At 60.4% G+C, this 89446-nt stretch carries 79 protein-coding genes, 1 other RNA gene and 1 pseudogene; 46 read left to right on the top strand and 35 right to left on the bottom strand.

The genetic code is table 11. From position 1 onward, the window contains the following. Positions 1 to 91: 91 nt before the first annotated feature. On the bottom strand, positions 92 to 3094 hold the full coding sequence (gene polA, locus EV561_RS29760; protein ID WP_132527308.1) for a DNA polymerase I: 3003 nt from the start codon (positions 3092 to 3094) through the stop codon (positions 92 to 94). A gap of 449 nt (positions 3095 to 3543) precedes the next feature. Between polA and EV561_RS29755 the strand changes: the two genes are divergently transcribed. Then, positions 3544 to 3960 (top strand): MarR family transcriptional regulator, encoded by a 417-nt coding sequence (locus EV561_RS29755; RefSeq protein WP_132527306.1) that lies wholly within the window; start codon positions 3544 to 3546, stop codon positions 3958 to 3960. Between the two features lie 2 nt (positions 3961 to 3962). Here the strand turns inward: EV561_RS29755 and EV561_RS29750 are convergent, their stop codons facing one another. After that, positions 3963 to 6332: an EAL domain-containing protein gene (locus tag EV561_RS29750; RefSeq protein WP_132527304.1), complete on the bottom strand. Its 2370-nt coding sequence runs from the start codon at positions 6330 to 6332 to the stop codon at positions 3963 to 3965. Between the two features lie 196 nt (positions 6333 to 6528). On the opposite strand from EV561_RS29750, the gene EV561_RS29745 reads away from it, so the two are divergent. The 8 genes from EV561_RS29745 to EV561_RS29710 all read left to right on the top strand — a co-directional run bounded on the left by EV561_RS29745 (position 6529) and on the right by EV561_RS29710 (position 15629). Further along, on the top strand, positions 6529 to 7917 hold the full coding sequence (locus EV561_RS29745) for a M20/M25/M40 family metallo-hydrolase (RefSeq protein WP_132527302.1): 1389 nt from the start codon (positions 6529 to 6531) through the stop codon (positions 7915 to 7917). Between the two features lie 188 nt (positions 7918 to 8105). Further along, entirely contained in the window at positions 8106 to 9179 is a 1074-nt protein-coding gene (locus tag EV561_RS29740) for a LacI family DNA-binding transcriptional regulator (protein WP_132527300.1), read from the top strand. Next, complete coding sequence (locus EV561_RS29735) at positions 9176 to 10198, top strand: ABC transporter substrate-binding protein (protein WP_132527298.1); 1023 nt, start codon at positions 9176 to 9178, stop codon at positions 10196 to 10198. Before EV561_RS29740 ends, EV561_RS29735 begins: the two co-directional genes overlap by 4 nt. 88 nt (positions 10199 to 10286) lie before the next feature. After that, the gene (locus tag EV561_RS29730) at positions 10287 to 11129 is read left to right on the top strand and encodes an ABC transporter permease (RefSeq protein WP_132527296.1); all 843 of its coding nucleotides are present in this window, start codon (positions 10287 to 10289) and stop codon (positions 11127 to 11129) included. After that, positions 11126 to 11905 carry an ABC transporter permease gene (locus tag EV561_RS29725; RefSeq protein ID WP_132527294.1) on the top strand — a complete coding sequence of 260 codons (780 nt, stop codon included), beginning with the start codon at positions 11126 to 11128 and terminating at the stop codon, positions 11903 to 11905. Before EV561_RS29730 ends, EV561_RS29725 begins: the two co-directional genes overlap by 4 nt. After that, positions 11898 to 12926: an ABC transporter ATP-binding protein gene (locus EV561_RS29720; RefSeq protein ID WP_132527292.1), complete on the top strand. Its 1029-nt coding sequence runs from the start codon at positions 11898 to 11900 to the stop codon at positions 12924 to 12926. Before EV561_RS29725 ends, EV561_RS29720 begins: the two co-directional genes overlap by 8 nt. 4 nt (positions 12927 to 12930) lie before the next feature. Then, positions 12931 to 13854 carry a nucleoside hydrolase gene (locus EV561_RS29715; protein WP_132527290.1) on the top strand — a complete coding sequence of 308 codons (924 nt, stop codon included), beginning with the start codon at positions 12931 to 12933 and terminating at the stop codon, positions 13852 to 13854. Beyond that, positions 13851 to 15629 (top strand): adenine deaminase, encoded by a 1779-nt coding sequence (locus tag EV561_RS29710; protein WP_132527288.1) that lies wholly within the window; start codon positions 13851 to 13853, stop codon positions 15627 to 15629. Before EV561_RS29715 ends, EV561_RS29710 begins: the two co-directional genes overlap by 4 nt. A gap of 47 nt (positions 15630 to 15676) precedes the next feature. On the opposite strand, the gene EV561_RS29705 is transcribed toward EV561_RS29710, so the two are convergent. From EV561_RS29705 to EV561_RS29685, 5 genes are all read right to left on the bottom strand, one after another. Then, the gene (locus EV561_RS29705; RefSeq protein WP_132527285.1) at positions 15677 to 16846 is read right to left on the bottom strand and encodes a M20 aminoacylase family protein; all 1170 of its coding nucleotides are present in this window, start codon (positions 16844 to 16846) and stop codon (positions 15677 to 15679) included. Between the two features lie 102 nt (positions 16847 to 16948). Continuing rightward, positions 16949 to 18013, bottom strand: coding sequence for an ABC transporter ATP-binding protein (locus tag EV561_RS29700; protein ID WP_132527283.1), 1065 nt, complete (start codon positions 18011 to 18013; stop codon positions 16949 to 16951). Next, the gene (locus EV561_RS29695; protein ID WP_132527310.1) at positions 18010 to 19521 is read right to left on the bottom strand and encodes an iron ABC transporter permease; all 1512 of its coding nucleotides are present in this window, start codon (positions 19519 to 19521) and stop codon (positions 18010 to 18012) included. Before EV561_RS29695 ends, EV561_RS29700 begins: the two co-directional genes overlap by 4 nt. Before the next feature lie 210 nt (positions 19522 to 19731). After that, complete coding sequence (locus tag EV561_RS29690) at positions 19732 to 20757, bottom strand: iron ABC transporter substrate-binding protein (protein WP_132527281.1); 1026 nt, start codon at positions 20755 to 20757, stop codon at positions 19732 to 19734. A 216-nt stretch (positions 20758 to 20973) separates the two neighbouring features. Continuing rightward, positions 20974 to 22311, bottom strand: coding sequence for an MFS transporter (locus tag EV561_RS29685; RefSeq protein WP_132527279.1), 1338 nt, complete (start codon positions 22309 to 22311; stop codon positions 20974 to 20976). A 389-nt stretch (positions 22312 to 22700) separates the two neighbouring features. Between EV561_RS29685 and cyoA the strand changes: the two genes are divergently transcribed. The 5 genes from cyoA (at position 22701) to EV561_RS29660 (ending at position 27781) form a co-directional block, all read left to right on the top strand. Next, positions 22701 to 23846 carry a ubiquinol oxidase subunit II gene (cyoA, locus tag EV561_RS29680; RefSeq protein ID WP_132527277.1) on the top strand — a complete coding sequence of 382 codons (1146 nt, stop codon included), beginning with the start codon at positions 22701 to 22703 and terminating at the stop codon, positions 23844 to 23846. A 39-nt stretch (positions 23847 to 23885) separates the two neighbouring features. Beyond that, positions 23886 to 25883 (top strand): cytochrome o ubiquinol oxidase subunit I, encoded by a 1998-nt coding sequence (gene cyoB / locus EV561_RS29675; protein ID WP_132527275.1) that lies wholly within the window; start codon positions 23886 to 23888, stop codon positions 25881 to 25883. A 3-nt stretch (positions 25884 to 25886) separates the two neighbouring features. Beyond that, the gene (gene cyoC / locus EV561_RS29670; RefSeq protein WP_132527273.1) at positions 25887 to 26516 is read left to right on the top strand and encodes a cytochrome o ubiquinol oxidase subunit III; all 630 of its coding nucleotides are present in this window, start codon (positions 25887 to 25889) and stop codon (positions 26514 to 26516) included. Continuing rightward, a complete protein-coding gene (gene cyoD / locus EV561_RS29665) occupies positions 26513 to 26929 on the top strand; it encodes a cytochrome o ubiquinol oxidase subunit IV (RefSeq protein WP_132527271.1) in 417 nt (138 codons plus the stop codon). Before cyoC ends, cyoD begins: the two co-directional genes overlap by 4 nt. A 90-nt stretch (positions 26930 to 27019) precedes the next feature. Next, positions 27020 to 27781, top strand: a complete 762-nt coding sequence (locus EV561_RS29660; protein WP_281026229.1) for an SURF1 family protein — start codon at positions 27020 to 27022, stop codon at positions 27779 to 27781. A 96-nt stretch (positions 27782 to 27877) separates the two neighbouring features. Here EV561_RS29660 and EV561_RS29655 read toward each other — a convergent pair whose 3' ends face one another. Next, positions 27878 to 28177 carry a hypothetical protein gene (locus EV561_RS29655; RefSeq protein ID WP_132527267.1) on the bottom strand — a complete coding sequence of 100 codons (300 nt, stop codon included), beginning with the start codon at positions 28175 to 28177 and terminating at the stop codon, positions 27878 to 27880. A gap of 243 nt (positions 28178 to 28420) precedes the next feature. Between EV561_RS29655 and EV561_RS29650 the strand changes: the two genes are divergently transcribed. Next, positions 28421 to 30025, top strand: a complete 1605-nt coding sequence (locus tag EV561_RS29650) for an inorganic phosphate transporter (protein ID WP_132527265.1) — start codon at positions 28421 to 28423, stop codon at positions 30023 to 30025. A 95-nt stretch (positions 30026 to 30120) separates the two neighbouring features. On the opposite strand, the gene EV561_RS29645 is transcribed toward EV561_RS29650, so the two are convergent. After that, positions 30121 to 30501, bottom strand: a complete 381-nt coding sequence (locus EV561_RS29645; RefSeq protein WP_132527263.1) for a hypothetical protein — start codon at positions 30499 to 30501, stop codon at positions 30121 to 30123. 173 nt (positions 30502 to 30674) lie between these two features. Here EV561_RS29645 and EV561_RS29640 point away from each other — a divergent pair, with 173 nt between their 5' ends. The 4 genes from EV561_RS29640 to dnaJ all read left to right on the top strand — a co-directional run bounded on the left by EV561_RS29640 (position 30675) and on the right by dnaJ (position 39222). Further along, a complete protein-coding gene (locus EV561_RS29640; protein ID WP_132527261.1) occupies positions 30675 to 32303 on the top strand; it encodes an NAD(P)/FAD-dependent oxidoreductase in 1629 nt (542 codons plus the stop codon). Between the two features lie 1102 nt (positions 32304 to 33405). Next, positions 33406 to 35790 carry a transglycosylase domain-containing protein gene (locus EV561_RS29635; protein WP_132527259.1) on the top strand — a complete coding sequence of 795 codons (2385 nt, stop codon included), beginning with the start codon at positions 33406 to 33408 and terminating at the stop codon, positions 35788 to 35790. A 291-nt stretch (positions 35791 to 36081) separates the two neighbouring features. Beyond that, the gene (gene dnaK / locus EV561_RS29630) at positions 36082 to 37998 is read left to right on the top strand and encodes a molecular chaperone DnaK (RefSeq protein WP_132527257.1); all 1917 of its coding nucleotides are present in this window, start codon (positions 36082 to 36084) and stop codon (positions 37996 to 37998) included. Between the two features lie 84 nt (positions 37999 to 38082). Then, positions 38083 to 39222 (top strand): molecular chaperone DnaJ, encoded by a 1140-nt coding sequence (dnaJ, locus tag EV561_RS29625; protein WP_132527255.1) that lies wholly within the window; start codon positions 38083 to 38085, stop codon positions 39220 to 39222. A gap of 110 nt (positions 39223 to 39332) precedes the next feature. Here dnaJ and EV561_RS29620 read toward each other — a convergent pair whose 3' ends face one another. Both EV561_RS29620 and EV561_RS29615 read right to left on the bottom strand, forming a co-directional pair. After that, positions 39333 to 40187, bottom strand: a complete 855-nt coding sequence (locus EV561_RS29620; RefSeq protein ID WP_132527253.1) for a prephenate dehydratase — start codon at positions 40185 to 40187, stop codon at positions 39333 to 39335. Between the two features lie 24 nt (positions 40188 to 40211). Continuing rightward, on the bottom strand, positions 40212 to 40967 hold the full coding sequence (locus tag EV561_RS29615) for a 3-deoxy-manno-octulosonate cytidylyltransferase (protein WP_132527251.1): 756 nt from the start codon (positions 40965 to 40967) through the stop codon (positions 40212 to 40214). 152 nt (positions 40968 to 41119) lie between these two features. On the opposite strand from EV561_RS29615, the gene EV561_RS29610 reads away from it, so the two are divergent. Next, a complete protein-coding gene (locus EV561_RS29610; RefSeq protein ID WP_132527249.1) occupies positions 41120 to 41719 on the top strand; it encodes a cytochrome c family protein in 600 nt (199 codons plus the stop codon). A gap of 63 nt (positions 41720 to 41782) precedes the next feature. Here the strand turns inward: EV561_RS29610 and EV561_RS29605 are convergent, their stop codons facing one another. Next, positions 41783 to 42664: an alpha/beta hydrolase gene (locus EV561_RS29605; RefSeq protein ID WP_132527247.1), complete on the bottom strand. Its 882-nt coding sequence runs from the start codon at positions 42662 to 42664 to the stop codon at positions 41783 to 41785. Between the two features lie 383 nt (positions 42665 to 43047). On the opposite strand from EV561_RS29605, the gene EV561_RS29600 reads away from it, so the two are divergent. Beyond that, a complete protein-coding gene (locus EV561_RS29600; RefSeq protein WP_132527245.1) occupies positions 43048 to 44040 on the top strand; it encodes an adenosine kinase in 993 nt (330 codons plus the stop codon). On the opposite strand, the gene EV561_RS29595 is transcribed toward EV561_RS29600, so the two are convergent. Continuing rightward, positions 44033 to 44572, bottom strand: a complete 540-nt coding sequence (locus tag EV561_RS29595; protein WP_132527243.1) for an SH3 domain-containing protein — start codon at positions 44570 to 44572, stop codon at positions 44033 to 44035. The genes EV561_RS29600 and EV561_RS29595 overlap by 8 nt on opposite strands. Positions 44573 to 44813: 241 nt before the next feature. Here EV561_RS29595 and EV561_RS29590 point away from each other — a divergent pair, with 241 nt between their 5' ends. Next, the gene (locus EV561_RS29590) at positions 44814 to 45815 is read left to right on the top strand and encodes a D-glycerate dehydrogenase (RefSeq protein ID WP_132527241.1); all 1002 of its coding nucleotides are present in this window, start codon (positions 44814 to 44816) and stop codon (positions 45813 to 45815) included. A gap of 42 nt (positions 45816 to 45857) precedes the next feature. Here the strand turns inward: EV561_RS29590 and EV561_RS29585 are convergent, their stop codons facing one another. The 9 genes from EV561_RS29585 to EV561_RS29540 all read right to left on the bottom strand — a co-directional run bounded on the left by EV561_RS29585 (position 45858) and on the right by EV561_RS29540 (position 52829). Further along, positions 45858 to 47105, bottom strand: a complete 1248-nt coding sequence (locus EV561_RS29585) for an MFS transporter (RefSeq protein WP_132527239.1) — start codon at positions 47103 to 47105, stop codon at positions 45858 to 45860. Positions 47106 to 47337: 232 nt separating this feature from the next. After that, positions 47338 to 47823: a GNAT family N-acetyltransferase gene (locus EV561_RS29575; protein WP_132527237.1), complete on the bottom strand. Its 486-nt coding sequence runs from the start codon at positions 47821 to 47823 to the stop codon at positions 47338 to 47340. After that, complete coding sequence (locus tag EV561_RS29570; protein WP_132527235.1) at positions 47820 to 48590, bottom strand: molybdopterin-synthase adenylyltransferase MoeB; 771 nt, start codon at positions 48588 to 48590, stop codon at positions 47820 to 47822. Before EV561_RS29570 ends, EV561_RS29575 begins: the two co-directional genes overlap by 4 nt. A gap of 34 nt (positions 48591 to 48624) precedes the next feature. Then, positions 48625 to 49752 carry a DNA replication/repair protein RecF gene (recF, locus tag EV561_RS29565; RefSeq protein WP_132527233.1) on the bottom strand — a complete coding sequence of 376 codons (1128 nt, stop codon included), beginning with the start codon at positions 49750 to 49752 and terminating at the stop codon, positions 48625 to 48627. 171 nt (positions 49753 to 49923) lie between these two features. Beyond that, positions 49924 to 50292, bottom strand: a complete 369-nt coding sequence (locus tag EV561_RS29560; protein WP_132527231.1) for a VOC family protein — start codon at positions 50290 to 50292, stop codon at positions 49924 to 49926. Positions 50293 to 50452: 160 nt separating this feature from the next. Further along, a complete protein-coding gene (locus EV561_RS29555; RefSeq protein WP_132527229.1) occupies positions 50453 to 50677 on the bottom strand; it encodes a hypothetical protein in 225 nt (74 codons plus the stop codon). An 85-nt stretch (positions 50678 to 50762) separates the two neighbouring features. After that, positions 50763 to 51452 carry a YafY family protein gene (locus EV561_RS29550; protein WP_132527227.1) on the bottom strand — a complete coding sequence of 230 codons (690 nt, stop codon included), beginning with the start codon at positions 51450 to 51452 and terminating at the stop codon, positions 50763 to 50765. A gap of 10 nt (positions 51453 to 51462) precedes the next feature. Next, positions 51463 to 52422 carry an NAD(+) diphosphatase gene (gene nudC, locus EV561_RS29545; RefSeq protein WP_132527225.1) on the bottom strand — a complete coding sequence of 320 codons (960 nt, stop codon included), beginning with the start codon at positions 52420 to 52422 and terminating at the stop codon, positions 51463 to 51465. Beyond that, on the bottom strand, positions 52419 to 52829 hold the full coding sequence (locus EV561_RS29540; protein WP_132527223.1) for an HIT family protein: 411 nt from the start codon (positions 52827 to 52829) through the stop codon (positions 52419 to 52421). Before EV561_RS29540 ends, nudC begins: the two co-directional genes overlap by 4 nt. A 90-nt stretch (positions 52830 to 52919) precedes the next feature. Between EV561_RS29540 and ffs the strand changes: the two genes are divergently transcribed. The 4 genes from ffs to EV561_RS29520 all read left to right on the top strand — a co-directional run bounded on the left by ffs (position 52920) and on the right by EV561_RS29520 (position 55975). Next, positions 52920 to 53016: signal recognition particle sRNA small type (gene ffs / locus EV561_RS29535), an RNA gene on the top strand. Positions 53017 to 53066: 50 nt separating this feature from the next. Next, on the top strand, positions 53067 to 54968 hold the full coding sequence (locus EV561_RS29530; protein ID WP_132527221.1) for a DNA polymerase III subunit gamma/tau: 1902 nt from the start codon (positions 53067 to 53069) through the stop codon (positions 54966 to 54968). A 40-nt stretch (positions 54969 to 55008) separates the two neighbouring features. Further along, on the top strand, positions 55009 to 55332 hold the full coding sequence (locus EV561_RS29525) for a YbaB/EbfC family nucleoid-associated protein (RefSeq protein WP_132527219.1): 324 nt from the start codon (positions 55009 to 55011) through the stop codon (positions 55330 to 55332). Between the two features lie 31 nt (positions 55333 to 55363). Continuing rightward, a complete protein-coding gene (locus EV561_RS29520; RefSeq protein WP_132527217.1) occupies positions 55364 to 55975 on the top strand; it encodes a LysE family translocator in 612 nt (203 codons plus the stop codon). Positions 55976 to 55986: 11 nt separating this feature from the next. On the opposite strand, the gene EV561_RS29515 is transcribed toward EV561_RS29520, so the two are convergent. Next, the gene (locus EV561_RS29515) at positions 55987 to 56613 is read right to left on the bottom strand and encodes an MOSC domain-containing protein (protein WP_207910614.1); all 627 of its coding nucleotides are present in this window, start codon (positions 56611 to 56613) and stop codon (positions 55987 to 55989) included. 57 nt (positions 56614 to 56670) lie between these two features. Here EV561_RS29515 and recR point away from each other — a divergent pair, with 57 nt between their 5' ends. The 14 genes from recR to EV561_RS29445 all read left to right on the top strand — a co-directional run bounded on the left by recR (position 56671) and on the right by EV561_RS29445 (position 72914). After that, on the top strand, positions 56671 to 57276 hold the full coding sequence (gene recR / locus EV561_RS29510; RefSeq protein ID WP_132527213.1) for a recombination mediator RecR: 606 nt from the start codon (positions 56671 to 56673) through the stop codon (positions 57274 to 57276). A 197-nt stretch (positions 57277 to 57473) separates the two neighbouring features. Beyond that, complete coding sequence (locus EV561_RS29505; RefSeq protein ID WP_132527211.1) at positions 57474 to 58736, top strand: lytic murein transglycosylase; 1263 nt, start codon at positions 57474 to 57476, stop codon at positions 58734 to 58736. 150 nt (positions 58737 to 58886) lie between these two features. Then, positions 58887 to 59498: a ribosome maturation factor RimP gene (rimP, locus tag EV561_RS29500; RefSeq protein ID WP_132527209.1), complete on the top strand. Its 612-nt coding sequence runs from the start codon at positions 58887 to 58889 to the stop codon at positions 59496 to 59498. Between the two features lie 60 nt (positions 59499 to 59558). Next, entirely contained in the window at positions 59559 to 61169 is a 1611-nt protein-coding gene (gene nusA, locus EV561_RS29495) for a transcription termination factor NusA (RefSeq protein ID WP_132527207.1), read from the top strand. Then, positions 61166 to 61858, top strand: a complete 693-nt coding sequence (locus EV561_RS29490; protein WP_132527205.1) for an RNA-binding protein — start codon at positions 61166 to 61168, stop codon at positions 61856 to 61858. Before nusA ends, EV561_RS29490 begins: the two co-directional genes overlap by 4 nt. Positions 61859 to 61955: 97 nt before the next feature. Then, the gene (gene infB / locus EV561_RS29485; RefSeq protein ID WP_132527203.1) at positions 61956 to 64682 is read left to right on the top strand and encodes a translation initiation factor IF-2; all 2727 of its coding nucleotides are present in this window, start codon (positions 61956 to 61958) and stop codon (positions 64680 to 64682) included. A gap of 109 nt (positions 64683 to 64791) precedes the next feature. Next, complete coding sequence (gene rbfA, locus EV561_RS29480; protein WP_132527201.1) at positions 64792 to 65202, top strand: 30S ribosome-binding factor RbfA; 411 nt, start codon at positions 64792 to 64794, stop codon at positions 65200 to 65202. Positions 65203 to 65215: 13 nt separating this feature from the next. Beyond that, positions 65216 to 66145: a tRNA pseudouridine(55) synthase TruB gene (gene truB / locus EV561_RS29475; protein WP_132527199.1), complete on the top strand. Its 930-nt coding sequence runs from the start codon at positions 65216 to 65218 to the stop codon at positions 66143 to 66145. Between the two features lie 135 nt (positions 66146 to 66280). Further along, positions 66281 to 67135, top strand: coding sequence for an alpha/beta hydrolase (locus tag EV561_RS29470; RefSeq protein ID WP_132527197.1), 855 nt, complete (start codon positions 66281 to 66283; stop codon positions 67133 to 67135). A gap of 148 nt (positions 67136 to 67283) precedes the next feature. Further along, the gene (gene rpsO / locus EV561_RS29465; RefSeq protein ID WP_132527195.1) at positions 67284 to 67553 is read left to right on the top strand and encodes a 30S ribosomal protein S15; all 270 of its coding nucleotides are present in this window, start codon (positions 67284 to 67286) and stop codon (positions 67551 to 67553) included. A gap of 326 nt (positions 67554 to 67879) precedes the next feature. Then, positions 67880 to 70018 (top strand): polyribonucleotide nucleotidyltransferase, encoded by a 2139-nt coding sequence (gene pnp, locus EV561_RS29460; RefSeq protein WP_132527193.1) that lies wholly within the window; start codon positions 67880 to 67882, stop codon positions 70016 to 70018. Between the two features lie 184 nt (positions 70019 to 70202). Continuing rightward, complete coding sequence (locus EV561_RS29455; RefSeq protein WP_132527191.1) at positions 70203 to 71219, top strand: class I SAM-dependent methyltransferase; 1017 nt, start codon at positions 70203 to 70205, stop codon at positions 71217 to 71219. A 123-nt stretch (positions 71220 to 71342) separates the two neighbouring features. Then, positions 71343 to 72413 carry an AraC family transcriptional regulator gene (locus tag EV561_RS29450; RefSeq protein WP_132527189.1) on the top strand — a complete coding sequence of 357 codons (1071 nt, stop codon included), beginning with the start codon at positions 71343 to 71345 and terminating at the stop codon, positions 72411 to 72413. Between the two features lie 243 nt (positions 72414 to 72656). Further along, positions 72657 to 72914: a helix-turn-helix transcriptional regulator gene (locus tag EV561_RS29445; RefSeq protein ID WP_165927954.1), complete on the top strand. Its 258-nt coding sequence runs from the start codon at positions 72657 to 72659 to the stop codon at positions 72912 to 72914. Between the two features lie 129 nt (positions 72915 to 73043). Here EV561_RS29445 and fabI read toward each other — a convergent pair whose 3' ends face one another. From fabI to fabA, 3 genes are all read right to left on the bottom strand, one after another. Continuing rightward, entirely contained in the window at positions 73044 to 73850 is an 807-nt protein-coding gene (gene fabI / locus EV561_RS29440; RefSeq protein WP_132527185.1) for an enoyl-ACP reductase FabI, read from the bottom strand. 4 nt (positions 73851 to 73854) lie between these two features. Next, positions 73855 to 75087: a beta-ketoacyl-ACP synthase I gene (fabB, locus tag EV561_RS29435; protein WP_132527183.1), complete on the bottom strand. Its 1233-nt coding sequence runs from the start codon at positions 75085 to 75087 to the stop codon at positions 73855 to 73857. A gap of 66 nt (positions 75088 to 75153) precedes the next feature. Next, positions 75154 to 75669, bottom strand: coding sequence for a 3-hydroxyacyl-[acyl-carrier-protein] dehydratase FabA (fabA, locus tag EV561_RS29430; protein ID WP_132527181.1), 516 nt, complete (start codon positions 75667 to 75669; stop codon positions 75154 to 75156). 300 nt (positions 75670 to 75969) lie between these two features. Between fabA and irrA the strand changes: the two genes are divergently transcribed. After that, the gene (irrA, locus tag EV561_RS29425) at positions 75970 to 76386 is read left to right on the top strand and encodes an iron response transcriptional regulator IrrA (protein ID WP_132527179.1); all 417 of its coding nucleotides are present in this window, start codon (positions 75970 to 75972) and stop codon (positions 76384 to 76386) included. Between the two features lie 51 nt (positions 76387 to 76437). On the opposite strand, the gene EV561_RS29420 is transcribed toward irrA, so the two are convergent. Beyond that, a complete protein-coding gene (locus EV561_RS29420) occupies positions 76438 to 77073 on the bottom strand; it encodes a trimeric intracellular cation channel family protein (RefSeq protein WP_132527177.1) in 636 nt (211 codons plus the stop codon). A 142-nt stretch (positions 77074 to 77215) separates the two neighbouring features. Here EV561_RS29420 and EV561_RS29415 point away from each other — a divergent pair, with 142 nt between their 5' ends. Next, the gene (locus EV561_RS29415) at positions 77216 to 77692 is read left to right on the top strand and encodes a hypothetical protein (RefSeq protein ID WP_132527175.1); all 477 of its coding nucleotides are present in this window, start codon (positions 77216 to 77218) and stop codon (positions 77690 to 77692) included. 26 nt (positions 77693 to 77718) lie between these two features. On the opposite strand, the gene EV561_RS29410 is transcribed toward EV561_RS29415, so the two are convergent. The 7 genes from EV561_RS29410 to EV561_RS29385 all read right to left on the bottom strand — a co-directional run bounded on the left by EV561_RS29410 (position 77719) and on the right by EV561_RS29385 (position 84005). Beyond that, positions 77719 to 78510 carry a YdcF family protein gene (locus EV561_RS29410; RefSeq protein WP_132527173.1) on the bottom strand — a complete coding sequence of 264 codons (792 nt, stop codon included), beginning with the start codon at positions 78508 to 78510 and terminating at the stop codon, positions 77719 to 77721. Between the two features lie 63 nt (positions 78511 to 78573). After that, positions 78574 to 79290 carry a YoaK family protein gene (locus EV561_RS29405; protein ID WP_132527171.1) on the bottom strand — a complete coding sequence of 239 codons (717 nt, stop codon included), beginning with the start codon at positions 79288 to 79290 and terminating at the stop codon, positions 78574 to 78576. Positions 79291 to 79391: 101 nt separating this feature from the next. Beyond that, positions 79392 to 80402 (bottom strand): sterol desaturase family protein, encoded by a 1011-nt coding sequence (locus tag EV561_RS29400; RefSeq protein ID WP_132527169.1) that lies wholly within the window; start codon positions 80400 to 80402, stop codon positions 79392 to 79394. Between the two features lie 223 nt (positions 80403 to 80625). Next, positions 80626 to 81633, bottom strand: a complete 1008-nt coding sequence (locus EV561_RS29395; protein WP_132527167.1) for an SGNH/GDSL hydrolase family protein — start codon at positions 81631 to 81633, stop codon at positions 80626 to 80628. Continuing rightward, positions 81563 to 82888 carry a hypothetical protein gene (locus EV561_RS29390; protein ID WP_132527165.1) on the bottom strand — a complete coding sequence of 442 codons (1326 nt, stop codon included), beginning with the start codon at positions 82886 to 82888 and terminating at the stop codon, positions 81563 to 81565. Before EV561_RS29390 ends, EV561_RS29395 begins: the two co-directional genes overlap by 71 nt. 228 nt (positions 82889 to 83116) lie before the next feature. After that, positions 83117 to 83404, bottom strand: a complete 288-nt coding sequence (locus tag EV561_RS37660) for a hypothetical protein (protein WP_207910613.1) — start codon at positions 83402 to 83404, stop codon at positions 83117 to 83119. A 73-nt stretch (positions 83405 to 83477) separates the two neighbouring features. Next, positions 83478 to 84005, bottom strand: coding sequence for a Panacea domain-containing protein (locus EV561_RS29385; protein ID WP_132527163.1), 528 nt, complete (start codon positions 84003 to 84005; stop codon positions 83478 to 83480). Positions 84006 to 84358: 353 nt separating this feature from the next. Here EV561_RS29385 and EV561_RS29380 point away from each other — a divergent pair, with 353 nt between their 5' ends. The 4 genes from EV561_RS29380 (at position 84359) to EV561_RS29365 (ending at position 88239) form a co-directional block, all read left to right on the top strand. Beyond that, a complete protein-coding gene (locus EV561_RS29380) occupies positions 84359 to 85759 on the top strand; it encodes a tyrosine-type recombinase/integrase (RefSeq protein ID WP_132527161.1) in 1401 nt (466 codons plus the stop codon). 228 nt (positions 85760 to 85987) lie between these two features. Continuing rightward, the gene (locus EV561_RS29375) at positions 85988 to 86968 is read left to right on the top strand and encodes a nucleotidyltransferase domain-containing protein (RefSeq protein WP_132527159.1); all 981 of its coding nucleotides are present in this window, start codon (positions 85988 to 85990) and stop codon (positions 86966 to 86968) included. Next, entirely contained in the window at positions 86968 to 87720 is a 753-nt protein-coding gene (locus tag EV561_RS29370; RefSeq protein ID WP_132527158.1) for a hypothetical protein, read from the top strand. Before EV561_RS29375 ends, EV561_RS29370 begins: the two co-directional genes overlap by 1 nt. A gap of 36 nt (positions 87721 to 87756) precedes the next feature. Next, positions 87757 to 88239 (top strand): hypothetical protein, encoded by a 483-nt coding sequence (locus tag EV561_RS29365; RefSeq protein ID WP_132527155.1) that lies wholly within the window; start codon positions 87757 to 87759, stop codon positions 88237 to 88239. 8 nt (positions 88240 to 88247) lie between these two features. Here EV561_RS29365 and EV561_RS29360 read toward each other — a convergent pair. After that, positions 88248 to 89446 (bottom strand): annotated as a pseudogene (locus EV561_RS29360) (hypothetical protein); the annotation flags it as partial.

Here is an 89446-nt window from a genome sequence, read left to right as displayed (position 1 = left end):
CAACATGCTGCTCTGCCATCCCATGCACCCTCGTTGGAATGCCAAGGATGGCCGATCATCGTTACCTGAGAGTTAATCTGCCAAAGTAGTGCTAGTGCGCCTCGTCCCAGTTGGTTGCGGCGCGCGCATCGACCTTCAGCGGGACCTTCATGTCGACAGCCGGCATGGCCGCGTTCTCCATGACTGACACAATGATCGGCATGGTACGCTCGACATCGGCATCCTCGACCTCGAAAATCAGTTCGTCATGCACCTGCAGCAGCATGCGTACGCGGTCGCCGAGACCTGCTTTGCCAAGCGCAGGCTCCATCTTGATCATCGCGCGGCGAATGACATCCGCAGCAGACCCCTGGATCGGCGCATTGATTGCAGCGCGCTCGTTAAAGGCGCGGACCGAAGGATTGGATGACCGGATTTCCGGGTAGTGGGCACGGCGGCCGAAGATGGTCTCCACATAGCCCTTGTCGCGAGCGATGGCCTTGGTGCTTTCCATGTACTCCTTGATGCCCGGGAAGCGCTCGAAGTACTTCTTGATGTAGTCACCGGCTTCGGATCGCTCGATCGAGAGCTGGTTGGCGAGGCCGAAAGCGGAAATGCCGTAGATGATGCCGAAGTTGATCGCCTTGGCGCGGCGCCGCACTTCGCCGGGCATGCCTTCGACTGGCACGCCGAACATTTCCGACGCCGTCATGGCGTGAATGTCGATGCCGTCAGAAAAGGCCTGCTTCAGCTGCGGGATGTCGGCCACATGTGCCAGTACCCGCAGTTCGATCTGGCTATAGTCGGCCGAAATCAGCTTATGGCCGGGCGTCGAGATGAAGGCCGTGCGGATCTTGCGACCTTCGGCAGTGCGGACCGGAATGTTCTGCAGGTTGGGCTCGGAGGACGACAGGCGGCCCGTCGACGTCGAGGCCAGCGAATAGGAGGTGTGCACGCGCTTGGTTTCGGGATGGACGTAGCCGGGGAGCGCGTCGGTATAGGTCGATTTCAGCTTGGTGAGCTGGCGCCAGTCGACGATCTTGCGCGGCAATTCGAAACCGGCCGCAGCCAGATCTTCCAATACCTGCGCTGAGGTCGACCATTGGCCGGTCTTGGTCTTGGTGCCGCCGGCAAGGCCCATCTTGCCGAAGAGGATATCGCCGAGCTGCTTCGGGGAGCCGATGTTGAAGCGCTCGCCGGCAAGCTGATAGATCTCGTCCTCGAGCCTTGCGGCTCCCTGGGCCAGCTCGCCTGACAGGCGCGACAGGATTTGCCGGTCGATGGTGATGCCGCGCTCTTCCATGTGGGCGAGAACGGGCACAAGCGGACGCTCCAGCCGCTCGTAGATCGAACTCAGGCCGGCGGCAGCAAGCCGCGGCTTCAGGACCATCCACAGGCGCAGCGTGACGTCGGCATCCTCGGCGGCATAGGCGGTGGCCTTGGAGATATCGACGAGATCAAAAGTGACATTGGCCTTGCCGCTGCCGGCGACGTCCTTATAGGCGATCGGCGTATGTCCGAGCCAGCGCTCCGACAAGGAATCCATGCCGTGCGGGTTGTTTGCGCCCGCGTCCAGCACATAGGACATCAGCATCGTGTCGTCGAAGCTCTTCGTCTCGATGCCGTAGCGCTTCATCAGCAGGTAGTCGTATTTCAGGTTCTGGGCCACCTTCAGGACGGAGGTGTCCTCCAGAAGGGCCTTCAGACGCGGCAAGGCATCCTTCATCGGGATCTGGCCTTCCACCAGACCGCCGCCGAGCAGGTCGCCAACGCCGTTCTTGTGACCAAGCGGAACGTAAGCGGCGCGGGTCGCCATTCCCGAGGGATCGCGCGTGTTGTCGGCGATCGCCAGGGAGAAGCCAACGAGTTCGGCCTGCATCGGATCGAGCGACGTCGTCTCGGTGTCGAAGGCAACGAGGCCGGTCTCGATCGCCAACGCTATCCATGCATCGAGGGTGGCGACGTCGCGGATTGTTATATAGCTGGCTATATCGATAGGTGCAGTCGAGAAGGCCTCGGCGCGCGACTTGACGAGGGCGCCGGGTTCGGCGGCATCGGTGTCTGGCCGGAACTTCGGCTTGTCGGGCACAGACACGGACGGACCTTGCACATCGGCGGACGCGCCACCGACCAACGGCACCGCGTCGCCGGTATCGAGGTCGGGACCATGGGCCTTGTCGCCCCATTCGATCTTGATGACTGAGGGCTCGATGGCGGCGGCATCACATTGGCAGGCTTCGGCCACGCGACGGGTCAGCGTGGTGAATTCCATAGCCTTCAGGAAGCCGACCAGCTTCGGGCCGTTCTGGTCTTCGAGGACGAGCGCGTCGAGCGCGAGATCCAGCGGCACATCCGTTCGCAACGATACGAGTTCGCGGGAGAGCCGCGCCTTGTCCGCATTGGCAATGATCGTCTCGCGGCGCTTCTGCTGCTTGATCTCGCCGGCGCGCGCAAGCAGCGTGTCCAGATCACCGAACTCTTCCAGAAGCTGGGCCGCGGTCTTGGGACCAATGCCGGGGATGCCCGGCACGTTGTCGATCGAGTCGCCGGTCATCGCCTGGAGGTCGATCATCTTTTCCGGCGGAACACCCCATTTCTCGACGACATCGGGGATGCCGATGTGCTTGTCCTTCATGCCGTCGTACATGTGAATGGTCGGCGTGACGAGCTGCATCAGATCCTTGTCTGACGAAATGATGGTGACATCGGCGCCGATACCAGCTGCCTGCCGCGCATAGGTCGCGATGATGTCATCGGCTTCGAAGCCTTCGGTCTCAATGCAGGGCAGGTTGAAGGCGCGCGTCGCCTCGCGGATCAGGCCGAACTGCGGAACCAGCTCTTCAGGAGGAGCGGAGCGGTTGGCCTTGTAATCAGGATAGATTTCCTTGCGAAAGGTCTTGGAGGAATAGTCGAAGATAACCGCAAAGTGCGTTGGCGTGACGCCGACCGAGGTGTCGCGGGCGGAGGTGAGCAGTTTCCATAGCATGTTGCAGAAGCCTGAAACGGCGCCAACAGGCAGGCCATCCGACTTGCGCGTCAGAGGCGGCAACGCATGGAAGGCCCGGAAAATGAAGCCCGAGCCATCGACGAGGAAGAGATGATCACCTTTTTTCATGGGAAGCATGGATAGCGCGGGCTATCGCCAACGTCCATACTGTTCGCTGCGCAAACGGGCATCGGGCAAAGTTAAGTATTCACTGAAACGTTACCAATTTGTAACCGGATGCAACCGCGAACTCCCTTGAAAAACCACATTTGCAATCACACTTCAGAGTCACCGGCGTTTGATCGCGCCGAGGGTCTGATGACCGGCCTGTCCCCCGCCGCGTCAGACTTGGACAAAGGCCTTATCCCCCTCTCCGGGCCTTTGTCCCCAATTCGAGCCGCCATGGTCACACCTCCAGACCATGGCGGCTTTTATCTTCTAGCGACAATTCTGCCCCAAACGCGAAGTCAACCTAACCCAAGGTGAGTACTCTAGCGGAAGGCAATACATCGCCTGCGATTTACTCATTGTCTTTGTCAAAAAATAGCGCATATCCTAGCCCCATGGGATTTAACCGGATGGACTCTGCGGCATACCTTGCCAGCCAGCTGGCCAAGGGTTTTGCCCGCTCGTTGCACCAACGGGCGGCGGGCCTCGGCTTTTTGCCCGGCCAGTTTCCGATCCTCCTCGAATTGTGGTCCGAAGACGGGCTCACCCAAAAGCAGCTGCTGGAACGGGTGGACATCGAGCAGGCGACGATGGCGAACACCCTCTCGCGCATGGAGCGGGACGGGCTGGTTGAAAGGCGGCCGCATCCTTCCGACAAGCGGGCGCAGCTGATCTTTCTGACACGGAAGGCGACCGCGATGCAGACCGAGGCCGTTCGGGCAGCCATGGCGGCGGATCAGGATCTATTCCGCGGTTTCCGAACCTTTGAGCGGGAACTGCTCCTGGAATATATTCGCCGCATCCTCGACAATGCGAAACGCCTCTAGGATTAGGCCACGGTTCTCCGCGAGCCGCCCTGGAGCCCTCGGCGCCTGGAGCGGGCAGGAAACCTGATACTCGGTTCAATATCCGGCTTGCCGAGCAGAAAGCCCTGGATCTGGGCACTGCCTTCCTCGACGACGATCCGCCGCTGCGTCTCGGTTTCCACGCCTTCCGTTACAACCGACATATCGAGACTGTGGCCAAGGCCGATGATGGCGCGCACGATGGACCGCGCAGCCGGATCATGCTCAAGCGCGCCTGTAAAACTGCGATCGATCTTGATCTTGTCGAATGGAAAGGCGCGAAGATTGCTGAGCGAGGAATAACCGGTACCGAAATCGTCCATGACGACGCGGACGCCGAGCTTATGAAGGCGCCAGAGAATGGAGAGGACCGCGCCCCGGTCGCGTATCAGCGCCGATTCCGTGATTTCGAGCTCAAGCCTTGCGGGATCAAGGCCCGTCTTGGCCAGAATACGCTCCACCTGGTCGTAGAGCGTGGGCAACAGGAACTGCACCGGGGAGACGTTGACGGCGATGCTCATATCCTGACGCCAACGGGCCGCTTCGGTGCACGCCTGCTCCAACACCCATTCGCCGATCTTTATGATCGAGCCGCCCTCCTCGGCGATCGGAATGAAGACTTCCGGCTCGATCATCCCGCATGTCGGATGAGACCAGCGCAAGAGTGCCTCATAGCCGCTCGTATTGCCGGAACGGGCATCGAGGATCGGTTGATACGACAGGTGGAATTGATTGCGAAATATAGCCTGACGCAGATCGGCCTCAAGCTGACGCCGGCTGCGGATGGTCTGATCCATGTCTGAATCGAAGAAGCATGCGCTGCCACGGCCATCATGCTTGGCTCGGTACAGCGCGGTGTCGGCGTTGGCGCAGAGCTGCTCCGGAGTGCTGCCGTCGAGGGGATATAGGGCGATCCCCATGCTGACGCCAACCGCTGTCGGGTCGCGGGAAACATCCATCTCGGCGGCGAACCTTTTGAGTATCTCCTCGGAAAGTCGACGGGCGCCACCCGGCTGGTCCTTGCCGCACTGGATGATCGCGAACTCGTCGCCGCCAAGCCTCGCCACCGTGTCGCTGCGATCATCGGCGGCATAATGCAGGATCTGGGCGACCTTTTTCAGGATGCGGTCGCCTTCGGCATGGCCGAAGATGTCGTTGACGGCCTTGAAGCGATCGAGATCGAGATAGAAAACGGCCACCGCTTCGTTCCTGACCATCGCCGCCTGCAGGGCCTGGCCCATGCGCCGCGCAAACAGCGTGCGGTTGGGCAGATCGGTCAACATGTCGTGCAAGGCAAGATGCTCGATCATCTCCTGCGCCTTGCGCCGCTCGGTCAGGTCGCGCACGACGAAGACGCGACATTCATGTCCGCGATATGTGATTTTCCGCGTGGCGATTTCGACGGAGATAGGACTACCTTCCCGTGTCGTCAGCAGCGTTTCCACCAGCGCATCGCCTTCAACCCGCGCGATACAATCCGCCGATAAGAGGGCTGACGGCGCCTTGCCGATCACATGCGACAAGCTGCATCCCGAAATCGCCAGGAAGCGCTCGTTGGCATCGATGATGCGACCGTCGCGGACGATCAAAAGCCCCTCAAGCGACGCATTGGCAAGGCCGCGCAGATCCGTCAGGTGGCGCTCGACGAACACGGCGCCAAGTGCCAGCAGGATCAATACCGTCGAAGAGACGATGACGATGCCGGCCAGAATACCGCGATCGATCGCCGTGCCGGCAACCTGCCTCTCCGGATCGGGGACGAGCGTGACGCTGCTCATCGCGGTGAAATGCAGAATGCAGATGGCGAGCAGCAGGGAGAGAGAGGCCAGGATAATTCCTCGCCAGCCGGAAACCTTGTGAAAGGTGGCGAATGCGAGGATGCAAAAGAGCGCGCCGATGACAAATGCCGCCGCAACTCTCAGGAAATCATAGGAAAAATTCGCTGGAGCCTCTATCGCCCGCATGCCGGTGAAGTGCATGAGCGCAACGCCGAGCGCCATCAGCAATCCTCCCATCGCATGGGAGGAGAGGCCCTTTCCCAGAGAATCCGCTGCAATGGCGCCGCCTGCGCCGGCAATCGCAAAGACAACCGACAGGAAGGTGAGCGACAATCCATAACTTATGGGAAAACCGCCCCGATAAGCGAGAATGGCGATGAAATGCGTGGACCAGATTCCGACACCGCAGGCGACAGCCGCGGCAGCGAGCCAGGAGCGACGCTGCCAGCCGGCACATTCCTGCGCCCTTGAGAGCAGGAGCATGGTTGCCAGGCAACCGATCATGCAGACGCCTGCTGCGGATAGAACCAAACGCCAGTCGTGATCGTTCCGAATGCATGCAAGGACTGCAAACATCTGCCCCACTCCATTGCTCCCCAGGATTGAATTTATGGGGCATTTTCTAAATAACCGTAAATTGCATTAGATAAGTCTTTAATTATCTCGATATTGAAACGCTTCGTTATGCAACCATCAAAATTCTCTTTCCGTCGCCTCGAAACGGGAGCGAGTTTGGTCTATCGTCCTGCCAATTTCAGAGAAGGAATCTGGTATGACCGACATAAAGCCTGTTCTTGAGCGCGCCGATCACAATCTCAATTCAAGCCTCGACAAGCTGTTTGACCTCATCCGCATCAAATCGATTTCCACCGATCCCAGCTTCAAGGCGGAGTGCCGCAAGGCAGCCGACTGGCTGGTGAATTATCTGGGCTCGATCGGCTTTGCAGCATCCGTGCGCGATACCGCGGGCCATCCGATGGTGGTTGCCCACCACGATGGCGCGACCGCCGACGCACCGCATCTGCTGTTTTACGGTCACTATGACGTCCAGCCCGTCGACCCGCTGGAGCTGTGGGAGACCGATCCGTTCACGCCCGCCATCAAGGACATCGGCAACGGCCGGAAGGTCATTACCGGCCGCGGCACATCCGACGACAAGGGGCAGCTCATGACCTTCGTCGAAGCATGCCGGGCCTATAAGGACATCCACGGCTCGCTGCCCTGCCGGCTCACGATCCTGTTCGAGGGTGAAGAGGAATCCGGCTCGCCGTCGCTGAAGCCGTTCCTGGAAGCGAATGCGGAAGAGCTCAAGGCCGATTATGCGCTCGTCTGCGACACGGGCATGCTCGATGCAGAAACGCCGGCAATTTCGGCCGGTCTGCGTGGCCTGGTCGGCGAAGAAGTTGTCATCACCGCGGCCAATCGCGATCTGCATTCGGGCATGTATGGCGGCGTTGCCGCCAATCCGATCCGTATCCTCGCCGATATCCTGGCCGGCTTGCACGACTCCACCGGCACGATTACCCTTCCCGGTTTCTATGATGGCGTCGACGAAACGCCCGAGGACGTCAAGGCGGCGTGGAAGAAACTCGACGATTCCGCTGAATCGTTCCTGAGCGAAGTCGGCCTATCGGTCCCGTCAGGCGAGAAGGACCGCTCCATTCTCGAGCTGATCTGGGCCCGGCCGACGGCCGAGGTCAACGGCATTACCGGCGGTTACACGGGCGAAGGCTTCAAGACCGTCATCGCTTCCAAGGCATCCGCGAAGGTGTCCTTCCGTCTCGTCGGCCGCCAGAACCCGGCAGCGATCCGCGAGAGCTTCCGTGCCTATGTCCGTTCGAAGATTCCGGCCGACTGCTCGGTCGAGTTTCATCCGCATGGGGGTTCGCCGGCCATCCAGCTTCCTTACGATTCAGCGCTGCTGAGCAAGGCCAAGGTTGCCCTTTCCGACGAATGGCCGAAGCCGGCCGTCGTCATCGGCATGGGCGGATCGATCCCCATCGTCGGCGATTTCCAGAAGATGCTCGGCATGGAATCGCTGCTCGTCGGCTTCGGCCTAAGCGATGACCGTATCCATTCGCCGAACGAGAAATACGAGCTGACCTCCTATCACAAGGGGATCCGTTCCTGGATTCGCATTCTCGACGCACTCGCGGCCTGATAGCCCATGAAGGGGATGCGCGTATCTCGCGCATCCTCCGTTGATACCAATATCCTCCCCAAATCTGGCGACTTGCCTTCCGCGAGTATCAAGAACAAAATCACAAGCGGGGGTGAATTTGGATTCGACATTGCCCCCGGACTGCTGTAAGCGTTGATTAAACGATTAATCATCAGTCTACGAGATACATGGCAACACGCCCAGGACCCAATCTCAGCAGAATTGCCGCCTCGCTCGGTGTCTCCGTCGCGACCGTATCCAACGCACTTTCAGGAAAGGGACGTGTTTCGGCCGAATTGGTCGAGCGTATTCGGGCGACTGCCAATGCACTCGGCTACGTGCCGAGCCAAGCCGGGCGCGCGCTCCGGACCGGTCGCAGCGGCGTGCTTGGGCTGGTCCTGCCCGATATTTCCAATCCACTCTTTCCGCAAATCGCGCAGGCCATCGAATATTCCGCCTCGGTTGCCGGCTATGGCGTTCTGATTGCCGATTCACGCGGCGATGTGGGCATGCAGACCGAGGCGATCAATCGCCTGATCGAACGTGGCGTCGACGGCATGATCATCGTACCGCGTCGCGGCACCCGCATTGCTGATATCGGCTGTCCCGTCGCCGTCATCGATACGCCGTCCACGCCGGGCAATACCGTTTCGGCCGACCACTGGCAGGGCGGGCGGGAAATCGCAAAGCATCTTGCCTGGCTTGGCCACCGCAAGGTTCTGATCATCGGCGCCAATCCGGGATCGAACGTGCAGAATGACCGTATCGGCGGGATAAAAGCCGGATTCGATTCCGCTGTTCAGACCGAGGTTCTCTGGATCGAGAAGATTGAGGATCAAAACGGCGGCGGCTGTCTGCTCGGTCTTGCCGAGAAGGCCACGGAGGGCTTCACCGCCTTTGCCGCCGTCTCCGACCTGCATGCATTGCGAGCACTCACCGAATTGCAGCGGGCCGGCATCAATGTGCCCGGCTGCGTCAGCGTGACCGGCTTCGACGATCTTATCTGGTCGCCCGTCGTCACGCCGGCGCTGACGACCATGCGCATGGATATGGACACGATCGCCGAAATCGCGATCTCTGCTCTCGTGCACGCCATCGAAAAGGGGGAGCCGGAAGAAGCGTCTGCGGACGAGACGCCTTCCGAGCGGAGGCTTGTCACCGCGACCGTATCGCGCGTGCCGATGCAACTCGTCGTTCGCCAATCTTCCGGGCCTCCGGGACCGGCAAAAACGAACCTTCCAGATGGAGACCTTCCGAAATGAGACTACTGCTTGCGGCATCGGCCGTACTGCTCTCCTTTTCCGCCCTTTCGGTACAGGCGGCCGACAGAACGCTGACGATTTCCGTCTACGCCTTCGCACAGGACGATTACAAGAAGCTTGTCTACGATCCCTTCGAAACCAAATGCGGCTGCAAACTGGTGGTCGAGACCGGTAACAGCGTCGAGCGCCTGCAGAAGATGGAAGCCAACAAAGCCAATCCTGTTGTCGACATGGCCGTGGTCTCCATGGCCGATGCCTTGCAGGCCGCCCGTTCCGGCCTGGTCGACAAGATCGACACGTCCAAGCTCACGAACTTCGACAAGCTCTATGACATCGCCAAGGATCCGAACGGCGACGGCATGAGCATCGGCTATACGTTCTATGCCACCTCGATCGCCTACCGGCCGGACAAGATGAAAATCGAGTCCTGGGCTGACCTGCTGAAGCCGGAATATGTGGGCCATGTCGCGTTTCCGAACGTCACGACCAACCAGGGACCACCGGCGCTCTACATGCTCGGCAAGGCGATCGGCAAGGACACGCCCGATCTTAAGGGTGCGATCGCCGCCATCGGCGAGCACAAGGACGATATCGTCACCTTCTACGAGAAGTCTTCCCAGCTCGTTCAGTTGATGCAGCAGGAAGAAATCTGGGCGGCACCGATCGGCAGATTCTCCTGGGCCGGCTTTACCAAGCTCGACGTTCCCGTTGCCTGGGCGACGCCCAAGGAAGGTCAGACCGGCGGCATGAACGTCATGATCATGACCAAGGGCGGCAAGAACCAGGATCTGGCTTTGCAGTTCATGGATTTCTGGTTGTCCACCGAGGTGCAGACGGCGCTGGCCACCAAGCTGGTCGACAGCCCGGCCAACAAGGAGGTTAAGGTGCCGGACGATGTCGCCAACAACATCACCTATGGCGAAGACACCGCCAAAAGCCTGAAGCTCATTCCGTCTGCCGAAGCGCTCGACGAGCGCGACACCTGGGTCAAGGAATGGAACGAGACCGTCGGCCAGTAACGTCCATGACTGATAACGATATCCCGGTACCTTGCCGGGATATCCTGCCCGCCGCTCCGACAATCCGCGCTCATGAAGGTTGGTTTTGATGTTCCAGAATAGGGCCGAGGCTATGGCGCTTGCCTTGCCGGCGGCAGTTTTTGCGGCGGTCGTCTTCCTTGTGCCGGTCGTGCTGCTGCTGTCGGAAGGATTTCACTCCGCCGGCACCTGGTCGCTTGCCGCCTATACCGGCTTCTTTTCCGAGCCACTGAACCGGACCGTCTTCCTGCGCACGCTGCGGCTCGGCGCTGAGGTGACCGTCGTTTCCGCCGTCATCGGCTATGCCGCTGCCTTCGCAATCGTCAACCTGCCGCCAAAGGGCAAGGGCCGCATGGTTGGCCTCGTGGTGCTGCCGCTGATGATTTCGCCGGTCGCGCGCACCTATGCGTGGATCGTCATCCTCGGGCGCACCGGCATCGTCAATGAGGCGATCCGCGGCCTCGGCCTCAGCGAGACCCCGCTCAGGCTGCTGTTCAGCGAGACGGCGATCTTCATCGGCCTGCTCCAGCTCTTCCTGCCGCTGATGATCCTCTCCCTGATCAGCGCTCTCGAAAACATGCCGAAGGACGCCGTTCCGGCGGCGCGCGTGCTCGGCGCAAACTGGCTTCAGGTGTTCTGGAAGGTTGTGCTGCCGCTCACCCGTGAAGGCCTTGTGATCGGCGGAACGCTCGTCTTTACCGGCTCGCTGACCGCCTATATCACGCCAGCCATCCTCGGCGGGTCGAAGGTGTTGATGCTGGAGACGCTGCTCTACCAGCGCGTCACCGTCTCCAATGATTTCGTCTCTGCCAGCGTCATCGCCTTCATCCTCATCGTCATGAGCTTCGGCGCCAATCTGGTGCTTAAACGTCTCGCCACGGCGAAGAACAAGGCTGCGAGGACCATGCCATGAGCCGACGCCTGTTTTCGCCAATCGTGCTCTTTCTCGTGCTGGCCTTTCTGATCGGGCCTTTCATCATCATCGTCGCCGCCTCGCTCTCGGCGGGCGAGACGCTCGCCTTTCCGCCGCAGGGCCTGTCGCTGCGCTGGGTCGCCAAGGTCTTTACGGTCGACAGCTTCCGCGCCAGTTTCGCCATGTCGATGTTTCTCGCGATTGGCGGCACGATCTTCGCGCTGATGTTAGGCATTCCGGCGGCCTATGCGCTCTCGCGCTACAAACTGCCTTTCGCCGAGACGATCCGCACCATCGTCTCCTCGCCGATCATCGTACCCGGCATCATCGTGGGCCTCGCGATCCTGCGCTATCTCGTCGTGCCTTTCGCCTTCAGCATTACGGTGGCGCTGTTCTTTGCCCATACAGCGCTGGTGCTGCCCTATGCCGTGCGTGTCGTGTCGGCGAGCCTCAACAATCTGCGCTCGGACATAGAGGAAGCGGCGGTGTTGCTCGGTTCCTCGCGGATTGGCGCCTTCTTCCGCGTCGTGCTGCCGAATATCAGAGGCGGCGTGCTGGCCGCTTTCATCCTCGGCTTCGTCACCAGCTTCAACCAGGTGCCGGTCTCGCTGTTTCTGTCGGGCCCCGGTATCCAGACGATGCCGATCGACATGCTGGGCTACATGGAAACGACCTATGATCCCTCCGTCGCCGCCCTCTCCTCGCTGCTCGCTTTTCTTTCCATCGGCATCGTCTTCCTTGCCGAACGCTTTCTAGGATTCTCCCGCTATGTCTGATGCCGCCTATCTCTCGCTGGAGAAGCTGACGCTTGCCTATGGCGACACGGTCGCGGTCGGGGATCTCGACCTGTCGATCGCCAAGGGCGAACTTGTTGCGCTGCTCGGCCCCTCTGGCTGCGGCAAGACCACGACCATGCGGGCGATTGCCGGGCTCCTCAACCCCACCTCCGGCAAGATCAAACTCGATGGTGCCGACGTCACGCGGGTTTCCGCCAACAAACGCGCTGTCGGCCTCGTGTTCCAGTCCTACGCGCTGTTTCCACATCTGACCGTCTATGAAAACGTAGCTTTCGGCCTTCGTCTCAAGGGCATGCGCGGCCAGGAGCTTGATGCGCGCGTCGGTTCTGGCCTCAAATCGGTCGGCCTTGCCAATTTTGCGGGCCGCAAGCCGGGCGAACTTTCCGGCGGCCAGCAGCAGCGCGTCGCCCTTGCCCGCTCCATGGTGATGGAACCGAAGGTGCTGCTGCTCGACGAGCCGCTCTCCAACCTCGACGCCCGGCTGCGGCTCGAAATGCGCACCGAACTGCAGCGCGTGCAGAAGGAAACCGGCGTCACCATGATCTTCGTCACCCATGATCAGGGCGAGGCCCTGGCGCTAGCCGACCGCATTGTCGTCATGCTGAATGGCCGCATCGAACAGATCGGCACGCCAGAGGATATCTACAACAGGCCGATTTCGGCTTTCGTCGCCGATTTTGTCGGCTTCGAGAATGTGTTTGCGCTTGATGGCAGCAAGCTCAAGACGGCAAAGGGTGCGATTACGCTTTCTGAGCCTGCGCCATCCGATGCGGCGGGCCTCGCATGGCGGCCGCGCGCCGTCACGCTGGGTTCCGGTCCGTTCCGGGGGACCGTGCGCGGCACGTCCTTTGCCGGCAGCACCCGCGAATATCTGCTCGATACGCCGCTGGGGCCGATCAAGGCCGAGATCGATGCTGCAAAGCCCGGCCATGCCATGGGCGACGAGCTTGCCTTCGACCTGCCCGTTGCGGCAGCCGCTCCTCTCAAGAAGTTCAGGTGAGATCATGGGCGTCTGGATCGATACCGATATGGGGTTCGACGATATCGCAGCCATTCTCGTGGTCGCGCACTCGAACATTGAAATCGACGGCGTCTCGCTTGTCATGGGCAATGCGCCGCTCGAGCAGGTGCGCGCCAACGCCGGGAGTGCTGCCGCGGCCTTCAGCTGGTCGTTTCCGATCCATTCCGGTCGGGCGCTTCCCGTTCTCGGCAAGCTCGAGACCGCGCAACGCATTCTCGGCGATAGCGGCATGTCGACAACAGGCAAGAGCTTGCCCGCCGCTCCCGAACTGCCGCTCAGCAACGCGTTCGAGGCGCTCTGCCGCTGGCTCGAAGAAGGGACAGGCCCGAGGCGCATCCTTGCGCTGGGGCCACTCACCAATATATCTGCACTGGCGCTCGCCCGACCCGACCTTGCCGATCGCATCACCGACCTGACGTGGATGGGCGGTGGTGTCACATCCGGGAACCATACGGCCTCGGCCGAATTCAACGCCTTTGCCGATCCGGATGCGCTGGCAATCGTGCTTTCGCATGGATTGCCGCTGAAGATGGTCGATCTCGATATCTGCAGGAAAGTGCTGGCAAGGCCCGAAGATGCGGACTGCCTGCGCCAGATATCTGGAAAGAATGCCGAATTGCTGGCAGATTTATTAGCCGGCTATATCAATATCGCCATCAGCCGCGGCCGGCCGGCAATGGCGCTCTACGATCCGACCGCCGCTGCCATCTTCATCGCGCCTGAGATCGTCACCTTCCGCCATGCCCGGATCGATGTCGAGCTTCAGGGCCAGCATACGCGTGGGCGTACCGTCGTCGAGACGCGCGCCTCGCATGGAAATTTCAATGCATATTTCGCGTCAGAGATCGATGCCGACATGGCTCGGGTCATCATTCTCGGCGCGCTTGCCAATGAGGCACGCCAATGAACCAGCAGTCCCCCCACGAGCCTGCCGACCTGAACGATCCGGACCTGCGCGCCGGCGCCGTCGCGGCGGCCCGCGGCGGCCGTCCCTTCGATCGTCTTGTTGTCGGCGGACAGCTTGTCGATATGGTGACCGGTCAGATCCGGCCGGCGGACATCGGGATCGTCGGGCCGCTGATATCAAGCGTCCACCCGGCAGGCACGCGCTTGGATGCGGCTGAAGTGATCGATGCATCGGGTTGTTTCATCACGCCCGGCCTGATCGACACGCATATGCATATCGAAAGCTCGATGGTGACGCCGGCCGCCTATGCGGAAGCCGTGCTGCCGCGTGGTGTGACCACCATTCTCTGGGATCCGCATGAGTTCGGCAATGTACATGGGCTTGACGGTGTGCGGTGGGCGATAGAAGCCAGACGCCAGCTGCCCCTGCGCGTCATTCCGCTTGCCCCCTCCTGCGTCCCGTCCGCCCCTGGCCTTGAAATGGCGGGCGCCGATTTCGACGCGGGCGACATGGCCGACATGCTCTCCTGGAAGGATATTGGCGGGGTCGCCGAGGTCATGAACATGCGCGGCGTCATCGACGGCGATCCGCGCATGACCGCAATCGTCAATGCGGGGCTCAAATCCGGCAAACTCGTCTGCGGCCACGCACGCGGATTGGAGGGAGCCGATCTCAATGCCTTCATGGCGGCCGGCGTATCCTCCGATCACGAGCTGACATCGGGGGCCGATCTTCTTTCCAAGCTGCAGGCGGGCCTGACGATCGAGCTGCGCGGCTCGCACGACCATCTGCTGCAACAGTTCGTCGAAGTCATCAACGGTCTGGGCCACATGCCACAGACGGTGACGCTCTGCACCGACGACGTCTTTCCGGACGAATTGCATTTCGACGGCGGTCTCGACGATGTCATCCGTCGCCTTGTCCGCGACGGGCTGAAGCCGGAATGGGCGCTGCGGGCGGCGACGCTGAACGCCGCCATGCGGCTTGGCCGCGCCGATCTCGGACTGGTCGCCGCCGGCCGTCGCGCCGACCTCGTTCTCTTCGAAAATCTCTCGGATTTCAAAGCCAGGCACGTCATCGTCAATGGCAAGTCCGTGGCCCGGGATGGACAAATCCTCAGCTCGCTGCCGCGGATCGATACGACCCCGCTTCATGGCTCGGTCAAGCTGTCTCTCCTGTCTGAGGCGGATTTCCGGTTGCCGGCATCAGGCAAGCGCGTCCGTGTCGCAACGATCGACCGGCCGCGTTTCACCCAATGGGGCGAGGTGGAAGCGGATGTCAACGACGGTTTCGTCGTTCCGCCGCCCGGCAGCACAATGATCTCGGTCGTGCACCGCCACGGCAAGGCGGACAGCCGGCCGCGGGTCGGTTTCCTAACCGGCTGGGGCGAATGGCGCGGCGCCTTCTGCACGACCGTTTCGCACGACAGCCATAACCTCACGCTGTTCGGCGGCAATGTCCGCGACATGACGGTCGCCGCAAACGCCGTCATCGCTGCCGGCGGCGGCATGGCGGTGGCGCTCGATGGGAAGATCGAGGCGATTCTGCCGCTGCCTCTGTCAGGTCTCGTCAGCGAGGCCGATCTCAGCGACACCGCAGAGGCGTTTCGCGGGCTTCGCAAGGCGATGGAAAAGATCGTCGACTGGCAGCCGCCCTATCTGGTCTTCAAGGCCTGCTTCGGCGCCACGCTCGCCTGCAATGTCGGGCCGCACCAGACCGACCGCGGCATTGCCGATGTGGTGGCAGGGACGTTGATGGAAACGCTGGTGCTGTGAGGGCGCCGCGCGAGTCTCTTCTTCCCCGGGGGAGAAGGGAATTCTCCTTACTCACCCAGTTCCTGCTCGACCAGGGTCGTCCAGAAGGCTACGCCTGACGCAATGGCGTCGTCGCTGAAGTCGTAGGACGTGTTGTGATGGAGTGCGCCGGCGATGGCAGGGCCGTTGCCGAGCCAGACATAGCATCCGGGCGCCTGCTGGCCGAAGAAGGCGAAATCGTCGCCGGCGGTGGAGGGCGGGAAGCGGGTGAGCACCTTGCTGCCGAAAACAGTTTGCGCCGCCTTCAGCGCCCGGGCCGTGGCATCCGGATCGTTGACGACGGGCGGGATGCGGCGCTCGAAGGCGTAGTCGACGGCAATGCCGTACATGGCTGCTGTACCATGAGCCAGTCGTCCGATTTCCTCTTCAAGCTGGTCGCGCACCGCCGGCGTATAGGCTCGCGCGGTACCGCCGATATCGACCGTATCCGGGATGACATTCAAAGCCTTGGGGTCGCCGGCCCGCAGCGAGCAGGCGCTGACGACCGCCGGCTGCAGCGGATCGACGACGCGGCCGACGATGGTCTGCAGCGAGGAAAGAAAGGTTGCGGCCGCCGTGATCGGGTCCTTGCCGAGATGGGGCTTGGCACCATGCGTCCCGGTCCCGCGGAAGGTGATGCGCCAGCTGTCCGACGAGGCAAGCTGCGGCCCCTCGACGACGGCCATTTCATCCACGTCGAGGCCCGGCATGTTGTGCAGGCCGTAGACGGCATCGCAGGGAAAGAGGTCGAACAGGCCTTCCTGGACCATGCGCTTTGCGCCGCCTCGTCCTTCCTCGGCCGGCTGGAAGATGAAATGCACCGTGCCGGAAAAATTGCGCGTCGCGGCCAGATGCCGGGCGGCGCCGATCAGCATCGTGGTATGGCCGTCATGGCCGCAGGCATGCATCTTGCCCGCCACTATCGATTTGTATGGCCGATTTGCCATCTCGGGCATGGCGAGTGCATCCATATCGGCGCGAAGGCCGATGGTACGGGTTCCGTTGCCGATCTGCAGCTTGCCGACAACGCCTGTCTTGCCGAGACCGCGATGGACCTCGATCCCCAACTCCTCCAGCAAACCGGCCACGATGCCGCTAGTCCGCTCCTCCTCGAATCCCAGTTCGGGATGGGCGTGGAGGTTATGGCGCAATGCCGTCAAGAAGGGGAGATCGTCGATGATCCGCTGGGATATGGGCATGAATGCGCGTCCTCCTGGCAGCCGCGACCGATCTGGCGGACTGCGCTCCACCTCTTGTTTCGCAAAAGGGCGACGGATTCAACCGGTATCGCTGAGGAGAACTTAGCTGCCGGCGATATCGAAGACGTGCGCCTTGCCGAGCACGGTCACGCGCACATTGCTGCCGACCGCCGGAAGCCTTGCGCTGGAGCTGCGCACCAATAGCGGATTGCCGCCATTCGCATTGGCGAGCAACAGCGTGATCGTGCAGAGCGCGCCGCCAAACTCGACATCCGACACCGTTCCGTGGCAACCGCCGGCGTCGATTTCATCGTATCCGGTCGATGTCAGGAACAGCTGTTCCGGCCGCAGCATGATCTCGGCATTGCCCCGGCGACCGCCCGCGTCGACGGCGATGCGGCCGAGCGCGCAATCGGCAAATCCGTCGCCCAGCTCCGCGGGCAGCAGGATCGCGTCTCCGAGGAACGTCGCCGTGTCGCGATCACGAGGCGTCAGGTAGAGCGCCTGCGGCGTACCCGCCTGGATCAGCCTTCCCTCGCGCAATACGGCAACCTGATCGGCAAAGGACAGCGCCTCGGCTTGGTCGTGCGTGACCAGTATTGCCGTGATGCCTGCCGCCTGCAGCACGCGGGCGACCGCCTTGCGCATGTTTTCGCGCAGGCCGGTGTCGAGCGCCGAAAAAGGCTCATCGAGCAGCATGAGACGCGGCTTGCGCCCGAGCGCGCGGGCAAGCGCCACGCGCTGCTGCTGACCGCCCGACAGCTCGTGCGGGCGGCGGCTGAGCATGCCGCGGTCGAGTTCGACCATGTCGATGAGGTCGCCGATACGCTGATCGCGGTCAGTTGCGCCGCGTTCTATGCCGAAGCCGATATTCTCGGAGACGCTCAGATGCGGGAAAAGCGCGCCGTCCTGCGAGACGATGCCGATGCCACGGCGGTGGGCCGGCACGATGGACGGGCCATCCGCCAGCGTCTCGCCTTCGAGGATCAGCTTGCCGGTATCGGGTGTTTCAAAGCCAGCGATGATGCGCAGCAGGGTCGTCTTGCCGGAGCCCGAGGGGCCGACGATCGCGGTGCGGCTGCCGGCCGGCACTTCGAGATCGATCCCGGCGAGTGCAGACACATGGCCGTAATTCTTGCTGATATCCCTGATCGCCAGAAAGGTCATTGCCCTGATGTCCGCTTGGATTGCATGTAGAGAAGAAGGGTGAGCGGCAGCGACAGGACTACCATCATGAAGGCATAGGGTGCAGCCGAGACATAGTCGATCTCGCTGGTCAGCGACCAGAATTTCGTGGCCAGCGTCTCGGTTCCGTTCGGCGACAGCATCAGTGTCGCGGTAAGTTCATTGGTAATGCCGAGGGCGACGAGCGCGACGCTGGCAGCGGCGCCGGGTGCTGCAAGGCGCATGGTGATCTGCCGCATCGCCTGAGCGGGCGTGCGGCCGAGCGCCATGGCGGCGCGCTCGAGCTCGACGGGCGCCTGGGCGATGCTGGCGCGTAGGCCGACCATGGCACGCGGCAGGAACAACAGGACATAGGCGAGCAGCAGCGTCGCGAAGGTCTGGTAGAGCGGCAGGATCAGCCGGACGGTAATCGACACCAAAGCGAGCGCCACGACGACGCCCGGCAGCGAGCCGACGTAGTAATGGCAGGCCTCGAGCACGCGCTGGAGGCGGCCAGGCGCGCGAACGGACAGCCAGGCCATCGGCGCTGCGGCAACGGTTGCCAGTATGCCGCCCACAATCGCAAGCCCAATCGTCTGCAGGAAAGTCGAGCTGACCTCGGCATTCCAGATACCGAGGCCACCGATGACAAGCCAGCGGGCGAGCGTCACGAAGGGGACGCCAATGGTGAGCACTGCGGTTGCGATCGGCAGCGCGACAGCCGGTAGCACCATCCAGCCGAGCCGGCGGCGATCGGCCGGGCGGGCCGCGCCGGAGCCGACGCGGGCGTAGCGCTCGTTGCCGCGGATCAGCGTTTCGAGGCCAAGCAGCAGCAGGCAGGAGAGGACGAGCACGCCGCCGAGCATATTGGCAGCCGGGCTGTTATAAGCCGACTGGAACTGATCGACGATCGCGGTCGCGAAGGTGTCGAAGCGGATCATCACGAAGAGACCGTATTCCGACAGGAGATGCAGGCCGATCAGCAGCGAGCCGCCGCAGATGGCAAGGCGAAGCTGCGGCAGGACTGCGCGGAAGAAGACGCGCCAGGGGTTCAGCCCGAGCGAAGCCGCGGCATCCTCGATTGCCGGATCCAGCCGACGAAGGGCTGCGGCAACCGGCAGGTAGAGGAACGGATAGTAGGCGAGAACGGAGACGAGGACGCCGCTCCAGAGGCCGCGCATGCCGGGCACGAGGCTGACCCAGGCATAGCTATGCACGAAGGCCGGAACGGCAAGCGGCGCGACGGCAAGCCAGGACCAGAGCCGGGCATGCGGAATATCCGTGCGCTCCGTCAGCCATGCAAGGGTGACGGCAAGCAGGATCGAAAGCGGGATGGTGCAGACTTCGAGCAGGACCGTGTTGACCAGCAATTCGCCGACGCGGCCACGAAAGACAAGGGCGATCACCTGATGCCAGCCGGTCTGGATGGTGATCCAGACGATGAAGCCGAGCGGCACGAGGCTGAACAGGGAGACGACGGAGGCGAAGATCACGACCGACGCATGCGGCATGCGGCTACGCGGCGCGGCTGCGACCGATGACGGCCGACGCTCGACGGGATAGCCGGGCGCGCCGACGGATGTGCTCTTCTGCAGCAAGATGTCCGCTGCCTCTTTCTCAATACAATAAGGCAACCGCCGGTTCAGGGCGATTGCTGGTTTCCGATTGCTCAGCGCTGTTGCAACTCCCCCTAGCAGGGCTTGCAACAGCTGCGCAAGGCGTCAGATCAGCCCGGCATCCGTCATCAGGTCGGTGACTTCTTTGCTGTTCAGCTTCGAGGGTTCGATCCTGGGTGCCTGGAGATCGGGAAGCGGTACCAGCTTGGGATTGGACTGGACGCCATTGCCAACGGCATATTCATAGGAATCGCCGTCGCGCAGAATCTCCTGGCCGCCCTTGCCGGTGATCCACTTCAGGAAGGCCTGCGCCTCCTTCTGATGTTGGCTCGAAGCAAGGATACCGCCGCCGGAAAGGCTGACGAAAGCGCCCGGGTCCTGGTTCTTGAAGTAGTGCAAAGCGGTGTTGTTGCTGTTCTCGGCCGTCTTTGCCTGATCGCCGAACCAGTAATAGTGATAGATGATGCCGCCCTCGATCTCGCCGGCATTGACGGCCTTCAGGGTGACATTGTTGTTCTTGTAGGCGTTGGCGTTTTCCTTCAGCGCTTTCAGCCAGGACTTGGTGACGTCCTCGCCCTTCAGCTCCAGCAGCGCGCTGACGATCGCCTGGAAATCGGCGCCTGCGGGTGCAGCGCCCCAGCGGCCTTTCCAGGCGGGGTCGGCGAGATCCAGAAGCGATTTCGGCAGATCGGATTCCTTCAGCTTCGTCTTGTCGTAGACGAACACGGTGGAGCGTGCCGCAACGCCGATCCAATGGCCATCTGACGCCTTGAAGGTATCGGGCACCTGCGCCAGCGTATCGGCATCGACGGGTGCGAAGAGGCCCGCGGCATCCACCAGCGCCATGCCCGGGGAATTTTCGGTCAGGAACACGTCTGCGGGGGAAGCGGGGCCCTCCTCGACGATCTGGTTGGCAAACTGCATATCACTGCCGTTGCGGATCGTGACCTTGATGCCGGTTTCCTTGGTGAATCCGGTCGCCCAGGCCTGCGTCAGCGCCTCGTGCTGGGCGTTATAGACCACGATGCCCTCGGAATCCTGGGCGCTTGCAGCACCTGCCATCAGGGCCAGACCAAGGCCGGCGGCCGTGAAAAGCAGCGCGCTGTTTAAACGCGCAAGGAAAAGGATCATCGGTGTTCTCCCGCTTTTTGGTCCGCCGGGGATGACGGTTGCACAGGCTATATTTTTCTTGATTGCAGTTTTCAAGTTTGCTGGTTGGCGCTTCTATCACAAATGTTTGAGAAAATGGATATGCCTGACCACTGTTTTCTTGCGTGAAAACGTCAAGAAAGCAAAGGCTGCGGCAGTTTCCCGCCGCAGCCTCGATTTTTTCGGATGTCCGAAGCCTCAGTTGTCGAGCGTTTCCAGCCGCTTGTTGAAGATCAGCGCGAGGATCGTGCAGACCGCGCCGGACAGCAGGTAGAAGCCGACATAGCGAATGCCGAACTGGCTCGCCAGGGTCAGCGCCACAAAGGGCGCGAAACCAGCACCGACCAGCCAGGAGAGATCCGATGTCACAGCCGAACCGCTGTAGCGGTATTCCCGACCGAAGCGCCCGGCAACGGCGCCCGAGACCTGACCGAAGGACAGGCCCAGCAGCGAATAGCCGAGGATGACGAAGGAGTAGCGGCCGGCGGCGCCCGCATCGAGCAGGAGTGGCGCGATGAAGCTGAAGATCGCGATCAGGACAGCGCAGATGCCGAGCTGGTTGCGACGACCGACCCGGTCCGCGAGCAGGCCCGAACAGATGATGGTGACAATGCAGCAGATTGCGCCGACGAGCTCCACCAGCAGGAACACGCTCGGCGACTGCGAGGTGTAGAGCGTGACCCAGCTGAGCGGGAAGACCGTGACGAGATGGAAGAGCGCGAAGGTTGCCAGCGGCACGAAGGCACCGATTATAACGTCGCGGCCATGGGTGCGCAGAAGATCCGTGATCCGGGTCGGCTCCAGCTCATGACGGTCGAGCAGGGCACCGAATTCCGAGGAGGCGACGATGCGCAGCCGGGCAAAAAGCGCAACCACGTTAACGGCGAAGGCGCAGAAGAACGGATAGCGCCAGCCCCATTCGAGGAAGTCCTGTGAATTCAGGCTCACAACGAAGTAGGCAAAGAGCGCGCTGGCGATCATAAAGCCGATCGGCGCGCCGAGCTGCGGGATCATTGCATACCAGCCGCGTTTGTTCTGGGGCGCGTTGAGCGCCAGAAGCGAGGCGAGACCATCCCATGCGCCTGCAAGCGCCAGGCCCTGCCCGATACGGAAGGCAGCAAGCAGAATGATGGCGAGGCTGCCGAGGTCGTTATAGCCAGGCAGGAAGCTCATCGACACGGTGGAGCCGCCGAGGAGGAGCAGCGCGGTGGTCAGCTTGACACCACGGCCATAGGTCCGATCGATTGCCATGAAGATGACCGAGCCGATCGGTCTCGCGACAAAGGCGAGCGCGAAGATCAAGAAGGAATAGAGCGTTCCCTGCAGCGGATCGACAAAAGGAAAGAACAATCGCGGGAAGACAAGAACCGACGCAATGCCGAAAACGAAGAAATCAAAAAACTCCGACGTGCGGCCGATGACTACACCGATCGCAATATTGCCAGCATCCACCGGCTTGTCGGCATGGATTTGACGGGCATCGCGTTCGAGACCCGAGGACGTCGGCTCCATGGTTGCATGCGCAAAATTCGCCATATTGAAATACCCTCCTCATGAGACGAACCCCTCCACGAATTCGCCATCAATTAGGATGTTGAACGAAGTTACGAGCTTATCAAGTGTTGGGCGCGGAAATAGTTCACAAAATTGCGGTCAACCGGGGCCTATTTGATGAGTTTCTGAAGAGATCGACGAAAGAACGCATTTCCGACGGTGGTCATTTCGACGCGCCCGGATATATTAGGTTTCCAAAAATAAATGCTGGACTGGAAAACCTTCTGATTTTTCAGGATTTTCTGAGTAGTTCGACAGGTATCCACTACCGCATTGCAACCGATTTGCTGCAGTGCGACGAAACACCTCATATCGTTCATGACCACCGTCCTTTAGTCGCGGTACGGTCGAAACAAAAAGAGCTTTGGGACGTGTCCAGACTTTCGAAGATTTTCAGCAGCTTATCTGCTCTTTCGCTAATGTTCATGCTGGGGGGCTGCAACCTTGTTGTCATGGCGCCCTCGGGCGATATCGCGACGCAGCAGCGCGACCTCATCCTCATTTCCGTCGTTCTGATGCTCTTGATCATCGTGCCGGTGATGTTCCTGATATTCCTGTTCGCATGGCGCTACAGGCATTCGAACACCGCGGCCCGCTATGAGCCGGACTGGCATCATTCCACCCGCCTTGAGGTGGTGATCTGGTCGGCACCACTGGTCATCATCATCGCGCTCGGCGCGGTGACCTGGATCAGCACGCACAAGCTCGACCCCTATCGTCCGCTCGACCGGATCGATGCGAATACGCCGATCTCGGCCAAGGTGAAGCCGCTCAACGTCGAAGTCGTGGCGATGGACTGGAAGTGGCTGTTCTTCTATCCCGACCTCGGCATCGCCACGGTCAACGAGCTTGCCGCGCCGGTCAATGCGCCGATCAACTTCCGCATCACGGCGACCTCGGTCATGAACTCCTTTTACGTTCCGGCACTGGCAGGCCAGATCTATGCCATGCCGGGCATGGAGACGCAGCTTCATGCGGTCATCAACAATCCCGGCGAGTTCGACGGCTTTTCGGCCAACTATAGCGGTCCCGGCTTCTCCGGCATGCGCTTCAAGTTCCATGGCCTGAGCCAGGCCGATTTCGACCAGTGGGTCCAGAAGGCCAAGTCCGAGGGAACGGCGCTCAACACCGACGCCTACCTGAAGCTCGTCAAGCCTAGCGAGCGCAATCCGCCGCAATTTTTCGCCTCCTTCGACAACAGCCTCTTCAGCAAGATCCTCAACATGTGCGCGACACCGGGCAAGATGTGCTCCAGCGACATGATGATGATCGACATGAAGGGCGGCGTTCCCGGCGAGCAGGGCGAACAGAATCGTGAGCGCCTCCTGCAGGAGTCGGCACCGATCGACCAGTTCGGCGCGCCGAATGCGGCGGAATATTTCGGCAAGGACACTTCGGCCAGCAGCGAGACCGCGCCCAAGGCGGCGACCGGCGACGACCATTCCATGTCCGGGATGGACATGCAGGGAATGGACATGTCCGGCACCAAGCCCGCGCAGTCGAGCAACGGTAACTGACGCCTGGCGTCAAAACAGTCTTAACGAACAGGCAGAACAATGAACCCTGATCTTCAAAAGCTCATATTCGGTCGGCTGACGCTCGACTCGATCCCCTATCATGAGCCAATCCTCATAGTGACCTTCGCGGGCGTCGCCGTCGGCGGCATCGCGGTCTTTGCGCTGCTCACCTATTTCCGTCTCTGGGGCTATCTCTGGAAGGAATGGTTCACCAGCGTCGATCACAAGAAGATCGGCATCATGTATATCGTTCTGGCGATCATCATGCTGATCCGCGGCTTCTCCGACGCGCTCTTGATGCGCGCCCAGCAGGCAATCGCCTTCAACGGCTCGGACGGCTTCCTGCCGCCGCACCACTACGACCAGATCTTCACGGCGCATGGCGTCATCATGATCTTCTTCGTGGCGATGCCGCTGGTGACGGGCCTGATGAACTTCGTCGTGCCGCTGCAAATCGGCGCACGCGACGTTTCCTTCCCCTTCCTGAACAACTTCTCGTTCTGGATGACCACGGCCGGCGCGATCGTCATCATGATCTCGCTGTTCATCGGTGAATTCGCCCGTACCGGCTGGCTTGCCTATCCGCCACTGTCGGACGCGGCCTTTAGCCCGGGCGTCGGCGTCGACTATTACATCTGGGGCCTGCAGATCGCCGGTCTCGGTACGACGCTGTCGGGCATCAACCTGATCGCCACGATCGTCAAGATGCGTGCGCCTGGCATGACCATGATGAAGATGCCCGTCTTCACCTGGACTGCGCTCTGCACCAACATCCTGATCGTCGCTTCCTTCCCGATCCTGACCGCAACCCTCGTTCTGCTCACGCTCGACCGCTATGTCGGCACGAACTTCTTCACGAACGATCTCGGCGGCAACCCGATGATGTACATCAACCTCATCTGGATCTGGGGCCATCCGGAAGTTTACATCCTCATCCTGCCCGCCTTCGGCGTGTTCTCCGAAGTCGTCGCGACCTTCGCCGGCAAGCGCCTGTTCGGCTATGCCTCGATGGTTTACGCGACCTGCGTGATCATGATCCTTTCCTACCTCGTCTGGCTGCACCACTTCTTCACGATGGGTTCGGGCGCCAGCGTCAACTCCTTCTTCGGCATCACGACGATGATCATCTCGATCCCGACGGGCGCCAAGATCTTCAACTGGCTCTTCACCATGTATCACGGCCGTATCCGCTACGAGCCGCCGATGCTGTGGACCGTCGGCTTCATGGGAACCTTCATCATCGGCGGCATGACCGGCGTGATGCTGGCCGTCCCGCCGGCCGACTTCGTGCTGCACAACTCGCTGTTCCTGATCGCGCACTTCCATAACGTGATCATCGGCGGCGTCGTGTTCGGCATGTTCGCCGGCATCAACTACTGGTTCCCGAAGGCCTTCGGCTTCAAGCTCGATCCGTTCTGGGGCAAGATGAGCTTCTGGTTCTGGCAGATCGGCTTCTGGTTCGCCTTCATGCCACTCTACATCCTCGGCCTGATGGGCGTGACCCGCCGCATGAGCTCGTTCGACGATCCGTCGCTGCAGATCTGGTTCATCATCGCGGCCTTCGGCGCCGTGCTGATCGGCATCGGCATCCTGTCGTTCCTCATCCAGATCTTCGTCAGCATCAAGAACCGTGAACAGCTGCGCGACTGGACCGGCGACCCCTGGGGTGGCCGTACGCTGGAATGGGCAACCTCCTCGCCGCCGCCGGAATACAACTTCGCCCACACCCCGATCGTCTACGACCACGATTCCTGGTGGGACATGAAGAAGCGCGGCTACGTGCGTCCGACTGACGGCTTCCGGCCGATCCACATGCCGAAGAGCACCGGTACCGGCGTCATCCTCGGCGTGCTGTCCATCGGCTTCGGCTTCGCCATGATCTGGTACATCTGGTGGCTCGCCGCACTGACCTTCGCCGCCATGATCGTCATCGCGATCGGCCATACGTTCAACTACAAGCGTGACTTCTACATCCCCGCGGAGGAAGTCATCGAAACCGAAGCCGAGCGCACAAAAATCCTCGCAGGGCAGGTGTAAGACATGACGATGCACGCAGAAACAACTCTGACGGACGGCGAAAAGCCGGCCTTCTACCTGACCGAGGACCATCATCCCGAAGGCAGCACTATGTTGGGCTTCTGGATCTACATCATGAGCGACTGCCTGATCTTCGCAGTCCTCTTCGCCACCTACGCCGTGCTCGGACGCAACTATGCGGCGGGCCCTTCCCCGAAGGACCTGTTCGAGCTGCCGGTCGTGGCGCTCAACACCTCGATGCTGCTGTTCTCCTCCATCACTTACGGCTTTGCCATGCTGATGATGCAGAAGGACAACAAGAGCGGCACGCTGCTGTGGCTGGCGGTCACCGGCCTCTTCGGCGCGGCCTTCATCTATCTCGAACTCAACGAGTTCTACCACCTGATCCAGGAAGGCGCCGGCCCGCAGCGTAGCGCCTTCCTCTCGGCCTTCTTCACGCTGGTCGGCACGCACGGCCTGCACGTCACCTGCGGCATCATATGGCTGATCACGCTGATGGTTCAGGTCGGAATGAAGGGCCTGATCCCGGAAAACCAGCGTCGCCTGATGTGCCTTTCGATGTTCTGGCACTTCCTTGACGTCGTCTGGATCGGCGTCTTCTCCATCGTCTATCTGCTGGGAGTCATCGGATGAGCTCGAACGCACATACTTCGCATCATTCCGACGGCCACGGTCACGGGCATGGCCACGGACACGATCATGGCGGCCACCAGGCCAGCCACGGCACGTTCAAGAGCTACATGATCGGCTTCGTGCTGTCGGTCATCCTGACGGCGATCCCCTTCTGGCTCGTCATGGCCAAGGTGTTCTCCGATCCGGTCGTAACGACGGTACTGGTCATGGTACTCGGAGGCATCCAGATCATCGTTCACATGATCTACTTCCTGCACCTCGACTCCAAGTCCGAAGGCGGCTGGAACATGATGGCGATGATCTTCACCATCGTCATCGTCGTGATCGCGCTCAGCGGTTCGATGTGGGTCATGTACCACCTCAACAACAACATGATGCCGATGTCGCCGGACGTCATGCGTAACCTTCCCTGATCCTGCAGCGGGCGGTCCTTGCGGCCGCCCGCCTGCCCTCTCCGGCCGCGCAAGGCCGCCGGACATGCGCCTCCGATGGAGTCTTGCGCCTTGACTGAAATCCCCTCCCCCGCTTCCCCATCCCGCCGTTCGCCGCTCGTCCTCGGCATATGGGTCTTTCTTCTCCTCCTCCTCACCGCGCTGCTGATCGGGCTTGGAACCTGGCAGGTGCAGCGACGGCACTGGAAGCTCGACCTGATCGCCCGCGTCGATCAGCGCGTGCATGCCGCACCGCAGCCGGCGCCCGGGCCGGCCGAATGGGCATCGGTCAATGCCGATGGATACGAGTATCGCCATGTGGAGCTGACGGGCACGTTCCTGAACGACAGCGAAGCACAGGTCTATGCGTCAACGGATCTTGGACCCGGATATTGGGTGATGACGCCGCTCAGGGCGGCTGACGGAACGATCACCATGATCAATCGCGGCTTCGTGCCGACCGAGCGACGCGATCCGAAAACGCGTGCTGCCGGCGAGCCTTCGGGTCCCGTGACCGTTGTCGGCCTCTTGCGGATGAACGAGCCCAAGGGCACGCTTTTGCGCTCTAATGTGCCTGATCAGGATCGTTGGTATTCCCGCGATGTCGATGCGATTGCTACCAAGCGCGGGCTCGGCACGGTGGCGCCCTATTTCATCGATGCGGATTCGACCGCAAATCCCGGCGGTCTGCCCGTCGGCGGGCTGACACAGATCGTCTTTCCCAACAGCCACCTGGTCTATGCCATCACCTGGTATTGCCTGGCAGTGATGACATCCGGGCTTGCAGCCTATCTCGTCTATTCCGAGAGAAGCCGCGGAAAAGCGCAGCCGTAGCCATATCTTTTAAAGCAAGAAAGCCGGGGCTGAGACAGCCCCGGCTTTTGCATATCCAGAATTAAGTGCCGGCAGGATCAGCTGCCGGCATGCCAATCAATACCAGCCGGGCGGCGGGCGGTGCCAGTAGCGCGGCCGATAGTCACTACGCCAGTCGTAAGGCGGCGGCGGTGGCGGGCGGTGACCCCAGTAACCCGGAGGCGGGCCGCGCCATTCGTTCCGGCGGCATTCGCCCCACCGGTTGAGGTGCCAACCCCTGCCGCAGGCATAGTCCACCTGTATGGCCGCGGGCGCCTTTTGCGCGACGGCGGGCTCGGCCACAAGCGGCATCGCTTCTACCGATGGTGCAATCATTCCGCCGAGCAGAAGAACACCTGCAATCAATGACAATCTCATCTCGAAAACCTCCATTCGATTCCCTTCAGTAGCCATTTAAGCGCCAAACGGATGAACCCTTCCTGAACCGAGTTTGACCTTTTCGTGGCGATATCAAGGCCTTAGGTTATCGAAAACCTCAATATAAAAACCGTCGATTGTAAGCCGGCTAGTGCTCGTACGGACCATTGATTGAATACGTCACATCAACTTCATCAAGATCGCATAGTGGAAAGGGGTCATTTACCATAGGGGATAGCGAGTATGGTGGACGTGGCCTCAAGCCGCCATGACGGCGGAAATGAAAATCATCCTCTCCATGGCACCGGCGCTGGCCGTTGGTTCCTTCCGGTCTTCGGCATTATCGTTCTTGCAGGCCTTGCCTATGTGGCCTACGCGCTCGGCAAGGATCTCGCCAGTGCCGTCTATGTCCCCTGGATCCTGCTCGGCCTGGCGCTTCTGATCGCGCTCGGCTTCGAGTTCGTCAACGGTTTCCATGACACCGCCAATGCGGTTGCGACCGTCATCTACACCCGTTCGCTGCCGGCCGAATTCGCGGTCATGTGGTCGGGCTTCTTCAATTTCCTCGGGGTACTGACCTCCTCCGGTGCCGTCGCCTTCGGCATCCTGGCCCTGCTGCCTGTCGAACTGATCCTGCAGGTCGGTTCCGGCTCGGGCCTCGCCATGGTCTTCGCCCTCCTGGTCGCCGCCATCATCTGGAACCTCGGCACCTGGTATTTCGGTCTGCCCTCTTCCAGTTCGCACACGCTGGTCGGCTCGATCATCGGCGTCGGTCTCGCAAACCAGTTCCTCGCTCCTGCCGGCAGCGCCACGAGCGGTGTCGACTGGTCGCAGGCATCGAGCGTCGGCATGTCGCTGCTGGTGTCGCCGATTGTCGGCTTCGGCATGTCGGCCATCCTGCTGCTGGTCATGAAGGTGCTGGTGCGCAACAAGGCGCTTTACGAAGCTCCGAAGACCAATGCGCCGCCGCCGGTCTGGATCCGCGCGCTCCTGATCTTCACCTGCACCGGCGTCAGCTTTGCCCATGGCTCCAACGACGGGCAGAAGGGAATGGGTCTGATCATGCTCATTCTCATCGGTCTGGTGCCGACCGCCTTTGCGCTGAACAAGACGCCTGACATCAACTATCTCGAGGCCTACAAGGCTGCTTCTGCCCAGGTCGAGACCGCACTCGGCAAATATATCAAGCCCGGCGTTGCCGTGCCGGCTGATCCGAAGGCTGTCGTCAGCGCCGCGGTCAAGAACAAGACCTGGACGGACGAAACCACGCCGGCGCTCCAGGCCTATATCCACTCGACCAGCGCCGAAGTCGCCGCCTATCCGACGGTCGAAGCACTGCCGAGCACGCTGGTCGGAAACATCCGCAACGACATCTATCTCATCGGTGAAGCGCTGAAGCTGATCGACAAGCAGAAGCTGCTGCCGATGGATGCAGCCGATCTCAAGGCAGTGACCGCTTATCACGCCTCGGTCGACAATGCGACGAAGTTCATCCCGCTCTGGGTGAAGGTCGCGGTCGCTCTGGCGCTCGGCCTCGGCACGATGGTCGGCTGGAAGCGCATCGTGGTCACGGTCGGCGAAAAGATCGGCAAGACGCACCTGACCTATGGCCAGGGCGCAGCTGCCGAAGTCGTCGCCATGATCACCATCGGCATGGCGGACCATATGGGCCTGCCTGTATCAACGACCCACGTCCTTTCGTCGGGAGTCGCCGGTACCATGGCTGCAAACGGCTCCGGCCTGCAGTGGTCGACGGTGCGCAACATGATCATGGCCTGGGTCCTGACCCTGCCGGCCTCGATCGCGCTCGCCTTCGTGCTCTTCATTCTTCTGCGTCACGTTTTCTAAGACCGCAGACTACGGAATAAACAAAGGCGCCGGAGCAATCCGGCGCCTTTTTCGTTGGCGAATATCGGTAGGGCTCACCCCGCCGCCGGACCGTTCTAACGACGGGACGCCTCGCTGGTCCGGGCCGCTAGCGCCGTGACCAATAGTCCCAGGGGCAGCCGGCGCAGAAAGCGGGCAGCGACGAAAGTTCCGGCAAACGCGACCGCCAGCTTAATCCATGGATAGTTGCCGAGCTGCGCACGGGCGCTAGCATTGGCCCAATGCGCTTCGGCACGGACGACATCCCCCGATTGCTCGGCAAATTCCGATAGCCTGATGCGAAGCAGGGCGATCTGTCGCCGCAAAGCGTCGATCTCACCCTGCGCCCTTGCGCGAGCGAGATCGGCCGAAAGATCCGCCTCCGCATTGGCCTCCGCACCCTCTTCTTCCGCCCAGTCGGTCGGCACGAAGCCGTCCTTGTTCACTCCTGTCTGCATCTGTCCCTCCCGGGTGCAATCGATCCTGATGCTGCGATAACGCGCGCCCGGCAGAAAAGATGCAGCAGAAGATGCGTTTGGCGGGGATAAGACCGGATTGAACCGGCAGTATCCTGCCGATTTCGACAAAGACGCCGATTGCGCGCCGATTTGGTTGCCGGTAAAGCACTGCCATGCTGCGCATTACCGAATTGAAGCTGCCGCTCGATCATGCCCCCGAGGCATTGCCGGCGGCGATCCACCAACGCCTCGGGATAGGACCGGACGAGCTGATCTCCTTTGAGATCGCGCGCCGGGCCAATGACGCGCGGCGCAAATCGGCGATCCTGATGGTCTATTCGGTGGATGTGACGCTGAGCGACGAGGCCGGCGTGCTTGCGCGGTTTGCTGGCGACCATCATGTTCAGCCATCGCCAGATACCAGCTACCGGTTCGTCGGCACCGCGCCTGCCAAAAGTGACGGGCCGCGACCAGTCGTGATCGGCGCGGGGCCCTGCGGGCTGTTTGCGGCACTGATCCTAGCGCAAATGGGTTTTCGTCCAATCATCCTCGAGCGAGGCAAGGTCGTGCGCGAGCGGACCAAGGATACATGGGGCCTCTGGCGGCGCAGCGAACTCAACCCGGAATCCAACGTGCAGTTCGGCGAAGGCGGTGCCGGTACGTTTTCCGACGGCAAACTCTACAGCCAGATCAAGGATACCCGACATCTCGGGCGCAAGGTGCTGACGGAACTCGTCAAGGCCGGCGCACCGCCGGAAATCCTGACCGAGGCCCATCCGCATATCGGCACCTTCCGGCTGGTGACGATGGTCGAGCACATGCGCGCGACGATCGAGGCGCTCGGTGGCGAATATCGCTTCGGGCGGCGCGTCGAGAACATCGACATCAAAGTGGCGCCGGATGGCACCCGCCGCGTGCGCGGTCTTCATTTGCACAATGGCGAATATCTGGAAACGGATCAGGTCGTGCTCGCCGTGGGGCATAGCGCCCGCGATACTTTCCGGATGCTTCACGAGCGGGGTGTCTATATCGAGGCAAAGCCCTTCTCGATCGGCGTGCGCATCGAGCATCCGCAATCCTGGATCGACAAGGCGCGCTTCGGCGCCTGCGCCGGCCATCCGGATCTCGGGGCTGCGGCCTACAGCCTGTCGCACCATTGCAGCAACGGCCGGACCGTCTACAGTTTCTGCATGTGCCCCGGCGGCCGGGTGGTGGCTGCGACCTCCGAGCCCGGCCGCGTCGTCACGAACGGCATGAGCCAATATTCGCGGCAGGAATTCAACGCCAATGCCGGCTTCGTCGTCGGGATCGATCCAGAGCGCGACTATCCCGGCCATCCGCTCGCCGGAATAGAGCTGCAGCAGCGGCTGGAATCGCTCGCCTATATCGCGGGCGGCTCGAACTACAAGGCTCCGGGGCAGAAGGTCGGCGATTTCCTGGCCGGGCGGCCTTCGACGGAATTCGGCGAGGTCATCCCTTCCTACAAGCCGGGCGTTCATCTGACCGATCTCAGCCAGTGCCTTCCCGATTTCGCCATTGCCGCCATGCGCGAGGCATTGCCGGTCTTCGGCCGGCAGATTGCCCGCTACGACCATCCCGACGCCATGCTGACCGGCGTCGAGACGCGAACCTCCTCGCCTGTGCGCATCACACGCGGCAAGGATTTGCAGAGTCTCAACACCTTGGGTCTTTACCCGGCCGGCGAAGGCGCCGGCTATGCAGGCGGCATCCTGTCGGCTGCCGTGGACGGCATCAAGGTCGCCGAAGCGGTTGCCCGGGAACTGATCGGCGTCGCTGCCTGATTGCTGCCCGAAAGGCGGCGCACTGCTTTCCCAGAGCACTTCTACAGCTGGCGAAAACTGGCGGGGCCGGGCCCAATGAACGTGCAACCAAAGCCTGGCGAAACGGTTCTTAACACCGTGACGTCTTTGGTTTCGATCCTGCGTTCCGGAGGTGCCTTTATTGATTAGCTCAATATACCTTCGTCCCCTGGATCGGATTTGCTGTAGGTTTGCCGTTAAGCTCTTTTTGGGGCTTGGGAGGAAGCAAAATGGCTCAAGAATGGCCGATGTATATCCTGCAATGTATTGCACTGATTGGTTTGGCGGGCGTTGTGGTAATTCGATAATCGCCCGAATAGACCGGTGAAAACCGGATAACCCCTTGTAAGAGCTGGTTTCGCTGACGAAGCCGGGCCTTTAGAAGTTGCGCGTGAATTCGGCGTGGGCTGCGCGCATCCCGCATTTCCGGCGTTGCATTTCTGTCGGTATTCACAGCGCTCGCACCTCCGGAACGCCTGCAGAGCGCGGTTTATTAACCAATCCTTAACCGTGGTGCTAAAGGTTTTCACGTATGTTGAGGCCTAAAGAATGATGGCTCTCGACCATTATCAACCTCGCTTCCCGAACTATTCGGGCAGTGCAAACTTCCAAAAGGAGGCAGGCTGACATGTCGACCGCTTTTATCCTGTTCATTGCAAGTTCTCTGCCGCTGGTACTTTTCCTGGCCGTCAGTCTTTCCTCAATTCAGACTCACTAGAATTTGGCGGACTGCGGATTTGCCTTGCTCCCAGCAAGGTAACCGCGTGTTACCCGGCAACTGCGATAACGAGGATATCCAGGGTCAGCGGTGGCCAAGCCGCGAACACGAAATACAAATGGATTGGGCGGCCTTGAGCCGCCCAATTCTTTTATGGGCGGCCGTTGCGCCACCCCGTTGCGCCAAGGCGATGAACATTAACGGCTTTTAACTTTCTTGACTTTAACCACCCCTTAAATCGCCGCATTTAAAGTCCAACCGATGGACAGGGCAGTCGCGCGATACGGGCGACTGATATGACTGGCGTAACCATGGCGCCGGATTTCAGATATATCGGCACATCATCGGGGGTACGACCGGTCCGCAATGGCAGGCAAAAGCAGATCAGGCCACAGAATAGAACCCTCCTTTGCCGGCGACCGCGACCGTGATGACGATGAAGTGAGCATCGACGCCGACGACCGCATCGGTCGCGGCCGTTCTTCGCGTCGTGACGATGACGAACCGCGCCGGGTAAAGCAGAGCAGAGGCCGTTCATCCGGTGGTCGGCGCAAGCCTCCTCGTCGTTCCGGCGGCGGCTTTTTCGGCTTCATCCGCTCCTTGATCTACTGGTGTCTGGTCCTCTCCATCTGGTTGGGCATCGGCGTTGCGGGCCTGGTGTTCTACTATGGATCGCGCATGCCGAGCGCCAGCACGTGGGAAATCCCTGCGCGGCCGCCCAACGTCAAGATCAATGCGCTCGATGGCTCGACGCTTGCCAACCGCGGCACGACCGGCGGCGAGGCAATCGCTCTTGCCGACATGTCACCCTATATTCCCCAGGCGATCGTCGCGATCGAAGACCGGCGCTTCTATTCGCATTTCGGTGTCGATCCGCTCGGACTTGCCCGCGCGCTCGTCACCAATCTCCTGACCGGCCATACCGTCCAGGGCGGTTCGACCCTGACGCAGCAGCTCGCCAAGAACCTCTTCCTTTCGCCAGACCGCACCCTGGAACGCAAGGTGCAGGAAGTGCTGCTTGCCCTCTGGCTGGAGCACAAATACACCAAGGACGAGATCCTTTCGATGTATCTCAACCGCGTCTTCTTCGGCGCCAATGCCTTCGGCGTCGAGGCCGCGTCGCAGCGCTATTTCGGAAAGTCGGCCCGCGACGTCAATCTTGGCGAAGCTGCAATGCTCGCCGGTCTCGTCAAGGCGCCGTCGCGCCTGTCGCCCAATCGCGATCCGGCTGCGGCCCAGGCCCGCGCGCAGGTCGTGCTGCAGGCGATGAGGGATCAAGGCTACATCACCGACGCCGACATCAAGACCGCCATGTCGCAGCCGCCGACACGGGCCAAGAGCTATTGGAACGGCGCGCAGAACTACGTCGCGGACATGGTCATGGACCAGCTTCCCGGCCTGATCGGTGGCGATATCAAGGAAGATCTCGTCGTCGATACGACGGTCGATACGAAACTTGAGGCGAAGGCCGAGGAGATGCTTACCGACGCCCTCGATCATGACGGCAAGAAGGTCAATGCATCGCAGGCATCGCTCGTCACAGTCGATGGAACGGGTGCAATCCGGGCGTTGGTCGGCGGCAAGGATTATGGCGAGAGCCAGTTCAACCGCGCCGTCAAGGCGAAGCGCCAGCCCGGCTCCTCGTTCAAGCCCTTCGTCTATGCGGCCGCACTGGAGATGGGCCTGACGCCCTATTCAATGCGCAATGACGCACCAGTCAAGATCGGCAACTGGACGCCCGAAAACGACGAGCGGAAATATATGGGGCCCGTCACGCTCGCCGTGGCGCTCGCCCATTCGATCAATACGGTCGCCGCCCAGCTTGCTATGGAAGTGGGCCCTGACAACATCATCAAGCTCGCCCACCGCGTCGGCATCGATTCGGAGCTGCAGCCGAATGCCTCTATCGCTCTCGGCACGTCGGAAGTGTCGCTGCTTGAGCTGACCTCGTCCTATGCCGCCTTCATGAACGGCGGGTACAAGGCGACGCCGCATGTCATCACCAAGGTGACCACTGCCTCCGGCAAGGTCTTGTACCAGGCCAATTTCGCCGACCCGCCGCGGGTGCTCAGCGAAACCGTCGCCACTAATCTCGATGCCATGCTGGCCGGCGTTGTGACAGCGGGTACCGGCCGCGCCGCCCGCATTCCAGGATGGCAGGTCGCCGGCAAGACCGGCACCTCGCAATCCTATCGCGATGCCTGGTTCGTCGGTTTCACCAGCAACCTGACGACAGGTGTCTGGTTTGGCAATGACGACGGCAAATCGATGAAGCGGGTCACCGGCGGCTTCCTGCCGGCACGGACCTGGAGCAAATTCATGACGGCCGCCAGTAAGGGCCTGACGCCCACGCCGATCTTCGGCGGCGGCGAGATCATCGACAACGGTCTGCCGGTTGCCCAGGACGGCAGCGGCCAGACGCTGGAAAGCATTATTTCGAATGTGCTGAACGGCAACAGCGCGAACAATGCGCAGCAGCAACCGGAGACGCAGGTGCGAACTGGCACGCTGCCGCCGCCGACGCCGGCAGAAGCGAAGGCGCAGATCCAGGCGCAGGCAAGAGCTGCGGCTGCAACCGACGGCCAAGAACCGGTCGACATTCCGCCTTCTGTACCGGATGACGACAGCAACAACCCCTATGCTTCGCAGCGCGGCGACATGGTGCCGCCGATGGATGTCGGCGAGGCTCCCCGCGCTCCGCCGCCGAGGCGGCATCGCACGACGCTTCTCGACCTCATCATGGGGCAATGAGTGGGCTTTTTTTGGTTGCCGCTTGCATGCCGGACGCAAGGCTGGTCTGATAGCTGGCTTTCCGGATTTCGGGCGATTGGCGGGCTTTTTGTGACAGTGGGACATTTCGGCTGCAAACCGTTTGTTTTGCTGGTTTTCAGCGCATTTCTCGCCTTGCAGTCAGAAAAACCGCTACTTATATACGCGACATCACCGCAGTCATGACTGCGCAATTCAAGACCATCCCGTAAGGGGCTGTCAGCGGAATGCCCGATGGGGGTTCCGACAGCTTGCTTCAAGGAGAGAAATGACATGGCAAAAGTAATTGGTATCGACCTCGGAACGACAAATTCCTGCGTCGCTGTCATGGACGGCAAAGACGCTAAAGTGATCGAAAACGCCGAAGGCGCCCGCACTACCCCCTCCATGGTGGCCTTTTCCGATGATGGCGAACGCCTCGTCGGCCAGCCGGCCAAGCGCCAGGCGGTCACCAACCCGACGAACACCCTCTTCGCTGTCAAGCGCCTGATCGGCCGCCGCTACGAAGATCCGACCGTCGAAAAGGACAAGCACCTCGTTCCGTTCACCATCGTCAAGGGCGACAATGGCGACGCATGGGTCGAAGCCAACGGCAAGCCCTATTCGCCTGCCCAGATTTCCGCGATGATCCTTCAGAAGATGAAGGAAACCGCCGAATCCTACCTCGGCGAGAAGGTCGAAAAGGCCGTCATCACCGTTCCCGCATATTTCAACGACGCACAGCGCCAGGCAACCAAGGATGCCGGCCGCATCGCCGGTCTTGAAGTTCTCCGCATCATCAACGAGCCGACTGCTGCAGCCCTCGCCTATGGCCTCGACAAGAAGGACGGCAAGACGATCGCCGTTTACGACCTTGGCGGCGGTACCTTCGATATCTCGATCCTTGAGATCGGCGACGGCGTCTTCGAAGTGAAGTCGACCAACGGCGACACCTTCCTCGGCGGTGAAGACTTCGACATGCGTCTCGTCGAATATCTTGTTGCCGAGTTCAAGAAGGACAACGGCATCGACCTCAAGGGCGACAAGCTTGCCCTGCAGCGCCTCAAGGAAGCTGCTGAAAAGGCCAAGATCGAGCTGTCCTCCTCGCAGCAGACCGAAATCAACCTGCCGTTCATCACGGCTGATGCAACCGGCCCGAAGCACCTGACGCTGAAGCTGACCCGCGCCAAGCTCGAAAGCCTGGTCGACGATCTGGTCCAGCGCACCATTGCTCCCTGCAAGGCAGCGCTGAAGGATGCAGGCGTTACCGCTGCTGAAATCGATGAAGTGGTTCTCGTCGGCGGCATGAGCCGCATGCCGAAGGTCCAGGAAGTCGTCAAGCAGCTGTTCGGCAAGGACCCGCACAAGGGCGTCAACCCGGATGAAGTCGTAGCCCTCGGCGCAGCCATCCAGGCCGGCGTTCTGCAGGGCGACGTCAAGGACGTTCTGCTTCTCGACGTGACCCCGCTGTCTCTCGGCATCGAAACGCTGGGCGGCGTCTTCACCCGTCTGATCGAACGCAACACGACGATCCCGACGAAGAAGAGCCAGACCTTCTCGACCGCCGACGACAACCAGTCCGCCGTCACCATCCGCGTTTCCCAGGGCGAGCGCGAAATGGCGCAGGACAACAAGCTGCTCGGCCAGTTCGACCTCGTCGGTCTGCCGCCGGCACCGCGTGGCGTTCCGCAGATCGAAGTCACCTTCGACATCGACGCCAACGGCATCGTGCAGGTTTCGGCCAAGGACAAGGGTACCGGCAAGGAACAGCAGATCCGCATCCAGGCCTCCGGCGGTCTCTCTGACGCCGACATCGAAAAGATGGTCAAGGATGCCGAATCGCATGCTGCCGAAGACAAGAAGCGTCGCGAAGGTGTCGAAGCCCGGAACCAGGCAGAAAGCCTGATCCACTCCAGCGAGAAGTCGCTGAAGGAATATGGCGACAAGGTAACCGAAGCTGACCGCACCGCGATTGCCGATGCGATCGCTGCTCTCAAGGCAGCAACCGAAGCGTCCGAGCCGGATGCAGAGGACATCAAGGCCAAGACCCAGACCCTTATGGAAGTGTCCATGAAGCTCGGCCAGGCCATCTACGAAGCCCAGCAGGCGGAAGCCGGTTCCGGTGATGCCTCGGCAGAAGGCAAGGACGATGTCGTCGATGCCGACTACGAGGAAATCAAGGACGAGGACGACCGCAAGCGGTCTGCATAAGCACGAACCTTAAACGGTTCTGCGGAAACTTAGATCCGGCTGCCGATGGCAGCCGGAAATCCATTTCCGGGGTCTATTCCTTATATGGCAAAAGCGGACTATTACGAAACTCTGGGTGTTGGCAGGTCGGCGGATGAGAAGGAGCTGAAAAGCGCTTTTCGCAAGCTGGCGATGAAGTTCCATCCGGACAAGAACCCTGGCGATCATGAAGCTGAACGCAAGTTCAAGGAACTGAACGAAGCCTACGAAACGCTGAAGGATCCGCAGAAGCGGGCAGCCTATGATCGCTACGGTCATGCGGCTTTCGAGCATGGCGGCATGGGCGCCGGTGGCGGCGGCTTTGCGGGCGGCGGCGGTTTTTCCGATATTTTCGAGGATATATTCGGCGAGATGATGGGCGGCGGCCGCCAGCGGCAGCGTTCGTCAGGCGGACGTGAGCGCGGCGCCGATCTTCGCTACAACATGGAAATCTCGCTGGAAGAGGCCTTTGCGGGCAAGACGGCGCAGATCCGCGTTCCGACCTCGATCACCTGCGACGTCTGTTCCGGCTCCGGCGCCAAGCCGGGCACGCAGCCGAAAACCTGCGGCACCTGTCAGGGCTCGGGCCGCGTCCGCGCTGCCCAGGGCTTCTTCTCGATCGAGCGCACCTGCCCGACCTGCCATGGCCGCGGCCAGATCATTCCCGATCCATGTGGCAAATGCCATGGCCAGGGTCGCGTGACCGAAGAGCGTTCGCTCTCCGTCAACATCCCGTCAGGGATCGAAGACGGCACCCGCATCCGCCTGCAGGGCGAAGGCGAAGCTGGTCTGCGTGGCGGTCCCTCCGGCGATCTCTACATCTTCCTGTCGGTCAAGCCGCATGAGTTCTTCCAGCGCGATGGGGCTGACCTCTATTGCGCCGTGCCGATCTCGATGACGACGGCAGCGCTTGGCGGCACTTTCGACGTGGCGACGCTCGATGGCACCAAGTCGCGCGTCAGCGTCCCCGAGGGCACCCAGGCGGGCAAGCAATTCCGACTGAAAGCCAAGGGCATGCCGGTGTTGCGCTCCAGCCAGGTCGGCGATCTCTACATCCAGATCCAGATAGAGACGCCGCAGAAGCTCACCAAGCGCCAACGCGAATTGCTGCAGGAGTTCGAGCAGATTTCCTCGAAGGACAACAATCCTGAATCGACCGGCTTCTTTGCCCGGATGAAGGATTTCTTTGATACGCTAAGCGATTGACAGGGCGCCGCAGACGCGGCTGCCCCTGAAACATTGAAAGCCGGAGCGGGTGTCGCTCCGGCTTTTTTCGTTCCCTTAGCTCCGACAATTGCCGGAGGGTATGCCTGCGATCAGAGCAGTCCCCGCGTCGGATGTCCCTTGTAGACACCGAGGATACGGACTTTCTCCGAGAAGAACCGTAGTTCCTCCAGCGCGCGGCGCACATTCGCATCGGAGGGATGTCCCTCGATATCGGCATAGAATTGCGTCGCGACGAACTTGCCGCCGAGCTGGTAGCTTTCGAGCTTCGTCATGTTGATGTTGTTGGTCGCAAAACCGCCGAGCGCCTTATAGAGCGCTGCCGGAATGTTGCGGACGTTGAAGACGAAGGTGGTGACGATCTTCTCCTCGTCCGTCTTGCGCTCGGCCCATTCCTCGTCGCGGGCGAGCACGACGAAGCGCGTCATGTTGTTTTCGACGTCCTCGACGTTTTCCGCGATGATCTCGAGCCCATACATATCCGCCGCCAGGCGCGGAGCCAGTGCCGCCATGCTGCGGTCGCCCGTTTCCTTGACGAGCTTTGCCGAACCCGCCGTGTCACCGGCGATCACAGGCTTCCAGCCGTTGGCGCGCACGATCTTGCGGCATTGGCCGAGCGCGTGGATATGACTGTGAACCGTGCGGATCTCCTCCTTCTTCACGCCCGGCAACACCATGAGCTGAAAGCGGATCGGCATGAAATATTCGCCGACGATATGAAGGCGCGATTCGGGCAGGAGATGGTGAATATCGGCCACTCGACCGGCGATCGTATTCTCGATCGGGATCATCGCGAGATCGGCGTCGCCGTTGTCGAGGGCGATGAATGCATCCTCGAAGGTCTGGCACGGAAGCGGCTCCATGGACGGAAACATATCGCGGCAGGCCATATCGGAATTGGCGCCGAAGTCGCCCTGGAAGGCAATTTTGTTGGTCAGCTTGATCATGGAAGACAATCCATCAGAGGGGCGTCAGAGAGAGGCGCCGGAAAGGATAAGGCGGGCCTTTTCAAGGTCGGCGGGAGTATCGACACCGAGCGGAACCGTGTCAACGATCTCGACATCGATGCGCATGCCGGCTTCCAGCGCCCGCAACTGCTCCAGTGATTCGCGCTTTTCGAGCGTCGACGGCTTGAGGCTGACGAATTTTTCGAGCGCGCTACGGCGGTAGGCATAGAGCCCGATATGGTGATAGAGCGGGCCGTTGCCATAGGGCGCGGTCGTGCGTGTAAAATAGAGCGCATGCAGGCGGCTTTCCGAGATGGGCGAACCGACGATCTTGACGATATGCGGCGCGGTCTTGTCGGCTTCGTCTTCGATCTCCGTCGTCAGCGTGCCGATATCGACAGCGGGATTTTCCAGCGGACGCAGCGCGGCGCGCACGGTTTCCGGATCGATCGTCGGCAGATCGCCCTGGACGTTGACGATGAACTCGGCGCGACCGTCCGGATCAACCTTCAACAGGGCTTCGTAAATGCGATCGGAGCCGGATTGATGGTCCTCGCGGGTCATGACGACCTCGAATCCCGCCTTCGCCACCACATCGAACGTGTCCTGATGGTCGACGGCAACGACGATGCGACCGATTGCCGCCTCCTGCGCTCTTTTGGCGACTTGTACGATCATCGGAAGGCCGCAAATATCGGCGAGCGGCTTGCCCGGGAGGCGAGTCGAGGCCAAACGGGCAGGAATGAGCACGAGCGTATTGTCGATGTGGGGATGAGTCATTGTCTTGGCCTTCTGTTCCCGCCGCAAAAGTGTCAAAAAGTCTCATGGGTGAGACGATTTAGAGAGTTGCAAGGAAAAGGCAAAAGACATAGGTTTCGGCCGAATTCAAGATGGGCCGGCAGTTTCTGTCGGAGGCGAGGGGAGCATAGCAGATGAATTCATCCTACGTGAACATGGGTGTGGGAGCACTTCTGGCCACGCTTTTCGTGTTGAAGTCGGTCTCGCTCGTGTCAGGCGCGATCTTCACTACGGAAGCGCCGGAAAAGCCCGGTTTCACCATTGTTGCGGATGAGAGTGCAGGATCCGGCGGAGCCGGCGACAAGGGCGAGGCCGCAAAGCCGGAAACGCCGATCGCACAGCTGCTGCAGAAGGCCGACGCCAAGGTCGGCGAAACCATCTTCAAGAAGTGTCAGGCCTGTCATGACGGGACCAAAGGAGGACCGAACAAGGTTGGCCCGAATCTCTACGGCGTCGTCGACCGTCCGATCGCTTCGCATGAGGGCTTCGGCTACTCGTCTGGCATCAAGGACTTCTCCAAGGGCAGCACGGAAAAGTGGACCTACGACCACCTCTACCACTTCCTGATGGCGCCGAAGAAGTTCATTCCCGGAACCGCAATGGGCTTTGCCGGCCTGCCGAAGGAAACCGATCGCGCCGACGTCATCGCCTATCTGCGCACGCTCGCCGATACGCCGGAACCGTTGCCGGATGCGAATGCTGCTCCGGCCGCCGCACCTGCCGCGACGAATTGAGCGAACTGTACGTCCAATCCTCGAAAGCCCGGCTACAGTCGGGCTTTTTTGTTGCTCCGTCCATCAGATCAGCGACAAAATGGCATTCGCGAAGGCGGCCGGCGCCTCCTGCGGCAGATTGTGACCGATGCCGCGAAGGATACGCCGTTCATAGCGCCCCTTGAAATGGGAAGCCGCAGCGTCTTCAGCTGCTGGCGGATCCACACCGTCGGCGTCACCCTGCATCACGATTGTCGGCACCATAATGTCCGGCTGTCGCGCGAGCAGCGACTCGATGGTATCGAACGCGGGATCGCCCGCCGCCAGACCGAAGCGATGCCGGTAAGAATGGATCACGACATCGACAAAATCCGGATTGTCAAATGATGCGGCACTACGCTCGAAAGTCGCCTCATCAAAGGCCCAATTCGGCGACCAGAGCTTCCAAATCAGGCGGCACAAGGCGCGGCGATTGATGTCGAGGCCGATGCGGCCGCGCTCGGAATGAAAATAATACTGATACCAATAGCGATACTCTTCTTCCGGCAGAACAGGCATGCCCGCCGCGGCGATATTCTGAATGTTGTAGCCGGCGCCGCAACTGACGAGGCCCGACACTCGCTCCGGCCAAAGTGCCGAAACGATGCAGGCCGCGCGCCCGCCCCAGTCGTAGCCGGCCAGAATGGCTTTCGGGATCGAAAGCGCGTCCATCAGTGCCAACAAATCCGCGCCGAGCGCGGCTTGTTGCCCTGAGCGCGGCGTTGCCGCCGCAAGGAAGCGTGTATCGCCGTAGCCGCGTAGCGACGGAACGACCGAACGCAGACCGCGATCACTTAACCTTCCGCAAACGTCGGCATAGGCGTTGGTGTCATAGGGAAAGCCATGCAGCAGGATGACCGGAACGCCATCCCGTGGACCGAATTCCGCATAGGCAATATCGAGGACGCCAGCTTTGATAGACTTCATACCATCCTCCCATCCATGAATGCCCATGGAGTTCTGGCTTTGAAGGATGCCACGAAAGCGAAACCGCAAACGCAAAAAAAGCGGGCCTTGCCCGCTTTTCCGCATCCGGCTTTGCCGGACTGCTCCCGGTTGCAGGCTGCCAGTTCATCCGTGGTCAGCGTCGCATACCGATGAGATAAAGGACATCATGTCCCCGCCGCCGACAACGAGAGATTGCTCCGCTACATGCCGGTTCGCTTGATTAAAAATTTACAGTTCGAAAGTGACAGGGAAATGACTATTGCGAATTACCTATTGGGCTAGCGCAATGTTTTTCTTTCAAACTTCGCAAAAATAGATATTACCGGATACCGGCTATCACAGTTTTCCGGGATCCCTTCTTGATGACACGTTTCGATGTACTGGCCGTTGGCAATGCCATCGTCGACATTATCTCCCGTTGCGATGATCAGTTCCTGATCGACAACAGTATCACCAAAGCTGCAATGAACCTGATCGACGCCGAGCGCGCCGAGCTGTTGTATTCGCGAATGGGACCGGCGCTGGAAGCGTCCGGCGGCAGTGCCGGCAACACGGCGGCGGGCGTTGCGAATTTCGGCGGCAGGGCTGCCTATTTTGGCAAGGTTGCGGAGGATCAGCTCGGCGAGATCTTTGCCCACGATATCCGTGCCCAGGGCGTGCACTATCAAACCGAGTCGAAGGGCACGTTTCCGCCCACGGCGCGGTCGATGATCTTCGTCACCGAAGACGGCGAGCGGTCGATGAACACCTATCTCGGCGCCTGCGTCGAGCTTGGACCGGAAGACGTCGAGGCCGACGTCGTGGCTGATGCCAAGGTCACCTACTTCGAAGGCTATCTCTGGGATCCGCCACGCGCCAAGGAAGCCATCCGCGAATGCGCCCGCATCGCCCATGCGAATGGCCGCGAAGTCTCCATGACTCTGTCGGACAGTTTCTGCGTCGATCGCTACCGCGGCGAGTTCCTCGACCTCATGCGGTCGGGCACCGTCGATATCGTGTTTGCCAATCGCGAGGAAGCGCTTGCGCTTTATGAGACGCGCGATTTCGAAGAAGCACTGACGAAGATCGCGGCCGATTGCAAAATCGCCGCCGTCACCATGAGCGAACACGGCGCCGTCATTCTGCGCGGCAACGAGCGCTACCGCGTCGACGCTATCGAGCTCAAGGAACTGGTTGATACGACTGGAGCCGGCGATCTCTTTGCCGCTGGCTTCCTCTATGGCTATACGCAGGATCGCTCGCTGGAAGATTGCGGCAAGCTCGGCTGCCTTGCCGCCGGTATCGTCATCCAACAGATCGGCCCGAGGCCGACCGTTTCGCTTGCCGACGCGGCACGCGAAACGGGCCTTATTTAAAGGCCTCTCCTGGGTAGGCGCCCCAGATTTCGGACTGCGCCACCCAGCCTTCGGACGAGTCGGCATTGACGAAGCACCAGTCGCCCGTGCATTCGCGGATATGCATCATCACGCCAGGCTCCAGCTTGGCGATTATCGAGCTCGAGGGCTGCGGATCGCGGCGCATGTTGACGTAGATATTCTTGCCCTTGCCCTTCATCCATGGGGCGGCCAGCGCCGAGCGCTGTCCCGACAGCAGGGATTGGTTGACCCAGCCCTCGGTGCCATCCGAATCACGAACGCGGCGCCAGTTATCGTATTCCTGGATGATCTCGACTGGCAGACCCTGACGGAGATAGAGCCAGGAGACCGCATAATCGGAACTCGGTCCGATACGCAGGTTGACGCGCTTCGATTTCAGCGTGACGAATCGCGGAAGCGGCAATCCGCTCGGACCCTTTGCGGCCTGAGCCTCGGCAAGATGGGCATTGGCGGCAGCGAGCATTACGCCGATTGCCAGGACAGCGCAGGACTTCAGGACTTTGCCACGCATGGGGATTTCCGTTCGCTCTTCGTTTCCGGCAATCCCGAACGCAAAACTGCCGCGCACTTTTGCTGGGATCGCTCGTAGTGACCAAGGTGGACTGATGAAGTGCGCACCCCTGCCCCTGCAAATCGGCCAGTGCTCGCGAGTTTTATTTGTCTTCGCCGGCGGGTCTGGTAGAAATGCCCGGAACGGTTAAATTATCGTTCTTGTTGGTTAAAGACATCTAAACAAGGCATCGCAAGTCGCCATGACGACGAAGAAAAAGCCGAAGGTCTACATCACGCGCAAACTGCCCGACGCTGTCGAAACCCGGATGCGCGAACTCTTCGATGCCGAACTCAATATCGACGATACGCCGCGCTCGAAGCCGGAGCTGATCGAAGCCATCAAGAGCGCTGACGTGCTGGTCCCTACGGTGACCGACCGAATCGACGCCGACATGGTCGAGCAGGCCGGGCCGCAGATGAAGCTGATCGCCAGCTTTTCCAACGGCACGGATCATATCGATGTCGAGGCTGCCGCCCGCAAGGGCATCACCGTCACCAACACGCCGAACGTGCTGACCGAAGACACGGCCGACATGACCATGGCGCTCATCCTCGCCGTGCCGCGCCGATTGGCCGAGGGCTCGCGGGTTCTGACCGACAAGCCCGGCGAATGGGCCGGATGGTCGCCGACCTGGATGCTCGGCCGGCGAATCGCCGGCAAGCGGATCGGCATTGTCGGCATGGGCCGGATCGGCACCGCGGTTGCGCGCCGCGCCAAGGCATTCGGCCTGTCGATCCACTATCACAACCGCAAGCGCGTCAGCCCGGCGACCGAGGACGAGCTGGAGGCGACCTACTGGGACAGCCTCGACCAGATGCTTGCCCGCGTCGATATCGTTTCCGTCAACTGCCCCTCGACGCCGGCGACCTTTCATCTGATATCCGCCCGCCGCCTCGCGCTGCTGCAGCCGACGAGCTATATCGTCAACACCGCGCGCGGCGATGTCATCGACGAGGCCGCCCTGATCAAGATCCTGCGCGAGGGCAAGATTGCCGGCGCCGGGCTCGACGTCTTTGAAAACGAGCCGATGGTCAACTCCAAGCTGATCAAGCTCGCCAACGAGGGCAAGGTCGTGCTGCTGCCGCATATGGGCTCGGCAACGATCGAGAGCCGCATCGACATGGGCGACAAGGTGATCATCAATATCCGCGCCTTCATGGACGGGCATCGGCCGCCGAACCGGGTCCTGCCCGGCCGTTGATAAGACGCGGTTGCGACATCGGTCCCGGACGACAGGGATTTTCTACTCGGAAATCCTCCGATCAATGATCGCGGCGACCAGAGCCGCCGACAGTGCCAGCGACGCTGTCGTGAGCATGATGCCGAACAATACCAGGACAGCATGCTGCTCTGCCAAAAACAGACCTCCAATAGACGAGACGAGCGCGCCGCCGGCAATGCGCATTGCGGCCGCCAGCCCGACGGCGGTTCCGGAGAGATTGGCGCGAACCGACATGACGCCCGTATTGGCTGCAGGCATGGTCAAGCCATTGCCGATGCCGATGAACATGCAGGGTCCGAAGAATGCCAGGATGTGGGTTACCCCCGACATCGACAGGGCGAGGCCGACGAGCAGCCCGATGCAGGTGAGCGACCGCGCCACGACGACCACTGTGCCCCGCTGAAATCGCGACGCGTAGCGGCCGGTCAGATAGCTGCCGAGAATGAAGCCTGCCGGGACCATTCCCATGTAAAGGCCGAGCTGCGTGCTGGATCCATTGAGCGAGTTGCCGACGGCCAGGGGCGCTCCTCCCAGGAAGACGTAGAACGTTCCCATCGAGCAGATCATGCAGAGCGTGTAGGCCCAGAATCGCGCCGAGCCCAGCAACTGCCTGTATGACGTGAGATAATTCCGGCGAGGTTCGGATGCATGCGTGGCCGGCCCTTTCAATTCGCGGCTGCAGAGAGCAAGTGCCGCCGCGCCAAGGAGAGCCAGGGCAAGAAAACATGCCCGCCAGCCGAATAACTCGTCCAACAATCCGCCGAATGTCGGGCCGAGCAGGGGTGCAATTGCCCATCCGACCGCGAGGTAGCCGAATTTGCTTGCGGCTTGGCGCTCGCCGGAGGTTTCCCTGGCGATGACGAGAGAGATGGAAAAGCAGGCGCCGATCGCCGCCTGCAGCATTCGAAACAGGAGAAAGGTGCCGATATCGGTGGAGGCTGCACAGCCGAGGGAAGCGAGGACGAAGATGGAGATCGCTGCCAGCGCCACCGCCCGGCGCCCATATCGATCCGACATCGCGCCGGCCACAAGCTCGGTCAGGGCCGTAAAGATCGCAAAGCCGGCAACCGAAAGATTGATAAGCGCGGGATCGGCGTGGAATGTAGCCGCGATATTCGGCAATGACGGCAGGGTCATGTTGACCGGCAGCACCGAGAGGGCCGAAAGCAAAATCAAGGTGATAAGTCGAGGCGCGGCAATGGGAGCAGTCGCCGCCGATGCCGCGGTCATTTGGCTGCGCGATGTCTGCGCGGAGTTGTCGCCAGTCATGATCGTATCCGTCTTGTGAGGGTGTTGCGGAAATCTGACGAGGCCGGCCCGAATTCAGGGCATAAAAAAAGGCCCCGTCAGGAGCCTGCTTACCGCGCATGGGTGCTTTCGCCGGACGGTTAGACCATCCTGCCCATGCGCGCGATCACCACCACAAGAACAGTTGCGATTTTCATGGAGTTACAACTAGACCGGAAACTTTTCGTCGTCAATGCCTCGGGCGCTGGCCACGTTACGAGGCGGGCAATGTCTTTTGCATTTCGATCGAGGTTGTCTTGCCGAAGCCGCGATGGGCGTTCTCCGCCGTCTTGACGAAGCCCCAGCGCGCAAAGGCTTCGTGATTGCCGATCAGTTCGACGCGCGTCTCCAGGCGAAGGACGGGCAGGTTCAGTCGGCGCGCGGTTTCCTCCGCAAGCCCGAGCAGCATTCGGCCGATACCCGTGCCCTGTTCTGCCGGAAGGACGGCGAGCTGGCCGACATAGAGGCATTCCCGCTCCGGGCGGCAGAAGATGCAGCCGAGCAAGGCATTTCCTTCGGACACGACATAGCCGATCTCTCGCTCTGCCTTTTCCTGAAGTGATTGTGGCGTCAGCTTGAGGGCCGAAGATGGCGGGTCGATACGGCCATCCATGTAAGCGAAGGATGCGAGAATGAGATTGAGCAATTCATGCCATCGCTCGAAGGATTGATCGAGCCGCACCGTCTCAAGCCGTGTCATTCGGCGGCGGCTTTCGACCGCTTGCGCTTGTATCGTATGCTATCGAAACGTGCCGACAGGGCATCGTAGAGCAGCAGGCGTCCGATCAATGGCTCGCCAGCGCCTGTGATCAGCTTGATCGCTTCCATCGCCATCAATGTACCGATGACGCCGGTCAGCGCACCGACGATGCCGGCTTCGGCGCAGGAAGGAATGAGGCCGGCGGGCGGCGGCGATGGGAAGAGGTCGCGATAGGAAGGGTTGAGAACTCCGTCCGTGCTGCTCTCATAGGGCTTCAGTGTCGTGACGGAGCCGTCGAACCGACCGACAGCGCCCGTTACCAGCGGGATTTTCGCCACTTCCGCGGCATCTGCGGCTGCATAGCGGGTATCGAAATTGTCGGAACCGTCGATCAGCAGATGGAAGCCCGCGAGCAGCCGCGCGGCATTCGAAATCTCGAAACGTTCCTCGAAGCGGACTGTGCGCACATGCGGATTGAGGCGCGCCATGGCGTCGACGGCGCTTTGTGTCTTCAACTCGCCGATCGTGCCGGTGTCGTGGATGACCTGACGCTGAAGATTGGAGAGCGACACGCGGTCGTCATCGACAAGCCCGATCGTGCCCACGCCGGCTGCGGCCAGATATTGCAGGACGGGCGCACCGAGGCCGCCGGCGCCGATGACAAGGACGCGCGATGTCTTCAGCTTCTGCTGTCCGGCGCCGCCGATTTCGGGAAGCAGGATGTGGCGCTGATAGCGGGCGATCTCATCTGTATTCAGAGGTTCCATGGGGCCATGCTAGCACTGTTTGCGGCCATGAAAATCATGATTCCGCAATGCCGCCATGCGCGACGGTGAAGAATTGCGCGCGTGCGCCGAGCGCTGCGAACATCGACCGATCCGTTCCCGTCATGAAAGCCTGGCCGCCGAGCCCGTCAATGAGGTCGAAAAGGGCGGCGCGTCTGCCCTCGTCCAGATGAGCGGCAATCTCGTCGAGCAACAGAATCGGCGCATGGCTAGTGAGGTTGCCGACAAGGCGGGCATGGGCGAGCACGAGGCCGACCAGCAGCGCCTTCTGTTCCCCTGTCGAGCAGCGCTCGGCCTCCATGTTCTTCTCGCGGTGGCGGACAAGAAGATCGGCGCGATGGGGACCGTCCAGCGTGCGCCCGGCAGCGGCATCCCGATAACGACCGTCGCGCAGCATGCCGGCATAGTCGTCTTCCAGATCGACAGCCGGCCGATCGAACTGGCCGTCCATGAAACCGGAGAGTTCGAGCGCCGCCGACGGAAACGGAGTTGCCTCCCGGCTATCCGCAATCAGCCGGTCGAGAAGGCCGAGCATCTCCTGCCGCGCCAGCGCCATGGCAATGCCGAGGCTTGCCATCTGTTCCTCGATGCCGGAGAGCCAGGCCGGATCGAAGCGATTTTCGGAGAGGAGCTTGTTGCGGCTGCGCATAGCGCGCTCGAAATCGCTGGCGCGCCTGCCGTGCGCCGGATCCAGAGAGAGGACCAGCCGGTCGAGAAAGCGGCGGCGATCCGAGGAGCCGCCGGTGAAAAGGCCGTCCATGGATGGCGTCAACCAAAGCACCCGAAGATGATCGGTCAGCTCGTCGGCGGTCTTGGCCGGCGTTCCGTTGATCCGCAGCTTGCGAACGGCGGCCTCGTCGGTCGTGTCGGCGCCAGTGCCGATCTCGACTTCGCCTTCCATTCCATCCAGCTCAGCAAAGATCGAAAAGCCCGAAGTGGCGCCGACGCGCGTCACATCGGCATAGGCGGCGCGACGCAGGCCGCGGCCGGGGGAGAGGAAGGAGACCGCCTCCATGAGGTTCGTCTTGCCGGCACCGTTGTCGCCCGTCAGGACAACATGTCGGCCGTCAAGCGACAGCGCGGCCGCCGCATAATTGCGGAAGTCGGTGAGCTTCAGACGGGACAATGAGACCTTGTGGGGCATTCAGCTTCCGGATTCGTTCGAAGCCTGAGAGCTAGGCCCTGCATGACGGCTTTGCAAGCCATGTGTGCGATCGACAGCCGTTGTGGTGATGCTCGGTGATGGATGCGCATATGATTCGGCCCTCGCCGCCCGGAAGCGGCAAGGGCCCGGCGGTCAGTATGGGAGGCGACGTTATTTATCCGGCTCACAAACCCGGAGCCGATGGCCATCCGGATCGAGGACGACGAAGGTCGGTCCGAAATCCATGGTGGTCAGTTCCTGAGCGATCGGCAGGCCGCGATTGCGCCATTGCTCGTAATGGGCGGCAACAGCGCCTTCCCCCGGCACCATGAAAGCGACTTCGCCGCGATTGCCGAGTGCGGAGGGCTGCGGCTCGACGGTGCTGCGACGCCAGAGGCCGAGCGTGAAGCCGCCGTCCAGCGGAAAGGCTGCGAAATTCGGCGATGCCACCGCAGGCTCGCGCCCGAGGATATCGCTGTAGAAGGGCACGCTCTCGGCTGGGTCCTTAACGTAGAGAATGATCATGTTCGGGCTGGCCATTTCGATATTCCTCTTTGCGTGGGTGGGATGAATATAATTCCGCATGCTGACAGATTTTGGCAGCATCGTTTGCCTGAAGAACCGGCGCGATAATCGCGCCGCTCTTTCAGTTGCAGTGTGGTTTGGTTAGGCGCAGCCGCGGATCCACCCCGTCGGCGGCTTACCGCATCAGATTGTCTTCGTAATGTGGGCTTTGCCCATCCAGGAAACCGAGATCGCGCTTCATGTGATCCGGCATCGCGTCGAGGTCGAGCCGGGGATCTGGCCGCTCCATCTGCCGCAAGGCATAGGTGAAGACATGCAGCAGGCGGGCCACGACCGAACGCGTTTCTGCGACGGTCATGTGGCCAGCGAGATAGGGAATTGTGAGGTTGGGGTTTGCCATGATCGGTACTCCTTCCTGCCTAAATTGGCCTGCTTGGAATGGCATCGATCATAACCGCACCTGCTGACAGTTTATGGCAGTAGTGTCAGGGCTCAGAAGGAATGCCCTGCTGGTCGCGCCATTCCTTGAGCAGAACGTCGCGCCGGCGCGGATAGCGCACTTCCGAAGGCGCCATCTCGATGATGCGGTCGGTCCGGAAATGGCGAAAATCCTGCCGCAGTTCGCACCAGGCGACCATGACCCGCACCTGCTCGAGATAGGTGAGCGCGAAGGGCCAGACACGGCGCACGGACACGGCGCCGCGCTCGTCGCCATAGGTCAGTTCCAGAATGCGCTCAGTCCTGATCGCCTTGCGGATAGCCGGCAGGTCGGCCTTGTCCTCGCTGCTGACGCGCGGGCCGACGAGCAGAGCGGCCGATTCGATCGTCTCGCGCATGTCGTCGGGCAGGACCGCCGCGATCTTGGCCAGCGCATCGGCGCCGGCGCCCGCAAGCCTCGGTTCGGCAGCGCGCGCCACCCAGCGGGAGCCGAGGACAAGGGCCTCGATCTCTTCTTGCGAAAACATCATCGGCGGCAGCATGAAGCCCGGCTTCAGCACATAGCCGACGCCGGCCTCTCCCTCGATGTCAGCACCCTGAGCCTGGAGGCTGGCGATATCCCGATAAAGCGTGCGCAGGCTGACGCCGGTTTCGGTCGCAAGCGCCGCCCCGCTGACCGGGCGTCGATAACGCCTCAGGGTCTGCAGCAGCGTCAGCAGGCGTTCGGCGCGTGCCATGGCATGGGGCCTATCGCTTCCATTCCACCCAGTCGCGCATCAGGCGATGGGCGATTGCGCCCTTGGGCGGAGAAGTATTGCCCGATGGCGCGACGCGATCCAGCATGGCGAGCGTCTCTTCCCGCGTAAACCAGCGGCAATCATCGAGTTCGGCGCCATCCATATGGATATCGGTCGATTTCGCTTCGGCATAGCAACCGATCATCAGGGAATGCGGCATCGGCCAGGGCTGCGAGGCATGGTAGCGGACGCGCCCGATATGGATGCCTGACTCCTCGAAGGTTTCGCGACGTACGGCATTCTCGATCGTCTCCCCGGGCTCGAGGAAACCGGCAAGGCACGAATACATGCCCGGCGCGAAATGATGGCTGCGGCCCAGAAGGCAGAGCCCCCGCTCCTCGTCCACTGTCAGCATGATGACAACAGGATCCGTGCGCGGGAAGATCGTGTGCTCGCAGGCAGTGCAGACGCGCTTGTAACCGCCGATCTTGCTTTCCATGGTCGACCCGCAGCGGCCGCAGAAGCGGTTGTCGGCATTCCAGCGGATGAGGCTCATGCCTTGGGCGGCCTCTCCGAGGATTTCGCCTTCCAGCAGCAGTTCGCGCCAGAGCGCCCGCATGTCGGCGGGTTTGTACTGGCTGGCGAGATCGTCGGCGGCAACGCGAACCGGCACGGCAAGCCGCGGTTCGCCGGTCTTGCGATAGCCGAGCAGAACCGTGGCATCCCAATCCGGATCGAGTTCCTTCAGCTCGTAGCGGGCAAACAGCGGATCAAGCACCTGGCCGTCATGCTTCAGCACCAGCTTGTCATTGGCAAAGGCAAGGATATGGGTGCCTTCCTTGGCGAGCGCCTTGTCGACCGATTCCTCGTCGCGATGCTCTGCCTGGCGATCAAGCTGGTTTTCGGCAAAGGCGGTCAGAAGGCTGGCCTCGGGATGGGGCGCATCTGACGAAAAAATGGAATGATTCATGGTGAAATGGCTTCCCGCAATTTGGCTATGAAGGCGTTCATGTCTTCGTCCGAATAGGGTTCCGCCTTGCCGTAGCCCCAGACGGGTCCCGGCCAGTTCGGATCGCCTTCGAAGCGCGCAATCACATGAACATGAAGCTGACGGACGATATTGCCAAGAGCCCCGACATTGATTTTTACCGCGCCCGTCGCCGTCTTCAACGCTGCGGCAACCTTATCCGTCTCGAATGTCAGCAGCACCCGGTCAAGCGGGGTCAGTTCGAAAACCTCCGAAATTCCGGGCCGACGCGGAACGATAACCAGCCACGGCCAGCGGCGATCCCTAAGAAGCCGCACTTCGCAAAGGCCCGTCGTTGCGACCGGAATGGTGTCATTGGCAAGGCGTTCATCGAGAACGAATTCGTGCAATTGGGTAATCCTCCAGTGTTTTCATGATATTTAGCAGTTTTTTTTGGTGTTGGCTTGCTTTTGATGGCGATATTGCCGATATGTGCGGCGGGAGGTTGGTGGTGGACGAGCCACTCGCCAACCGGGTCAGGTCCGGAAGGAAGCAGCCCTAACGAGCCCGGCACGGGTCATCGTGCCAGCCTCCCACCCTTTTCCAGCACAATGCCCGGCTGCGTCAGGGCAAGACCAAGCAGGGCGATGAACGACACCGAGCCAAAAGCACCAGATGCCGCCCCGACGGGCACCGGCTACCGGGTGCTGGCCCGCAAGTACCGCCCCAAGGACTTCACGGACCTGATGGTCGGCCAAGAGCCGATGGTCCGTACGCTGACCAACGCCTTCGAGACCGGGCGCATCGCGCAGGCCTATATGCTGACCGGGGTTCGCGGCGTCGGGAAGACGACGACGGCGCGCATTCTCGCCCGCGCACTCAACTACAAGACGGCTGAAATCAACAAGCCGACGATCGACCTTCGCATCCCCGGCGACCATTGCCAGGCGATCATGGAAGGCCGGCATGTCGACGTCATCGAAATGGACGCTGCCTCGCATACAGGCATCGACGATATAAGAGAGATCATCGAGCAGGTTCGCTACCGTCCGGTTTCGGCGCGCTACAAGGTCTATATCATCGACGAAGTGCACATGCTCTCGACGCAGGCTTTCAACGGCCTGTTGAAGACGCTCGAAGAGCCGCCGGAACATGTGAAATTCATCTTCGCCACGACGGAAATCCGCAAGGTTCCGATCACGGTCCTGTCGCGCTGCCAGCGCTTCGACCTGCGCCGCATCAGCGCGTCGGATCTCGTCGGCCTGTTCACGACAATCGCTTCCAAGGAAGGCATCACGGCCGAGCCGGACGCGCTCGCCATGATCGCCCGCGCTGCGGAAGGGTCGGCGCGCGACGGGCTGTCGCTGCTCGATCAGGCGATCGCCCATGGCAGCGGCGTGGTCGAGGCGGATGCGGTGCGCGGCATGCTCGGCCTTGCAGACCGCGCCCGGATCGTCGATCTGTTCCAGCATATCGTCAAAGGCGATGTGGCGGCCGCCCTTGCGGAATTCAACAGCCAGTATGAGGCCGGCGCCAATCCCGTCGTCGTGCTGACCGATCTTGCCGATTTCACCCATCTCGTTACTCGCCTGAAATATGTACCCGATGCCGCCGACGATCCGTCGCTCAGCGAGGTCGAGCGGACGAAGGCGGCCGAATTCGGGCAAGGGGTGGCGGTGACGACGCTTTCGCGCATCTGGCAGATGCTACTCAAGGGCATCCCCGAGACCGAAAATGCTGCGCGCACGGCGGGTGCTGCCGAAATGGTGCTCATTCGTCTTGCCCATGCCGCCCATCTGCCGGCACCCGAAGAGGCGGCGCGCCGGCTTGCGGAATTTTCAGGCGATGCCGGCAATGGCAATGGCGCTCGTCCCTCGCCTGCCCCGTCCTCCGGTAATGGTTCAGGCGCGGGTTCCGGCACGCCCGTTGCCTATCAGGCAGGCATTGCTGCGCGAGCGACCGAAACGGTGCCTAACGCACGCCCGACGCCGCAGCCGGCACCAACCGCCATGCTGCGCGCAGTTCCGAATACCCAGCCTGACGCAACGCCGGTCGGACGCATCGAGACGAAGCCGGCCGAGGCGCCGAAACCTCTCGTTCCCGTTAATTCGATCGCCGATATCGTCGAACTCGCTGCGCAGAAGCGCGACGCCAAGATCAAGGCCCTGGTGCGCACCTTCGTGCGACCCGTGAAGCTCGAGCCAGGCCGCCTCGACGTCAATCTGACGGAGGGCGCACCGACCACGCTGCTCGGCGAACTGTCTGTCAAACTCAGGGAATGGACCGGCATCCACTGGATCGTCAGCCTCAGCCGCGAGGAAGGCGAGCCGACCATGGTCGAGGCCGAGGCGCAGGCGCAGCAGCAGCGTGTGCTCGACGCGCGGCAGGACCCCGATGTCGCCGCGATCCTCTCGCAGTTTCCCGGCGCCAAGATCATCGACGTGCGCGTGCGCGCGCCGGAGCCCGAGGAAGAGGAGCAGGCGGCACCGCCGGCTGCTGCCGAATCCGAAGAAGGCGATATCCTGCCGGGCGACGACATAGAATTCTGACATAACCGACTGAACCAGACACAAGAGAAGGACCGAGACGATGCGCGACATCATGGGCATGATGGGCAAGGTCAAGGAAATGCAGGCCAAGATGGAGACGATGCAGGCAGAGATCGCCGCGCTCACCGTCGAAGGCAAGTCCGGCGGCGGCCTCGTTACGGCAACGATGAACGGCAAGGGCGAGCTGCTCGGCCTGAAGATCGATCCGTCGCTTTTCAAGGAGGACGACGTCGAAATCCTCGAGGACCTCGTCGTCGCCGCCCATAAGGACGCGAAGGAAAAGGCCGAAGCCGTGGCTGCGGAAAAGACCAAGGCGCTGACCGCCGGCCTGCCGATCCCGCCCGGCTTCAAGCTGCCGTTCTAAGATCGGGCACTAGCTATACCGGGAGGATAGGATGAGCCTGACGACTTTGCTGGTTTTTGCCGGCGCGCTCTTCGTGGCCGCCGGATCGCCGGGGCCGAGCATTGCGGCGCTGGTTGCGCGCGTGTTGAGCAAGGGCACGCGCGATGTGCTGCCGTTTCTCGCCGCCATGTGGATCGGCGAGGCTGTTTGGCTGACCTGCGCGGTCGCGGGACTTTCGGCTGTAGCCGAAACCTTCCACTTCGCCTTCGTCGCCATCAAGTGGATCGGCGTCTGCTACCTGCTCTATCTTGCCTGGAAAATGTGGTTTGCCCCGGCGGCCTCCGCCGAGGAGGCCCTGCCCGATGTACAGTCGCCGGCCCGCCTGTTCCTTGCCGGGCTGACGGTCACGATGGGCAATCCTAAGATCATGATGTTTTACGTGGCGCTGCTGCCGTCGATCATCGACATTCACGCCGTGACCATCGTCGGCTGGGCCGAATTGGTGGCGACGATGTTTGCGGTGCTGATCTCGATCGATCTTGCCTGGGCACTGCTTGCGGCCAAGGCACGCGGTTTCCTGAAAAGCCGCCGCGCCGTGCGAATCGCCAACCGCGCCAGCGCCGGCACGATGGCGGGCGCGGCAGTTGCCATCGCGATGCATTGAGCTCATCGGGTTTAGGCCGGATCGGATTGCGATTCCAGCATGGCCCTGAGCTTGTGGTGAATGGGGGCCGCCAGATAGCGCGCGCGGTCTTCTTGCGTCAATCTGCGGCCGAAGGTCTCCATCAGTTCGGGCATGGTCACCTTTTCGCCCGCATAGGGAATGTATTCGACCGGAGTGCCGGACGAGACATAAGCAACGCTCAGAACGCGACAATAAATGCCTGGACGCCCAGCCTCAGTGTAGCGCTTCACGAATCCCTTATCGCCCATCTTGGCGGCGAAGGTCGCGCAGGGAATACGGGCCGAAGTGACTTCGAGAACAAGATCGCCGGCTATGAAACGATCACCGACCGAGACGAGCCTGTTATCCAGGCCTTCGATCACTATATTTTCGCCGAAGGCGCCGGATTCGATGGATCGGCCGAGTTCAGTCACCCACCAGTCGAGCGTGATCGAACCCTCGACATAGACGGCCTGATCGACGCCGCCGTGATGCTTGCGATTGCAGATGGCGTCGCCCAACAAGCCCTCGGCATCGACGAGCACCGCACCATGGATGGGATGCTTGTAAATGCCGGTCTTGTAGCTCTTGCCGAGCAGCTTTTCGGCATTGCCCGTGCACACGGCCAGAATTTTCATGAGCCAGGCATTCCTTCCGCGATTCCGTTTTTCCAGCATATGAGATAAAAGCCGCCTATGGCAAAGCGAGTCACCGGCCCCGAAATCGAAAAACTCATCCAGCTTCTGGCGAAAGTGCCGGGGCTCGGGCCACGCTCGGCCCGACGCGCGGCGCTGCATCTGATCAAGAAGAAGGACCAGCTTCTCGGCCCGCTCTCCCACGCGATGGGCGAAGCCTACGACAAGGTGAAGATCTGCTCGCGCTGCGGCAATGTCGACACGATCGACCCCTGCACCGTCTGCACCGACGACCGGCGCGACCAGTCCGTCATCATCGTGGTCGAGGACGTCTCCGATCTCTGGGCGCTCGAACGCGCCGGCGCGATGAACGCGGCCTATCACGTTCTCGGCGGCGTGCTCTCGCCGCTCGACGGCGTCGGGCCTGACGATCTCAACATTCGCGGGCTGATCGACCGGGTCGGCGAAGGCGGCGTGCGCGAGATCATCATCGCCGTCAACGCGACGGTCGAGGGACAAACCACAGCACACTATATAACCGACCAGCTTTCGGGGCTGGAAGTGAAGATCACCCGGCTGGCGCATGGCGTTCCCGTCGGCGGCGAGCTCGACTATCTCGACGAGGGAACGCTGACGGCCGCGCTTCGGGCGCGAACGGCGATTTGAGGGGGTGGAGGATGCGGAATATTGCCCGGTTCGCTTTGCCGCAGCCCGCCCCCCTCTGCCCTGCCGGGCATCTCCCCCACAAGGGGGGAGATCGGCAAGAGGTTAGCTCTCCACTTCATCGTTGGCGTCGCCTAACTTCCTTTCTCAAACGACAAGAGGGACGCAGCCGCGATTCAATCTCCCCCCTTGCGGGGGAGATGTCCGGCAGGACAGAGGGGGGTGTCGCCCGCTATGCGCTGGCGATCCTGCTGGCATGCGCCACAGCATCGCCCTCCCTCGCCGCCCCTTCGCAGGCAGCCGTCGAATCCCAATTCGAAAACTGGCTCCAGACCGATCTCTGGCCGGAAGCGAAAAAGGACGGCATATCGGAAAGCACGTTCAAGGCCGCATTCTCGGGCATCCAGCTCGACTGGACGCTGAACGACCTGGCGCCGCCCGGCTTTCCACCGGCGAAGGAACAGAAGCAGACGCAGGCCGAGTTTTCTTCCCCCGCGCCATATTTCAACGAAGGCCGATTGCAGCGCCTGGCGACGACGGGCCGCGGCTTTGCCTCGCAATATGCCTCGACGCTGAAACGGATCGAGAAGACCTATGGCGTGCCAGGCTCGATCGTGCTGGCGATCTGGGGCCGCGAGACAGGGTTCGGCGCGGCCAAGATGCCGGAATCGGCGATCCAGGTGCTGGCGACCAAAGCCTTCATGTCGACGCGGAAAGATATGTTCCGCAACGAGCTGATCGCCGCATTGCGCATTCTCGAACATGGCGACGTGACGCCTGACCAGTTCAAGGGATCTTCGGCGGGCGCGCTCGGCCAGCCGCAATTCATGCCGACCAGCTATTTCCAATATGCGGTCGATTTAGATGGCGACGGTCATCGCAATATCTGGACTTCAGTGCCGGATACGCTGGCCTCGATCGCAAATTATCTGGTCAAGAAAGGCTGGCAGCGGGATCGGGGTTGGGGTTATGAGGTCACCATTCCGATCGACGTGTCCTGCGCGCAGGAGGGGCCGGATCTCGCCAAGCCGATCGCCCGCTGGGCAGGCGTCGGGATCACCCGCATTTCGGGCAAGCCCTTCCCGTCGGATGAACTCAAGGCATCGGGTATGATGCTGGTTCCGGCCGGCCGCGACGGGCCGGAATTCATCGTCACGCCCAATTTCTATGTCATCAAGGAATATAACAACTCCGATCTCTATGCGCTTTATGTCGGCAATCTGGCTGACCGGATCGCAAACGGATCGGGCGCATTCCAGGGTCCATGGGGCGATGTCGGCAAGATGCTGCGTTCGGATGTTGCCTCTATGCAGAAGACTTTGGAGAAGAAGGGTTATGATGTCGGCGGCACGGACGGACTGCCCGGCTACAAGACACGCCGCTCGATCGGCCAGTGGCAGGAAAAGACCGGCATGAAGCCGACCTGCTATCCCGACAGCTCGATGCTGGGCACGCTGAAATAGCCAAAGCTGGACCCGAGCTTGCAATTTGACGGAAACCGGCATATATCGGCTTCAAATTCTTGATCGTGTGATGAAGAGTGGGCCGCAAGGACCCGCTCTTTTTTATTACCGCGATCACCGATGCATACCTATATGCGAGGAGCGCACCGCTTGTCGGATTTGACAAACGCAAACGATATCAACGAACCGCGGCTGATCACCGAGACCGGCCTTGACCAGCGTCTTGCCGCCATCATCGAGCCGGTCCTGCTCGGCATGGACTACCGCCTCGTCCGCGTCCGGCTCTTGAACCAGAACGGCGCAACGCTGCAGATCATGGCGGAGCGCGCCGATGGCAGCATGAACGTCCAGGACTGTGAAGCGGTCTCCACGGCGGTTTCTCCTGTCCTCGATGTGGAAGATCCCATCGATAAGGCGTATCATCTGGAAGTGTCGTCGCCCGGCATCGATCGTCCGATGGTGCGCAAGTCGGACTTTACGCGCTGGCAGAGCCACCTGATCAAGTGCGAGACCTCGATCCTGGTGGACAATCGCAAGCGCTTCCGCGGCAAGATCACCGACGTGACCGAAGATGGTTTTACGATCGAGCGCGACCAGGTCGCCTATGGCGAAGAGCCGAGGGTGACCATTCCGTTCAGCACGCTGGCCGATGCCAAGCTTATCCTGACGGACGACCTCATTCGTGATGCGCTGCGCGCCGACAAGCTGGCGAAAGCCGAGGCAGCGAACCAGAACGACGAAGTCGAAGAAGACGAAGAATAACCGATCAACGAACCGCCCGACGAAACGGGAACACGGGCAGGAAGACGGAGACTAAAGACAATGGCAGTCAGTGCGAACCGGCTTGAACTTCTGCAGATCGCAGATGCAGTGGCGCGCGAAAAGGTCATCGACCGCGAGATCGTGCTTGCCGCAATGGCGGATGCGATCCAGAAGGCCGCGCGCTCCCGCTACGGCACGGAATCGAACATCCGCGCCGACATCAACCCGAAGACCGGCGAAATCCGCCTGCAGCGCCTGCTCGAAGTCGTCGAGAAGGCCGAAGACTATTCCACGCAGATTCCGCTGGAGCTTGCCCGCGACCGCAATCCGGACGCAGCACTTGGCGACTTCATCGCCGATCCGCTGCCGCCGATGGATTTCGGCCGTATCGCCGCCCAGTCGGCCAAGCAGGTCATCGTGCAGAAGGTGCGTGAAGCCGAACGCGACCGCCAGTTCGACGAATTCAAGGATCGCGTCGGCGAAATCGTCAACGGCACCGTCAAGCGTGTCGAATACGGCAACGTCATTGTCGATCTCGGCCGTGGCGAAGGCATCATCCGCCGCGACGAAATGATCCCGCGCGAGAACTTCCGCTATGGCGACCGCGTCCGCGCCTTCGTCTACGACGTCCGCCGCGAGCAGCGCGGCCCGCAGATCTTCCTGTCGCGCACGCATCCGCAGTTCATGGTGAAGCTCTTCACCATGGAAGTGCCCGAAATCTATGACGGCATCATCCAGGTGAAGTCGGTTGCCCGTGATCCGGGTTCGCGCGCCAAGATCGCCGTCATCTCGAACGACTCGTCGATCGATCCGGTCGGCGCCTGCGTCGGTATGCGCGGTTCGCGCGTCCAGGCCGTCGTCGGTGAGCTTCAGGGCGAGAAGATCGACATCATTCCGTGGAGCCAGGATCCGGCGACCTTCGTCGTCAACGCCCTGCAGCCGGCCGAAGTCGCCAAGGTCGTTCTCGATGAGGATGCGGAACGCATCGAAGTCGTCGTTCCGGACGAGCAGCTTTCGCTCGCCATCGGCCGTCGCGGCCAGAACGTCCGTCTCGCCTCGCAGCTGACCGGCTGGGATATCGACATCATGACGGAAGCCGAGGAATCGGAACGCCGTCAGAAGGAATTCAACGAGCGCACCAACCTGTTCATGGACGCGCTCGACGTCGACGAAATGGTCGGCCAGGTTCTGGCTTCCGAAGGCTTCGCAGCCGTCGAGGAACTGGCCTATGTCGATCTCGACGAAATTTCCTCGATCGATGGCTTCGATGAAGACACCGCGCAGGAAATCCAAACCCGCGCCCGCGAATTCCTTGAAAAGCTCGAAGCCGAAATGGACGAGAAGCGCAAGGCGCTCGGCGTTTCCGACGAGCTGCGCCAGATCAACGGCATGACCTCGCAGATGATGGTCGCGCTCGGTGAAGACGGCATCAAGACGATCGAAGACTTCGCCGGCTGTGCAGCCGACGATCTCGTCGGCTGGTCGGAACGCAAGAACGGCGAGACAAAGAAGTTCGAAGGCCTGTTCTCCAAGCTCGAGATTTCGCGCGTCGAGGCTGAGCAGATGATCGTGCAGGCCCGTCTCCTGGCCGGCTGGATCACCGAAGACGATCTCGCTGTCGAGGCTGAAGGCGAAGAGCCCGCCGAGGCTGAGGCCGAGCAGGAAGCATGATGGCCGAACTCAAGCCGGACGCCGGGACCGAAGACGATGGTCCCGCTGGCGACGGTACGAACGGCCGCATGTGCATTGTGACAAGAGAAAGCGGATCGCCGGATGAGCTGATACGCTTTGTCGCCGCTCCCGACGGGACAGTCGTTCCCGATCTGAAGCGGCAGCTGCCGGGTCGCGGTTGCTGGGTGAAGCCCGAACGCGCAACCGTCGACAAGGCAGTGGCGAAGAGGCTTTTCTCCCGCGCCCTGAAAGCGGAGGTGACGGCGTCCGACGATCTGGGCGCCCGAGTCGACCGTCTGCTTTCGGCGGATTTGACGGGCATGATGAACATGGCGCGCAAGGCGGGCCAGTTCGTCACCGGCTCGTCGAAAGTCGATGCCGCGATCAGGAGCGGAGCAGCGCTTGCTGTCTTCCACGCAACTGACGCGGCGGACGACGGCGTTAGAAAAATCGACCAGGCCCGCAAGGCCTGGCATCTCGGAATGGAGACCGAGAGCGAAATACCTTCTTTCCGTCTCTTCTCGGAGGCGGAAATGGAGGCACTGATGGGCCAGAACACTTTTATCCATGCCGCAGCGCTTGCAGGGCAGGCGGGTGAGGGTGTAGTGAAGCGCGCAAACCTGCTCGAACGGTACCGCAACGGCGGTCAGTCCCGGGCAACGGGCGGCGCTGGCCGGCGAAAACAATGACGCGGTCACCGGCCCATGCCGGACGCCTCATTAAGGTACATGTATTGAACGACAGGGTCTGATGGACGTCATCCGGCCCTCGTCCGAAGGGAACGGAATGACCGACAACAATGACGACAAGACACTGAGCGTAGCGGGTAAGAAGACCCTCACCCTGAAACCGTCAGGCGTGAACCAGGGCACCGTGCGCCAGGATATGGGTCGCGGTCGCACCAAGGCGGTCGTGGTCGAAACACGTAAACGCCGCCCTCTACGTCCTGAAGATGAAAAGCCAGTTGTGACGGCGGCAGCGCCAGCTTCCGTGACGCGCATTGCTGAACCCACCCCGCAGCCGCCGCGCCCGCCGCAGCCGGCTCCGCGCATCCACCAGCCCGGTGGCCAGCAGCAGCATCGCCCGCAGCAACAGAACCAGGGTGGCCAGCCGCAGCGGCCCAACCAGGACCGGCAGTCGCGTCCCGTGGTGCTCAACCATCTCTCCGCCGGAGAAATGGACGCGCGCCGTCGTGCGCTCGCCGAAGCCCAGGCTCGTGACGCTGCCGATGCAGTTCGCCGCGCCGAAGAAGAAGCCCGCCGCAAGGTAGAGGAAGAACAGCGCCGTGCCGAAGAGGCCGCCGAGGCTGCACGTCGCGCCGCGGAAGAGGCTGCTCGCGTTCCCGAGCCGGTCGTCGAGGAAGTCAAGGCCGCGCCGGCACCCGCTCCGGTTGAGGCCAAGGCACCCGAAGCGCCGCGCCCGGTTCCGGTCGTGCGCCGACAGGAAGGAACAGCTCAGCCTACGCGTACCACGCCTGCGACCGAAGCCCCGGCCGTTCGCGGTCGCCGCAACGAGGAAGAGGATGATCGCGGCCCGGCACGCGGCGCTCCGGCACGCGGCAAGATCGTGCGTCCCGAACCGGCCAAGGCCCCGGCACGTCCGAAGACCGAAGACGAGCGCCGTCGCGGCAAGCTGACCGTGACGACGGCCAATGTCGATGGTGAGGACAATGCACGCGGTCGCTCGCTGTCCGCCATGCGTCGCCGGCAGGAGAAGTTCCGCCGCAGCCAGATGCAGGAAACGCGCGAAAAGGTCGTCCGCGAGGTTATCCTGCCGGAAACCATCACCATTCAGGAACTGTCGCAGCGCATGTCCGAACGCGCGGTCGACGTTATCAAGTACCTGATGAAGGAAGGCCAAATGATGAAGCCGGGCGACGTCATCGACGCCGACCTCGCAGAACTCATCGCCAGCGAATTCGGCCATACGGTCAAGCGCGTTTCGGAATCCGACGTCGAACTCGGTATCTTCAACGTGGCTGACGAGGGCGGCGATCAGGTATCGCGTCCGCCGGTCGTCACGATCATGGGCCACGTCGACCACGGCAAGACCTCGCTGCTCGATGCCATCCGCCATGCCAACGTGGTCTCCGGCGAAGCCGGTGGCATCACGCAGCATATCGGCGCCTATCAGGTCGAACAGAACGGTCAGAAGATCACCTTCATCGACACGCCAGGCCACGCTGCCTTTACGGCAATGCGTGCCCGCGGCGCGCAGGCGACTGACATCGCCGTTCTCGTGGTCGCGGCTGATGACAGCGTGATGCCGCAGACGATCGAATCGATCAACCACGCCAAGGCGGCCGGTGTTCCGATCATCGTGGCGATCAACAAGGTCGACAAGCACGAGGCCGATCCGCAAAAGGTGCGCACGCAGCTTCTGCAACACGAAGTTTTCGTGGAATCCATGGGCGGTGAAGTCCTCGACGTCGAAGTATCGGCAAAGACCGGCCTCGGCCTCGACAAGCTGCTCGAAGCCATCCTGCTGCAGGCGGAAATCCTTGATCTCAAGGCAAATCCGAACCGCACGGCGGAAGGTACCGTCATCGAAGCCCAGCTCGACCGCGGCCGCGGCGCCGTTGCGACTGTGCTCGTGCAGAAGGGTACGCTGCGTCCCGGCCAGATCATCGTTGTCGGCGACCAGTGGGGCCGTGTACGCGCGCTGATCAACGACAAGGGTGACCACGTCAAGGAAGCCAGCCCGGCGACCCCCGTTGAGGTTCTCGGACTTTCGGGCACTCCGGCTGCAGGCGACAAGTTTGCCGTGGTCGAGAACGAAAGCCGCGCACGCGAGATCTCGGAATATCGCCAGCGTCTCGCCCGCGACAAGGCCGCTGCCCGCCAGTCCGGCCAGCGCGGTTCACTGGAACAGATGATGACGCAGCTGCAGACCTCGGGCGTCAAGGAATTCCCGCTGGTCATCAAGGGCGACGTGCAGGGCTCGATCGAAGCCATTGCCGGCGCACTCGAAAAGCTGGGAACCGACGAAGTCCGGGCACGCATCGTGCATTCGGGCGCCGGCGGTATCACGGAATCGGATATCTCGCTCGCCGAAGCGTCGAACGCTGCCATCATCGGCTTCAACGTCCGTGCGAATGCGCAGACGCGCACCTTCGCAGAGCGCGAAGGCATCGAGATCCGCTACTACAACATCATCTACGACCTCGTGGATGACGTGAAGGCGGCAATGTCGGGCCTGCTCTCTCCGGAACGGCGCGAAACCTTCCTCGGCAATGCCGAGATCCTCGAGGTGTTCAACATCACGAAGGTCGGCAAGGTCGCAGGTTGCCGCGTCACCGAAGGCAAGGTCGAGCGTGGCGCAGGTGTCCGCCTCATCCGCGACAACGTCGTCATCCACGAAGGCAAGCTCAAGACGCTCAAGCGCTTCAAGGACGAAGTCTCGGAAGTGCCGGTCGGTCAGGAATGCGGCATGGCCTTCGAAAACTACGAAGACATCCGCGCCGGCGATACGATCGAGTGCTTCCGCGTGGAACACATCACGCGCACGCTCTGAGCGGATCGAGATTGAAATTCTGGACGGGCGCCGGATCAACCAGTCCGGCGCCCAATCCTTTTTGGCTGTAGGGGCCTTTTTGGCTGTAAGGCCTTTTGGAGTGTAAGAAATGGCCACAAGACCGACATCCTCAGCGCCGTCGCAGCGCATGCTGCGTGTTGGCGAACAGGTTCGAGCCGCCATCACGCAGGTTCTGCAGAGGGGCGAGGTGCGCGACGACGTTATCGAGGCAACCGTCATTTCGATCTCGGAGGTGCGCATGTCGCCCGACCTGAAGATCGCGACGGCCTATGTGACGCCGCTCGGCGTTTCCGACCACAGCGTCGTCATCGATGCGCTGAACCGCAACGCGAAATTCATCCGCGGCCGTCTCGGTCCGCAGCTTCGGCAGATGAAATACATGCCGGAAGTGCGCTTCCGCGACGACACGAGCTTCGACAATTACAAGAAGATCGATGCACTGCTGCGTTCGCCCGAGGTTCAGCGCGACCTCGACGACGGCAGCGACGAAGACCAATAATAGAAGAGACTTGATGTCCAAACCACGCAAACCCAAGGGCCGGCCGGTTTCCGGCTGGCTTATTCTCGACAAGCCGGTGGATTTCGGCTCGACCGAAGCCGTTTCCAAGATCAAGTGGCTGTTCAAGGCGCAGAAATGCGGCCATGCGGGCACGCTTGATCCGCTGGCATCCGGCATGCTGCCGATCGCTCTCGGCGACGCGACCAAAACCGTTCCTTACGTCATGGACGGCCGCAAGATCTATGAATTCTCCGTCGCCTGGGGCGAGGAGCGCGCGACGGACGACCTCGAAGGCGATGTGACGCAGTCCTCGGACAAGCGGCCGAGCGAAGAAGATATCCGCGCGCTGCTGCCGAAATATACCGGCGTCATCGAGCAGGTGCCGCCGCAGTTTTCGGCGATCAAGATTGCCGGCGAGCGCGCCTACGATCTGGCGCGCGAGGGCGAAACCGTCGAAATCCCCTCCCGCGAAGTGGAAGTCTTCCGCCTGACCATGCTCGGCGCGACGTCCAATCTCGCTCATTTCGAAATCGAGTGCGGCAAGGGCACCTATGTCCGCTCGATCGCTCGCGATCTCGGACGCGACCTCGGCTGCTTCGGACACATCGCCTCCCTGCGGCGCACCTTCGTTGCGCCCTTTGCCGAGGAGAGCATGGTGCCGCTCGCAAAACTCTTGGAGCTTGAGGCGATCGAGGACGCGGATGAGCGGCTTGCCGCCCTCGATGCTTTCCTGATCGACACCAGCGAGGCGCTGTCGTCGCTGCCGCATCTTGTCGTCACCGACGACCAGGCACACCGGCTGAAGATGGGCAATCCCATTCTCGTGCGTGGCCGCGACGCGCCGGTTGCCGAGAGCGAAGCCTATGCGACCGCACGCGGCAAGCTGATCGCAATCGGCGAGATCGGCGAAGGCGAGTTCCGGCCGAAGCGCGTCTTCGCCTAAGCCGGCAAGACTTAGGGCCCGAGCGGATATCAACCGGCTGCCCGCCTTGCGTCGCGGCCGGAACGCTCGGGTGATTGTCAATCGTCGATGGCGCCATATTCTCTGCAGATCACACGGTCCGACAGGAGGTAAATGATGCGCCGGATTATGCTTGCGACGATCGCTTTGTTTTCACTGATGGCAACGATATCAGCCGCCCGGTCTGCCGAGCGCTGGGCCGAGCTTCCGGCCTTTCCCTCCATGCCGACACCCAATGCCAGCGGCATGGCGCCGGTGAACGACATCAAGATGTACTATGCCGAGTATGGGCAGGGTGATCCGATCCTCTTCATCCATGGAGGCCTCGGCAATGCCGATGTCTGGGGCAACCAGATCAAGGATTTCGCCAGGGATCATCTGGTCATTGTCGCAGACAGCCGCGGCCATGGACGCTCGACCCGCAGCGAGCAACCCTTCGGCTACGATCTCATGACGTCCGATTACGTCGCCCTGCTGGATTATCTCAAGCTCGACAAGGTGACCCTGGTCGGCTGGTCCGATGGCGGCATCATCGGTATCGATATGGCGATGACCCATCCGGAAAAGCTGAAGCAGGTGGTTGCGCAGGCAGCCAACGTGACGACGGATGGCGTCAAATCGGACGTGATGAACAACGCGACGTTCAGCAACTACATCAATGTCGCCGGCGAGCAGTATAAGAAGCTCTCGCCGACGCCGACCGAGTATGATGCCTTCGTCAACCAGATCTCGGCCATGTGGGCGAGCCAGCCGGCATGGACGGCGTCCGATCTCTCAAAGATCACCGTTCCGGTGACGCTCGCCATCGGCGATCACGACGAAGCCGTCAAGCTCGACCATACAGAAATGATGGCGAAGGAGATACCGGGTGCCAAGCTGGTCATCCTCAAGGACGCGAGCCACTTTGCCATGCTTCAGGATCCGGAAGGCTATGACGCCATGATCCGGAACGCCATGTCGGGAAAGCAGTGAATCCGCTGCTTCGGGCTGCCCCTTCCCATTACGAGCTTAATAGTTTATAGGCAGCCCAGCATTTGGCATAGCCCTGTGCATTCGCGGCCAAGGCTGGACGACATCCCGGCTTCTGGCGACTTATCTCCTCTTATGAAAGGATTGTCCGATGTCGATCACTGCCGAGCGCAAGTCTGCGCTGATCAAGGAATACGCAACTGCCGAAGGCGACACCGGTTCTCCGGAAGTTCAGGTTGCGATCCTCACCGAGCGCATCAATAACCTGACCGAGCACTTCAAGGACCACAAGAAGGATAACCACTCCCGCCGTGGCCTCCTGACGCTCGTTTCCAGCCGCCGCTCGCTTCTTGACTACCTCAAGAAGAAGGACGAAGGCCGTTATACCAAGCTGATCAACAGCTTGAATATCCGCCGCTAATAGTTTTCCGGCGGGCGTTCCTGCGAACGCCCGCCGGTCGTCTATCCAGGGTTTGAAAACCCTATTAAGATGTCTCTGCTGCGCGCCCCTTCTCGGTGCGCCATGAGGCAAAATTGGCAGACCGGATGGGCCGGTCCCGCCAGAACCAACCGTTGACCTGTCATGGGGCAGGATTGCCGGATGCTTTCGGCCAGGGTTTCAAGCCTTGGTCAACGTTGCAAAGCCTCCCGTTGTCTTGCCCATGATGCGTCACATTGATTGCGGTCGACGTCGCGTTTCCCCTTGAAGGGCGAGGACGCGTCATCCCGCATTGAAGGACAAGACATATGTTTGACGTTCATACCGTGGAAATCGAGTGGGCAGGCCGCCCGCTCAAGCTGGAAACCGGCAAGATCGCCCGCCAGGCCGATGGCGCCGTGATGGCAACCTACGGCGAGACCGTGGTGCTCGCGACCGTCGTTTCGGCCAAGGCGCCGAAGCCGGGCCAGGACTTCTTCCCCCTCACCGTAAACTACCAGGAAAAGACCTACGCAGCCGGCAAGATCCCTGGCGGCTATTTCAAGCGCGAAGGCCGCCCGAGCGAGAACGAAACGCTGGTTTCGCGTCTGATCGACCGTCCGATCCGCCCGCTCTTCCCTGAAGGCTACAAGAACGACACGCAGGTCGTTGTAACCGTCATCCAGCACGATCTGGAAAACAACCCCGACATCCTGTCCATGGTTGCGACCTCGGCTGCCCTGACGCTTTCAGGCGTTCCCTTCATGGGCCCGGTCGGCGGCGCACGCGTCGGCTACATCAACGGCGAATACGTCCTCAACCCGCATCTCGACGAGATGGACGAGTCGGTTCTCGACCTCGTCGTTGCCGGCACGCACGATGCCGTTCTGATGGTTGAATCCGAAGCCAAGGAACTGCCGGAAGACGTCATGCTCGGCGCCGTCATGTTCGGCCACAAGGGCTTCCAGCCGGTTCTCGACGCGATCATCAAGCTCGCCGAAGTGGCTGCCAAGGAGCCGCGCGATTTCCAGCCGGAAGACTTTTCTGCGCTTGAGACTGAGATGCTCGGCATTGCCGAAGCCGAACTGCGCGAAGCCTACAAGATCACGCAGAAGGCCGACCGTTACGCCGCCGTCGACGCTGTCAAGGCAAAGGTGAAGGCCCACTTCCTGCCGGAAGAAGGCGAAGCCAAGTACACGGCCGAAGAAGTCGGCGCGATCTTCAAGCACCTGCAGGCGAAGATCGTTCGCTGGAACATCCTCGACACCAAGAGCCGTATTGACGGTCGCGATCTCGAAACCGTTCGTCCAATCGTCTCGGAAGTCGGCCTCCTGCCGCGCACTCACGGTTCGGCGCTGTTCACCCGCGGTGAAACACAGGCGATCGTTGTTGCCACGCTCGGCACCGGTGAAGACGAGCAGTTCGTCGACAGCCTGACGGGCATGTACAAGGAGCGCTTCCTGCTCCACTACAACTTCCCGCCCTACTCCGTTGGCGAAACCGGCCGCATGGGCTCCCCAGGCCGCCGCGAAATCGGTCACGGCAAGCTCGCATGGCGCGCGATCCGTCCGATGCTGCCGACGCCTGAGCAGTTCCCCTACACACTGCGCGTCGTCTCCGAAATCACCGAGTCGAACGGCTCGTCCTCGATGGCAACCGTCTGCGGCACCTCGCTGGCCCTGATGGACGCTGGCGTTCCGCTGGCCAAGCCGGTTGCCGGTATAGCCATGGGTCTGATCCTGGAAGGCGAGCGCTTCGCGGTTCTCTCCGACATTCTTGGTGATGAAGACCACCTCGGCGACATGGACTTCAAGGTCGCCGGCACCGCCGACGGCATCACCTCGCTGCAGATGGACATCAAGATCGCCGGTATCACCGAAGAGATCATGAAGGTCGCTCTCGGCCAGGCCAAGGGCGGTCGTGCCCACATTCTCGGCGAAATGTCCAAGGCGATCACCGAAAGCCGTGGCCAGCTCGGCGAATTCGCTCCGCGCATCGAAGTCATGAACATCCCGGTCGACAAGATCCGTGAAGTCATCGGCTCCGGCGGCAAGGTCATCCGCGAAATCGTCGAAAAGACCGGCGCGAAGATCAACATCGAGGACGACGGCACGGTCAAGATCGCTTCTTCTTCCGGCAAGGAAATCGAAGCGGCCCGCAAGTGGATCCACTCGATCGTTGCAGAGCCGGAAATCGGCCAGATCTACGAAGGTACTGTCGTCAAGACCGCCGACTTCGGTGCCTTCGTCAACTTCTTCGGCGCCCGCGACGGCCTCGTCCATATCTCGCAGCTCGCGTCCGAGCGTGTTGCGAAGACCCAGGACGTGGTCAAGGAAGGCCAGAAGGTCTGGGTCAAGCTGCTCGGCTTCGACGAGCGCGGCAAGGTCCGTCTTTCCATGAAGGTCGTCGACCAGGCCACCGGCCAGGAAATCCCGGCCGACAAGAAGAAGGACGAAGCGGCCGAATAAGCCGCGCCTTCATCGCATCCACAGGGCGCGGAATGATTTTCCGCGCCCTTTTTCTATCCGCTTTCCGCTAGGGCATCTCCGCTTTTCCTCGAATCGCGGAAGCGCTCTATCTCCTTGATTTGACGCAATTCCGGACGCAAAACCGTGCTACACTTTTGCTGGAATTGCCTTAGGGAATCCGCCCATGAGCCGCGACGCATTGAAAACCCTCCTCCATCCCTTCGCATCCGGCACGGTCGCCACGCCCGGCGAGGGCGAGCGCATCCTCTTTCTCGGTGCCGAAACGGGCTTTGCCCTGCCCAACGGCTTTACAGCAAGCCTTTCGGCGGTCCAAGATTTCCGGCCGCTCTATCGGCAGTTGCAGGCGCAGCGCATCAACGCGACACCGGAAATCGAAGGCGAGGATTTCGATGGCGCGCTGGTGCTCTGCACCAAGCACAAGGGCGAGAACGAGGGGCATATCGCCGAGGCGGTCGCCCGCGTTAAGGCAGGCGGCCTGATCGTCGTCGCGGGCGGCAAGGAAGACGGCATACAGCCGCTGCGCAAGCGCGTGGAGAGCCTGGGCGCCGATATCGAGCACATGCCGAAATATCACGGCGTCGCCTTCTGGTTCAGCCGTCCTGCCGATGCTTCCGCCCTGCTCTCCGCGCTTCGCAAGTCGGCGGTACGCGTCGAGGATCGGTTTACGGCATCGGCCGGAATGTTTTCGCACGACCGCATCGATGCCGGCTCCGAACTGCTGGCATCGCGCCTGCCGACGGATTTTACCGGCGACGCTGCCGATTTCGGCGCAGCCTGGGGATATCTCTCCGTTGAGCTGGCGACACGCTCGCCGCGCCTCGGGCGTCTCGACCTTTATGAGGCCAGCCACGCAGCCCTGGAAGCCGCCAAGGCGAACATGGCGGAGAACTGCCCCGATATCGCCGTGCGCTTCTTCTGGCACGATCTGGCGGCCGAGCCGGTCAAGGACAAGTACGATCTCATCATCATGAATCCGCCCTTCCACGAGGGCCACGCGGCGGAACCCTCGCTTGGTCAGGCGATGATCAAGACGGCAGCGGCGGCCCTGCGTGGCGGCGGCCGGCTCATGCTGGTGGCCAATCGCGGCCTGCCCTATGAACCCGTGCTTTTGGCGCATTTCAAGGAGAGCGGCGAGACCTGCCGGAACGCCCGCTACAAGGTGCTCTGGGCGCGCAAGTAGGCCGCCCGGCACGGCAGATGCCTCTCCTCAGCGGCTATCCTCAGAGAAAATCCGCTCGACAAGAGGAAGGAACTACATTTATCTTCCGGCGACGAATGCTTTACACTTGGCGCCAGAGATTAAATGTCTAATCAAACGGTGAGTGATGAGCTTACGGCGGTCGCCGGCGTTGGTTCGGCCATCGCGCGGCATGCCTTGTCCTATGGAATCGATATCGAGCCCATCTGCAAGGCTCTGGATATCGATCCCATCGACCTGCAAAGCCTGACGGCCCGTCTCAGCCTCGATCGGCTCTGCCGCCTTCTGGAAGCCTGCACGCTACTGACCAATGACGAGGCCTTCGGGCTGAAAAGCGCTCCGATCTTCGTCCTCGGCTCCAGCGGCGCTTACGGATATGGCGTCATGGCTGCGCCTACGGTTCGTCATCTGGTCCAATTCTTCAGCGATCACATGCCCTACGTCTCGCAGACGAGTTATTGCAGGCTGGAATTCAACGATGCGGAGGCGGTGGTCTCCTGGAGCTTTTCGCCGCTGATCGTCAAGCGCGACCAGTATGTGGACATGATGATCGCTCTGCACATGCGCCATTTCAGGCGCATGCTCGGCGACGATGCGGACGCCGTCACGATCGGCCTCGAACGTCCTAGGCCGAAAAATCCGGCCATTTTCCGCGAGCGGCTCTCGCGGCACGTCAGTTTCAACATGCGCCTCAACAGCATACGCTTTCCCAATCGCATCCTCGACAAAGCGAATGCCAATGGCGACGAGAACCTGTTCAAGCTGATGGATATGCAGTGCCGCACCCTCGCCTCGGACGAGGCGATGGACGAGGAGTTCCTCGAGCAGGTTCGTCGATATATCCGCAAACGGATCGGCGAGCCGGTGCTGGCGCTGAGCGTGATCGCGACCTATTTCGGATTATCGGAGCGGACGTTTCAACGGCGGCTCGCGGATGTCGGCATGACGCTGAACGACGTCCGCGACGAAGAACGGCGGCACCTCAGCCTGACATTGCTGACGCAAAGCGACCTTTCGATCTCGGCCATCTGCTATCGCCTCGGATATTCGGCGCCGAGTGCCTTTACCCGCTCCGTGCATCGTTGGTTCGGCGTATCGCCCAAGAATCTTCGAAACGGCACCAATGAGGCGACGGAAGTTGAGCCTAAGGACGAACTCTTGCGGCAGCGGCCTTGACAAGGGTCGCAAAATTGTTGAGATTTTTGCAATTCCTGCTCGTTATTCATACTTAAATTTGCGCTTTCGCGCCAAAGGTTAAGATTTTGGCGCCTGCCGTTAAAGACAATCGGCGAAGACTAATATATTTGGCGCCTCACGAAATAGGGAATGCCAAACGCCTTTTCGGCGACACACGAGGGATGTGGGCCTAGTCCACTCCAGCCAGTTCCTCCATTGATCCTCTCATACAAAGAAACGTCCATGTCGGTGATAATCGAGGTGGGTGGATCGGCCGTGTCCGCGCCGTATCTCTCACCCTGCGAAAAAACGTGTCTGCTCATGATTGCGGAAGGGCAAACGCTTGCCGAGATCGGCCTGGCGCTGGATTTGCGCGAATCCGAGGTTGAAAGCGTGCTTTCGGCTGCGGGGGAAAAACTGGGCGCACATAGCAGACTACATGCCATCAGCCTTGCGATGCTGAAAGGCCACCTGGACTACGAGAACGCAAAGCCGGATTAAGCTGGTAAGGCCATGACGGCCTGCTCCAGCGGCGGACCATTCCGGTTCTTGGGGAGACTGACGCGGATTGAATGAGGTCGATCCGCGTCAGTTGTATTTTAAGCCTTTTTGTTTTTTAGGCCAGGGGCCTTACTCTACATCCGCCTTTGTCAACGCTTCGAGCGTCGGCATGGAGGTGATGTTATAGCCTGCATCGACATGGTGGATTTCACCGGTCACACCAGCCGAAAAGTCCGAAAGCAGGTAAAGCGCCGAGCTGCCGACATGGTCGATGGTGACCGTCTTGCGCAGCGGTGCATTGCGCTGGTTCCACGACAGGATCGCGCGTGCATCGGAAATGCCGGCGCCTGCGAGCGTGCGGATCGGGCCTGCGGAGATCGCATTGACGCGAATGCCGCGCGGACCGTAATCGGCCGCCAGATAGCGTACGGACGCTTCCAGCGCCGCCTTGGCCACACCCATCACGTTGTAGTTCGGGATGACGCGCGACGAGCCATTGTAGGTCAGCGTCAGCATGCTGCCGCCGTCTTCCATGAGGCTGGCCGCCCGCTTGGCGATCTCGGTAAAGGAGAAGCAGGAAATGACCATGGTACGCGTGAAATTCTCGCGCGTCGTGTTGGCGTAGAGGCCCTTCAGCTCGTTCTTGTCGGAAAAGCCGATCGCGTGGACCATGAAATCGATCTTGCCCCAGCGCGTCCGCAATTCCTCGATGACGGTATCGACGGATGCGATGTCCTCGACATCGCAAGGAAGAAGAAAATCCGAACCGACTTCGGCTGCGAGCGGCTTCACCCGCTTGCCGAGTGCTTCGCCCTGATAGGTGAAAGCGAGTTCCGCGCCCTCAGCTGCGAGCGCCTTTGAAATGCCCCAGGCTATGGAATGATTGTTTGCGACGCCCATGATGAGGCCGCGCTTACCCTGCATTATTCCCGTCATTGGTTTATCCGTTATAGCGCTGGAAAACGAGCGTGGCGTTGGTGCCGCCGAAGCCGAAGGAGTTGGAAAGAACGGTGTCCATCTTTGCGTTGTCGATGCGCTTGCGCACGATCGGAACGCCTTCGAACTCTGGATCGAGATTGACGATATGAGCGCTTTCGCCAATGAAGCGCTCCTGCATCATCAAGATCGAGTAGATCGATTCCTGAACACCCGCTGCCCCCAGCGAATGGCCCGTCAGCGACTTGGTCGACTGAATATGCGGGATCTTTTCTGCGAAGACTTCTCTGATGGCACCGATCTCCTTGCTGTCGCCAACGGGCGTCGAGGTTCCGTGCGTATTGATGTAGTCGATATCGGTCTTAACAGTTGCAAGCGCCTGGCGCATGCAACGAATGGCGCCCTCGCCCGAGGGAGCGACCATGTCGTAACCGTCGGACGTTGCGCCATAACCGACGATTTCGGCATAGATCTTGGCGCCGCGTGCCTTGGCATGCTCCAGTTCTTCCAGAACGAGAACGCCAGCGCCGCCTGCGATCACGAAACCATCGCGGTCCACGTCATAGGCACGCGACGCGGTATCCGGCGTCGAATTGTACTTGGAGGACATGGCGCCCATGGCGTCGAAGAGGTTCGACATGGTCCAGTCGAGATCCTCGTGGCCGCCAGCGAACATGATGTCCTGCTTGCCCCACTGGATCATTTCAGCAGCATTGCCGATGCAGTGCGCCGAGGTCGAGCAGGCAGACGAGATCGAATAGTTCACGCCGTGGATCTTAAACCAGGTGGCAAGCGTCGCCGACGCCGTCGACGACATGGCCTTCGGCACGGCGAAGGGGCCGATACGCTTCGGGCTGCTGTTCTTGATGGTAATCTCGGCCGCCTCGATCAGGGTACGGGTCGAGGGACCGCCGGAGCCCATAATGATGCCGGTGCGCTCGTTTGCGCTGTAGTCCTTTTCCTCAAGACCGGAATCGGCGAGCGCCTGCTTCATGGCGACGTGGTTCCAGGCGCCGCCCTGTGACAGGAAGCGCATGGCGCGCCGGTCAACCAGCTCGGCCAGCTCCGCAGAACCAAGCTTGGGACTGCCCCAGACCTGGCACTTGAACCCGTGTTCCGCAAAGTCGGAGGAAAAAGAAATGCCGGACTTGGCTTCGCGCAGCGAGGCGGTGACTTCGGCGGCATCGTTCCCGATCGAGGAGACAACGCCCAGACCTGTGACAACTACCCGTCTCATTTTGTTTAACCTTTTCCTTGGTTATCGTCTTTTAAAGCGCCGGACGATCCGGTCGTCCGGCAGCGATCAGGCTGCCTTTTCCTGGAAAAGACCGACGCGAAGGTCGCTCGCCTTGTAGATTTCCTCACCATCGGCCTTCATCCAGCCATCGGCAATGCCGAGAACGAGACGGCCGCGCATCACGCGCTTGAAGTCGATGCCGTATTCGACAAGCTTCGTCTTCGGCGTGACCATGCCGGTGAATTTCACCTCGCCGGTCGAGATAGCGCGGCCCTTGCCGGGTTCGCCAAGCCAACCGAGGAAGAAGCCGGTCAACTGCCACATGGCGTCGAGGCCGAGGCAGCCGGGCATGACGGGATCGCCGAGGAAATGGCAAGGGAAGAACCACAGATCGGGCGTGATATCGAATTCGGCGCGGATAAAGCCCTTGCCATGCGGCCCACCATCTTCAGAAACCTGCGTGATGCGATTGAACATCAGCATCGGCGGGAGCGGCAACTGGGCATTTCCCGGACCAAACAACTCGCCGCGACCGCAGCTCAGGATTTCCTCGTAGTTGAAGCTCGATGGTTTTGTCGTCATAAAATTCCATTTCCCCCGCTGAACGCCGATGGACAAGTGAAGCTTTAGTGCAAGATCGACAGAAAATGAAGTCTAAGCACAGGCTACTCCATTTGACCGACCGACTGGACACGCATCACCAATATGTGGTGGTCGCATACAGTAAGGCCAAGGCCGCTGCCAGTAGTAAAAGCGCCAAAACCCCGATTTTGCGGTACTTTACCGCGCCCTGTCCTCACTGCCGCTATTGAAAGCCGTTGGCGTAAAAGTTATATGGCTAAATGAATAATTGTATCGAAGTCAGAAATCCGGAGCTTCCGAATGGCGGCTGAAGCCAATATCGCGATAGAGACCAGGCTGCGTAGCGCCGGCCTGAGGCCGACCCGACAGCGTGTCGCGCTCGGCGATCTGCTCTTTGCGAAGGGTGACCGGCATCTGACCGTCGAGGAATTGCACGAGGAGGCTGTTGCCGCCGGCGTGCCTGTTTCACTCGCCACCGTCTATAATACGCTGCACCAGTTCACCGAGGCGGGCCTTATCCGGGTTCTCGCCGTCGAAAGTGCCAAGACCTACTTCGATACCAACGTCTCGGATCATCATCACTTCTTCGTGGAAGGCCACAACGAGGTGCTGGATATCCCCCTCAACAACCTGACCATCGACAATCTGCCAGAGCCGCCAACGGGCATGGAAATCGCCCATGTCGATGTTGTCATTCGCCTGCGCCGCAAGCGCTGAGCCCCGCTTTCCCATATTGAGATAGCCTGCCCTGCTTGAGATCCCCAGGCGTTACATGACGTCGTCTGGATGCCTGCCGGGCCGCGCCTTGTAGCTGGGGAAAGTCCAGCCGAACCATAGCGCGCCGCCACGAACGGCAAAGGCGGCAGCGACGCCGAGCGCCGAGCTGCCATAAAGCGGCAGGAACGTCGCGTTTGCCGCAACGAAAACGCAAGCACCGACAAGAGCCGCCGTCACATAGATCTCGGGCCGCAGCAGGACCGAAGGTTCATTCGCAAGCAGATCGCGCAATATGCCGCCGAAGGTCGCCGTCAGCGCGCCCGTCACGATGGCGATCGTCGGCGAGCCTGTGGCCGCAAGGCCCTTTGCAGCGCCCATCACGCAATAGGCCGAGAGCCCGATCGCATCGAGCCAGATCAGCAGGCGGTAGCGTGATTCAAACAGATGCGCCGTGAAAAACACGATCACGCCTGCGACCACGCAAACGAGGATATAGGTCGGATTAAGAACCCAGAAGACCGGTACGCGACCCAACACCAGATCGCGCAGCGTGCCGCCACCGATACCGGTCACGGCGGCGAGGAAGAGGAAACCGATGAGGTCGAGTTCCTTGCGCGACGCCGACAGGGCACCGGTCGCGGCGAAAACGGCAACGCCGGCGTAGTCAAGAAAAGCAAGAAGCGACATGAAGCACTCCGGGGACAGGTCGGCGAGGATATTTGCCGGAATGGATCACGTCGGCAAGGGCCGCGCAAGCAGGCAGGCACTATGATGAGCACCGATCGCTGACCGATTTGCGGAGCGGTCTGCCGATGGAAGAGGTGCCCCCGTGAGACTGCTCGCCGTTATCATCCTGAATGTACTCGCCCTTGTCATCATGCCCGTCGTGGCCGTGGCGCAGCAATCGCTCGTGCAAGACCCCGTCGCCTTTGAGAAGGAGCACTTCACGAAGCGCTGCGAAGGCCAGGCAAGCTTCGGCGATCACTTCTCCACCGACCAGGACATCAACAACGACAAGCTGATGGACGTGGTCATCAACGAGGGCGAGATCACCTGCAAGGGTGAAAAGGGCCCTGACTGCACCGACGAGGGATGCACCTACAATTTCTATATCCGCGTCGAGGACGGCGGCTACCTGCTCATCGCAACGGCACGGATCTACGGCTACGACTTCATCCAGCGCTTCGGCAACATGGTGCTGGTCATGAAGATGCACCCAAAATACTGCAATCGTACCGAGGGCGATCCCTGCCTGATGACCGTGCGCGTGCGGGGGACGCAATTCGTGACGATCTCGACGAAATAGCGCCCGCCCTATCTCGGGGTGAGCCCTCAGGGTCCGGGATAGAGCTCCGAGGTACGCCCGATGGCATAGTAGGCCACCATGCCGATCCACTCCCTTACGGCCGTGGAGAGAAGCTGGACGTTCAGCGAGGGCTGGGTGAAATCGAGGCGAAGATATTCCTTGCCGGTCGTGTTGTAGTCGACAACCCATGGCACGACCTCGATGCCAAGCTTGCGGAAGATGCCGATGGAGCGCGGCATATGAAAGCCCGAGGTGATCAGCAGGCAGTTCGACATGCCGTTGCGATCGAGCAGCTGCTTGGTGTTGATCGCGTTTTCGAAAGTCGTGCGCGAATCCTTCTCTTCTACCAGGCGATCCCTGGGAATGCCGAAGGCTGAGAACATCCGCTCCGAGACAACTGCATCGCCGAGATATTCCTGGGTGATGGAGCCATCGCCTCCCGACACCAGAATACGAGCCTGTGGGTATTTTTCCGCCAGGCGCATCGCCTCGACAAAACGGTCTCCCGCGCCGTTCAGACTATAACCGCCGCGATAGGTGTCGACGTCGCTGTCGAAGCCGCCGCCCAGAACGATCATGCATTTCAGATCGGCCGGATCGCCTTGAGGGCCGGGAAAGCGATCCTCGAGGTTCTGCACCATCAAGGCGCCGGTGGACGTGAAAAGCGCGACGAACAGGATCGCGATCGACACGAAGACGGAAACGAGGCTCACCCCTCTCCAGCGGAGCAGGCCGGCGACAAAACCAAGGACACAGAAGAAAAAGGCTAGGGAAAGAGGTTGGCCGAAAATCCAGACAAGCTTCGAGAGTATAAACACCGATATAATCCTCCGGTCGCGTCACATCCCTCCTAGCAGATTTTTGTGCGATGCGAAGGACGGCTAATCCTGTTGCCGCGAGGCGGCCCGCGCCAAAGCGAGGTTCTGGTTGAACCGGCGGCGCAGCGGCCTTGGGATAAATATCGTTGCAAGGGCGGCGCATAGGCACAGCAGGGAGACGACCCAGAGCGCCCGGGTGCCCACGGCGCCGACGAGCAGCGCGCCGAGGCTTGCGCCCAATATCATGCCAAGCCAGGGCACGATCTGGATCCGCCAGGCAAAATCCCGGTCCCCCATCAGGAAACGCCCGATGCCTCGGCCGAAGCGCGACAGCGCCCCGGTCACATAGGTAAGCCCGATCGGCAGGCCCTCTATATGTTCGACGGCCGCGTTGATCATGCCCATGGCGAGCGCCACGAGATAGAATTGCAGGAAGAGCAAGCCGGGCACCGGCAGCATCGACGCGATGCCGATCAGGATGCCGACGCTGCACAGGACCGCAAAGGCGCGGCGCTCCGTCTTGTGGGCGACGATGATGCCGAGCGCATTGCCTGCCACGAAAAGAAAGATCGCCGTTAGCAACGTAGCGGCGTGACCGAAATCGGCCTCGCCGATCGCGATTGCCGCGCGTGTGGTATTGCCCGTCATGAAGGACACGAAATTGCCGGTCAGCATCAGGCCCACGGCATCGGTCATGCCGGCGATGAACGAAATCGAGGCGACTAGCAGCAGCCCCGTGACGGTCCGTCGGGTCCTGACGATTTTGCGGCGACGTTTCATTGGCTTCAATCGCGAGCGTTTTGGGATAAACCGATGCTAGCCGCCCGGGGACGCCGACGGCTAGAGCGAAAATGCGGCAAGGGCGTCATGCCGCCTCCGGATCAATCCTGCTGGACACGCACCGAAGACGCCACCAGCCTAGGCAACACATCCGCTTCAGGCAGCTTCATGGCTGTGTGGCCTGCCGGCTGATCCAACTGCTTCGGCTTGCGTCCGATGATCTGCTTGTATCCCTTTTTCGAAAAAGGCTGCACGACCTGTGCCAGGAACCCCTTTGCCACGCGACCGGTAATGCCGATATCGATCGAGGAAGGACGGGGCGGATTATAATAGGTTCCCAGAAGCTGATCCCAGAGAACGAGGTTCTCGCCATAATTGGTGTTGCCCTCGGACAGCAGGCGGGAATGATGCCAGCGATGCAGCCGGGGCGTGCTGAAGATCCAGTCCAGCGGTCCTGTCCGCACCTCGATATTGCAATGGGTGAGCAGGCCGATAAAGGCGGTCACCGCGCCGATCCAGAGGAAAACAGGCAAGGGCGCACCGAGCAGATAGAGCGGGATCTGGCTGAAGGCGATCTTGATCAGCGAATCCATGAAGTGAAAACGGCCGGTATTGATCACCCAGAGACGCTCGACGCTGTGATGCAGGGCATGGAAGCGCCAGAGCGACAGGTTCTCGTGGGCAAGCCTGTGGGCCGCGTAAAGGCCGAGTTCGGCAATGATCAGCCCCAGCACGACCTGGAGGGCAAGCGGCCAATGATCCGGCCAGACGTGGGATGGCGAGACGAGGGCCGGCTGCGCAATGATCGCGACAACCATCGGAAACGATGTGCCGATCGCCGCGGCGATCTGGACACCGCCCTTGCTCACGAGCGAATGGGCAATATCGTTGAAGGTTTCGCCGTCTCTCTTCAGCCAGGTCTTCTCATAGGGCATCAGGCGTTCGAAGAGTGCGATGGTGGCAACGACGCAGACATAGACCACGTTGAACCAGAAGAGCCGAGAGGGAGACTGGAATGCGAAATAGGCACCCACGAGACCGCCGCAAAAAATTCCAGGCCAGATCAGCCATGATAGAAAAGCGTAAAAACGCGAACCGCTAGAGTTCGTCATACGTCACCTTATGGGAATGAGGGATGCTTGGGAGAGGCACCCGTACAAGACTTTTAAAGTTGAATAGCGCGGTGGAGATTGCCGACAGGATGATTTCGCGTCAATAGCCGCGATCCCCTGGATGGCCAATATGATTCATGGCGCGCGGGCGTCGCGCCAGCCCATGCGACGCAATGCAGACATGGCCGGCGCGCTTGCGTCAGCCTCGTGGGGCGCCTCAGCCTTACTGCTGGTTTTGCGCGCTCAATGGATTCTTGGGTTGTTCGGGCTTATCGAGCTTGGAGAGTTCCTCGACGATGCGGGCGGCGACGACTTGGTTTCCGAGTACCGTCAGATGCGTGCCATCGTTGAAATAGGCGTGCATATCGGGCTTGGCCTCCCATTCGGGGGCAAGGTTTATGATCGGTAGAGACAGGCTTTGCACGATCTGGAGAAAGCGGGCGCGGTAGGGTTCATAGCGGGTAAACCGCTGCGCCTCGGGAAGCAGCTCTCCCTCGCCGGGCACAAGCATCACGACCGGCTGCGTGCCCTGCTCCCGCACGAGGGCAACGAGCCCCCTGAAATGATCCATGTCGACGTTGAACTGCTTCTCCCGAGCTTCGGTCGAGACCGGTTCGTTGTCGAAGGGATCCGGAAAGCCCAGCGCGTCCTTCACACGCGGAATGAGGAACCGTGTGAACACTTCTCCGATCGCGCTCACGGGCGGCTTCGAGGGTTGAGCGGGGTTGACGTCGATGGTCGCCCCGGTGCTGGACGGCTGCAGCAGGTCGCTTGATCCGATCTCGAGCACGATGAACTTGCTGCCGAAGGTTCCGAACCGGGCGATATAGGCGCGCTCGTTGCCGATGCCCCAGGAAACGGCCGAAGCATTGGCAACTTCGATGCTTTTTCCGGATTTGCGAAGCGTCGCGCCAACGATTTCCGGGTAGGTCTGGGACTGATCGACATTGGCGATGCCGAAGGTGACGGAATCACCCAGAAACATGACTCGCTCCGTTCCGGGAGCCGGCTTTTCCGCAAGCTCCTCTGAGCGCTGATGGAAACGGTTGATATAGATGCGGCGCCCGAAGCGATCGATATTCTGTTCCGGTACCATCATGTAGCCGATCTCGGGATCGGCCTGAAAAAGCGGCGGGGTTGCCACGCCGAGAATGCGGAGACTAACCTCCAGCGAGACCGTGATCACGATCAATGCCAGGACGATCCAAAATGTCTTGCGTTTCATCATCATAAGGAACTCGGCTGTTGGCGGGGTCGGGTGGAGAAGGCACCCGGGCGAAATAAAGCGCGGGGAACATGAACGCTGCGAGGTGGATCCAAGCGATGACGATCTCGTTGGTGAAATGGGTGATGGTCAGCATCGAAGGGACCACCGACATCATGTAGACGAGCTGCATTGCCGTGTTGCCCCGCATGGCGGCAGCGTAGATCCAGCCCATGATCCAGGCGATGATCAGGAACTTGACGCAGCCAAAATACCAGAAGGATGCAAAGGCATCCGTCATCCCTGTCGATGTCGATCCGACCGAGGTCTCATATCCGAGCTGGAATACAGACGGGACGGGAATGGCAAGAGATTTCTTGAACGGGGTGCCCACGAGCTGGGCCGGAACAAAGGCAAAGACGATCGAGTTCCAGTGCTCGATCCCATAGTCGAAACCCTTGTGCTCATCGATATTGTTGATAGCCGTGACCGCGTTCGTCATTTCCGCGCCGCCTTGGGCTATCAGCTGATTCCAGTTTTCCTTGAGGTCGATATCGAGAACAGCCGACCAGTTGGTCGTTCCGTTGTTGAATGTCGCGTCCCGGTATTGCCCGGCCCCGATCATCGCGATGACGGCGAACATGAGGCTGGCGACAACGGCATATCGCGGAACGGCCCAACGCCGCTGGAACCAGTAAGCAAGCCCGATGATCAGGCAGAATTCAGCCGCATCTCCCCGTCGTCCGGCGATCACGATGCGTTCCAAATAAAACATCGTGTCGAACAGTATGATCGAAAGCGCCAGATACGATGGCCTTCGCGCATAACAGAGGACCGCAATGGCAAATCCGTAGGCCAGCAACTTGGCAAAGAAAAGATAGGAGACGGCAGCACCCGTCAGGATCCCCCTCAGGCGCTCCTCGTCAGGCAGATGATCGAACTGGTAGAAGAAATAGGCGCCGGAGAGCGACAAGACCGCAGCGCCAGCAAGCAAGCGGCTTTCGCTGAACCTGAGGTCGCGTATGCTCTGGCCACGCATCCCCCAGCCCCAGCCGATGACGCACATCGCCAGACAGAGAATTGAGAAGAACAGCGTTTTTACGACCGCGTCCTCACCAATAAACCGGCTGTTGATGATGCCTGGCATTTGCGGGGTGACAAAAACGACAAATATCGCCGCCGCCAGGAAGGAAAAATGGAAGTAACGCCCGCGCACAAGCAGATTGTACACGACAAGGACGATACTGAACGCTGTCGTCAGGGCGAAAAAAAACCACGCCAACTCGAAGTCCCCAATGTTCGGGGAACAGTGTTCATCGTGGGGGGCAGGAATTCAATTACGCTAATAGGCGTAGGACGGGTGCCCGGGCGTGTGAGGAGACGGCGGCGCGAGCGGGCGAGGATGCACACACAGCGTGGCTGCGATTCTAGGCCAAGGGGGGCCGATTCAAGGTCTTGGGATTTATCGGAGACGGCTTCACGTGTTTGAGACGGGCCGCGTCAAGCTCCACTATCCAAGGAGGGAATTGAGATTTGCTTTAATGATTTCAGCATGGCGCGGTGGAAGCAAGTCTAGCCCATCGTCAATACGAGCAATGATTTCTTTACACATCGCCACGGAGATACACGGAAATTCCTTGGCAGAATCCAGCTCCCAGTCAGGATGTTTGACTAATCTGGATAGGTCGATGTGACTGTCATGCTTTATCAACTCGTGGCAGCCGGCGGAAATCTCGAGCTGATCAAGACCATGGGGAGCAGCGTTTGTATTGATCCAAATAAAATAGCCTTCCGCCACGCATACGCATAGCGCAAACTTTTCTTTTGGTGGCTTCGTAAGGACAGTGTCAACGATATAGATGTGACCAAGCTTACAGGACGCCATAGGATGCGAACATCTCCGCTTCCTCGACAATACTTCGATCAACACCGTCCAGCATTTCTGATGCCTTCATGTCGCCGTTCAATGGCGCGTTCTTCCAAGCTTTATGCTCGTGGGTCTCATCAGAGATGTCACCAAAAGATCGATTTCGGCAGTGATCAAAAGCCCATTCAAGACACTTGATATCGGTTTTGCTGAAGTATGAGAGATCCGGATCGCGATGCTTACGGTAGGCTGGATGATACGAATTTGAAACGGGAGAAAGAGCGCTAGCAACTACATCGCGCTCGGGCTCCGGTAACTGCTGTTTCAGCGCGTAGTACGCGTAAGATGGAACAGGACCGTTTTCCATTGCAATGTACTGATCCCCTGTCACTGGCCTGCCATACCGGCGGAGATGTTCGCGATCAGCGAAATATAGGGTTTTGAGAGCATGAAAACGGCCCACTTCACCATATCGGGACACGATATAGAGAAGTGCTTCGATAATTTTCTCTTTGTCCGCCTGAAATCTCATGGCCTGTATATATAGCCTAGAATCGCTGAATGAAAGGTTAACAAAATCTTTCTGGCCGTAATGCTACGAGCGTTTCGTTATTCTGTTTTACCGGCCAGGTGTGATCCTTGGTCGGAAAAAGTATGAAAATCGCTCAACGGGACACCTTTGGTGGGGTGTACCTTCCCATTTGTACTCAGCGCATGACCAATCCACGACAGAATTAAGCCCGAAAATCTTTAAGAAATTTTGGTGGAGCTAAGCGGGATACAACCTCGCCACAAAAAGTCCCAAGGAATTTCAATTTCTTATTGATTTTCAATGCCTGATGGGACTAGCTTTGGGTACTTTCCTGGGTACTCAGAGGTCGTTTCGTGCCGCTTCCATCATCGTCGGATAGAAAATATTTGGAGATCCACGGTAGCCAGTGGCGCGTTGTAATCAACGTCCCAAAACGGCTGCACTCGAAGCTCGGCACGAAACTCAAGAGGCCTCTCGGAACGGATAGCTTGCGAAATGCGAATCGCCTGAAGTGGGACGTCATCGCCGAGCTTAAGGCCAACATCGCCCAAGCTGAAAACCCGTCACTCTCGATGGAAACCGCCCGAAAGCAGGCGCGAGAGAAGGCCATGCTTGAAGCCGCCCTACTAGCCGACCGTAGAAAGGCAGCATTTGATGTCGAAGAACGGGATCAAGTAGACGAGGAGATTAGCATAATTGCTGAAAAGCTTGCCGGTCGCCCCAAGGACTTCGATGAATTTGGCAATGAGACCTATGATCCTCATCGTTTGACCACCGCAACGGAGTTCGTTCACTTAGCGCGTGGAGACAGGACGCCTATCGATCAACATCACCAGCGATTCCTCGATACCTCGCACGTAAAGCCCCGTACCCAAGCCGACGACAAGCGGGCCATGAGGCTTCTCAAGGAGTGGTGCAAGAATAAGGGCATTGCGCCCTACCTGCAGGCAATAACGAAGAAGGAAGCAGTCCGCTTCTGTGATGAGCTGCCGACAATGACCGATCATCTAACGCCTGTTACCCTGAACAAGTATGTAAGTCGCCTCTCGGTTTACTGGACGTGGCTGGAAAATCGTCATGAGGTGGAGACAAATGTCTGGAAAGGGCGCCGGCTAAAGGAGCCCCAACAGACCACAGACCAAAAAGAACGCCCCTTTTCGGATGATGAGATGAAGGCGCTCCTTCTTGGTGGCGCTGAGCCCCACATGCACGACTTAATGCGAATTGCGGCGCTGACGGGTGCCCGCCTTGATGCCATCGTGTGCCTCAAGGTCAAAGACTGCCGAGATGATGGCGTCTTCGTCTTCAAGCCACAGAAGAAAGAGCCGGGGCCGCGATTATGCCCGATCCATTCCGAACTGAACGAAATCATTGAACGCCGAAAGAAGGACAAGAAACCGGAGGATGACATCTTCCCCGAGTGGCCCGGCGTCAGGAAATCAGATTCGTTGCGGGAGCGGTCTTTCAAGACTTCCAACGAGTTTACCGACTACCGGCGCCTTTGCAAGGTGGACGAAAAGCGAGAAGGGAAGCGGAGAGGTCTCGTGAACTTCCACAGCTTCCGACGCTGGTTCATCACCAAGGCAGAGCAGGCTGGACAGCCCGAAAGTACTATCGCCGTGGTAGTTGGACACAAGCGGCAAGGCATGACCTTTGGCGTCTATTCGGGCGGCCCTCTTCTTGAGCAGGCGAGGCTATGTATTGAGGCCGTAGTGCTGCCTAAACTGGATGACACAGTTGCCGTAGGCTTGTGACAACGTCATATAGGGAGAAGGCAAATCAAACCTGCTTTTCCCGACAGCAATTTTCAGGCTCGGGAGAGCCGTTTGTGTTCCTCAACAAAAGACAAAATTCTGCCTTAGGGGTAGAATTCGCTGGAAGAGTATCAAGAACCGATAGGGCGAGAAATGCAGACAAGCGCGCTTAACACTCTACGAGGCACAGATCCTAGTCGCTGGACCAATATAGCAAGAGCGGATGCGTTGAGCGTCTCGAAGGCAATGGAGCTTTCGAAGCTCGTTGAGGGTCTTCTGCCTACCGACGAAGGAGCCTTTATTGTGTTTGGTTCGTTGGCTCGTCGCGAGTACACCGCAGACAGCGACTTGGATTGGACGGTTCTTATCGATGGCCGCGCCGCTTCCGGTCATTTAGGTATCGTACATGAGCTCAAACAAAAGCTTAAAGATGCCCAATTTAAAGTTCCGGGGCCAACGGAAGTATTTGGCGGACTGGTTTTTAGCCACGAGCTGGTGCACGCGATTGGTGGTGACGACGATACTAACAAGAACATGACAAGGCGGCTCCTGTTGCTTCTGGAGTCTACTGCTATTGAGACTTCATCGAGCAAAGAGGTGCAAAGCCGCATTCTAAACGCGATATTAGGCAGGTACGTAGATGAGGATGCCAGTTTCATAGCTGGCAATCGCCGCAATGACCGAATACCTCGCTTTCTGTTGAATGACGTCGTTCGCTTCTGGCGGACGATTGCGGTTGACTATGCGAATAAATACCGAGCGCGAGCGGGTGAGAAGTGGGCGCTTCGAAATATAAAGCTGCGGATGTCTCGAAAGCTCATTTTCGTTTCTGGGCTATTCATGTGCATATCATGGGCTTTGCGAGACAACGAGGATACCCAAGATGATTTTGTGGTTCAAAAGCTGGTAACTCACCTGAAAGAGTGGGCACAACGACCACCGCTTGAGTCTATAGCCAAGATTATACTGACTTATGCTCCGTCACTCGCGCCAGCTGTATTTGACAATTATGATGCTTTCCTAGGAATACTCGACGACAAAACCCAGCGTATGCACCTGGAGGGACTATCCCCTGAAGACGCGTACGAAGACGACGTTTTTATGCACGCTCGTGGTATCGCAACAAAATTCGATGAAGCCCTAACGGCACTCCTCTTTGAATCCGACGAGCAAATTACCAAACTCGTGAAAAAATATGGAGTTTTCTAATGGCAATCATCGGTTTTTCGACTGGCGCCATAGCTAAAGATGACTTCGCAAGGGCTATGCAACTGCTTGCGCCGACGGCAGCCAACGCGATTGAATTGTCAGCGCTTCGGGCAGTTGAACTGCCTGTTCTCTTGAAGGCACTGCCGTCAATGTTGCCCGCGCTTAGGCAGCGATACAAGTACATAAGCTTTCACGCGCCGACCAACTTCTCCGATGAGCGAGCCCTTGTCAAAGAACTCAAATTCATCGCTGAAATGGGCATAAATATCATCGTGCATCCCGACACTATCCAAGATATCGTCTTGTGGATTGAGCTTGGAGCACGTCTCTGCTTAGAGAACATGGATTCGCGAAAAGGCGTTGGACGAACTGCTGCAGAACTACGCGACTTTTTCAGACATCTACCTGAAGCAAAGTTGTGTTTTGACATCGCGCACGCACGTCAAGTAGATTCTTCAATGACAGAGGGTCTCTCGATAATCGAAGAATTCAAGGATCGTCTGGCACAGATCCACCTTAGTGAAGTTAACAGTCAGGGCAGACACTTTGCTATGTCATTTGCCGCCAAGCGAGCCTACGAGCCCTTCGCGCCACTTTTATCGAAGGTGCCGGTAATCTTGGAGTCGGTTGTTGCTGAGACCGAGATTGTCAGCGAAATTGCCGAGACCGAACGGCTGCTCTCTCTTAAGACCGCACGTGGTACTGATACCTTTTCAAGAACCCCTCCGTGGGGCATTACCGCCGCTGAATGACCCCCAACCGTATTTGCGCGAGAAACGGGGTGGCAAATGGGCGAAATCGAAGGGCGTAATTCTCAGGTCGCCGTGAGGGTGGCCTCAATGGCAACCGGCGCCCAAGGCGAGGCACTGCGAGGATGGCTCATCGCCTTATTGGAGTTGCGCGAAAGGGATATGCCGAAGCTCCTTAAGGCCAAGGAAGCTATTGCCATCACCGCAAAGAGCAAGGTCATTTGGCCCCTCGTCTCGATAATAGGCAAAGAGATGAAGAGGCTTGGGTGGGACGAAAGAACCTCGTCGCAGCGTTGGGGGCTTGGCGGCGCGGCGGCGGGTATAGCCTTGTTTGGCGGCCAAGGTGCTGGGATAGCCGCTCTGGGGACAGCCGTGGGGGTGCCTCTTTGGATCGTGCTGGGGGCAGGCTCCATGTTTGCCCGCACGGTCTTAGGAGAGCTGGCCAAGAAACGGGAGGCTGCCTCCGGGGGAGTTACCTACACGGTGCTGGATGCCGAGCCCGAAGATGGCTCAAAGATATAGCCCTGCCTCTATACCACCAGACCGAGGGCGAGTTTGCGGTGCAATACTCTATGGCAGCTAGCGCATAAGCATTTCAAATCTTCCATCTTGGTTTTGTGCCCTGGCTGCATGTTCGCCACATGCGTTCGATGATGGTGAACCTCGATACATGCCGTGCCTGCTTCCTCCCCGTACCGCTCTATCGGGTCAAGCTTACAGTTCTCGCAAAAGAGCCGCTTGTTATTCTTGATGAAATCCGCCCGCTTTTCTTTCGCTAGGCCCGGATGACGTTCGCGCTTCAAGTGGGATACAATCTTCGGATTGCCTTCAATCCAACTCAGCTCCTCTTCAGTCGGTACAAAATCGGCCAAGGTTGATGCCATGTCCGTCTGGCTGGGCTTCGGGCGCGCAATACCTTTATTTTTGGGCGCGATCCAGAGTCCGGCGTCTTCAAGGAGTTCGAAGCAAATCTGGCCCCACCCCGCGCTGAAATGCATTGGCAGAATCTCCATTCCAAGCGCTTCCTCAAGAGCCAAACCGAACACCTTCTTGGGCGCAAGTGGAACGCCAACAGCCGTCCACGCATCGTAGTCTCGAGATTGCTCGAAGTTCGGAGCGTCGTCGCCATCAAGCAGTCTTTGGACAGCACTATGGATATGCGTCCTCGTGACCTTTCTGAGTTCACTGGCAGGCAGGCGGAGCGCCGCAGGCTTACCCCCGATAACCTCACGCAACCTAGCAGCTGTTGGGCTGTTGGTTTCAATTAAAAGCCGCCGCCAAGCGCCGTGACTGGAGCTGCCCTTATTCATCGCCCGCACGAGTTGATCGAACCGAGCGGTCACCGGCGACAGTGGATCAAACTGAAGCTCCCTTGCTGCTAGATCGACGTCTTGCACCGGGCGGCTATCAAGGTAAACGCGGTAGGCTATCTGAGAGTTATCTAAGCGGGACATCAGTAATTCCAGCGCCGTTCGATAGTCGCGATTGCGGTCTCTGCCGCTGCGGCTATGCAAGATGAGACTGTGCTGGCGCATCTCAACCTTAGCATTGAGCTGCGTGCCGTCATTAGTAATGAGAATCAAGGAATCTGACATAAGGCGGAATTGATCAGCTAACGCATAGGCTGTCCAGATGTAAGCGCGCAAATCCCTGCACCTGTTCATTGACGGCGCATCGAGGGATTCTGTGTCCACAACGGAGACTGTGGACATAATGACATTGGATGGCA

This window comes from Rhizobium sp. BK376 (assembly GCF_004341625.1).
Lineage (GTDB): Bacteria > Pseudomonadota > Alphaproteobacteria > Rhizobiales > Rhizobiaceae > Rhizobium.
The sequence above is the reverse complement of the archived record's forward strand: the minus strand, read 5'-3'. Positions and strand labels throughout refer to the sequence as shown.

Coding starts and splice junctions, on each gene's coding strand:
- polA (WP_132527308.1), bottom strand. CDS start 3,094: ATGAAAAAAGGTGATCATCTCTTCCTCGTCGATGGCTCGGGCTTCATT.
- EV561_RS29755 (WP_132527306.1), top strand. CDS start 3,544: ATGGACTCTGCGGCATACCTTGCCAGCCAGCTGGCCAAGGGTTTTGCC.
- EV561_RS29750 (WP_132527304.1), bottom strand. CDS start 6,332: ATGTTTGCAGTCCTTGCATGCATTCGGAACGATCACGACTGGCGTTTG.
- EV561_RS29745 (WP_132527302.1), top strand. CDS start 6,529: ATGACCGACATAAAGCCTGTTCTTGAGCGCGCCGATCACAATCTCAAT.
- EV561_RS29740 (WP_132527300.1), top strand. CDS start 8,106: ATGGCAACACGCCCAGGACCCAATCTCAGCAGAATTGCCGCCTCGCTC.
- EV561_RS29735 (WP_132527298.1), top strand. CDS start 9,176: ATGAGACTACTGCTTGCGGCATCGGCCGTACTGCTCTCCTTTTCCGCC.
- EV561_RS29730 (WP_132527296.1), top strand. CDS start 10,287: ATGTTCCAGAATAGGGCCGAGGCTATGGCGCTTGCCTTGCCGGCGGCA.
- EV561_RS29725 (WP_132527294.1), top strand. CDS start 11,126: ATGAGCCGACGCCTGTTTTCGCCAATCGTGCTCTTTCTCGTGCTGGCC.
- EV561_RS29720 (WP_132527292.1), top strand. CDS start 11,898: ATGTCTGATGCCGCCTATCTCTCGCTGGAGAAGCTGACGCTTGCCTAT.
- EV561_RS29715 (WP_132527290.1), top strand. CDS start 12,931: ATGGGCGTCTGGATCGATACCGATATGGGGTTCGACGATATCGCAGCC.
- EV561_RS29710 (WP_132527288.1), top strand. CDS start 13,851: ATGAACCAGCAGTCCCCCCACGAGCCTGCCGACCTGAACGATCCGGAC.
- EV561_RS29705 (WP_132527285.1), bottom strand. CDS start 16,846: ATGCCCATATCCCAGCGGATCATCGACGATCTCCCCTTCTTGACGGCA.
- EV561_RS29700 (WP_132527283.1), bottom strand. CDS start 18,013: ATGACCTTTCTGGCGATCAGGGATATCAGCAAGAATTACGGCCATGTG.
- EV561_RS29695 (WP_132527310.1), bottom strand. CDS start 19,521: ATGCCGCATGCGTCGGTCGTGATCTTCGCCTCCGTCGTCTCCCTGTTC.
- EV561_RS29690 (WP_132527281.1), bottom strand. CDS start 20,757: ATGATCCTTTTCCTTGCGCGTTTAAACAGCGCGCTGCTTTTCACGGCC.
- EV561_RS29685 (WP_132527279.1), bottom strand. CDS start 22,311: ATGGCGAATTTTGCGCATGCAACCATGGAGCCGACGTCCTCGGGTCTC.
- cyoB (WP_132527275.1), top strand. CDS start 23,886: ATGAACCCTGATCTTCAAAAGCTCATATTCGGTCGGCTGACGCTCGAC.
- cyoC (WP_132527273.1), top strand. CDS start 25,887: ATGACGATGCACGCAGAAACAACTCTGACGGACGGCGAAAAGCCGGCC.
- cyoD (WP_132527271.1), top strand. CDS start 26,513: ATGAGCTCGAACGCACATACTTCGCATCATTCCGACGGCCACGGTCAC.
- EV561_RS29655 (WP_132527267.1), bottom strand. CDS start 28,177: ATGAGATTGTCATTGATTGCAGGTGTTCTTCTGCTCGGCGGAATGATT.
- EV561_RS29650 (WP_132527265.1), top strand. CDS start 28,421: ATGGTGGACGTGGCCTCAAGCCGCCATGACGGCGGAAATGAAAATCAT.
- EV561_RS29645 (WP_132527263.1), bottom strand. CDS start 30,501: ATGCAGACAGGAGTGAACAAGGACGGCTTCGTGCCGACCGACTGGGCG.
- EV561_RS29640 (WP_132527261.1), top strand. CDS start 30,675: ATGCTGCGCATTACCGAATTGAAGCTGCCGCTCGATCATGCCCCCGAG.
- EV561_RS29635 (WP_132527259.1), top strand. CDS start 33,406: ATGGCAGGCAAAAGCAGATCAGGCCACAGAATAGAACCCTCCTTTGCC.
- dnaK (WP_132527257.1), top strand. CDS start 36,082: ATGGCAAAAGTAATTGGTATCGACCTCGGAACGACAAATTCCTGCGTC.
- dnaJ (WP_132527255.1), top strand. CDS start 38,083: ATGGCAAAAGCGGACTATTACGAAACTCTGGGTGTTGGCAGGTCGGCG.
- EV561_RS29620 (WP_132527253.1), bottom strand. CDS start 40,187: ATGATCAAGCTGACCAACAAAATTGCCTTCCAGGGCGACTTCGGCGCC.
- EV561_RS29615 (WP_132527251.1), bottom strand. CDS start 40,967: ATGACTCATCCCCACATCGACAATACGCTCGTGCTCATTCCTGCCCGT.
- EV561_RS29610 (WP_132527249.1), top strand. CDS start 41,120: ATGAATTCATCCTACGTGAACATGGGTGTGGGAGCACTTCTGGCCACG.
- EV561_RS29605 (WP_132527247.1), bottom strand. CDS start 42,664: ATGAAGTCTATCAAAGCTGGCGTCCTCGATATTGCCTATGCGGAATTC.
- EV561_RS29600 (WP_132527245.1), top strand. CDS start 43,048: ATGACACGTTTCGATGTACTGGCCGTTGGCAATGCCATCGTCGACATT.
- EV561_RS29595 (WP_132527243.1), bottom strand. CDS start 44,572: ATGCGTGGCAAAGTCCTGAAGTCCTGCGCTGTCCTGGCAATCGGCGTA.
- EV561_RS29590 (WP_132527241.1), top strand. CDS start 44,814: ATGACGACGAAGAAAAAGCCGAAGGTCTACATCACGCGCAAACTGCCC.
- EV561_RS29585 (WP_132527239.1), bottom strand. CDS start 47,105: ATGACTGGCGACAACTCCGCGCAGACATCGCGCAGCCAAATGACCGCG.
- EV561_RS29575 (WP_132527237.1), bottom strand. CDS start 47,823: ATGACACGGCTTGAGACGGTGCGGCTCGATCAATCCTTCGAGCGATGG.
- EV561_RS29570 (WP_132527235.1), bottom strand. CDS start 48,590: ATGGAACCTCTGAATACAGATGAGATCGCCCGCTATCAGCGCCACATC.
- recF (WP_132527233.1), bottom strand. CDS start 49,752: ATGCCCCACAAGGTCTCATTGTCCCGTCTGAAGCTCACCGACTTCCGC.
- EV561_RS29560 (WP_132527231.1), bottom strand. CDS start 50,292: ATGGCCAGCCCGAACATGATCATTCTCTACGTTAAGGACCCAGCCGAG.
- EV561_RS29555 (WP_132527229.1), bottom strand. CDS start 50,677: ATGGCAAACCCCAACCTCACAATTCCCTATCTCGCTGGCCACATGACC.
- EV561_RS29550 (WP_132527227.1), bottom strand. CDS start 51,452: ATGGCACGCGCCGAACGCCTGCTGACGCTGCTGCAGACCCTGAGGCGT.
- nudC (WP_132527225.1), bottom strand. CDS start 52,422: ATGAATCATTCCATTTTTTCGTCAGATGCGCCCCATCCCGAGGCCAGC.
- EV561_RS29530 (WP_132527221.1), top strand. CDS start 53,067: ATGAACGACACCGAGCCAAAAGCACCAGATGCCGCCCCGACGGGCACC.
- EV561_RS29525 (WP_132527219.1), top strand. CDS start 55,009: ATGCGCGACATCATGGGCATGATGGGCAAGGTCAAGGAAATGCAGGCC.
- EV561_RS29520 (WP_132527217.1), top strand. CDS start 55,364: ATGAGCCTGACGACTTTGCTGGTTTTTGCCGGCGCGCTCTTCGTGGCC.
- EV561_RS29515 (WP_207910614.1), bottom strand. CDS start 56,613: ATGAAAATTCTGGCCGTGTGCACGGGCAATGCCGAAAAGCTGCTCGGC.
- recR (WP_132527213.1), top strand. CDS start 56,671: ATGGCAAAGCGAGTCACCGGCCCCGAAATCGAAAAACTCATCCAGCTT.
- EV561_RS29505 (WP_132527211.1), top strand. CDS start 57,474: ATGTCCGGCAGGACAGAGGGGGGTGTCGCCCGCTATGCGCTGGCGATC.
- nusA (WP_132527207.1), top strand. CDS start 59,559: ATGGCAGTCAGTGCGAACCGGCTTGAACTTCTGCAGATCGCAGATGCA.
- EV561_RS29490 (WP_132527205.1), top strand. CDS start 61,166: ATGATGGCCGAACTCAAGCCGGACGCCGGGACCGAAGACGATGGTCCC.
- infB (WP_132527203.1), top strand. CDS start 61,956: ATGACCGACAACAATGACGACAAGACACTGAGCGTAGCGGGTAAGAAG.
- rbfA (WP_132527201.1), top strand. CDS start 64,792: ATGGCCACAAGACCGACATCCTCAGCGCCGTCGCAGCGCATGCTGCGT.
- truB (WP_132527199.1), top strand. CDS start 65,216: ATGTCCAAACCACGCAAACCCAAGGGCCGGCCGGTTTCCGGCTGGCTT.
- EV561_RS29470 (WP_132527197.1), top strand. CDS start 66,281: ATGCGCCGGATTATGCTTGCGACGATCGCTTTGTTTTCACTGATGGCA.
- rpsO (WP_132527195.1), top strand. CDS start 67,284: ATGTCGATCACTGCCGAGCGCAAGTCTGCGCTGATCAAGGAATACGCA.
- pnp (WP_132527193.1), top strand. CDS start 67,880: ATGTTTGACGTTCATACCGTGGAAATCGAGTGGGCAGGCCGCCCGCTC.
- EV561_RS29455 (WP_132527191.1), top strand. CDS start 70,203: ATGAGCCGCGACGCATTGAAAACCCTCCTCCATCCCTTCGCATCCGGC.
- EV561_RS29450 (WP_132527189.1), top strand. CDS start 71,343: ATGTCTAATCAAACGGTGAGTGATGAGCTTACGGCGGTCGCCGGCGTT.
- EV561_RS29445 (WP_165927954.1), top strand. CDS start 72,657: ATGTCGGTGATAATCGAGGTGGGTGGATCGGCCGTGTCCGCGCCGTAT.
- fabI (WP_132527185.1), bottom strand. CDS start 73,850: ATGACGGGAATAATGCAGGGTAAGCGCGGCCTCATCATGGGCGTCGCA.
- fabB (WP_132527183.1), bottom strand. CDS start 75,087: ATGAGACGGGTAGTTGTCACAGGTCTGGGCGTTGTCTCCTCGATCGGG.
- fabA (WP_132527181.1), bottom strand. CDS start 75,669: ATGACGACAAAACCATCGAGCTTCAACTACGAGGAAATCCTGAGCTGC.
- irrA (WP_132527179.1), top strand. CDS start 75,970: ATGGCGGCTGAAGCCAATATCGCGATAGAGACCAGGCTGCGTAGCGCC.
- EV561_RS29420 (WP_132527177.1), bottom strand. CDS start 77,073: ATGTCGCTTCTTGCTTTTCTTGACTACGCCGGCGTTGCCGTTTTCGCC.
- EV561_RS29405 (WP_132527171.1), bottom strand. CDS start 79,290: ATGAAACGTCGCCGCAAAATCGTCAGGACCCGACGGACCGTCACGGGG.
- EV561_RS29400 (WP_132527169.1), bottom strand. CDS start 80,402: ATGACGAACTCTAGCGGTTCGCGTTTTTACGCTTTTCTATCATGGCTG.
- EV561_RS29395 (WP_132527167.1), bottom strand. CDS start 81,633: ATGATGATGAAACGCAAGACATTTTGGATCGTCCTGGCATTGATCGTG.
- EV561_RS29385 (WP_132527163.1), bottom strand. CDS start 84,005: ATGAGATTTCAGGCGGACAAAGAGAAAATTATCGAAGCACTTCTCTAT.
- EV561_RS29370 (WP_132527158.1), top strand. CDS start 86,968: ATGGCAATCATCGGTTTTTCGACTGGCGCCATAGCTAAAGATGACTTC.
- EV561_RS29365 (WP_132527155.1), top strand. CDS start 87,757: ATGGGCGAAATCGAAGGGCGTAATTCTCAGGTCGCCGTGAGGGTGGCC.